The following is a 115,343-nucleotide window of genomic DNA, read 5'->3' as shown; positions in this document are numbered from 1 at the left end:
GATAGTCCGGAATTACGATCGGCTCTGCGCAAGGTCTATCTCTATCTGTCCGTGGGCATTGCCGCAGCCGGCGCTCTCTTGGCAGTAGGGCGAATTCTCTATTTGGTTCTCTTGAACATTCTGAATGCCGTTGACGATCAAATTGCGTTCCTTGATAACTTGGCATGGATCATTCCAGTTGCGGCCGTAGCTGCCACGGGCTGGTTCTATCACCGGTATCATCTGCAGAGGGATGCCGCCCTCGTCTCCGAATTGCCGCGCCAGGCGTCGATACGCCGGGTTTACTCGTACCTGTTAACGGCGATAGGCATCTCATTGTTGGCATTTGGGGCATTTGGCATCCTGCGCCTGATCATAGGAATTCTGACCGGCCAGGCGGACACCCTCGATCTGCCTGAGAAATTCCTGCAGCAGCAGCTTAGCCTCTACGTGACGTTGCTGCTCGTGGGCCTTGCCGCTTGGGTGTGGTATTGGCGCCAAATCCAGCACGATTTGGAGGCCGACGAAAGCGGTGAAGAACGAGGGTCGCTAGTGCGCCGCATTTACCTCTCCCTTGTATCATCAGCTAGCGTGATCGCCGTCGTGATTGCAGTCGGGACGCTGCTCTACCAAGGGTTGCGTTCCGTGCTCGGCATCGGCTCGGGCAACGACTTCATCGATGCTTTGAACATTAACGTCAGTTTGGCGCTGATCGCCATCACGTTGTTGGCGTACCATGTGCGCTTTCTGCGTCTGGAGCACCGGGCCCCACGGGAAGAAGAAGAGTCTACGGTCACTGAGAGTCAGGCGCCTTCAGCGGCCGGAGATGCGGCATCCGAACCGGAAGTGCACAGCGTCGTAGTTACGCTTACGGGCGGAAACCTCAAAGCCGCGCAAGCCCAAATTGCGCAAAGCTCCCTGCCGGAGGGCACTGAACTCGCACTTCTGGAGACTTCACTCACGCCGGATGAAGTGCGGCAGCGGTTGCAGGCCCCTCAGGACAAGGAAGAGTAGACACATCCGCGTCATCTCACGAGGTGCGGCAATCCGCTTCAGTACCAATTACGCTGCGCAATTGCTGCAGCTCTCCTGACCCAAGCTGAAACTCAGAGCCGTATCAGACCTGTGCAGCGGCCGGCACACCGGACATCGCCTCAACTGCATCCCGCGCGGCCCCAATGGCCGATTCTATGTCATCCGCAGTGACTTGGTGGTAGGTTACGAGGCGAATGCGATCGGCTGAGACTGCGCTGCACTTCACTGACCGCGCTGCCAACTCATCCACAAGCTGCTGCGCCTCCCCCAGCGAGGGGTCAATATCGATGTATATCATATTGGTCTCCACGGAATCGGCGGAAATGCCGTCGATCTCGCCAAGTCCTTCGCCGAGGCGGCGGGCATTGGCATGATCTTGGGGAAGCTTCTGGGGAATAGTCTCCAACGCGACAATGCCGGCCGCGGCTAGCACGCCGGACTGCCGCAAGCCGCCGCCGAGCATCCGCCGGAAGCGTCGAGCCGTTTCTATATACTCTGCGGTACCGCAAATAATAGACCCTACTGGTGCGCTCAATGCCTTGGAGAGGCAGAATGTCACCGAATCTACGTACTGCACCACTTCAGATACAGGCACGCCCAAACCCGCCGCTGCATTGAACACACGCGCGCCATCCATGTGCACATTTATGTCTTGCTCATCGGCCAGTTCACGGATGCCGGCAAGGGTGGACAGCGGATATATCGCCCCGCCGCCACGGTTGTTAGTGTTTTCAAGACAGATCAGGCGTGTGGGAGAAAATGCGTCATAGGACCGTCGCAACACACTGCGGATATTGTCGGCTGTCAGGATGCCCCTCTCCGACGGCGCGATGCGGGGTGATGCCCCCGCCACACAGGCAAAATCGCCAGACTCAGTGGTAATGATATGAGCTTCGTCTGCTACAACGAACTCGTCACCATTGCGGCAATGGGTGAGGAGGCACACGAGGTTGCCTTGCGTGCCGCTGGTGACCATGAGCGCTGCTTCTTTGCCCGTGATTTCCGCCGCCATGGCCTCCAATCGATTAACGGAAGGGTCTTCTCGATAGCAGTCGTCACCGACTTCCGCATTCCTCATCGCCTCGCGCATTTCCGCGGTCGGCATGCTTACTGTATCGCTGCGCAGGTCAATAACCTTAGGCATCCGTTCTCTCCCTTGCTGAACTTCCTTGTCTTGCTAGTTGGCTTCTCTTGATTGCTCTGGTCTGCACATGCCAGCGGCATGAACCGTACCACGCTCTTAGGCAGCACCCACCTTCACACTTAGCAGGATTCATCTTCTTTCAAGTATAGAGTCCCTGCCCAATTAGCGCACGTTCGACATCGGCCGGATGTGTCGCAGCCGGAGAGTCTCGCCGTCGCGGCAGTGCAGAAAAGCTACGTTTCGTTCCCGCCGGCTTCTGCAAAGAAGCGCGCCAATTCATCGCGCGGGAATGTAGGTACTGGGTGCCAAGCCCCTTCCACCTGCATCCGCACTCCTTCCACCTGCTCGGTCATGCGGCCAATGGCGGCAGCTTCTATGCCACAATCCTGCAGTGCTGTTAAGGCTTTGACGACGTCATCCGGCGCTACGACCGCGAGCAAGGCGCCTGACGCGAGTAAGCCGAGTGGGTCAAGCGCTAGAGCCATGCTAATTTCGGCGGTCTCCGGTAAGACCGGCACGGTGGCAAGGTCGATTGCGAGCCCACATGCCGCCCCTGCCGCCAGTTCAACCAGAGCCGTTGCCAGTCCGCCTTCCGTGGGATCGTGCATCGCGCGTGGATGCACTGCACGGCACAACGCCTCCGCGGCACGAACCACACTGATGCCGGGGTCGTCAAGGTATGCCCGCGCACGCGCGATTGTGACCGGCGCCACGCCTTGGGCCGCGAGTTCCTCGCTCGCATCCTGTGCAAGAATGGCAGTGCCTTCAATCGCAATGCCTGCAGTGAGAAGGATTACGTCCCCGGGCCGCGCGTCCGCATTCATGACTAGCCGGTCTTTGGCGACCTCTCCCAAGAGTGTCCCGGCAAGGATGGGTCGGACGACACCGTCGGTCACCTCCGTATGCCCGCCAACCAGCGTGACACCCAGCACCCGGCACGCTTCCTTGATGTCGGCGAAAATCTCCTTTACTGTCTCTTCGCTGCACGTGGGTGGGAGCAAGAGGGTGCCCAGGAACCAGCGCGGACGCGCACCCATCGTTGCCACGTCATTGGCATTGATCTGCAAAGCGTACCAGCCAATGCGATGCGCGGTGAACGTAATCGGATCGCTTTTTGCGATGAGGTACCGATTGCCAATGTCCAACACGGCGGCATCCTCGCCCAAGCGGGGACCCACGATTACGTCCGGGTCATCGATTGGTATAGCTTTGAGCAACTGAGACAAGAGGGCTGCGGGTAGTTTGCCTTGGAGCATCGAGTCAACCCTTGATCACACCGATTGGCCGCACGCGCGCCACCACACGGGCAATGCCGGATTGCTCGACCACATTCACCACCTCTCGCACGTCCTTATAGGCGTCGCTTGCCTCCTCCGCCAGTCCGGCCTTGCTCTGGGCACGCACGACAATGCCCTTGCTGCGGAGCACCTGTGTTAGGTCGACACCGGCCAGCTTCTTCTTGGCCGCACCCCGGCTCAGCACACGTCCCGCGCCATGACAGGTTGAGGCAAAGGTCTCGTGCCGCGCCCGGTCCTGCCCCACGAGAATATACGAGTAGCGACCCATGTCACCGGGGATGAGGACCGGCTGACCCACAGAGCGGTACATCGCGGGCACGTCGGGATCCCCCGCCGGCAGTGCGCGGGTGGCGCCTTTGCGGTGAACGCACAGGTCCGCTTCCTTGCCATTGACCCGATGACGTTCCATCTTTGCAATGTTGTGGGCAACGTCATAGACCACACCAATCTCAATTCCAGATTCTGAGCTGCCAAGCACGTGCTGGAATGCCCGCCGTGTGCGTTCGGTAATGGCCTGGCGATTGGCAAAAGCGAAATTTGCCGCAGCGGACATCGCGCCGAGATACGCCTGGCCCTCTTCGGACTGAATGGGCGCACACGCTAACTGCCTGTCTGGTAGGGTAATGCGGTATTTCTCCATCGCGCGCTGCATTGTGCCCAGAAATTCCTGGCACACCTGGTGGCCTAGCCCGCGAGAGCCGGTATGAATGGAAAGCATGACCTGCCCAGGTTCCGTGATGCCGAACGCGTGGGCGGCTTCTGCGTCCGCAATGGTCTCCACCACTTGCATCTCCAAGAAGTGATTGCCGGAACCCAGCGAGCCCAGCTGAGGGGCCCCTCTTTGACGCGCCCGCTGGCTCACTTGCGTCGGATCGGCGCCGGGCAGACACCCTCCCGCTTCGATAGCGGCGAGGTCTTCCCGCCTACCGTGACCGTTCTCCACTGCCCACGCCGCCCCCGCGGCAAGAGCGTCTTCCATGTTAATGTTCGCGGCGCGCTTCCTCTTGCCGCGCCCCAGACCGGTAGGGACGTCACGAAAGAGTTGATTCATAATCTCCGGCAGACGGCCCCTTACTTCCCGCTCGTGAAGATTGGTGCGCAAGAGCCGCACGCCGCAATTTATGTCAAATCCGACGCCGCCCGGAGAGACAACGCCGTCCTCGACCCGCGTCGCCGCAACGCCCCCAATGGGAAAACCATACCCCCAGTGGATGTCCGGCATGGCAAGGGCATGCCGGACAATTCCCGGCAGCGTGGCCATGTTTGCCACTTGCTGAATCGCCATATCACCGGCCATCGAATCAATCATGGCCGCATCAGCATAGATCAGCCCCGGCACACGCATGCCGGGCATGTATTCGACTGGCAATTCCCAGCGGACCGCATCCCGCTGTCGCAGCACCGACCGCCAGTTCTGTGGCGCGCTCTTTCCCATGAAACCTTACCTGCTCAGATGTCGAAGATTACTTGCACCGTCGTGCACTCCGGCTGCACGTCGATCTTCAGTTTATGGTACGTCACTGCCTTGATTTCCCCGCCCGCTACCTGATCTTCACTTTCGATGGCTATACCAGTGATTGTGGCGGAACATCGCGGCGGTGCGCACGCCGAGAACTCGTACTCATAAGCCACCACTCCCTCCACACTGAATTGGAAGAGCAGTTCCGCAAGCCAGTTCACGAGGAGGTCAGGCCACGTTTCGCCACTGACGGTAACAGTGCGCTCTATCGTCGGTCCCGTCGTTTCGGCCGGCTCCTTGCCAAGTGTAATGGCATACATACCATGGGCGGTGGCGGCAAAAGCGGCGGCGGGAGTGGGCCCCCAAGCCCTCACACCAATGTCGGCCGTATGCTCTACGAATGCGAAACCGGTGTCACTCGCTGCCGGCACGCGGCCTCTAGTGCTCATGTCCGTGCGAGTGCAGACGCCCCTGGAGGTGAGATTTTGCGTGCTCAAAGCCCCGGCGCACGCCCGTGTGGCGTTCGGCGTCGGCCCGCGTCGCTAAGGTGTCGAGCCAGGTCAGTCCGCCATCCAGGATAGTCATCATGTACGTTGCGTCACTGGGGTTGAAGAGATCTTGCTGGTCCGCTACGACATACACTGGGGACGTGTGGGCCGCCACGTTCACTACCCAGTAATGTTGAACTTCCAACGAGCTGACACAACGCGCCGCAATCCAACCGCTTCCATCCAGCTTCACCTCTTGGCTGATGCGGCAGGTCTTGCCTCCATCGGGCACTGTCTTGGTTGCGACCACGGCGCCGTTGCACACAATTTGCAGTTCGTGGAACGGCAACACTGAATCCGCCCACGCCTCAACCGTCAATGTGCCTCCGCCGGACGGCAGCTTGAGCTCATCGCCGGGCCGTTTCCCTTCAACGCGCACATCCAGGAGCGGGCCGCTGGTCGTAAATGTACGCCCGTCTCGCACAGCCTGGGCCCATGTGCCGAACGAGAAATCGTCCTCCAACAGCGCGTAGGTGCGCACACCGCCGACAGGAATTCCGGCGCTCATCTTGTCCGTGCCTCCCACAGCCGCCACCCGGTAGCCGTTGTTGAGGAATCGGTACCATTCATGCAGGCCGAATCCGTCGATGGAGGGCGTAAAGTACTTGAGTTCAACCGCGTCTACCTTGCCGAGCACTATCTCCGCTACTGCTTCAGTATAGGGGTTTGGGAAGTGCGGGATGACCACCAGGCCATCGCGTTCGCGGGCCCGGTCCGCCCATTCGCTCATGCTGCTGAGTATTGGGTCTCCAATGTAGCTCTCACCCGGTCCGGCCGTGGTCATGGGGTACACCGGTTCGCCTTTGACGCCCAGCAGGCTGATGTGACCCATCAAGTGTTGCCGGTTTTCGGTGCCCACGTACACAACGGTGTCGTCTCTGCTGACGCCGGAAACCTCGCCGGTAATGTCAGCGACGTTGGTGTACAAATCGCCCCACTGAGAGGCGAGAAGATTAATCAGGTTCACACCCTCGGCCTGACCTTCCAGCCAGGCGGTTTGCGGTGAGATGAAGTGCACGTGAGTATCGGCGGTCACCCAACCGTGCTCGCGCCAATTGAGCGGACGTGCCAGCTTAAGAGTTAATTCCCGTTGCCCCGGCGCAATCTTGAGACGAGAGCGTAAGGGCTGGTATTCAAAGCCCTTGAATATCTCGACATAGACATCGCCTACCGGCAGTTCAATCTGAAAGGTGCCATCCACGTAGGCGTACTGGGTAGATCCCAACTTGAGATCGCCAGCGTAGTCTTCAAACCAGTTGTCGTTTACTTCATGCCGGTGGCCGTAAGGTGGAAAATAGCGGCCGTCCGGCGAACGAAAGTGGACCCGGGCGGCGGTTGTCTTGCCGCTTGCTGCTTCTTCCAAACGCACGTGGACCCACGTCCGCTCCGGCGTAAGCACCTCCACCCGGACCTTGCCGTCCCCGCTCTTGCTCTCGCCGGCGTTGTACAAGGACTCCATGGGCACGGCATGCCCGGCCACATCCAGCGTGGCATCGGGGCTTGCGGTTACGTCCACGATTAGCGTCTTCTCTGCTTCATTACTGGCTTTCTCGCCCAAGCCGGGCGCCTCGTCATCGAGCCACGTCTCCGGGTCGAACGCCGGGACTGCATACTTGCGCGCCAAGGTGCCAAGGTCTACCGTCACCGCTGTGTCTTCCGGCGACGCATCCTGCACTTCCGCTGGAAGCACAATGCGAAAACTTTCCAACTGATTGTGGCGCAGTGGATGGTGCTTTCCCGTATAAAGCGTAATGCCGGCAACCACAACGTAGACTCCGCTTGTTGCCGCCAACTGCAACGACTCAACGGTTCGATCGGGATTGGGGTTTGGCAGTGCGTATATCCAGTAGTTTGAAGCCGACCGTGCCCGCTGCATTTTGAGGCCCGTCTGCCAGTGTCCCCAAGATCCGCGCGGGTACGGCCCGTTGATGTCAGCCGGTTCCGTGCCTCCCTGCGGCCGGGCAGCGAATGCCATTTGTCCCCAAGCGACGGTCGAGTTGATTTCAAACCGCCGCCGGACTGATTGCACCTGCTCTCCGCCGTCGGCGTAGCGGAGCGTATACGCGGCAAGTTGCTCGCCAGGGTTAAATACCATGCCGCTCATGCCGGGCCGGGATGACACGCCCGGTTCTGCGTCGCAAAAGTGCGCAAAGACAAAGTGCGTGATGCCACGGCGACCGACTGGAACGGCGACACCCTCTTCACTCAAGCAAATCCAACTTTCCGTTGCGTCCACAGAGCCTAGAGCGAAGGGAATCCCCCAGAAGTCCTGCTCCCCCTCAGGCAGCTTTGCCAAGTCCTGTGCCACGGGGCCGTCCCAGGACGATACGTCGTCATGGCGCGCGGCATTCCGCACTGCTGACAGATCGAGAGGCTTTGCGTGTACCATCAATGCCCTCCTCATCAGGCCGTACTGGACGAAAAGACGGGGTGGTCAGAATCGAAAGCGCGCCTGTGGATGATCGATACCATGACATTCCCGGCAGCAACCACGAGCCCGCTTGCGGGGCGGGAAACCTATTGCTGATGCGGATTCTGCGGATTCATATCCTGCACCGCCTGCAGCGCGCGCATGGTTGGCAGGACAGCTTCACCGGAGACTATGGGTTCCCGCTCTTGGCGAAGCGCGCTGATGAACTCGATATTTTGCAGGTAGACCGCGCTGCCTTCCTCATTCTCGCCGCCCGCGGCTATTATCTGGTCATGGGGATCTACCAGTTTGCTATCCCGCACCATCAGCGTCGTCTCTTCACCGATGACCAAGATTTCAAGGAGAGAACGCATCGTGTTGTAGGAGAGCGCACATGACACCACTTGGTCGCGCGGCGTGCGGAGCGACACCGCCAGATCCAGTGGGATTTCTAGCTCTTGGTGCGGCGGGCCCATGAAGCCGGCAACGTCCTGGGCGGATTCTCCCAGCAGCCATAGTGCCGTATCCACCGCATGGCAACCATGGTGCCAGAGCAAGTTGTCGGTCCACGAGCGCCGCCGCCCCTGCCAATTCACGTTCTCCCGACGTAGGAACCCATAGTGAATGTAAAGGCTGTGTACGTGCAACTCGCCTTCGGCGATGCGTTGCCGCACGGCAGTCAACGTCGGCCAAAAGCGCATCGTATGAGCCACCATCAGGGTGCGGCCGCGCTGCTCTGCCAGAGCGGTGAGCATCTCTGATTCACGAAGTGAAAGCGCAAGGGGAATCTCCACCAGCACGTGTTTGCCAGCCTCAAGGGCGGCCTGCGCCTGCGCCGCGTGCTTAGCGCTGGGCGACGTGACCACGACCGCGTCAATGTCATCTCTTGCCAGAGCCTCTTCCAACTCAACCGTAGCAAGTGAAGCTTCGCACTTTTCGGCAAAAGCCCGCGTCGGTTCTAAGAGCCTACCGACGACGGCCGCGACGCGCACGCCGGGAATCCGCGCAAACGACCGGCGATGTACTTCGGCAATACTGCCGTACCCAACGATGCACAAGTTCATCTCTTGATTCTCTCAGAATAGTGTCTACTCAAGGCAAGAATTGACCCGGGCTTCTTGCTAGCGTGTGTGACCGACGAGACTGGTAGCAGTGACTGCTTGCGCCGTAGCCTCCTCGGTTATCTTGCCCTCCGGCTGCTTAGGTATGACGAATGCGCGGCTGTTCACGTCAGTGTCTACGACCTTTAGATTCTCGTCCTGGGCAAGTTTCGTGCCCATTCCCTCAAGCCAAGCAGCGGGATTCTGTGTGATGGCGGTCTTGTAATCTGGGTCCTTCCAGTAGCCGGGAGCCGCCCCAATGAAGGAGGGGTAGCAACTGCACGGCGTGCAAATCACCATGTGGTGGGTGGAGCCGGAATTGTCATAGACCGAGAGGGACAAGTGGTCTGGAACTTCGATGTTGAGGTCCTCCAGCGCCGCACGAGGATCGCGAAGCAATAAGCTCTTGAATCCCGCATCTTGCCAAGCGCGCGCTATTACCCGACGTGCATCACTTTTGTCGTCCTGTGCCATATCTTGCCTCCTTCAGTATATTTGACTAGCATATCATATCCCTTGTGAATTACCCTTGATCGCTTCATTGCCGGCCGTAGCCAGCCTACACACAGCCACTCTTGCATTAAGACTGCGAGGGGAAACCCACGCACCCTTGGACACTACGCAATTATGCGTCAGCTATCTTGCTTCGGAAGGCGCTCACACTCGTAGTGTACTCTCCGTCCTTTCATTGCCCCGCATCTTGCCAAGAACTCGCTAACTCGCTATAATAATGACGAATCAAGCATTGCGGAAGTGGCTCAGAGGTAGAGCATCTCCTTGCCAAGGAGAGGGTCACGGGTTCGAATCCCGTCTTCCGCTCCCGGCAGGTCACGAGAACGCCGACGTGGAAGAAAAAGAGCGCTGCTAAGGCTGCGCCTCTTTTTTTGCTATGTCATAGACATTCGCGAATACTGTAGCGGAATACATCTGCACGAATAGTGGTGTTGAGGTAAGGGAGAGCATACACGGCAATGATGATCACGGTAGCGTCGGAAAAACTCGAAAAGAGCCGGGTGAAGCTTACGGTGGATGTGCCGCTCGAAGAGGTCGAGACGGCCTACAAGCGCGCCGTGCGTCGTGTTAGCGACAAAGTCAACATTCCCGGCTTCCGCCGCGGCCGCGCGCCCCAGGCCCTTGTCGAGCGTCATGCCGGCGCAGAATCGGTCTTTCGCGAAGCGCTCGATCGCCTCGTGCCGGAGGCATACGCTGAAGCAATCAACCAGACGGAAATCCAGCCCGTGGGCAACCCGGAACTTGAGCTGCTACAGGCCGAGAAGGATCAACCCGTGTCTTTCGCAGCCACGGTGCCGGTGAAGCCCGCAGTTGATACGGGTGACTACCGGGCTATCCAGATTACCAAGGAAAAACGGCTTGTCACCGATGAAGATATCGAAGTCGTGCTGCAGAGCCTTGAGCAGCAGTTCGTGCAATGGGACGACGTGGAACGACCGGTAGAAAGAGGCGACCGGGTCAACCTGGACTTGCGTATCAGCGTCGAAGGCCGTGTTGTCACCAACACGCCCGGCTCCACGATGATCATAGGCGAAAACAACATGCCGGAGGGATTCGATGAAGCCGCCATCGGCATGGTCGCCGAGCAAGAGCGCTCCTTCATCCTCTTGTTGCCGGATGACTACGCCGTGGAAGCTGTACGCGGCAGGTCGGCCGACTTCGAGATCAAGATGATAAGTACGAGCCAGAAACGTCTCCTGGGTCTCTCCGATGAATTGGCAAAGGCCACTGGGGATTTCGAATCCATCGACGATCTGCGTGCGGATGTGCGCAAGCGGCTGGAAGAACGCGCGGAGCAAGATGCCGAACAGCAGGCAGAGAACACGCTCGTCCAGGAACTCGTCACCAGTGCCACGTTTGAGGTGCCGGACGTCCTCATCGAAGAACAGGCGCAGCGCCTGGAGCAGCGGGAAGCCTTCGAAGCCGCACAGCGCGGCATACCTAAGGAATACTACCTCCAGATGATCAACCTCTCGGAGGAAGATTGGAAACAGCGAATTCAAGATCGGGCAGAGAATATGGTCCGAAATTTCATTGCGCTCGACGCCGTTGCAAGTAAGGAAGACATTGCGGTTCCCGCAGAGGAGATTGAAGGCGAAATCGAGCAGAGCATGGCGAATTATCGGATGCAGATCGCTCAGCAAGAGCAGCAGCAGGCAGGGATGATCGTAACGTCGAAACAGCCTACGAAGGATGAAGTGCAGGCGCGCTTACAGCAGATGCAGCAGCACTTGAATAGCAACGAATCTCGCACCAATATCGCGATGAACTTGCGCATGCGCAAGACAATCGACTTCTTGAAAGACACAGTTACCATCGAGGAAGTCACCGTAGAAGCCAACACGGAAGAGGCGCCCGCAGAAGAAAGCCCATCGGAGGCCCCGGCTGCATCGTCTTCCCCATAGCTCAATCGCTGCCGAGAGAGATGGCCGCATGTGGATGCTGCGAAATATGGCTACGCCAAGACCGACAGCTATGATTAGTTGTCGGTCTCTGTGTTTACCTACCGTTGCAAGAGTGCGTGCGACTCAAAGCGCGCTCAGCGTGACGACATGAGCGCCTTTCCTCGCACACGGACTCAGGAAGGCACGGTTACTAGGGTTTCGCGCGGAGAGTACGCAGTGAGAACAGAGAACGGCACGTTTAGTTGCAAGCTTAGGGGAAAACTGCGTAAAGAGCTCATCTATTCAACGAGCAAGAGCAGAGCGCCGCGCGTGCAACGAGTCTTGCCTACCCAGACGCGCTCACCTGTAAGCGTTGGTGACAGAGTGCGCATTCGGGAACTTAGCCCGAATACCGCCGTAATCGAAGAAATATTGCGGAATGATGACGAGACGTGGGGACTTCTGCGCCAGGCACCCGAGAGTAAACGCGCCCATGTCCTTGCGGCTAACATCGATCAGGCCGTTATCGTGCTCGCAGCTTCTCAGCCCGCTCCCGATTTCTTGCTCCTGGATCGTTACCTCGTAATTGCCGAGTACCACACCCTCCCGGCATGCTTAGTGCTCAACAAGTTCGACCGAGGCATCTCTCGCGAGGTAGCTGAAGAGTTATCCGTCTACGAGCGCATTGGCTACAAGATCCTCCAAACGAGTGCTGCCACCGGCAGCGGGATAGCGTCGCTGCGTGAGGAGTTGCGGGGTAAGCAGTCTGTCTTCACTGGAGTATCCGGAGTTGGCAAGTCATCCCTCATCAATTGCCTTGCTGCGAGCGCCGCGTTGCCCACGGGAGCAGTGGGCGCTAAGGGCGAGGGCCGTCACATCACGACCCGCACCGAGACGATTGCGCTCGACGATGAGTCGCACGTCCTGGATACGCCGGGGCTGCGCAAACTGTCGTCGTGGAGTATTGAACCTGAAGACCTGCCCCATCTTTTTCCTGAAGTACGCGCGTTGATGGGTCAATGTCGCTTTCGCGACTGCGTGCACATCGACGAGCCCGGCTGCGCTGTGCGCTCGGCACAAGAGACCGGCACGATGACGCCGCGCCGGTACAAGAGCTACGTATTGTTCCACTTTGAATTCACCGAGCAGAATCTGACTCCATGGGAGCAGGCGTGATCCATGCTTCTCCAGGCGTGAGGAGTTGCGCCGTTGGAGGCGGACTAGGCCGCAGTCGGTCGCAATTGACCGGCAGCAATCGCGTAACGTAGTCTGGTCACCACAGCGGTTTTCCAATAAGCCGGAGTTTGCCAGAGTGGATGCGATAGAGCAGCAAAGACCGGAAGCAGTTTCTTCTTTCGCGGAAGACTCAGGACCGCATCTCTTCGTGCTTTCCGGCCCCTCCGGCGCGGGAAAAGATTCGATTATCGACGGCCTGGCAGACAAGGGAGTGGCCTTCTATCGCGTCATTACCGCTGTCACGCGGGCCCCCCGACCGGGCGAGGTGCACGGCACACACCACTATTATCTCTCGTCCGACGAGTTCTCGCAGTGGGAGGCCCAAGGGAAGTTCTTGGAAACCGCAGTAGTCTACGGACACCGCTACGGCACACCACTCCATGAGGTGATAACGGCGTTGGACCGCGGCCAGGACGTTGTCTTGCGGGTGGACGTGCAAGGGGCCGCATCCGTGCGCCGCCGCATGCCCGAGAGCATTCACATATTCATCGGCGTGCCGGAGCAATCCTTAGAGACCCTTCAAGAGCGCAGAGACCAAAGAGGTGTAGAGTCCCCCGCTGAACGAGCAAGGCGCGACGCTGTGCTGCGCCACGAACTTGCCTCGATTCCCAATTTCGATTATTTCGTGACTAACCACACCGGCAAGATTGACCAGGCCGTAAACCAAGTGAGCGCAATAATTACGGCGGAAAAGTGTCGAATCTCACCGCGCGGGTGAATCTCGCCCCCCTTGACACCCCGTATGCCGAGATCGCTGTGGACGTCCTCAACGTCCCTGCCGATAAGACGTACCACTACGCCATTCCAGACCATCTCAGAGATCGTATTGCCCCCGGCGTCATGGTGTTAGTTGGATTCGGCGAGCGCATTATTGAAGGGCTAGTTGTATCCGGCGCTGCAACTTCCCCGGTTGAAGATGTCCGTGAAATCATGGATGTTGTCGCTGACAGCTCGCTCCTCACGCCGGCACAGATCGCGCTTGCACGCAAGATAGCGCGATACTACCTTGCTTCACCGATGAAAGTCATTGGGCCGATGCTCCCACCCGGGCTACGTGGGCGTGTAAAGCGTTGGTCGAGACTGGACCCGCTCGTCGCACTGCCTGAGGATGTGGCAACGACGCGCAACGAGCGCCTCTTCCTCGAGACATTGCAGAACGAGGGGGAAGTTGAGCATGAGCGTCTGACGCATGTGGCTGGGCCGTCCGTCTTTACACGCATGCAGCGCCGCTTAGAGAAGCTCGGCGCGGTGCACCTGAGGTCGGCATTGCAACCCCTCAAGCCGCCGTCCCTACGTGACCTGTGGGTGGAAAGCCTGTCTTCCACCAGGGAAGCCGAGCCACTCCTGCGACGGTCGCGTTCGCAAAAGAAACTGCTGCGAGCATTGGAGTCGCATGGACAAGGAGTTTTGGTTCGAACCCTCCTGGAGGAGACCGGGACGGGTGTCGCCTCGCTACGTGCGCTGGAAGAAAGAGGACTGGTGAGTTTTCGGGAAGCGTACGAAGTCCAAGCAAGAGAGGTGCAGTCGCACGACCTGCCAGGGTTGGAATCGCCTGAACAAGAACACGCCTGGGCAGCGATATCCGAGTTTATGTCTAGTTCCCTTCCGGCAGACAACACTCACACCATGGTGGTGATGGAGGGTACGGCGTCTGGAGTAGATTCGACGCCATGGGCACTCCATCTGCACGCCGCTGCGCGGGCGCTCGGATCCGGGACCCAAGTGCTGCTGCTTGCCCCCAACAGCTTTGCAATGCAGCGGATCGTACAGAAGCTCAATCCCATCTTTCCTGATCGAGTCCTCTCTTGGCACGGGCCATTGGGCGCAGCCCGCCGTCGGACGGCGTGGGAGCGTGTGCAGCGCGGCGAATCGGTAATGGTCGTTGGGACTCGCTCAGCGGTCTTCCTGCCCTTTCAAAATCTCGGCCTGATTCTGGTCGACAGCGAGCATGACGACTCCTATAAGAACCAGGAGAGTCCGCGTTTCCATGCGGTTACCGTTGCCGGTTGGCTAGCAGAGACTCACCGCGCGCCAATGCTGCTGTTTTCCCACACGCCGCGTGTGACCACCTATGCAGAGGTAGAGGGCGGTCGTGCGCTTTTCGCCCGGGCTGCTGCTGTTACTCCCACCGCCAGAATCATAGACATGCGCGCCGCGCGGCACGTGGGGCCCCGACAGCTCATCAGCCGCGAGTTGCGTGATGCCATTGCGAGTTCGCTTGAAAAACACCGGCCGGTAGTTCTCTTGCAGAATAGGCGCGGCGCCGCAACCCATGCGCTCTGCCCCAAATGCGGACACGTAATCGAGTGCCAGCACTGCAGCGTGCCGCTTGTGCAGCACCGAGCGAGTGGCGTCATGCGGTGCCACCATTGCGGCGATGAATCGCCAATACCGACTCACTGTCCGCAATGCGAAACACAACTGCGCTTCCGTGGCGTCGGCTCGCAGAGTGTCGAACTTGAAGCACAGCGAATCTTCCCTGCCGCCCGCGTCGCCCGCTGGGACCGTGACGTGATCAATGCCAAGGAGGAGGAACGCCCTTTCACGGCGCTGCGTGAAGGCAAGCTGGACATCCTTGTCGGTACCGCAGCCGTGCTCTTCGAGCCGTTACCTGTGGGCCTGTATGCCGTGGTTTCCGCAGACACAGCGCTCCACTTGCCTGACTTTCGCGCCTCCGAGCGGACGTACCAACTCCTGCGTCGCATCGGTTTCTTGGCCGAAACGGCTCAGGCGGAGATGCTCATCCAGACGTACACACCGGCGAGTCTCCCCCTGCGGGCCTTAGAGATTGGTCGCTACCTATGGTTCTACCGCAAGAGCATTGCAGAGCGTACAGGCGCCTTCCCTCCAAGCCTGGAAATGGCAGTTCTGCAGTATCAGGACCGCAACCTCGCACGGGCCGCAGAATCGGCAATCGCTTTGGTACAATGTCTAGAGAAGACCATTGCACGTGACCGGCTAGCAGTTGAGCTTCTGGGTCCCGCGCCTGCATTCCCTGAACGGGTACGCGGGCTCTACCGCTGGCACGTAATGGTGCGCGGACAGGGCATCCACGATCTCTTAGTTCACGTGCCGCCAGGATGGATGATCGACGTTGACCCGGTGAGCGTACTGTAAACGTTCGGTTTCGAGAGTGGGGAAACTGCCGTGGCCGCACAAGAAATCCTGCAACTAGGCAATGAGATCCTGCGCCGGAAGGCGCAGTGTGTCCCTGTGGGAATGCGGGGGTTGCGGAAATTGACCGATCGCATGTTCGCCACGATGGACGCTGCCTCCGGTGTGGGCTTGGCCGCACCGCAAATCGGCGTATCGCTTCGTGTTATCGTCGTAAACGCCGAAGATGTGCGCATGGCTGTAGTTAACCCGGAGATCGTCAAGACGTCAGAAGAGACCATTCTCGACGAAGAGGGGTGTCTTTCTCATTCCACTTACTACGGTCTTGTGAATCGGTACCAAAGTGTCGTTGTCAAGGGACGCTCGCTGGAAGGGAAAGAGATACGCATTCGTGCCAACGATCTCCTTGCGCGCGTATTTCAACATGAAATCGATCATCTGGACGGTACGCTCTTTCTGGACCATTTAGAAGACCCGGAACAACTCTACCGCGTTGAACCCGATACTGAGCTGGATAATCCAGCAGAAGAGTCCAGGATAAGCTGAATGCGTGTCATATTCTGCGGTACTGCCGACTTTGCCGTACCCAGTCTGCACGCTCTGGACAAGCAACACGACGTTGTCCTCGTTGTGACCCAGCAGGACCGCCCGGCGGGACGGGGCCGGAAACAGCAGATGTCGCCGGTGAAACAGGCGGCGCTTGAGCTTGACTTGGCTGTCACCCAGCCGCCATCGCTGCGCAGGCGCGCCGTGGCAGCAGAACTCGCGGCCGCCGCTGCGGACGTGATCGTGGTTGCGGCCTACGGCAAGATTCTGCCGCGAAGCATCCTCGACCTCCCTCCGCTCGGGTGCCTCAACGTGCACGCCTCGCTGCTGCCGAGCCACCGCGGAGCTGCGCCGGTATCAGCCGCCATTCTCGCCGGAGATGCAATGACGGGCGTCACGATCATGCAAATGGACGAAGGGCTTGACACCGGTCCTATTCTGCGGCAACGCTCAATGCCGCTGGCAGATGATGAGACGACGGCAACGTTAACTGAAGCGTTGTCCCGGCTCGGCGCCGACCTTCTCCTTCCAACACTGGATGATTGGACCGCCGGACGCATCGAGCCACGGGCCCAAGATGCCTCCAATGCAACGTATGCTCCGCAACTCAGGAAGAGTGACGGCTTGGTACGGTGGGGCCAGGATGCAGAGGCTATTTGTCGCCATGTGCGGGCCATGCAACCATGGCCGGGTGCGGTGACGTTCTGGGATGGTCGCCAACTTAAGATCCTTCGTGCACGGCCACTTTCATCAACGGCCGGAGAAGGGCCCGGCAGAGTGGTACAACATCAGAGCGAACTTGCGGTGGTCACCGGTGCGGGTCTCGTCATTTTGGAGGAAGTGCAGATTGCAGGAAAACGAGCCCTCCCTGCGGCTGAATTCCTCCGTGGCTACGGTACCATTGTGGGCGCAGTACTCGGGGAACCGAGCGTGGTATCATGACACTGAGAATACCGCATTCTTCCGCGAGGAAAGAGGCGACGGTCACCTTCCACAGGAACGCGTAGAATAGCGTAGCGCCGTATCGACGGTACATGGGGCAAATGCGAATGGACGATCCGGTAGCACTGGGGTCTCCACTGACTCAGACCGAAATGCAAGTTACAGATGATATTGGAGCCCTCGTTGGCGTAATGCTGCCACGGATCCGAGGTTCTTTGGAAGCAATAGAAGGAACTTCCGACCTTCTCGAAATCGTCCTCGATCTGGGTCGAAAGCCGGAAGCACGCTTTCTCAAGCGCGAAGCATTCCTGGACGACATGGAATTAACGGCCGACGACATCGCCTTTGTCGTCTCTCGGCTGGGTGCGTTCACAAACGACAATCGCGCTGGCATTCCCCGGACCCTCCACCGGATATCAGCCATCCGCAACCGCACGGGGGACATTGTCGGCCTGACGTGCCGCATTGGCCGGGCCGTGTTCGGTACGATTGAGATCATTCGCGATCTCGTTGAGTCCGGCAAGAGCCTGCTGTTGCTTGGCAGCCCTGGTGTGGGAAAGACAACACTTCTCCGAGACGTGGCCCGCGTTCTGGCAGACGAGTCGAACAAGCGGGTCATTGTGGTTGACACCTCTAACGAAATCGCCGGCGACGGCGACATTCCCCATGCCGGTATTGGCCGGGCAAGGCGCATGCAAGTGCCAAGCTCAACAGACCAGCATAAAGTCATGATCGAAGCGATCGAGAACCACATGCCTGAGGTCATCGTCATCGATGAAATCGGTACTGAGTTAGAAGCTGCCGCGGCACGCACCATCGCCGAGCGCGGTGTTCAATTGGTGGGTACGGCGCACGGCAATACTCTGACTAATCTCATGCAAAATCCAACCCTTTCCGATCTCATCGGCGGCATTCAATCTGTGACCCTCAGCGATGAAGAAGCGCGGCGACGGCGATCGCAGAAGTCGGTTCTGGAACGTAAGGCCCCACCCACGTTTCAAGTCTTGGTAGAAATCAAGGGCTGGCATCACATGATGGTGCACATGGATGTTGCAGAGACCATTGATAGCTTGCTGCGCGGACGGCCGATTGCCGTTGAGGAGCGGGTGCGTGGGGATAGCAATGGGATTGAAACGACAAAGCACGCAATTGCGCCGCCAAAAGAACTTCGCGCGCAAGAGCTGTGGGACCCGCAAGTAGGTGAAGTCAGGGAACGCTACGAGCGCCCCGGTTCACACGATAATGGCCGATCACGTGTTGCCAAGTCTCAATTCACACCCGATCACTGGTCGGAGGAAGCACGCGAGAAAGAGCCAACGCGCGACCCGGTTTCCATCTTTCCTTTTGGCGTAAGTCGCAGGCGTTTGGAGGATGCGGCAAAGCACTTGGCCGTGCCGGCATGGGTAAGCGAAGACCTTGACACCGCCGACGTCGTCTTGACGCTCAAGAGTTACTACCGCCAGCGAACGGGCCCCTTGCGCTTGGCTGAGCAGAAGCAAATCCCGATATTCGTTCTGCGGAGCAATGCTCAGTCTCAGATCAACCAGAGCCTTGCGAGCATCTTCGACCTCAACGCCCGTCATCCAACCAGTGAAGTTGAAGACCTCCGATTGGCCGAGGCAGCAGTTCAGGAGACCCTGCACACCTCGCACCCGGTTGACTTGCCGCCAGCCAACTCCTACATTCGCCGTCTTCAACACGAGCTTGCCCAAAAGTTCCAGCTTGGCTCCCGCAGCTATGGCAAAGAACCGAACCGCTGGGTACGCATCCACAAGCCGTAATTGCCAACAACATGACCAACCTCGACGACGAGCGATCGTTTTCAAGCTTAGACTCAGGCAATATGGCGGCCCAGATTGCGGGTTTCCCAGATGCTTGTGCCGCAGCGTGGGAACAAGCACAATCGGTGTCCCTTCCCCCGGCCTATCGTGCTGTGAGCTCGGTAGTGGTCTTTGGCATGGGAGGGTCAGCAATTAGCGGAGACCTTGCGCGCACGCTTGGGTCGAACATGGCGTCTGTGTCAATTGAGGTAGTTCGCGGTTACCACGTTCCGGGGTATGTCGACAACAAGACACTGGCAGTCGCCATCAGCTTTTCGGGCGACACAGAAGAGACTTTGGTAGCATTCGACGCCGCCGCTCAGAAGACAACGCAACAGATAGTCATCGCGGGCGGCGGAGCGCTCCAGGCACGTGCGCAGGGCTCCGGCATCCCCCACTACCCGATACGAAACGTGCGCAAGCAGCCGCGCACTGCTTTACCCCATCTCTACATGCCCGTGCTTCATGCGTTGTCCGCGCTCGGAATTATCTTCTGCCCGTCTGCCGCTGTCCTGGAGGCAATTCAATTCGTTGCAGAGCAGGCGCCGAAATTTGACGTCACCGTCCCTGAGCGTAGGAATCCGGCCAAACAGTTGGCACGCGCTCTACATGGGCGCATTGTCAGCATCTACGGCGCCGAATTCCTGAGCGAAGTAGCGCGACGCTGGAAGACTCAAATCAATGAAAACAGCAAGCAGTGGGCCGAGTTTGAACACCTGCCGGAAGCGAACCACAATGCTGTCGTTGGGTTCGGCCATCCTGCAGCAAACACCTCCGTCCTGCAGGTTGTACAGCTGCAGTCGTCCCTCTATCACAATCGGACGCGTTTTCGGATGGAAGTGACGAGGGAGCTACTAAAGACCTCAGCGATCGCCGGCGAGACGATCACTGTGCAGGGCCCCACGCCTTTGGCGCAGCAACTGTATGGCACCTTACTTGGCGATTATGTAAGCTACTATCTCGCGCTGCTCAATGACGTGGATCCAACGCCGGTTGCCAATATCGAATTCGTAAAGTCGCAGCTGACAAGCGCAATGTGAGTTGCGCCACAGTTCCGTTCGTGTCAGCCGCGATTACTCCCAGCTTTGACAGTCGCAGAATCCATTGATACACTTGCCACGAGCCAAGACAATCTGTTAGCCGGACGGAGGAATCTAGCCAACATGGAGAGACACTGGAGCCACTACATGCACCTCGGATTCGTGCATTTTATGCTCTTTCCCGAGGTAATGGGTGGCGATGGGCCAATTCTCGAATCGCTGCGCCACCTGACAGCAGATGACTTCTTGCAAGTAGCTGAGATCACTCATATTGCTGACCCTGCTGTCGCTAAGCAAGCGAAGGCCTTGAGCGAGTCTACGAAGCTCAACCTCGGCTATGGCGTCCAGCCGATCCTCTTGCGCAATCAACTGAATCTGGCCAGCATCGATGAGTCACACCGGCAAGCTGTCGTAGTACGGGTCAAGCAAGCCGTAGACGAAGCCTATGCAATGGGTACCCGTGTCCTTGGGCTCTTTGACGGCCCCTCGTCGTTTCCTGGCGAAGAGTATAAAGACCAAGCTCTCAGCGCATTTGCCGAATCTCTCAAGGAGATTTGCGCTTACGCTGAGCAACAGCGGACTGACTACACGCTCTGGGTATCCCTCGAACAGTTCGACCGGGACGTGGACAAGAAGAGTCTCGTCGGGCCTATAGAGGACACGCTGCCACTCTGCCAAGCCGTACGCGCTCAGTGCGGAAACTTCGGCCTGCTCGTAGACCAGGGGCACCTGCCTCTGCTTGGTGAGACGCCACATGCTACGCTCTCAGCTGCCCGGGAGTACTTGGGACACATTCACCTTGGCAGCTGCATCAAGCAGCCGGGGCACGCGCTCTACGGTGATCAGCACCCCCGTTTCGGCCACGAGGACGGTGAGAACGACACCGCTGAACTCACTGAATTCCTCCGCATTCTGTTCGAGATTGGGTACTTTGACAGTGATGTCCCAACGGATAAACCGCTCTGCACGTTCGAACTGAAGCCCGCGCCCGGCGAGGATTCACTCTCTCTCATGGCCAATGCCAAGCGGACCTTCCAGGCCGCCTGGGCGCAACTGTAAACTCGACTGAGCAACAAGAAAGAGTAGACATACCATGCAGCCGAAAGTCTATGTCACGCGCCGGATACCGGAATCAGGAGTCAAGCTCCTCCAGCAGTCGTGCGACGTGGAGATCTGGGATAGCGATGACGTCGTGCCGCGCGATGTCTTCTTGAAGGCAGTTGCCGACAAAGACGCCGTGCTATGCTTGCTGACCGAGAAAGTGGATGCTGAAACTTTGGATGTGGCGAAGAACGCGAAGATTTTCGCCAACATGGCCGTGGGCTTTGACAACATCGATGTCGCGGAGTGCACGAAACGCGGCATCATGGCGAGCAATACTCCCGGCGTGCTCACCGACACGACGGCAGACTTTGCCTTCACGTTGCTCATGTCCGCAGCGCGACGCATTCGCGAGAGCCACGAGTTCGTTCAGGCCGGAAAATGGGAAACGTGGGGACCGCTCTTGCTCATGGGGCAAGACATCCACCACGCCACGCTTGGCTTGATTGGATTGGGACGGATCGGGACCGAGATGGCCCGACGCGGTCAGGGATTCTCGATGCGCGTGCTTTACAACGACGTCGTTCGACGAGAGGATCTTGAGCAGGAACTTGGTCTGGAATACGCCGAATTTGACACGGTGTTAGAGGAATCCGATTTTGTAAGTCTGCATGTCCCGTACCTACCTGCGACGCATCATCTTATCAGCACGGAACAGCTTGCGAAGATGAAACAATCAGCGGTGCTCATCAATACTGCCCGCGGTCCCATTGTTGATCCGCAGGCTCTGTACACCGCACTGAAGTCAGGCGAGATATGGGCGGCCGGGCTCGACGTTACGGATCCTGAGCCAATTCCTATGGACGATCCGCTTCTCACGCTGGACAATTGCCTGATCGCGCCGCATATTGCGAGTGCCAGCTTCAATACCCGTAGCGATATGTCTGAACTGGCAGCGAACAACATCTTGGCCGCAATTGCCGGCGATCGTCCTCCCACCATCCTCAATCCTGAGGTGATAGAGAATTCCTAAACCGCTTGCGCCGCGCAGGTGGCTTGCTTGGGCCTTGAAACAGCCAGCAGGCGCTTGGCACGCCGGGGCGACGAGTGACTAGACGGTGAAGGTAAGTTCCACACGCGAATCGTGTGGATTCGCTAGGAGCCCCGAGACTCCTCAGCAGGCTGCGTCTTCCAAGGCAGCAACCGCAGCCTTGCCCGCGCCGGAACCTGGAAGACCGGGGGCATGGCGTACGTCTTCACCTGACTGTGGACGGCGATGCTCTGCAATAAGCCAATGCCTAAGAAGGTAGCTAACAAGGCGCTGCCGCCGTATGAGAGGAAAGGCAACGGAATTCCGGTAACAGGCAGCAATCCAATTATCATTCCCACGTTGACAAACGTCTGTAGGAATAAAAACGTTGTAACTCCCACGGCGATATTCTGGCCGAAGTGGTCGCGTGAGCTTGTGGCAATCAGCGAAGCGCGCATGAGAATCACTACAAACAGTCCAAGCACGAGCATGCTGCCCACGAATCCAAGTTCTTCTGCCAGGACAGCGAAAACGAAGTCCTTATGTTGCACGCGCAGGTACTCCAACTGGGTCTGCGAGCCCTGAAACAGACCCCGGCCCCAAAGCTCACCGGCGCCAACACTTATGCGCGCTTGGAGCACATTGTAGCCGGCGCCAAAAGGGTCCGCTGAAGGATCAAGGAACGTCGTTACGCGCTCCCACATGTACTCTTTTACGCGAATGAGCTGCAAGAAAACTGCGCACAGCAAACCAACGGACATAGCGATGATGTACCGGAACGGCACCCCTGCCATAAATACCATCGCCCCCCATATGCCGAGGAACATCAGCGTGGTACCAAGGTCCGGTTCTCTATACACCAAGAAAGCCGGAATAGCAGTGATAACTATAGAACCGAAGAAATAGCGAATGTCTTCAACCCGGTGCGGCCCAGCGCTAAAGTAGTGGGCAAGCACCACAATCAAGGCAATCTTTGCAAGTTCGGAAGGCTGCAGGGAGAAGGGTCCAATTATGAACCACCGCTGGGAACCCCCAATGGACACACCGGCAACAAGCACCGCGGCAAGCATTAGCACGGATGCGCCATAGCCTATCCAAGCTAAGCTGCCGAGCCAGCGGTAATTCAGCCTGGGGGAAATGACTAAGATCACGATGCCCATGCCCAAGAACGCCGTCTGCTTGATGACGTCCACGGACATCCCGGACTCAATGAGTGTCGCGCTGCGAATGAGCACTATGCCGACAGCGCCTAGGACAATTGCAGCAATTGTCAGCCAGTAGTCGTATAGTTTCCACTTGCGTACAGCAATCATGCTATTGCTGAGCCTTCCCGGCAGACTCGAAGTAGAAGCGGGTCAACTTATCTGCGATTGGGGCTGCGAACTCAGAGCCCTCACCTGCGCCGTAAAGCACCACGGCAAAAGCAATCTCTGGTACGTCAAATGGCGCAAATCCCGTGAAAAGTGCGTGTGTCGGCAAGTATCCGTTCTCATCACGGGGGCCGGGGTACTCTGCGGTGCCGGTCTTTCCGGCAATTCCGTACGGGTTTGAAGCTATCCGGATTGCAGTACCGCGAACCACCACGTCACGCATTGCATTTCGGATTAGGGCTAGCACCTCTGCAGAATAAGGCAGATTGTGAGCCAACCGCCGTGTGATTGGCTGCACCTGCTCGCCATTGGCGTCCTGAATCTCAGCAGCCATTCTAGGGTACATCAACTTGCCGCCATTTGCAATAGCCGCAGTAAAATTCGCAAGTTGCAGCGGCGTGCTGAGGACATCGCCCTGTCCAATGGCGGAATTGTAGGAGTCGCCTTGGAACCAAGGCTCATTCTTTATGCGCTGTTTGCGCTCTGGTGTGGGCATGAGACCTTCCAGCTCGCCTGGGAGATCAATGCCCGTAACTTGCCCAAAGCCACAGGAGGTGGCGGCTTGCGCGAGCGCCTCAGGCCCAATCCCTCCAAATTCCGTATAGGGGCTCCCGCCGACCAAGGTGTAGAAGAAAACGTCGCAAGAGCGGACTAAGGCTTCATATGCGTTGACAAAGCCATGTCCGCTGCGTTTCCAGCAGCCAAATTCCCATCCGCCAGGAAGCGTTAGCCCACCCCGACACTCAAATCGCATTTCCAAGTCTAGATTGTAGTTTTCCAGCCAATGCGCGAGACTAACAAGCTTAAAGGTGGAGGCTGGCGGGTAAAGTCCGGCAATGGTCTGATTGACTAAAGGCCGCGACGGATCGTTGGCAAGTCGTTGGTAGTCATCTTGTGATATTGACCGGGCAAACAGATTGTTATCGAATCCCGGCAAGCTAACCAGGGCCCGAACTGCCCCACTTGCGACATCCAAGGCTACAACCGCGCCGGATGGCGCTCCTGACTCGACAAGCCCTTCATGGAGCATTTCAGTGACGGCTTCTTGGAGATCCAAGTCCATTCCCAACACAATGTTGTTCCCGGGTTGGGAAGGAGATTCACGCAGTACGCGTACGGTGCGGCCATACGCATTCACCTCAACGTTTCGCTGGCCCTTCTCACCATTGAGTTCTGTCTCATAGATGGATTCTATCCCGGCAATGCCTACCTGGTCATCCCGCTCATACCCCCGATTCAGGTAAAACTCTCTTCGCTCGTGGGGAATTGGACCGACATACCCGAGAACGTGACCTACGCTATCCCCATCAGCATACTTGCGAATTGGTCGGCTCACGGCAGAGATGCCCGGAAGATACGGGTTCTCCTCCTCGATTACGAGGGCAACATGACGTGGTACGTCACGTTTCAAGACGGTTTGCTGATACGGATTCGATGAGCCTTCAGCCATCAATTCCAAGATTGTAGGCGCCGGCATGTCGAGAAGCCTTGCAAGACGTCTCGCCACGTTCTCCGTCTCGTCCCGCGGCAAGTCGATCATACGCGCCTCTACGCTAAAGCTGGGCGCATTGATGGCTACCCGTTGTCCGTTCCAATCATAAATGACGCCGCGAAATGGCTTGACAGAGAGCACACGTAGCCTGTTGTTCTCCGCCTGGTTGCGATACTCCGGCCCTCGAACGATTTGGATGTACCACAACCGAGCGACGAGCGCGAGAAATGACCCCAACAGAACGATGCGGAGCAGATAGAAGCGTATTGCCTCTCGCCGTGTCAGTAATCTCTTCTCCTCGGCCACTATCGCCTCCTGATACCCGGACTCCCTGAGGCCACTTCGAGAAAGCGAAATCCAACGAAGACTACCAATGGAGCAAAGAGCGCGTTGAGTATCGCCGTTGGCAACGCCATCTCCAAGAGCATATCGCGAAACGAAAATCTATGGTCGAATGTAATTAACAGAGCGCCAAGTAGGACAAAATAGACCGCAATTACCCAAATTGCCGTGACTGCCGCCAGCACTGCTCGGTTTGGTTGAACGACGCTGATCGCGAATCCTCCCACGAAGCCCGCAATTGTCAGTGCAAGGGCACTCAATCCCCAATGCGCATCGGAAAAGACATCCAGGAGCAACCCTCCTACGAAACCCCAACCAGCGCCGCCTGCCGGGCCATACCAAAGTGCTAAGAAGGTCACAATTTGCAGCATGGGCAGCCAAACAATGCCAAACAGCGGAAAATGCCACACGACGCTTGTTTGCACCACGGCAGCCACCAGCATCAAAATAACGATGGCAGGACGTGAAACGTCATTCATAAATTGGGCCCCGTGATGTCTCTCTCCTCCAGCGGCAGCGGCACGAAATTCGCTACCACCATCACATATTCCAACTGCGAGAAATCCACATACGGTTCGATTACTGCAGTTTGGAAGACTTCATAGTCCTCTTGCTGCACGTTTACGACTTTGCCCAATACAAAGTCTTTCGGATAGCCACCGCCCACACCACTTGTCACGATAAGATCGTGCTCGCTAAGCTCCTCGGTCTGCAAGATATATCGCATTTGCAGTCCGTCGGGTGTGCCGTAAACAATGCCGAAGGCTCGGCGAGGGCCGCCCTGAACAACAGCATTCACCGCCATTGAAGGGCTTGTAATGAGCTGAACCTTTGACCAATGCGATGTGACACTGGTGACTTTGCCCACGACTCCGAGATGGGTCACCACGACCATACCTCTCTCCAGCCCACCATTGCTTCCGCGATCGATAATGATGGAATCCAATAGGTTGGTCGGGTCTCTCCCAACGACCTGGGCAGGTAGCAAGTCCCACTCAGAAGTCGTTTGCACATATCCCAGTTGCTCGCGCAATGTGCGGTTTTCAATCTTTGCACCGCGGAGACTTACGACTTCCTGAAAGAGGTTCTCCACATCACGACGGAGTGCGGCATTCTCCTCACGGAGGTTACGCGTCTCTTGGAACGAACCTAAGACATAGGCAGCCGCGCCGGTAGTGCTGTCGAGGGCACGCTGAACTGGCACAGCAACGAATGATACGGCATTTTCCACAGGGCGAAGCCAGCCCTGTCGGGAAAGGAAGACGAGCAATACCGCGGCAATGACTAGGAGCGCAAGCCGTAGAGCCAGTGCTTGCGGCTGAACGTTGAAGTCACGCATTATGTCTCAGGTACCAAGCCAAGGTCAAGAGGTTACATGCGCGTACTCACGTGAATCGGAAACGAAGAGCTTCTGGTAAGACTCGATATCGTCGAGGCACGCTCCCGTTCCCAGCGCTACGCAGGTAAGGGCGTTTTCCGCAATGACCACCGGAACAAGCGTTTCTTCAGAGATCCGGCTGTCTATCCCGCCTAAAAGCGCTCCACCGCCAGTGAGCACAATTCCCCGATCCACGACATCGCCAAGAAGCTCAGGGGGAGTTTCCTCAACCGATACTTTCACTGCTTCGATAATATCGCTCACTGGGCCCGCGATCGCTTCACGCATTTCCGCTTGCGTCACCGTGACCGTCTTCGGGAGGCCCGACAGCATGTCTCGGCCCCGCATCTCGTACACCTTGTCCTGTTCATCCGGCAACGGATAGGCTGACCCCACAGCAATCTTGGTCTCCTCTGCAGTGCGTTCACCAATGAGAAGATCGTAGGCCTGACGGGCATAGTCGATTATAGTCTGGTCCACTTCATCACCAGCGACGCGCACAGAGCGGCTCACCACGATACCGCCCAAGGATACGACCGCCACTTCAGTGGTTCCTCCACCTATGTCGACAATCATGTTGCCGGCCGGTTCATCTACCGGCAGGCCCGCGCCAATAGCCGCAGCCATTGGTTCCTCGATCAAATAGGCCTCGCGCGCACCCGCGTTGATAGCGGCATCCTGGACAGCGCGCTTTTCCACCTCGGTCACACCACTTGGTATGCCAACAATTACGCGAGGTCGGGGGACCAATTGAAAGCTAGTATGCACGCGGTCGATGAAGTATCGGAGCATTGTCTCAACAGTTTCGAAGTCAGCAATGACCCCGTCCTTGAGAGGACGTACCGCAACGATGCTTGCCGGCGTACGCCCAACCATCCGTTTCGCTTCCGCGCCGACGGCGAGCACTCGCTTCGTCCGCATGTCCATCGCAACCACTGAGGGCTCGGAAACGATGACACCCCTATCCTTGGCATACACCAGCATGTTTGCCGTGCCCAAATCGATTCCCAGGTCTTGAGAAAATAGACCAAGGAACGAACTAAAGGGACCTAGTATGCTTGAACGCCAAGAAGAGAGCGGCATAGCCTATCTCACATCCACAAATGCTCTTGGGGGAGCCAAAGTATCACAAAGGGGGAACCGAACGAACAGCCCATAGGTAGAACTTCATCCTACCTAATCACTCTCAATCCAATACATTCTAGCACACTAACAGCTTGCCAGCACGTCCAGCGATCAAGACACTTTCAAACTTGACAATGCATCCCACTGTACAAGTCTTCATGGCCCGTAGCGACCTACAGGGTCACTATTTAGCAGCTTCCCACCCTATGGTACACTGTTCTTCGCGCAATTCCTCGCACCGACAAATTATGCCAAACTGCACAGCAGAGGGGAGATTACCCATGCGTGTCGATCGATTGTATAGCCCGAAAGGGCCGCGACCTGCCGGCACATACTCACAAGCAGTGCGCGCGGGCAATTTGCTTTTCATAGCAGGCCAGGGGCCACTCGATCCTCAAAGCGGGGAAATCGAGGGCGAGACTCTTGCCGAGCAGTGTCAAATCACCTTGCAGAACATCAAGAATATCGTAGAGGGTCACGGCGGTGACATTCGCAACGTGGTCAAGGTCAACGTCTATCTTGCTGATATGGATGGCTTCGCGGAGATGGATAGCGTTTACAAGACCTTTTTCGGCGAGTATCCTCCTGCCCGCACGACCGTGGGCGTGCAAATGAACGATATCCTGATAGAGGTGGAAGCCACTGCAGTCCTCGATGATTAGCCGGCAATAGCGTGCCTATTCCACTCTGGCTTCCTTGAGTTTTGCCATCGTTTCCCGGTACCGCCGTTGCATTTCAGGACCTTGGAGCGTGAGATATTCTTGCTCGAGGGACCGGGCCGCTGTAGTCGACGGGGCAGCCGGTATATCCACCGTCGCGTGCGTGATCTTATCGAACCCGCGCTGATACGCGACCATCTCCCCTTTGTTGACTGCGAGATTCTGCCCTACGTTGGCCTGAACGATGGGCACGCCGTTCTCGCGCGCCCGAGCCAGAACCGCCTGGTTTTGCGCCTTGCTAGTGTTCCCATAGGTAGGAATGTAAAGGATTTGCGCTCCGTCGAGAACGATTGCGCGCGCAATCAAGGGATTCCACCGATCGTTGCATATGAGCACTCCAGCGCGGCCAAACGGTGTATCGAACGCGCGCAGCCTCTTGCCTATCCGGTTGAAATTCCACGAGGAATGCGTGCCCTCCGCGAACTGGCTCTTATGGTAGGAACCGCAAATCTCCCCCGTATGATCGATGAATACCACCGTGTTGTAAATCTCGTTGCCTACTCGTTCGGCGAAGCCAAAGCAGAGACACACACGAAGTAATCCCGCCAACTGCCGAAAACGCGCAACATACTGACCATCCAATGGTTCAGCAATCTCCAACATCTCGTCGGCCGATTTCCTGCCTTCAATGACGTCATAGACAACGTAACCCTCGAAGGCTCCCTCGATCGTCACGATGACATCAGGACTCTCTGCGGCCGCTGTGCGAATCAGCCGTTCCATCTTTGCGGCGTTGGCGGGCTTATCCCACTTCTTCGGCCGCAGTGATATTGCTGCCACCTTGATTGACGAGAACATCCTACACTCTCTCGCTGCCCGCTAACGAACCACAGAAATCGCGGTACCGGCTCGCAGACAGCGGCGTAGCCCGTATCGGACCGACTTAACAATGGACGGTTCGCATGGGTTAGGGTAACTAGCGCCTTCGCCAAGTTTCCTCCTGAGCGCACTTGAGTGTCGCATCGCGCTACAAGGAAACTGACCCACCCTCAGACACAGACCAGAAACGACTGAAACTCTCACTCAACCCCTTGCCGAATTTGGTGCTTCGTGTGGACCAATTGGATTGCACCCAGACGCCATAAGACCGCTCACGCGCACTCTCCAATGGTCGCAGCAAGAGTGCCGATTGCAGAGTCTATCCTCTTAAGCGTTCTTTGGCGACCAAGCACAACCATCGTCTCGAATAGCGGAGGCGTGGCGGTCTTGCCCGTAATTGCCACACGAATTGGCATGAAGAGCTGACCCGCCTTCCATCCCAACTCGGTTGCCAGGCCGCGCAAGCACGATTCAATTGGCTCATGGTCCCATTTCTCAAGTAACTCAAGCCCTTCAAGTACGCGCTTCAACGCACCAAGCGAGGCCGTGGGTGTCTGCTTCTTGGCGATGAGAGATTTTGGATCCGGGGCCACGTTTTCCGCGAAGAAGAAATCAAGGATTGAAGGTGCTTCCGCCAGATTCTTCAAGCGCTCTTGCTCAAGTCCGACAGCCTCGCGGAGATAGTCCATATCGACGTTATCCGGTTCGATTAACCCCGCATCCGCCAAGAACGGGACACTGCGTTCAGTCAGATCTTGTATCGCCAGACTTCGGATATAGACGCCATTGAGCCAAATGAGCTTTTGGAGTTCAAATACTGCGTTAGCTTTATTCACCCGCTCCAGGCTAAAGGCTGCAGCAAGCTCGCTCAGACTAAACACTTCCTGAGTATCGCCTGGGTTCCAGCCCAGCAACGCCAAGAAATTTAATACTGCCTCGGGCAGGTACCCTAGTTTCGCGTAGTCGCCTACAAGCACTGCCCCGGAGCGCTTCCCCAGTTTCGTGCGGTCGGGATTGGTCAATAGAGGAAGGTGCGCGTACGCCGGCAAATCAAATCCGAGGGCACGGGCAATTGGAATCTGGCGATGCGTATTGTAAAGATGGTCGGCCCCGCGGATAACGTGGGAAATGTGCATAAGGCTGTCGTCAATAACCGACGCAAAATTGTACGTCGGCATACCGTCGGCGCGCACGATCACCAGGTCGTCGAGCTCTTCGGCAGCAACCTTCATTTCGCCGCGAACAAGGTCCACAAACTCGACCGTACCCTCATGGGGAGAATGAAACCGCACGACGGACGAGTCTCCAGAGCGTTCCCGGGCCGCCCGCTCCGCAGCCGAAAGGTGAAGGCACGTCTGGGGGTATCGAAATGGGCGGCGCTCCCGTTGCGCCTGTTTGCGCAGACTGTCAAGCTCTTCCGGAGTGCACCAGCAACGGTATGCCTTGCCGTTTTCCAAGAGCTTTTCAGTAAAGCCTTGGTAGAGTGGGAGTCGCTCACTCTGGCGGTAAGGCCCAAATTCACCGCCCGCGGCAAATCCTTCGTCCCAGTCAAGGCCCAACCAGCGGAAACTAGACAGCACGCCCTCGATATCCGCTTCCGTGGAGCGCTTGGCATCGGTGTCATCGATGCGGAGTATAAAGACCCCACCGGTTTGGCGGGCGTAAAGGTAGTTAAACAGTGCCGTGCGGGCATTGCCAACATGGAGATTACCGGTAGGACTGGGCGCGATGCGTAAGCGGACTGAATTTCCCATTCTCTGCGATCTTCTCCTCACTGCGTTGCGGAAAGGCACATGCCATGTACGCGCCGGCCAAGAACCGGCTCAAGTTCTGTCGATTGACCAAAGTCGGCAACTGAAACTGCCTGAAGGAACGAGACTAAACTCAGCGACGGCAAAGAAACTCTAACTTGCCGCCAAGGTCTGACTTTGCGCTGAGGCAACATCGCCCTAGGCGAATAGGTGCCTCTTGCATTGCCCAAAAAGCCTTAGACCGAGAACTGTGGCGGAGAGGGTGGGATTCGAACCCACGAGGCGCTTGTGGCGCCTACTCGCTCTCCAGGCGAGCGCCTTCGACCACTTGGCTACCTCTCCACACCGCGAACGTACAATCACCTAGTCGCGGACCTGTCTTTGCCTTAGTCCTTGCACTCGTGCCGCTTGAAATCGTCACAGCGAGAACGCAAGCCTTCGCAAGAGTTGTACATGCACTGAGTCTAGCAGCGCCGTAACGCCAGCGTCAAAGCCCAAGCAAGGAACGTGAAAAGCCGTTCGCTTGTCAACCTCACGCAGTCCTTGCCCGATTCCGCATAGTTGACAGACGGCTCCACGCAAACCTACCATGGCAGGTACAATGACACCGCAAGCAAGTAGTCCCTCACGTTCATAACCAATTGCATGTCTGAGATTGCGGAATCCTCCTCGACGCTCATTGCAGACGTTGGCACGTTTAGCACGCGTGTTTCGCTCTTGGAGCGCATTGAAGGCGAGTTTCGATTGGCTGGAGCAGCGCGTGTGCCGAGCACGATTGGCCCTCCAGCTTCCGACGTAATGCTCGGTGTTTCCCGCGCTTTGTCAGAACTTGAGCGCACTACCGGCTGGCACGCCCGACAAGACGCGGTAAACAGACTCGCAGTTACCAGCATAGGCCTCACTGCAGTGACGAGCCTTCTTAGTTTGGGCAGCACCCGGACTTTGAACGCATTGCTTGAAACATTGCAAGCGACGCCAATCACCCCCATTGATATCTTCGATCTCAACAACCGTCCGCCCGATGCATATCAATTTGTCTACCAGCGACTTATAGAGTCACCCTTGGATGCTCTGATCATACTTGGCAGCGAATCTGACAATGACTGGGAGACAGAAGTCGCGAGAATAGGCGAAATTATCCGGAACGTGCTCAGCACTCACCGAAATGCCTGGAATCTGGCCGTAGTCTTCATTGGTTCCAATACTCACGCACAATTCTTGCGGACATTCCTCGGCGAGCGGGCCCCGCTACACCATATGACCCTCGACCCCGACCAATCGTCGAGCGCCACCCTTGCCACCCTCGAATCCTTGGTTCAGACGATTGCAAATGAGAGACGTCGGCAACTCCTGCCGAACTACGCCGGACTGAGCGAGTGGGCGGGGTCCAATCCGATTGACTATCAAGACGCACTCGCTCACGTCACGCAACAGTTAGCGCAACGCTACAGCATTAATGTGCTTTCCCTGGACCTTGGAGCGAGCCACGCGGCTGCGATTGCCAGCCTGCCAAATGGAAACGTGCGAAAGGCCTCCCTGGATGGTTTTGGCACGCTGCGCAGCCCGCAGAATGTCCTGATAGAGGCGGGCCGCGAGGCCGTTGAACGCTGGCTGCCGTACGACTTGGACGAGAGTCGCCTGGATGACTTTCTCCTCCACCGCCTTGCACATCCCGCCTCCTTACCCACCACCGTAGAAGGCCTCGTCCTAGAACATGCGTTCGCGCGAGAAGCCCTGCGAAGTGTGGTTGAACTCATAGATGATCAAACCGTTGATGGGCAGACTGCCTCGCCGTGTGCCGCTGCGGACGTCATAATCGGCTGTGGCGCGACACTGGGCGGCGCGCCTCGGCTGATACAGGCCGTAATGATGATGCTCGACTCCGTCTTGCCCACGGGCTTTACGCAATTTGCATTGGATCGCGCGGGCGCTCTCCCCGTGTTACTGCTCGACAAGGCCATCGAGGAAGGCAATCCATTCATTGAACAGGATGTCTTGCTAAGCCTAGGTGTGAGCATATCTCCCACCGGCCGCATGGCCGAGAATCGCCCCGCCTTGAGACTGCGCGCCGGCATGCCATCTCGTTCCCCCGAAGAGATTTCGGTGAATTTTGGTGCCGTGGAGGTAGTGCCTTGGGAGGGCGGAGCCGGCTCTACCCTCGAAGTGTGGCCCGCAACGAGACTCAACCTCGGCGTGGGGCGGGGTCGAGGAGCCGAGCCGCGTGCCAGCCTCTTTGGCGGTTCTTTGGGGCTGGTCGTTGACGCGCGCGGACGACCCATGGACCTCGATTCCCATAGGGACAAACGTCAAGCCAAGATCCTTGAGTGGATGCAGACAACTGGGGCCTATCCCACGCTGTCTTTCTCTGGGAGATCTAGCTAATCATGGCGACTATGCTTGCACTTCGCGGCACCGCGAACCCGCCTACGCCAACCCCGCAAATCGGCCGCTACCTCTTGCAGTTGCGCCGGGTGTTGCCTGCCGACGGTACTCTCTCGGTTCAGCCCGGTGACAAGGTAGAGCCCCACACCATCGTCGGTTCGTGCTCACTTACGCCCCAAAGGACGGTGTTAGACCTGGCGAGCGCGCTTGGCGTCTCTCCTGAGCGCGTAGAAGAGTCGCTCCTCGTTTCTCCTGGCGAGAATTGCGCGGAAGGTGTGCTGCTTGCCGCCCATCGTCGCTTTCTTGGCCTGCGCACCCGCACAGCAGTTGCCCCGTTCGCTGGCCGCATCGGTGACGTCTCTTCACGGAGCGGCCTTGCCTGGTTTGAAGGTGCAAGCCGTGACGTCAACTTGCCTGCCGGACTTTACGGCAGTGTCATTGATGTCATTCCGCCGCGAGAAGTCGTGATTGAGGCGGAGGCTGTGGTCGTGCGCGGCGCCTATGCCGTAGGCGGCGAGGCATCCGGCAATCTGAGCACAGTGCTATCCCAAACCCCCGAGAACGAAGAACGCCTCATTCTCGTGACACGAGAACCGGCAGGCGTGGATACCATGCGGCGTGCTACCCAGCTTCAAGCAGCCGCCGTGGTGGCGCCATCTGCCTCGCGGCAGGATATGGCGGTCCTTGGCATGGACCCCTTGGCTCGCCCGACCTCTCATACGTGGAAGGGCCCGCCGCTCTTGCTTACGGAAGGATTCGGGGAGCAAACTATGACCGAGACGCTCTGGGAGCTCCTAACTGCGCAACCCGTGCCCTGGGCGACCGTCGTTGCCCGGCCCGACCTGCATGTCTTCCTGCTCATTCTGCCCATTCGCTCGCTGGCGCCGAAAGATGCCTGGACGCGCTTCGGCCCCGGCTCGCGGCTCAAACGCGCCGGTATGTCGGTGGAACCGGGCGAAGTGCGTTTGGACGCTTTTCTGCCGTTTCCCGTAGCCGTGTCGTCCGGTCTGCGGCTCCCCGCCGTGGAGACTATCGACGCCGAGGAGCAACGCAGCCGTATCCCCATCTCCGAGCTGGAATGGCTGATGTAACCGGGTTGCGACACGCGGAAATCGGCTAGGGTGAACGGAGCCAGCTCTTGCCGCCTAGTCTGTTAGCACACCCTGCAACGAGACCCCACGTAACCAACGATGATCCTCCCGTTGCGCGGCGCACGGTGGTTCGCTACTATAGCGGTTACACACATGCACTTCGAGGAGTCCGGTGTCAAACGGCCGCATCGGGCCGGTCTGAGAATACATGGTGAGGCAGCCGCGCCCGAGCAGAGACGTACCCGTGAAACCCTTGCTCCCCATGAGCGCACGCTGACTTACGTGTGCCGGCTTCGGAGATACAGTCTGCATTCCTCGTGTGCGAAAAGAAGGAAGAGCGATGTCGGCGAGGGATTCCTTCCACCGTGGCGCGGCGATGTAGGCTGTCTCTTTGGACAAGGTTTGTTCTTGCGGCGTTGCTCGCTTGCCTCGTCTCCCCTCAAAGCGCTCACGCCGACGGCACCGTCGTAATCAACGAGATCTATCCGGATTACGCCGACGGTACCACAAGCTGGATTGAGTTGTACAACACAAGCGCCACGAATACCGTCAACTTGGAGGAATACTGGCAGCTTGACGCCGGCAGTGAATCTACAGGTTACGTTTACGACATCCCGGTCGACACTTCCATTCCGCCCGGCGGGTACTTTGTCATTGATTACGGTATGTCGCTTAGCCCAATTGCGCAGAGCGGAACCCTCCGACTCCGCGCGTTCGACCTTGAAAGCTTCGAATACAGCGTAATAGACCAGGTCGGCTATGAGATCACTGAAGACGGCGCGGCGATGGCGCGGGTGCCGGACGGCTCGTCGAACTGGGCAATGGTCTCCACGCCGACCAAGGGCGCAGCGAATCCGACCCCAACACCCACGCCATCGCCGACGCCTACTGCTACTCCTACGCCGACGCCATCCCCCACGCCCACACCACCTGAGTGCCCCACCGATCCCAGCCCCTCCGCCGTCATCAATGAGGTCTTTCCCGGTATTCCCAACGAGCAGTCAAGCTGGGCCGAGCTCTATAATCGAGGCTCCGCTCTCGTGGATTTGACCTGTTGGTCCGTAGCTACCGGCAGCGAGCCGAGTCCCGATGTTTACCTCCTGCCGAACGGTACGCACATCGAGCCTGGCGGCTTCTTGGTCATTGGAGAGGAAGAGACAATCTTCCCGTTCCCCAGGAGCGGTACCGTCCGTCTCCTTGATCCGGATGGCGAAGCAATGGATCAGGCCGACTATACTATCGGCGAAGATGGCGCGGCGTTTGCGCGGGTTCCGGACGGCTCGTCCGACTGGGCAACGGTATCCACGCCGACCAAAGGCGCAGCGAATCCGACCCCAACACCCACACCAACGCCTACGCCTACACCCACGCCCACTCCCACGCCTACGCCAACGCCAACGCCGACTCCCACGCCTACGCCTACGCCTACGCCCACGCCATTACCTACACCCACGCCAACTCCGACACCTACACCTTTACCTACGACAACACCCATACCTTCACCAACGCCTATGCCTACTTCTACTCCGATGCCATCGCCAACACCTACCCCTACTCACACCCCGACGCCGACGCCAACGCCCACGATTCCTGAGTGTCCGAGCAACGAGAGCCGCAACATCGTGTTCAATGAGATAGTTCCCAGTCTAAGTCTGGAACCGACAGGCTACATAGAGCTATACAGTATTGACTCTATTCCGGTGAAGCTAACCTGCTGGTCCATCGACACCGGAAGCGACGTGAGCGATCCTCCTTACTTGTTCCCAATAGGCACCCAAGTTGATCCTGGGACCTTCCTAGTCGTTGAAGAGATAGTCGAAGTCTTTCCCCTCCCGCAGAGCGGCAGCCTTCGTCTCCTCGACGGCTACGGAGAGGTTGTCATCGAGGTCGATTACGCCATAGCAGAAGATGCCGTCGGCAGAGCACGAATTCCTGACGGCACCGGGGATTGGGTGGACGTATCTATACGCACCAAAGAAACGTCGAACGAGACACCAACTCCCACGCCAAGACCGGCCCGTAGAACAAGCTCAGATGCGAATAGTGCAAGAGAAGCTACGCAAGGCGCGGACTCACGAGGACCAACGCGGCCTGTGCCACAGTCTCTTCGCATAACGGGGATCTACTACGATGGGCAGATTCCCCGGACGGAGGGCGATGAGTTCATCGAGATCCAGAACCAAGGCAACAGAGTGGCATATCTCGTGCGCGTGCGCATTTTGATCCAGAGCGCGACGGCCCGCAGTGCGGTAGCCTACGGCTTTCCCGCTGGAACCAAGCTTGCGCCAGGGGACATCATCGTCATCGCGAAGAATGCCCAGCAATTCACCGCCTACTTTGGCACACAGCCGGACTTCGAGGCGCGCGCTTCAGGAGCGGGATACCGCAACACGTCTGACGTGCCCAACTTGGTCCACGACCGGAGAGTCTCTCGCCGTACGTGGGCGTTGGCGAACTCCGGCGCCACGGTAGCCCTGCTGAGCGATAAAGGCGACGTCATCAATGTCGTAGCCTATGGATATGATCCCGATGGATACTTGGGACTGCGCGGGCTCTTTCCGTCAGCTTCAGGTGGGAAATCGCTCCACCGGGTCGTTGGCGAGGCTACCTCTCCGAGCGCTCCGGCAGCCCTGCGTGTAGACGTACCGTCACCGGGCGCTGTCCCGCCACCGCCCACTCCCACACCGGTAGCGGTGCCATCGCCACTACCCAAGCCCAGTCCGACCCCCACGCCGCTTCCGTCGCCTACCCCCAAGCCGCCATCGCCGACGCCTGTCCTCACGCCATCACCATCACCATCACCTTCACCTTCACCAACGCCCACCGCCATACCACCGACCGCGGTGCCACGCGCCACGGCGATGCCCTCGCCCACGCCAACACCGGCTCCAACGGCAACACCGACGCCGCCACCCACCGCAACTCCAACGCCAACAGTTCTGCAATGCCTTACGGATATTCCCCGTCCTCAATCGCCACAGCGCGTGGAAGTCGTAGGCATTGTTACCGAGATTCGTCCGCTGCCGAACGAGACGCTCGTCTTCATTGCTGACAATTGTGGCGGTGCCATTCTCCACTTGCCAATAGAAGCTTCAATTCCGCCAACCGGAAGCCGCATTCGCCTCACCGTTTCTGCTTACTTTAGCGACACTCGGACCGATCTCTATCTTGCGCCTGGAAACAGTATCGAGTACCTGTCAGGTAGATCGCTACCGCATTCAATTCCCTTCACCCAAGCATTGATGAAACGTGCGCCAACCGGAACTCTGGTGCGGTCAAAAGGCAACATATCGCAGACGAGTGACTTCACTGGAAAGCCTATTTACGACACTATTGTCAGCTTCATCAGACTCGACCCCCACACAAGGGCAGTCCCGCTCGGCCCTGTTGTGCTCTATGGCATCATCGAGTGGCGCGATGCAGTGCCGGAGTTGCGCGTCCACTATGTCGCTCCCGCAAGAACCTATGAATCCAGACTGGCGGATGCATTGCGGGACTGGAATGCACCCCGCGTTGCCAAGCAATACGCGCGGGATGTAATCAACTTCCTGCTAATTAAATCGCTCACACGTGGAAAGAGTCTGTCGCTGCCATGATCGACCAAGTTGCGTACAATCTAAGCAACGAGGCGTACTGCTTGAATTGGGCGCGGAAGGCTTGGCAAAGCAAGGATACACCGGAGGGGTGGTAAGTGTAGCTCAGGTGGCGGACACGCCAAGACTCAAAGCTACGAGTTTCGACCCAGGCAAAGTGTCAAGTCAGACTGCAAGCTGCAACGTCCCGCCCCTCCGCGAGACTCAAGCTTCGTGGGCAATACTGCGGCAATAGAAGAGCAGTTGGGATTTCCTCTTATAGCAGCATCCTGAAGTGCGCCTACGCAGAGTTGCCGAGTAGGCGTTTCGCGTTGAGATGCGCAATCGCTTCCTTGTCGGAGTTGGAAATCTTCGCTTTCTCCAGCTTTGCAATGCCGCAAGCAGGATATTGCAGCGGAAGGCCTATACCGAGCAGCACGCGATCTGCGTCCGCCTGCGAAACCAATTGCGCCATTGCAGCGAGGCCCTGCAAACATGACGTCTCCAGCCAAACGTTGGCGTACGTGTTCAAGAGGTGAACACCGTTCCAAGACTCTTCGCCGTAATTTAAACCGTGGATCACGAATTGTACGCCAGGAAACTGAGAGAAAAGCCGCTCAAAGGACTCAATGGATGCAACGGGGAACGACCAGTCCATGATCGCGCGCATCACTAAGGTAACGACAAGTCCATTTGCCTGCGCCGCAGCGCACAGCGGCTCAAGCTGTGCAGGCAGCGTATTGTGGTGATGGCTGGGATAGCAGCGTATTCCCTTTGCGCCGGCGGCAGCATACTCTCCAATCAGTTCGGTCGTATCGGCCTCAGTGCTGTCAACGGTAACAAAAGGAATAAGGCGGCCATTGGATGCTGCCGCCGCTGCGAGAACCTCATCGTTCCCAAGACGCCAATCGGACTGCAAGGCCCGCGTCGAGCCCACTACCGCACGCTCAATGGAGTGGGAGTCCATGAGCGTGATGACGTCAGCCGCAGTGCGCTGCTTGAGGGGCCAGTAGCCCCAGGCCCCGACAAAACCGGAAAAGTCCCAAACCGTCATTTTTTTCACCGTCCCATTCCACCGCTAGGCATTGAGCGCCAGCATACGCGCCATATTGCCGCCGAATATCAAGTCCTTGTCGGCTTGGCTGATTTCGGCTCCACTGACGCGGGCCATCTGCACACTAACCTCTAGCAGCGGCATGTCCGTACCAAAGATTATGCGCTCCGGGCCAATTCGATCGATCGTGTACTCCAGAGAGCCGTTATTTACCGAGCTACTTGCGGTCTCCAGCAGGAGTGAAGGGTTTCGCTCCGCAGCCTGCACCGCGCGCATCCAGTCTCCCCTGGCCAGCGCCGTATTGCCAGAATGCGCCATCATGAGCATTGCTTCCGGCACGCGCGAGGCCATCACCTCGCACTCTTCGCCGGTGGAATGCGCCAAGATCGGCATGCGATGCGAGGCCGCTCGTTCCAGCACAGGAAAAACAGAGGGGCGCACCAGGGGGATCATCGCGTACGAGTAGATCTTGATGCCGCGCATGCCGTATTCGTGCACGCAGCGGTCGATTTCTTCGAGCGCGCCATTGTCAAAATTCATGGTTGGAATGCTGACGTAACCCAGAATTCTGTCCGGATGCTGACGCATCGCGTTGCCCAGAGCGTCATTTCCCTCGCGCATATCGTGCACGAGCGCCGTAAAGTCGGTCACGAATAGCTTGTCGATACCGTTCTCATCCGCAAGCCGGAGCAGATCGTCCGCAGTCGCGCCAAAGTTGTACGCTGTGGAAGTGCCGACGTGCACGTGTGCATCAATAATCATGGCGGTACTCCTCTTGGGGAGACAGGCTACCAGAGCACTTTCCGCAACGCAAGAATTCTGAACGGCCGGTTCCGGTATACTAGATGGCAGGCCTTACATGCGATAGGCACCCGTTTCCATCAGCCGGTGTTGTTTACACGTACTTCCAAAGACTGACGTTGCATAGCAAAGGTGAAAGAGAGCCATGAAGAAAGCGGTCTGCGGCAACTGTTTCGGCAGTGACATTCCTCTTGTCGACGCGATGAGCATGGCGCATGCGGCAGGATTTGAAGGCATCGAGCCGAGCCTCACCATGGACGGAGCGATCACCACGGAGTCTTCGGAGGATGATCTCAAGCGGCTGCGCGATCACGCGGAGAAGACTGTCACAATCCATGGCCTCATGGGAGGGCAACCGATTCGGAGCGCGCCACTCACAACCCTCGACGAAGATCAGATTAGAAAAGGCGTTGAGAACATCGCCAAAGCCTTGAGAGTAGTAAAGATTCTCGGTGGCACGAGCCTGCTGGTCGTGCCGGGCACCGTGAGCGTGGACGTGCGCTACGATATCGCATATGAAGGCACGCTGGAGGGCTTAAAGCAGGTTGCGCCGATTGCGGAAGACCTTCAGATTCACGTAGCCGTAGAGAACGTGTGGAATAAATTCCTGCTTTCGCCGGTCGAGATGCGAAACTTGATCGATGAAGTGAACAGCCCGTATGTGGGTTGTTACTTTGATGTTGGAAACTTCCTCGGTTGGGCGATCCCGCAGCACTGGATCGAGATCCTCGCAGACCGCATCAAGAAGGTACACGTGAAGGATTTCAAGGTCGACGTTGGCAATCGTCACGGATTTGTAACCCTCTTGCAAGGCGACGTTGACTGGACGGCAGTCCGCCGCTGCTTACGCTCAATTGGGTACGACAGCTACCTCTCCGCCGAAATTCCGCTACACGATGTATTTCCCGAAAAGAGCCTCTTGGACATTAGTACCAGCCTGGATACGATCATCGCGAGCGCCTAGGAAAGTACGGTCAGCCTAAGCTGCGGCTTTACTTACTAGGCTCTGGCCCCCATAATATAGTGCGCCGAAAGCAGGAGCACCTTGCTTTCGTGTGCAAAGTGCAACTCACACCGGAATGCCGCCTGCAGGATACGTCTTAGGGGCGCGAACGTATCCTGACGGGCGGCATTAGTTTTGGACCTCCCTGAGTACCCGACGCAGCTCGCCTGGCGCTTCATTGAGCGCGAATGACGTTGCCGTCCGGATCCAATTCGACTAATCGAAACGCCTTCCCGGCCCGGTATGACTGGCACTGATTCTCCGGCAGGTCGTCCACCGGCTGGCGCGGCGAGTGAACGATGTCCGCTGCCCATCCATTCATGAGCTCTTCCGACAGGCACGGTCCTTTGGAAAAGTCGACACCGTCAGCTCTCTTCTGCGCGTAGATGTCTTGAGCGAGGCCAATTGCGCGCTCCCGTTCCTCAACGACGTCCGCACCGGAACTCGCCAGGCGCACGAGCACGAAAATAAAGAGGAATACGAGCGTGAAGGCAAGGACGAGGGGCAGCACGCGATAGCGAATTATGTCACCTACCATCACTCCGTCCCGTCGACGAATTGGTAGTTCTCCCGCTGTGGGCGCTGCCGGCCATCTACGGGGTATCTTTTCGTCCACCTTGCAAATTGCCAGCCGCGACCTACGCGCTCTTTATTCTCCATTTCATCCAAGCGCAACCAGGCGTGCGTCGGTTGCGGGAAGAGCGCCCAGTCGTCGCCATCCAGCGGGTCCTCGTATCGCGCGGCTCGGAAGTGTGCAATAAGGGCCGCCTTCAGCTCCTGTTTTGTGCCGGTGAGACTGGGTTCATTGGCGTAATTGATCAGCTCATTGCCGCCGTCGCGGTAATTGAGAAGCAACTCCATGCGGTCCGGCGCGCAATAGACGTATTTCCATTCATCATTCATCGCGCAGTACATGCCGAGATCCTTCTCTTTGATCTGCCCAAAGAGATAGGGCCTGCCCACCAAGCCATCGTGACCGGCCGCGGTTAAGAGAGACATGCCATCGAGATCGGGCGCCTGCGCTTCCAGACCCGCAGCGGCCAGGAGAGTTGGCGTTACGTCCTGTAAACCCACGAGATGCTCGCGCACGGCGCCCTCCGGCAGGGTGCCCGGCCACGAGACGATGAACGGAATGTGGCATGCGGGCTCGTAGTAGTTGCGCTTGCCGAATGCGTAGTGGTCACCGAGAAACTCACCGTGATCGGCAACGAACATGATCAACGTGTTCTCTCGCTGATTGGTGGCTTCCAAGGCTGCCAGAATTTCGCCAATCCAGCTATCGATAAACGAAACGCATGAGAAGTAGTACGCCTTCATTGTGCGCAGTAGGTTGTCGTCCGGAAAGAGATCCATCCACTTGCTGCGGTTTTGGCTCCGCTGAAACCAGGTATGCCACGAAATCTCTTGTTCACTGCGCACCGGGAGAGGCATGTCAGTGCTGCGGTAGAGCCGGTGCCACGGTGACGGCGGGTCGAACGGAGGATGAGGCTTGATGAAAGATGTCCAGCAGAAGAATGGTGCGTCTTCATTGGTACGTTCTTCGATGAAATCGATAGTCTTCTGTGCTGTCCAGGCCGTGGTGTGGAGGCGTTCAGGCAATTGTGAAATCTGGGGGACGTAGTAAAGCTCATGCCTGATGCCGTGCGGCTCTTCCACGTGGCTGTACCCGGCTGCAAGCACATCTTGCAAGAACTCATCATTCTCCACGCTGCGGGGAACTTCCTCGCTGAGCCACATGCGATCAAAACCGTGCTGCTCGCGCACGGGAGTGAAATGCATCTTGCCGACGGCTTGCGTGGTGTACCCAGCGGCACGTAGTCGGGTCATCAGTGTCGGATAGGTGGCCGGCAGCGCATATCCGTTATCGAAGATGCCCGTGCGGTGAGGTAGTTGGCCGGTCATGCAGATTGCGCGCGCCGAAACGCACACCGGTGACTCCGTGTAGCCATAGGCAAATCGCACACCTTCGGCGCAGAGGCGATCGAGATTTGGGGTCTGGATTAGTTCGTTCCCTGCAGCCCGCAGTGCATCAAAGCGCAGTTGGTCGCACATGATGAGCAACAGATTTGGTCGAGAATTAGACATTTAGTATCTCCCATGTTCGGTTGCTACAACGGTGCAGGGCCAGGAGCGAGTGTGTGAACCCTTGCAAGTGTCGCGGCCACACGCGGCAGCCCGAGCTACCGCCGACATTGGCGGGCAAAGCCCCCACGATTTCGGCTATTTCTCGTCGTCAGATCTTCTTCGAGGAGCATGATTTGTCAGGCTATGCCAAATTATGCTACCTTACTTTTCGTTGCTTTTTGGCGACGTGAATAGATTTTTTCGGTCGCAAGTGGGAACCGCCGCACGTGTTATTGTAACTAAACCACATGCAAAGAACTGGTCCTGCAATGAGGCCGGGCGGATTATTTGCATCTTGGGTGGGCATTAGTATAATAGATCGAGGCGCGAGCGAGCATGAAATATTGTGTCTTTACCGGACAGCAAAGTGCCGTTGCTTCAGGCGCAGACTAAACCCTCAAGGAAGCACCAATCCGTGACAGATCGGACATATCAGAGACGGCCAAATGTTGACCGCCCTGGCGCCTCGCCAGGGAGTTTAGTGTCCATAACCGCCCCGGAACCAAGCTTGTCAGCAGCTACCCTGTGCTCTTGCCCCAAAGAGATTGGGCATAGGATTCTAGCTGCCTTACATCGTCACCGAGGAGACCGGGCATGAACCCTCGTACGTTGCGCATCACGATAGGCGCCCTCGTCGTTATTATTGGACTCCTCACTATTGGCGGCGTTACATTGCTGACGCAGGCTGCGGACGGGCCAGAGCAGCCGATTGAATTCATGCATACGGTTCACGTTGAGCAAAATGACATCGACTGTGTATTTTGTCACCGCAACGTTGAGACCGGCGCGGAGGCTACAATTCCGGCAATTGAACAGTGCATGATGTGCCATCGCGTAATCAATGGTGAGAATCCGAAGGTAACTAACCCATTGCACGTTGCCGAGATCGAAAAACTGCAAGCATACTGGGAGAACCAGCAGCCCATCGATTGGGTGCGCGTGCACGTCATGCCGGACCACGTGCGCTTTGTTCACGCGCCGCACATCAAAGCAGGCTTCGAATGCGCAACGTGTCACGGTGATGTCGGATCGATGGAGCGAGTGAAGCAGGTGCGTTCCCTCAATATGGGCGACTGCCTTGCGTGTCATCGAGAGAATAACGCGCCGACAGACTGCACGATCTGTCACCGGTAGAGGAGAGTCATGCGTCGACGCGACGTCCTGAAATTAGCTGGTACATCGGGCCTAGGGATGGGCGCTGCTGTTGCCTTTGCGGGTTGCGGCACGCCGGATCGTGAATTCCACATTCAAAGCCCGGTGGAGATTCCGGAGGATACGATTACTGGGCTGGATACCTGGTATGCCAGTATCTGTCAGGATTCCGGCGATGGCTGCGGCGTGATTGTGCGGGTAAAAAGCGGTCGCGCACGCAAGATTGAAGGCAATCCCGACTACCCCTTGAACCGCGGTAAGTCTTCCGCCCGGGCACAGGCGGCCCTCCAAACCCTCTACAATCCCGATCGAATCCCCAACCCGATGATCCCACGACGCAACCGAGGCTCCGGTCGCTACAGATTCATGCGCTGGGATGATGTGCTGCCGGATTTTCAGGAGAGGCTCAGCGCTGCCCAAAATGGCGGCATAGTCATGATTACTGAGCCCGTAAACGGGCACTTGGGCATGATCCTTGAACGGTTTACCCAGAATATCGGCGCACGTTGGCTGACGTTCGAGCCCCTTGAGCAGGCCGCCGTGCGGCAAGCCAGTGCACAGGTGTTTGGGACTACCCGCGTGCCGCAATTTGACATTGCAAACACTGCCTATGTGCTCTCCATTGGCGGCAACTTCCTGGAGGGCGGAGATTCTCCGGTTCATTACGGACAGGCATATGGGGAATTCAGGCAGGGAGAAAACCGTTCTCGAGGTACGTTCGCGCATTTCGATACGCATTTGACGATGACGGCGGCGAATGCTGACGAATGGCATCCGGTCAACCCCGGCACGGAGGGAATCCTGGCGCTGAGCATTGCCCACGCAGTATTGGATGGCAGGCCGGTGCCCGCTGCGCTCCAGCCGCTAACCGGCGGCGAAGGATCTTTGGATGCCTACGCGGCCGAGCAGGTCGCTGATGTGACCGGCGTGCCGGTTGAGGTAATTGAGAGGGTTGCCCATGACTTTGCCGCGGCGCCAACTGCGGTGGCGATGGGCGGTGGCAGCGCTGCCGGCCATACGAATGGGCTCTCCAACATGGCCGCCATTTTCGCCCTTAATCTTTTGAAAGGCAACGTGGGACGGCAAGGCGGCGTGCTGCTGAATGCCCCGTCCCCCTTGCCGGACATTCCCGCTGAAGCCCCGGTGACCTCGTATGAAGAGTGGGAGACTTTCCTGAGCGAGATAGAAAGCGGCCAAGTACCGCAAGTACTCTTGATCCATGGCGCCAATCCTGTTTATGGGCTTCCTGGGGTTCTGAATGCAGCCGGTGTCTTGGATGCAATACCCTATATTGTCAGCTTTTCAAATGTCTTGGACGAGACCACGGCATTGGCGGACTTGATCCTGCCTGATCATCACTATTTGGAAAGCTGGGGCACGAGCGTGCCACCGTTGGGCGCAGAGTACTCTACCCTTGGCGTCCAACAACCTGTCGTCCGCCCATACCATCAGGAATTCGAAGGCGCGGCCGGCACGAGGGCGTTCGCGGACGTGTTGCTTGGGTTGGCGCAAACTCTGGGTGGGCCGCTTGCCGAAGCACTGCCGTGGGATTCGATGAGAGATGCTATACGAGCAAGCGTTGATGAGCTTCAGGCTCGCGGTGACGGCTCAGTTACAAGCGACGATCCCGAAGTATTTTGGTTGTCGGTCCTGCAACGCGGGGGTTGGTGGGTGGCTTCTGAACCCGTGACGGCAGAGGCACCCGATCTAAGTGGAGTTCCGGCAATGGAACCGGAATTCAGTAGTGATGCAGAAGACTATCCGTATCATCTCATTGTTACGCCATCGGTACTGCTCGGGGATGGGAGCGGCAGTCTCGCCGCGTCACCGTGGCTGCAGTCCACCGCTGATCCCATGACCACCGGAGTTTGGGGAACATGGGTGGCGCTTAGCCCGAAGACAATGGAAGCATTGAGCATACAGGAAAACGACATTGTGCGCATTACCTCCACGGCCGGGTCACTCTTGGCTCCAGCGTACCCCTATCCCGGCATCGGGGAGGGTGTGGTAAGTGTGCCGCTTGGCCAAGGCCACCAGGAACTAGGAAGGTACGCCGAGAATCGCGGCGAAAATGCGCTGCGTATGCTGGCGCCTGTCATTCAGGAACAGACTGGTGCTCTTGCGTGGTCGGCTACACGGGTGCGGATTGCGCCTACTGGGCGACGGACCCGCCTGCCGCGCATCGAAGGCATCACGGCGCCAGTGCAAATGCCCGATGAAAAGACGTTCCAAGTCACGAACGAAACTCAATAGAAGCGGGGAGAGACGGCGTTGAGACAGGACGCTGAAGGACAAGAACAAGACACAAGCAAGCCGGTGGCAAGCATTGGCCGACGCTGGGGCATGGTGGTGGACCTAGACCGCTGCACCGGTTGCCAGGCTTGCGTCGTTGCTTGCCATGCGGAAAATAACATCGCCCTCAACCTGGAAGACATCGTCTTGCAGCAGCGCGCGATGAATTGGATTCGGATTGAGCGCTATTGGGAAGGGGAATATCCCAATGTAAAGGCGCGCTTCCTGCCGATGTTCTGCCAGCACTGCAACAATGCCCCCTGTGAACCTGTGTGCCCGGTGTACGCCACGTACCACAACCAAGAGGGCCTGAACGTTCAAGTGTATAACCGTTGCATTGGAACGCGCTACTGCGCCAACAATTGCCCGTATCATGCGCGGTTCTTCAACTTTTGGGAACGAGATCTTGAAGACACCCACAGAGAGTATCTGAATCCGAATGTTACGGTCCGCACCAAGGGCATCATGGAAAAGTGCACGTTCTGCGTGCAACGCATTCGCAAGAGCGAGTGGGAGCGCCGGCAGGCAGATGAAGAGTTGCAGGATGGCGACGTGGCGCCGGCATGCGTGCAGGCGTGCCCAACCGATACACTCGTATTCGGCAACCTCGAAGATGAAGACTCGCGGGTCGCACAGTTAGCTAAGAACAAGCGGCACTACCGCGTAATGGAAAACCTTGGCACCGATACCAATGTGATCTACTTGAAGAAGGTTGATCCGCATGCAAGCGAGACAGCACCAGCACACGCTGGAACCGCTGCCAGCTCCGGCAGAAATAGCGCGTGACATCTTTCAGCGGGCACTAGGGAGCAGCGGCGCCTACCGGCTCACGCTGCTGATCCTGTTCCTGCTGTTCCTGGGCGGAGTTGCAGGCTTTGTCATTCGACTCGGGTCCGGTCTGGAAGATCGGGGTCCGTGGGGCTATTACGCCGCCGTGTTCGGGTTTCTTTTCACGGTAGGCCAAGCAGCGCCGATGGTGTCATTTGTCCCGCGGCTCGCCCGCGCGCGTTGGCATGGCCCGTTGACACGAGCTTCACAAGTCGTGGCAGTTGCCGGACTCCTTAACGTCTTGCTCTTTCTCCCACTGCTTTGGTTGGTGCCCTCAAGTGCGGAACGCATAACCGTGTGGTTCAACTGGCCGTGGGGCGCACCGCACTTCTATGACACGATATTCGTACTTATGCTCGTAGCAAATGGCTTTGCGTTTCTCTGGGTGCAGGCAATACCGGATCTTGCTTCCCTGCGCGTACAAAGCGGCGGCACTCATCGCTTGGCTCGGCTGCTCTCAGGTTCTTTTATTGGAACGCCAAAGCAGTGGAAAGTACACCGCATTGGCTTGGCCGTCCTTGGTGGCTGCTATGTGATGAATTTCATCTTTGTTCAGTCCTTGATCAGTCTTGACTACGTCATGACGCTTGTGCCCGGGTGGAAGAGCTCTATGTTCCCGGCGTTCTATAGCATCAACGGCTTGCTTGCCGCAACCGCTACGACCATTGTTGTCATGGCGTTGCTTCGCCGGTTCTATGGTCTGCAGCGCTACATCACCGTAGACCAGTTTTGGAACGTGGCCAAAATCATGCTCGCGCTCAACCTGGCGTGGGCGTACCACTGGTGGGCGGACTTCCTCACTACGTGGTACGGGCGTGTCCCCCGGGAAACGGTGGTCACGATCGGAACGCGAAGCTTCGGCGAGAACACCTGGCTCTTCGTCACCGCCTTCATTTGCTGCTTTGTGTTGCCGTTGCTCATCCTCATGTGGAATCCCTGGCGTAAGAGCGTGGCCGGTCCCACAGTTGTGGCGGCCCTCTCCCTCTTTGGCATCTTCATTCAGCGCATTATCGACTTCGTGCCCGCATATCTCTCGACCCAGGACCCTCTAGATCATGAGTTGCACGAGGCTATCGCTATCCCCTGGCCTGACTTGGCTGATGTACTAATTATCGTCGGAGGATTAGCAGGAGCCATCTTCCTGGTAACGTGGGCAGTAAAGTCTCTAGGACCGCTGTCTAACTGGGAAATGCAGGAGGGCGTATTACTGCGCCGCAATGAAAAATTCTTGAACGCTGAGGTACCGTATGTCATCAAGCCACAGTAAGACAGCGAGCTCATTGCCCTTTCATACCGGTGCGCGCCCAATGAAGGAGTTTAGACCTAATGCATGAGCGCCCACGGCTCACGCCTATTCAGATTAATCGAGACCTACTGCGGTCGGTGTTAGAGACACCGATGATTTTCTATGTTCTGTTGCTGTTGTTGATGGGCTTAGTGGGTCTCGGCGTTGTTGCCGCCACGTTGTTGGTAACGTACGGCTTGGGCGTGACCGGTCTCAACCATCCGGTCTTTTGGGGCTTCTTCATCATCAACTTCGTGTTCTGGGTGGGAATTAGCCACGCGGGCACCATGATCTCCGCTATCTTGCGGCTATCGGCAGCAGAATGGCGCCGTCCGGTGGTGCGGGCCGCTGAGGTCATGACGGTGTTTTCACTTCTTACCGCGGCGCTCTTTGTCGTACTTCACACCGGACGACCGTGGCGCACGCTTTACTGGGCGTTTCCGTACGACTTCGTACGCGGCATTTGGCCCGATGTCCGGTCCCCGCTCGTTTGGGACCCAAGCGCGATCTTTACGTACTTGACGGGGAGTATTCTATTTGTCTATGCCGCACTGATCCCTGATCTCGCTTTGGCAAGAGACAAGACGACCGGCTGGCGACGCTTTGTGTATGGGTTGCTCTGCCTGGGCTGGCGCGGCAATGCGCGGCAGTGGAAACTGCTCAATGCTACCGGCTTACTGCTTTCGGCGCTTATCTTGCCGGTGTTTGTATCCGTCCACAGCATCGTGTCTTGGGACTTCGGCATGTCGCTTGTGCCCGGTTGGCACGTGCACATTTTCGCACCTTACTTTGTTGTAGGAGCTGTGCTTTCCGGTGTGGCGGCAGTTATCGCCCTGATGGCAGTCATGCGATCTCTCTTCCAACTCCACGACTACATTCGCCCTGAACACTTCGATATGATTGGCCGGCTTCTCATTGTTGTTGCATTGGCCTGGGCGTACTTTTATTTCCTGGATGTTGTCTTCGCGCTATTGAGCAATGAAGAAGCGGAATACGAGGTAATGAAGCTGCGGCTTTCACCGCCGTATCTCTACCTATTCCTCCTGATGATTACGTGCAACGTTTTCCTGCCGGTGCCAATTTGGATGTTCAGGAAATTCCGCAGGAACATCGGCATCATGCTCATAACATCCCTCGTCGTGAACATCGGCATGTGGCTGGAACGTTTCTTAATCATTGTTCCCACGCTACAGCGTCGGCATCCCGATGCATTTGCTTGGGGAGACTACTCTGCCAGCCTCGTTGAAATAGCCTTGGTGATCTTCTCGTTCGCCAATGTCGGATTGCTGTTGTTACTGTTTTCGAAGATATTCCCCGTCATCCCTATCTGGGAGGAAAAAGAGGGTCATATCTGGAAGCGCGAATTCCGCATCGGCAAGTTACGCTTGCCCGCAATAGTGAGAGAATAGGGAGGCAACCATGCCCAGTGTTCTGGGATTATTCCAAACGGCAGACACCGCGGCCGCGGCTGCGGACCGCCTGCAGGCTTCGGGGTTCGGCCCGACCGACTACGAGGTGCTCACCGGCGCGCCTTACCCGGAAGGGGCTTTCGGCGAAGACTCCGGAGACCATCGACTGTTCATCTTCCCCCTTGGCGGGGCCATAATCGGTTTCGCCGTGGGTCTCATGGTGACGGCCGGTACACAACTTTCCTTCCCGCTCGTAACGGCAGGCAAGCCCATTTTGGGCATTCCTCCCATGTTTATCATCATGTATGAAGGCACGATGCTCGGGGCGCTCATCTTTACCATCATGGGCGTGATTTTCGAGTCTCGGCTGCCAAATCTCTCCAATGATCTCTACGACTCGCGCATAACTGAAGGCTATGTAGGGTTGGTGGTGCGCTGTGACGATGATGCGCAGGCAGATACGGCTCAGACGACGCTTACGGAAGCCGGCGCTGAAGAAGTGAAGCAGCAAGGACGGAGCTAACCGGAATGCGAGACCGGCTACACTTTCATGGCCTGTTCCGCTCGATAGGAGATGTGGCGCCCCCGCGTTGGGTGGTGCTGACCATCATATTCGGCACGCTGCTTGCCGGTCTATTGACGTCGTGTTATGGGTATGTTTGGGACGTCTTTCCGGAGATGCACTATCAGCAGTCCTACCGTCAGCAGGAACCGCCTCGGCGCTTGCCTCCTGCCGACTCTGTGCCGGTGACCGGAAAAGCGCGCGAATACAGTTTCGCGGAAGCGGTGGAGATAGCCAATCCCCTCTCCAGCACGCCCGCACGCATTGAATCCGGCGAGCAACTCTTCATGACCAACTGCAAACACTGCCACGGCGCGGATGGTCGAGGTGAAGGACCGGTGGGGCTCTATTTTGACCCACTGCCGCAAGCAATGCAGGGAGACCGGATTACCAATGAGCGTACAGATGGCGAGATTTACTGGATTTTAACCAATAGCCTGGGCAACATGCCCTCGTTTGGCAATTTACTAACCCCCGAAGAACGCTGGGAACTCATACTTTTCATACGTTCACTGCAGGAAAGCGACGCGGGGTAGGAGATAGCAATCCATGGACCATGCACTAGCACTACCAATCTGGGACGAGTTACATACGGGGTTCATATTCTTTTGGCTGGCACTCTTCATGATGGTTGCCACGGCTGTTTCCTTTTTGATGGCTCACGCCATCATCCCGTCTCTGGTCGGCACGCGCGACCTACCGGAGGGATTTGCCAGACTACGCCCCGTATTCTATGGCGCCACCATCGTTGCGCTGCTCCTTGCCCTGTTCCTTTACTACATAACGTGGGAAACGGTTTCCGTTTACTTAGAAATCTTCCCGCGAAAGTGGATCTAGCTCCCAATTGGGGGTCTGGCAATTGCGTTAGAGCGGCACGGGGAAGCGCCAACCGGAATCTAGCGATAGGCAACAAAGCGAGGTATCCTCAGAGGGTCCTCGCTTTTGCATTTAACAGACGTTCAGCCTATTTCGACTCTCGCGAGCGCGCCGCTCGACACCTGATGTCGCCAGGGCTGCTAATCTCGACTGCTACATTCCTTGACAAAAATTTTGTGCTTTTGCTACTATGTAGAGCAACTTGGTCAACTTAAGTAATTTCGCTTGGTAAGGAGAAGGATTCATGAGTGAATACGCCGACTCAGGCGTCCTCGTTTCCACAGACTGGGTAGCCCAGCACGGTGGCGACGACAACGTCCGGCTTGTAGAGGTAGACGTGGATACTACCGCCTACGAGACGGGACACATTGCCGGTGCCGTGGACTGGGGCTGGCAGTCCGACCTCAACGACCCGGTGCGCCGCGACCTCATTGGCAAAGAAGAGCTGGAGCAACTCTTGGGCCAATGCGGCATTACTCCGGACACCACTGTGGTCCTCTATGGTGACAACAACAACTGGTTCGCTGCGTTCGCCCACTGGATTCTCAAGATCTATGGTCACAAGGACGCGCGCCTGATGAATGGCGGCCGTGTGAAGTGGCTGGACGAGGGCCGCTCGATTACCTCCGACATTCCTCACATTGCGGCCACCGCCTACGCGGCCCAAGACCCGGATGCCGCCCTCCGCGTCTTCCAGGGCGGTGTGCAGGATCGCCTGGGCAACCCAAATGTCGGCCTTGTCGATGTGCGCTCGCCGCAAGAGTTCACTGGCGAAATCCTGGCGCCGCCGGGCCTTCCGGAGACTGCCCAGCGGGGCGGTCACATTCCCGGCGCTGCCAATGTCCCGTGGGCATCGGCCGTGGCGGAAGACGGTACATTTAAGTCTGCCGATGAATTGTACGAGATTTACGCCGGAAAAGGCATCGTTCCCGACAAAGAAATCGTGACGTATTGCCGGATCGGCGAGCGCTCGTCTCACACCTGGTTCGTGCTCAAGTATCTGCTTGGTTACCCGGATGTGCGCAACTATGACGGCTCCTGGACGGAATGGGGCAGCATGATCGGGGTACCCATCGAAAAGTAGCAGACACCGTCCCACTGGATTGAGTGAGTGTAGGACACACAATATTGGGTTACAAGAAAGTTTCCCAGGGAAGTCTCTTAAGGAAGCAAGAGGATAACGAAATGTTGAGTTTGATTAGGCACTCCGCATCAACCGCGTCGGCAAGTTGGCGCCGGATGTTTGCGCCATTGCTTGCAATCCTTGCCGTAAGCTTGCTGGCTTCAGCTTGCGGCACGTACGTCATTCAGCCGGAGATACCCATTTCCACGGCCAAGTACGAAGTCTGGGCCATGGACCAGACCAACAACATCATCCACATCATCAACCCGCAGCTTGAGGTGGTGGAGACAGTTGATCTCTCTGGGGCGGGGTTGGAGCGGACACACTGGATCAATTTTACAAGTGACTCCAAGTACGCGTGGATCGCCAGCACAGTCTCCGGCAACACCGCTGTCGTTAGAGCGGAGGACCGGCAGGTAATCGCCACATTCGATACGGGGCCTGCGAGCCATGCCGCAGACATTTATCCGGATGATAGCGGCGTGCTTGTCTCCGTGATCAAGACCGGAGAGTTGGTGGAGATCGTATCGGACCACGCTGCGGAGACGTTCTCCATTGGCCGTAGGCTCATAATTGCGGAAGACCCGCTCGTGAAGGAACGGGCAGACGAGTTCCCCTCTGCAAATCCGATTTCATCTGCGTTCACCCGAGACGGGCGCTACGCATATGTGACGCTGGGCCCTGCCCTTGCCGATGGCGGGCTGGTCATTCTGGACTTGGAGACTTTCACCTTGGTCAAGGCGTACTCGCCGGAAGAGGTCAAGGTGAACCTGATGAGCGTCCTCTCGCCCGATGGCACCAAGATGTACGTCACCGGGGGCTCGCGAGACGCGAAGAGCCTCTTCTACGTATTTGATACCGCAACGCATGAAGTAGTCGCCAAGGACGCAACCCGCGGCGCCGAAGCGCACGGCATGGCGCTGACGCCCGACGGCTCCGAGATTTGGATTACCAACCGCTGGACCGGCAACGTCGGCATCATTAGCACCGAGTTCGACGAATACATCGAGCGGATACCCTTTGTCGGGGAAGCGCCGGACCTCCTGGTTTTCTCACCTGACGGTGTCTTCGCGTTCATCCTTTTGCGGGGTGGCGGACCTACGGATGCCGGTGCTATGTCCGGCGCCGGCGAACTGCCCGCAGTGGTGGTTGTAGCGGTGGAGACCAGGCAGGTCATGGACATCCTGATTCAAGGTGAGCTTACGGATGAAGGCGAACTGCCGGCGCTGGACTACCACGGCATAGCCATCCGGCAACTGTAAGCGGGCTTGGTATTGGGGCGAATCGGCGACAAGTAGAGAGGCCGGTCTCACATGTGAGACCGGCCTTTCCTAATCTGCTACAGTGCTGCTCCCAAAGCAAGTACCCCGCCGGCATGCTCAATCCTATAGGGAGATTCATGCCGGCAAACGACGCCAGCAGTCTCCTTAAACCCGGCATGAGCCCAACTTTACGATCTATCCGTGACTCTGCGCGTAGGGACAAACAAGGATCGCCCCATGCCCAACTCGGCCGCACCAGCCCGGGCACATTGCGTAGCCCACGCATGGCGCTGCAATCTAATACAGCTTCGTCAATTCCACGCCAGTGTAGTACATCTTGAGGATCTGGTCGTAGGTCATTCCTCGGTTTGCCAGCGTAATAACGCTCCTCATCGGCATGCCCCAGCCGTGCCCGTCGAGTGTGGAACCTTCACTCACCGGATCCGGCACACTCACCGCCCACGGAAAGTCACTCCACGACCGCGTTCTCCCGTCGGCCGTCGCATAGTAAGCGGCGCGAATCAACTTGCCGTCATAGGTCATGAACTGGCCGCGCGTAGCGTTTGCGGCCGCCTCAAGATTACTGCCGAACGTCTCGCGGTAGTAGCCCAAGTACAATTGGTGTGAGTTCACGTACGGTTTGAACTCTTTCTCCGTGCCCGCGGTAATGTCGAACGGTTCCTTGCCGCAGATACATCCCAGTCCCGGCCACTGTGGATCCATGTGTGAAAGCGCATATGTGCGGTAGGCGACGGTGGCTGCTTTCAATCCTTCAGCCGGGAACGACTCCGGCTCCTCGCCTATGCCCTTCACGTAGTACTCCATCGGCAGCTCGTTGATGGCCCACATACGTTCAGAATACGTGGAATAGCGGACTTCGACCACGTTCCGGTACTGTTTGAAGCGTGGCATGTCGAGCACGGTCAGAATAGTGTTGCCACGGGCGACGAAGCGCGCATAGGAAGCGAATTCCGCCACGGTACGCCCGTCAACCGTCAAGCGATAGCTCGACTGAGACGGCAAATGCGTCACGGTGACAATCTCGTCAGCTTGAAAGTTGTAAGTAGTTCTCCCGTCCTCATCTCTTGCGCTGAATCTCCCGTCACCGGAAATGCGCATGCTCTCACTGGTAGTAGAAAAGACGCCAACCCGGATTGTCATACCATCTACGCCGCTCGTTACAAACGGGGTAGGTGTCGGCGTTGCAACTGGTGCCGGCGTGGGCGTGGGAGTAGGTGTTGGAGTAGGCTGAGGCACTTGGATGATGTAGGCTTGACGCAAGCCTGCTGATGGATCTCGCAATGCCGCCCATCCTCGCCCCTGCTGCCAGAGATCCCACTGCAGTATGTGCGATCCTCCTGTTGGTGGCGTAGTGAGGGAAAACGCAAGCGTTGCTACGCTGCCTGCAGGAACAGCATGGGGAAGCGGTTTCCGTGGACCCACCGCCACCGTTGCGCCGTGCTGGTTGAGCCAACGATACCCCACGGAGACTGCACCGGTCCCCGATTGCGACCAGCGCGCGATGCTGACGTTCTGCACTGCTACCTGCAAGTCAACGGCCTGTCTTGTCATGAGCGTTTCGGGCATTCCCGTGACCCAAAACTGCCCACGCGGCCCTACCTGCTCTGCTAATTCTTCACCAAGCAGGCCAAGCGTTATCTGATATTGCTCCGGCAGTTGAGGATGATACTCAAAGCGTGATCTTTGAAAGTATTGCACGCTTCTGCCGTTCTCTTGAATGACTTCCGAGATGGGATAGCCGAAGATATCCAGTCCCCCTCGCGAGTTGTAGAAACGCAAGAAAGTGCCGCTAACGACATGACCTGTTTCCGGAAAATATCGCTGGTTTTCCGTCGTTGGGACAGGAATTGCTTTGGGAAAATCGCGGCCGCTGGTCAGAATGTCGCCAAGCAGCCCCAGTTGCACCTCGTAGCGGGTCCCAGCGTGCTCGGGATGGTACTCGTAGCGCGCGCGCTGAAAGTACTGCACGGTAAATCCGTTTTCTTGAATCTCCGGAGTAATAGGATACCCGAAGATTTCCAGACCGCCTCGTTCCTCAAAGTACTTCTTGAATCCGAATGAAACCGACATGCCGGTTTCAGGGAAAGAGATGGTATCATCGTTAGCTTGCAGGCTTGAAGGCATAAAGGCAGCAAACAACGCAAGTATGATGAGACCAACGCGGAAACGAGAGCGGCCGCACGCGTTTCGGTACGTGCCAATCATGAACACACTATCCTCCAGTACGTTGTCTATTGCTTGTTATTCTCAGAGTGGCGCGCCAGCAGGTACGTGAGCAGAGAACAACTCACCCCGCTTCCATTGAGGCAATGCCGCCAACCGGCGCCAATCCCTCGGCTGTCCCAGCAATCTAGGTAGTGAGTTAATTCCAAGAATCCAAAGAGGAAGAGAATCGCTTCAAGCCGGCAGCAAAGCCGGTGAATACTCAATGGTGTGGGAGTCTACAAACGTGAAGAGTCAGGGGAATAGAGAAGGAGACGTTCCGTCTGGCTGCGACGGAAATTGTAGTGCTCCTTCTCTTAAGGGTACCACGAATACGGTGTTTAGCAACACCAAGCCGATTCGAGTGGTATGCAACTAAAGCGCATCAGAGCGTGATTCCGCCCGGTTCCGCACCATCGTGCAGAATTCAGCGATCGGCAATGCGCCACGATTTTCACCCGTGCGCAATCGGATATTCACCGCGTCGTCCTCGATCTCACGATCGCCTACTATTGCCATGTACGGTACTTTCTGAAGTTGGGCATCGCGTATCTTGGCATTCATCCGATCGGAACGGGTATCCACCTCTACACGAATGTCGGCTTGGGCAAGCGCAGCCTGCACGCTCTGTGCATACTCGTTATGCCGGTCGGCAATCGGGATAATTGCGACTTGGACCGGCGCCAACCACACAGGAAACGCGCCGCCGTAGTGCTCGAGCAAGATGCCGAAGAAGCGCTCGATGGAGCCATAGAGTGCGCGGTGGATCATGAAAGGCCTATGCGCGCCGCCATCCTCTCCGATGTACTCTAGCTCAAAGGTCTGCGGCAACCAAAAGTCGAATTGAATAGTAGATAGCTGCCAAGGACGTCCCAGCACATCCACTATCTTTATGTCAACTTTTGGCCCGTAGAATGCGGCTTCACCTTCCATACGCTTGTAGTTCAGATTGAGCCCTTCAAGGGCCCTCACCAGGCCGGCCTCCGCCATTTCCCAGTCTTTGGCCTCGCCCGCGTACTTGCTCGTGTCACCCTGTGCCCATGTACTCAGCTCCAACTGAAGGTCTTTGAAGCCATAAGTTTCGAGAATCTCCAGGCAAAAGTCCAGGACGCGGGTGAGCTCACTGTCCATCTGTTCCGGCTGGCAGAAAAGATGCGCATCGTCCTGCGTAAAGCCCCGCGCGCGCAGGAGCCCATGCAGCACGCCCGACCGCTCATAGCGATAGACCGTGCCGGTCTCCGTATAGCGCAAGGGCAGGTCACGGTAGCTGCGCGTGCGGCTCTTGTACACCTGGATGTGAAAAGGACAATTCATCGGCTTCAAGTAGTATTGCTGTTCGTCAACTTCCACGGGGGCATACATGTTCTCCGCGAACCAATTCAGGTGCCCGCTCGTGCGCCAGAGATTGGCCCTGCCGATGTGCGGCGTGTAGACAAACTCATACCCTCCGGCCCGGTGACTATCGCGCCAGTAGTCCTCCATCACGCTGCGCACGTGTCCGCCTTTGGCATGCCACACCACCAAGCCGGGGCCAATTTCATCGGAGAAGCTAAAGAGGTCGAGTTCACGTCCCAGTCGCCGATGATCGCGCCGCTCCGCCTCTTCCAGGAAGTTCAAGTACGTTCTGAGTTCTTTCTTTGTTTGCCAGGCCGTACCATACACGCGCTGGAGCTGCTGTCGGTTCTCATCGCCCCGCCAATACGCACCGGCCGTGCGGAGCAACTTGAATGCACCTACTGCGCCGGTAGACTCAACGTGTGGGCCTTCGCAAAGATCGATGAAGTCACCATTCTGGTAGATGTTCACGTCTTCGGCGTTGACGTCACGCTCCAGGTCTTCAATCAACTCCACCTTGTATGCTTGGTCTTGCTGGCGGAAAAACTCCTTCGCCTCAGCCACGGGCATAGTGGTGTGGTTGAAAGGCTGATCTTGATCGATGATGTCTTGCATACGCTGGCTGAGTTCGTCGAGGTCGTCCGGTGTCAGCGTCCTGGGTAAATCAAAGTCGTAGTAGAAGCCCTCATCGATCGCAGGCCCGATTGTTAGCTTTGCTTCGGGCATGTACTCGAGCATGGCCGTCGCGAGCACGTGCGCTGCCGAGTGTCGCATCGTATGCAAGTGCGCTGCACGCTTGCTGTCACCTGTGCCCTTTGATTGCGGCATTAGTCATTCTCCTCATAGTCAATTGACCTGGTTTGAAGCCACTGGCAATAGAAAAAGCCTCTCGTGTCAGGCGCGTACGAGAGGCCGTCAAGTGCTATTAGCAATGTCAATTACGCGTGTTGCTATCCTCTCGTCACCTGCAAGGAGAGTTCAGTCGTGGTGATATGGGCAATGCATCGTTGCCGGCGTGTGAAACCACCAATGCGATACACTACTGAAGAACTCCTCGCTGCGCTCTTGCAAGCGCGTGACGTGTGGAATACAGTCCAAATCCACTACCATATGATGCTACCGAAGTTTGCCTCTCCTGTCAACGCAGCCACTGCCCGTTGGGAGCGACGCGACCCGTTAGGAGTGGCCTTTGCGCGAAGCTGGTCACCGGCTCTTGCTGCCAGCAGAGACAGAGGCTAGTATTGGCGAACAGGGACTAAACCCCATGAGGATAAAGGCGAAAGAAGGCGTACGATGCAGGTCGATCTCGCGTATGGCCGCACTGGACTGACGATTTCATTGCCGCATGAGAATGTGGATATCGTAGAGCCCGTAGACCTCCCGGGAGTAGCCGATCCCCTCGCAGCGCTGCGCGAATCACTGCGTAATCCAATTGGAGCAAAGCCGCTTTGCGAGCTTGTCGGAGCAGAAGACACCGTAGCGATTGTCTTTTGCGACATCACCCGTCCGGCGCCAAATCACCTCATGATTCCGGCGATTCTTGCCGAACTCGCGAATGTGCCCCGGGAGAACTTCGTTCTCATTAACGCCACCGGCATGCATCGTCCGAATACGGATGCCGAATTGCGGGGCATGTTGGGCGAGGACGTGGTAGATAACTACCGCATTGTGAATCATGATTCGACGGATGCGTCTCAATTGCGCTTCCTGGGGGAAACATCCTCCGGCGGACCTGTTTGGGTCAATACCCATTACCTTGACGCTTCTGTCAAGATCCTCACCGGGTTTATAGAGCCACATTTCTTTGCGGGCTTTAGCGGCGGGGCAAAACTCATATTGCCCGGCATTGCCGGTGCAGATTCCGTAATGCACAATCACAACGCGGCAATGATCGGCCACCCGAAGGCCACCTGGGGACACTTAGAAGGTAACCCCATCCACGGTGAGCAACGCGAGGCGGCCGCGCTATGCCCGCCTGATCTCAGCTTGAACGTTACGATCAACAAGAGTAAAGAGATTACGGCTGTCTTTGCCGGCGAGATGATTCAGGCCCATGAAGCTGGGTGCGCCTTCGCGCGCCGCTCTGTGATGCGGCCGGTTGCCGAGCCGTACGACATCGTCATAACGACGAATAGCGGGTATCCCTTGGACTTGAACCTCTACCAAGCCGTTAAGGGCATGTCGGCAGCGTACCAGGTGGTGAAGCAAGGCGGCGCGATTGTCATTGCTGCCGAATGTGCGGAAGGCATCGGTCATGGTCACTTTGAGGACCTATTGCAGGAGCGGGAAACTCCGACCGCATTGCTGGACCTCATAAACAGTCCGGGGTTTTCCCGCTTTGACCAATGGGAGGCCCAAATTCTGGCGCAGATCCTCTTGAAGGCCGAAGTCCACCTCTATGCAGGTAATCTTTCCGACCAGTCAATTCGAGACGCGCACCTTACGCCGTGCCGCTCGATTGAGGAAACCGTGGCAGCGCTGCGGGAGAAATTTGGCGCCGGCGCTAGGACTTGCGTCCTACCTATGGGACCCTTGACCATTCCTTATGTCGCTGAACCGGCGTTGGCGTCTGTCTAGGAAGCCGGTGGTCTACCGTCTGCGTCCGCTGCCTCCATAGCCTTCCGACGGAATGGCCGTTGACGGTGGCGCCAGGCGTGCTCCCGGGTCCACGTCGAGAGTCATGTCTGAGACCAGTCCTTGCTGGAGCCGATAGTAACCGCATGCACCTATCATGGCGGCATTGTCAGTGCAGAAGGAAATGTCCGGAATCCGTACTGGGACCGGTGCGTGGGCAGTAATTTCCTCGCGCAAGAGACTATTCGCAGCCACGCCGCCTACGACGAGAATCATCTGGACTTTGAATTCTTTCGCCGCTTCCACGGTCTTGGCAACCAAGACATCCGCCACGGACTGCTGAAAACTGGCCGCAACCTGAGCAACATAGAGCGGAACATCCGCGCTCACAATGCCACCGGGAGCCGTTATTGGCGGTTCCGAGAGGTCTTGTTCTTTCATGCGACTTTGCATGTACCGCAAGACGGCAGTCTTCACGCCGCTAAAACTAAATTCGTACGTGCCCTGCATCCATGCTCTGGGCAGATCAACCATGTTGCGCCGGCCCCGCAATCCATAGCGCGAGAGTTGGTCTGCGGCCAACTGCACCGAAGGTCCACCAGGGTAGGGCAGGCCTAGAATGCGCCCGACTTTGTCAAAGGCTTCTCCGGCGGCGTCATCGCGAGTAGCACCTACCAGGCCGTAGTCTCCATGTCCGCGCATGAGCACAAGCTCCGTGTGCCCGCCGGACACCACCAGTGCAAGTAAGGGAAACCGTAGCTCATTCTCTTCCACGCTACGGCGTGCTCGCCTTGACCGCGAGAGCCAGGCTGCATAGACATGACCCTCAAGGTGATTGACGCCAATCAACGGAATTCCCAAGGAGAACGCAAGAGCCTTCGCGAAATTGACTCCAACCAAAAGCGCGCCCGCCAAGCCTGGCCCATACGTAACCGCAACGCCATCCAGCTCTTCCCACGCCACATCCGCGGCAATCAGGGCCTCAGTTACAACCGGCATTATGGCCCTCAAGTGCTCCCGCGAGGCTAATTCCGGTACCACGCCTCCATACTTCTGATGAATCTCGACCTGAGAAGCAACAATGTTGGAATGGACGAAACGACCGTCTTCCACGATTGCTGCGGCGGTTTCATCACACGAAGTCTCAATCGCGAGCAGAATCGACAAGAAACCCTCCTGTTTCAGGATATGATGTCGTCCAGCTATGCCTGTGCCGAAGGTCTGCTACACGCTCTTGGAGCATGTCCTGAAACCCTCCCACGTTTATGTCTTCGCTCCACATGACTAATGCATCTTCATGGTTATCGCTGTAGTAGCGCGGGCGTATCCCGGTGGACCGGAATGAATACTTCTTGTAAAGAGCGCGCGCCAAGGTGTTGGAGACGCGGACTTCAAGTGTCACCCAGCGCGCCGCAAGTCCGATTGCCACGTCGATGAGCGCCGTGAGCATCAATTCCCCAACATATTGTCCGCGCACATCCGGTCGCGACGCGATAGTCGTGATGTGGGCCTCATCCACCATGAGCCAGAGTCCGCCATACGCTACCAAAGTCGGTCTTCCGTACCGCCACTGTTGTTCACGTTCCTTGTCTACAGAAGGAAAGAGTGAAAGCGGAAACGGCTTAGGGCGCTTCTGATGAGATGCGCCAGGCCGGTCACCTTTTCCCGCAGCCGCTACTGCGTCTAAGTCGCGAATAACCAGGTAACGCGCCAGCTTGTTTTCCACGATTTCCCGGCGATAGGCATTGCGCGGCCAAGGCAGGCTGAAACAGGCTTCCTCAATACTGCGCACTTCAGCCACGTCCTCCAATTGCATTGGCTCTATCCGCAACCTCATGGAGTGAGGTTCAGGACGATCGTCAACTATGGCTTTTGGCTGTTCCATTACGCTGCCCACATGTCTGACACATCTCTATCGTTGAGCTTTGCCAGCAACAGTTTTGTCTGGCTGTGTCGCCCCACGAGGAGAAAAGCAACCCGACGTCTTCCTCTACATTCCAGCGACCCTTGAATCCTCAAGCGTCACTCAACAACGATTGTCACAGAGATCTACCTAATCTCCCTCAATTCTGCAAGACTAACGAGGAATAGAGACGATCCCCGTCTGTTTCGTTAGGGATTCTACCCGCCAATTGTAGGATTTATGCGGTGGCGCGGCACTTCGGCCGCAGGTCTGCGCAAATAGTCCGGTTCCGCTGTTAACGGGTCAACAGTCCAACCCTTCGCAAGATTGTCGGCACCGAGCACGGCTACCGTGCCGGCTCGCCGCACGCTGGAAAGCCCGGAGGGAAAGACTACAAGCTTCTTTTCAACTGAGTCCTCGACAAGTTTTCTGTGTTCATCCGAAATTTCGCCACAGATTACCGTACGCTTCACTATCCTGGTACATACGTCCTCAATGCCCAAGATCGCATAATCTTCAAGGCGGCGCCAATTCCTGGCGACGGATCGGTACCACCCCACGTAATACTCACCACGACCGGCCTGAAGCAACGCACACACGTGTGCATTGGAAGACTGCAAGTGTGGGAAAGCGATTGCGTCCAAGGTAGGAACAGTTACAAGCGGGACACCCAGTGTCAGACAGAAGCCCTTCGCCGTAGCCATACCTACGCGAAGACCGGAAAATGACCCCGGCCCCCCAACAACCGCTACCGCACTTATTGGGACTTGGCTTTGGGCAAGCGCATGCAGCCCATCCATGGTTGTCGCTGTCGCACTGGATTCGGGGGGAATTGCAGACTCAGGCGCTTGACCGCTGTTGGCGATCATTGCCCAAAGCTGGGTGATGCTCTCCATGAGTTGCTCGGTAGCATGGAACCCCGCAACCCAGTTGATCTCACCCAAGATACGCTCGTTAGCATAGTAAGCCACACCAAGTTGCCGCGTAGAAGTATCAATAGCCAAAAGCATTTTATGTAACTCAAACCTAGCGTGCTAGAAACCAAACGCAAGCCTGCGATACTCGTGAAGGATCTTTTGAAATCGGTCACCCTCTGACTCAAAGTGCAACGTCCGCTTTGTATCTGTCATGATTTCAATATTTATGAGAAGCCACGTTTCCGGCAGAAAGTCTCGCACTTTACGAGCCCACTCAATGACGCATATCCCATCTCCATCGATATACTCTTCGAGCCCTAGACTCCATAGCGAGTCGTTTGACCCGATGCGGTAAAGGTCTATGTGAAAGAGAGGCAGCCTACCGGACTGATACTCTTTGATGAGCGTATAAGAAGGGCTCGTTACCTGCTCTCTGACCTCCAACCCCAGGGCAACTCCTTGTGCAAAAACCGTCTTGCCTGCGCCCATTGTGCCCTCTAAAAGGACTACACTACCGGGCATCACCAGGGTCCCTAGCCTCAACCCGAGACGCTGAGTCTGCGCCTCGCTGTGGCTTATGCAGTCGAGCTTTTGGTCCACGTCTTTACTGGTCGACACTAGGGAATCCTCTCAATCGCCAGGAATGGGGATACCGTCAGCGCCAAAGTGATCGAAGCCTAGTCGGTCAACAGGCACTACGATTCCTCGTTCATCGCGCACTGTTACGACTCCACTATGGCCGGAAACAATTGTACCAATTACTGTGGCTTGCTCAAGAGTCTTGGCATTCAAGTGATCCTTCGCCCGTTGCATCGTGTCCGGTGGCGCAGCGAACAGCAACTCAAAATCCTCGCCACCACAAATGGCACGCGTCCGGTGCGAGCGGCCTAGAATCAATGGAAGTTCCGGATCGGTAGGTATGTCTTCCAGTTTGATTTCCGCTGCTACGCCGCTGGCTGCGCAGAGCTTCTGCAAGTCTGCGACCAAGCCGTCGCTAACATCCATTCCACACCGTACTCCCGCTTCGACAAGCGCTCGGCCTTCACGCAAACGTGGGATTGGCCGGCGCTGTGCCGACGTGAAGCGCACTGCGTGACTGTTTCGCCCACTGTCGCCTCTTTCCAGGAGCATGAGACCTGCTGACGCACTACCTAGGACTCCCGTAACGGCAATTTGGTCTCCAACCTGAGCCGTGGTCCGCAGAAGAACGCGCTCGCGGCTCTCTACTTCGCCAAACACAGCCACGTTTACGATTACTTGCTCGCTCGACGAGAGATCTCCTCCAAGAATTGGGGTGCGCGACTCTTTCGCCAAAGGTGCCATCCCCTCATAGAACGCCGTAACGTCGGCGATTTCACATTTAGCAGGAAGGCACAGAGTAATAAATGCTCCAACCGGTGTACCACCCATTGCGGCAATATCGCTAAGACTTGCCGCGAGCGCCTTCCATCCAATTTCCTCCCAGCTGAAGGTACCCAGCCGAAAGTCGACATCTTCCACAAGAGCGTCAGTGGTAGCTACCAACCAGCCAGTGCCCTGATGCCACAATGCCGCATCATCTTGAAAGCCCAATGCCATTTCCTGATTAGCAAAGGCTTTCTTCGCGATACGATCGATGAGCCCAAACTCTCCGATATCCCCAAGGGTTAAGGCCATGTTCCCTCGCCATGCGTGCATCCGAGTTCAGAATAGCAGGCGCGCACTGGCTGGGCAAATGCATGCTGCCTTACTGTTGGATGCCCTTGGGCGCAATTGCTACTAAGATTGAGTTATCGCGATTTCAGCCCCACATGCAGTGTAGGGCACCCGAGCGTACGATTGGAATGCAGCGCAAGAGCGCGCTTCCGTATGCTACCATGCCCACAGCATTACACTTGAGGAGCTATAACAAGCCTAGTTGTGGAGTGCTTTCTTTTTCATCCTTGCGCAGTTTTGCCGGAGGGCCGACCCAGGGTCAAGTGCCGAGCAGATCGCTCTCACGTGCGAAGGGTAGAAGGTAACGACTCCGCGGAGGCGAATTTGCCGGGGATGCGATGCCGGCCGCCGGGACTTCCCGTGACACGTGCGGCTCGAGGCACGGAAGGGTCTTGTTATTCGACCGGCAAGGCCAACTCATGAAACTGGAACGAACCGACAAAGTACGAGGGTCACTGAAAGACACTCTAACTAACCGTATCAATGGTTCAAGACGAGAGAGGTGTTGCAGTAGTGACAGAGCAAGTGAAAGACCGGCTTCGGACTGAGATTGCCGACCTCGCGAGCCTGCACGGTCCTTCCGGCAGGGAACAAGCAGTCATTGCCGACCTGGCAGAGCGCCTGCGACCGCGCGCGCAGTCCGTTTGGGTCGACCGTATGGGAAACCTCTTTGCTGATTATGGCGGACCGAAAGACGCGCCCCAAGTGCTGCTGGATGCGCACGCAGACGAAATCGGCTGTCTCGTACGGAGTATCGAACCGGAAGGCTTCCTGCGAATTTTCAAGGTGGGCGGTATCCTCGACAGTCTGCTCGTCGGGAGAAAAGTCTCCGTGAACGGCCTGCGAGGCGTGATTGGAGTGAAGGCCGGGCACCTCCAGACCCCTGAGGAACAGGGCACCGTCGTATCGGTAAAGGACCTTTATGTAGACCTTGGCTTTTCTTCCGCACAGGAAGTTAGGGAAGCCGGCATCGCGGTCGGCGATCCGGTAACGTACGTTAGTGAAGTTGAGGAGTTAGCCAATCCGAACCGCCTGTGCGGTAAAGCAATTGACAATCGCGCCGGATGCGCGGTGTTGCTCAACGCTATCGATCAATTGACAGAGTTATCACCGCCGATCCGTCTGTTGGCCCAGTTCACGGTGCAGGAAGAAACGGGACTACGCGGCGCCGGACCCGCGGCATTCAACTTTGCGCCACACCTTGCAATAGCAATTGACACCGTGCCCTGCGGAGACACGCCGGATGTCAAGTTTCATAGCGAGTTGCCGATTGCATTGGGTATGGGACCGGTACTCCAAGCCGCCAGCAGCAGTTCATACGGAGGCATGATCACGCCTAAGAGTGTGCTTGATTTCGCAATCCGCACTGCCAAACAGAATGGGATTCCGCATCAGGAAGCCATCCTCGAAGGCGGCAGCACCAACGCGACCGCCATTCACTACTCACGCAGCGGGGTCCCTGCCATTGCCGTCACGATTCCACGTCGTTATTCACATTCCCCAATCGAGGTCGTCGACCTCGACGATGTCTCTGCTACGCTGCAGCTTGTAGTTGCAATGGCGCGCAGCGCAGGTGAAGAAGACATGGCCTTCCTCGCGGACTAACTCGAAGACAACTGAAGACTCGCTGCAGCACTAACTGCTGCGTTCGGTGTTGGAATTGATCCCGCGCCAGAAGTGATTTACGGGACTGTGGCCGGCCCCTATCGCATAGGCATGCCGCAGCGCTCCGGTAAGGTACTCTTTTGCTTCCCTCACCGCATCCGGGAGCTTGAGACCGAGCGCAAGATAGGCGGCAATGGCAGAGGCCAATGTACAACCCGTACCGTGGTCGTTATTCGTTGCGATTCGTTCCTGCTCATACGTATAGAACTCTGAACCATCAAAGAGAATGTCTCGCGCGGAACCGGCGGCATGTCCGCCCTTTATGAGCGCTGCACGGCACCCAAATTCGACAATTGCCTGTGCCGCCCGACGCATCTCACTCTCCGCCTGCACCTGCCTCCCCAGTATCCGCTCCACTTCAGGCAGATTTGGCGTGACGATTGTAGCGAGTGGGAACAGAGATTCACGGTACCCGGCAACCGCCGTGTCGTCTACGAGCGGATCGCCGCCTTTCGCAGCCATGACCGGGTCGACGACGAGCGCCTGTGGAGGCTCTGCTTTCATCTGAGCTGCTACGACATCAATGATCTCGGCGTTGGCCAGCATGCCGGTCTTGACTGCTACCGCGCCTATATCTGAGCGCACCGATCGGATTTGCTCTGCCACCAAGGACGGGGGCAGTGCCAGCCAATCCTGTACGCCGCAGGTGTTCTGGGCGGTCACGGCAGTAACGACAGTGCTGCCGTACACGCCGAGAGCAGAAAACGTCTTTAAGTCCGCTTGTATGCCCGCGCCGGCCCCGGAATCTGAACCCGCTATGGTCAGGACGTGTCTTGCCAATGTTTCCTCCGAACCATTGCGCAGTCATGCGCGACGAGTGTTAGTCCGTGGTCTTGGGCCATCGCAATCGCTGTGGCAGATTCTGAACCCGGTTGCAGCCAAATGTGCTCGATGCCCATTGCAACGCACGACGCTACGATCTGTTCTGTTGCGGCGGGAGGCACAACTGTTACTACCACCTCAGGCCTCTCAGGAAGGTCAGCTAGCGATGGATATACCGCATGTCCCGCCACAACACCGCCTTTCAGGTTTACGCCTATCACGCGATACCCGGACTCAAGCAGGACCAAGAAGACGCGATGGCCGTACTTCCGGGCATCTTGCGAAACGCCTACCACGGCCCATGATCGCAGATTGACCAGCCTGGCTACGCGCTCTTCGTGATCCCCCGCGAAATCAACAGTCATTGCAAATGAACATCCTCAACCCACGAACCACTCTGACCGTAGCCCAGCACAGGCACACCAGGTTCACGCTAGCAGTGATCCCCGCCCTTAATCTAGAATACGTCCTCGCGAAACTTTTCTATGCGCGAGAGTTGGCACGCCAACCACACCTCCATGGGCATAATTGGCCGCGCATACGCCGTTACTACTGTATCGCCCGCATTTTCCAGCCGGTCCAGCAAGGTCGTATATTCAGATTCAAGATAGGCGATCGTGAGCTCTGCCTTGGGCAGTGTGGAAAGTCTCGCCTGTAGGAGCACGATATTGGATTCAACGACGTCAAAGGGTTCGTAAATACGTCCGAAAGCGAATGAGGGATCGTTGATCAGCCGTTGCGTGGTCCGTCGAAATGATAGTCGCGACACAATTGCCTTCTTTTGTCCGACGCCAGTTAATCGGAAAATCTATCTGCAAATCCAAGCGCTATCGTCCAATAGCGCGAGCACCTCGTCGTTGACACGTGGTTGGCCCCAGTATACTATGGGTTTCATAGGCCGCCAAGGAAATTTGGCGGCAATGTGTTCTTGTCAATGAGTCTGTTAAAGTGTGTTCGCGGAGCTCTTATCGTGCAAGTTTCGTGTCTACAGGAAAACCTCGCTAAAGGCCTTGCCATCGTCGGCCGGGCCGTCGCCACGCGCAGTCCTCTCCCGGTCCTAAGCAATGTGCTACTAGCAACCGATCAAGGGAGATTGAAGCTCTCCGCCATGAATCAGGAGATTGGCATCGTCCATTGGATTGGGTGCAAAGTTGAGACGGAGGGAGAAGTCACCGTCCTCGCGCGTCTGCTGGGTGAGTTTATCGGTTCACTGCCTAACGAGCGAGTGGACGTGCGGTTGGACAAGGAAGATCTAACCCTTCACCTCAATTGCGGGAGATACCAGGCGAACGTCAAAGGAATAGCCGCTGAAGAGTTCCCCCCAATACCGTTGGGGGAGGGCGACCCCACGCTCGTTTTAGATGCAACACTGCTGCGGGAGAGCATCGAACAGGTCGCCATGGCGGCTGCCAGCGACGACCCCCGCCAGTATCTCCAAGGGGTTGCCGTAATCATTGAACCCGATAAGGTCGTGCTCGTGGCTTCAGACGGCTTCCGCATGGCGGTGCGGACCCTTGCGGTGGAGAGCGGCGTGAGCGAGAAGACTGAGTTCATCGTGCCGGCGCGCAGTTTTTTGGAACTCTCGCGCATTCTGGGCGATAGCGAGCATCCGGTTGAAATTCGCCTGACACAGAATCGCAACCAGGTGATTTTCAGTACCGGTGACGTACATTTGGTTTCACGCCTCATCGAAGGTACGTTTCCGAACTACACGCAGATGATTCCTCCCAACTTCCAAACTGAGATTCACGTTTCGACGCTGGATCTCATGCAGTCTGCGCGCATGGCGTCGTATTTTGCCCGCGACGGGGCCAACGTGATAAAGCTGGAGGCCGCGCCTGAAGCAGAGCCGGACGGCAAAGCGGCCCGTGGCAATCTAACCATCACGGCCACTGCCACCGAGCTGGGAGACAATCGCTCAGACCTTGAAGCTCAGGTCAAGGGAGAGGAAACGCTCATTGCCTTCAATGCCCGCTATTTGCTTGATTGCATCAATGCCATCAATTCGCCTGACGTGCGGATCGAGCTAGCGGGTTCAACCAGCCCGGGAGTCATTCGCCCCACCGATGACACCGATTATGTCCACGTCATCATGCCCATGCACACGGTGCGGTAGGTATGCGAACTGAAACTGAGCGGAACCCCATCGTTCAGGATGACGTTTTGCCCGAGTCCGAGCGGGGCAACATTGTTCGCACCGCAGTTTGCCAGTACGCTCCTATTCTCGGTGACTTGCCTGCGAACGTTGAGAAAGGCACGCAAGCCATTCAAGAGGCAGCCGAGGCTGGCGCAGACTTGATAGTACTTCCTGAAATGGCAAATAGTGGCTACGTCGTGCATTCCAGCGCGGAAGCACGAGCGCTCGCGGAGTACACGGATGAGAGTCCTGCCGTTGCCCGGTGGCACCAACTTGCGCAGGAATATGATACCTACATCGTCGCAGGATTTGGTGAAAAGGTCAGCGATACAGCGCTTTACAACTCGGCCCTCGTCATTGGCCCCACCGGCATTCTTGGCACTTACCGCAAGACGCATCTCTTCTTCGAAGAAAAACTCTACTACAGACCGGGTGACCTGGGATTTCCGGTCTTTGATCTGCCGTTTGGCAGAATTGGCATATTGATCTGCTACGATTTGCGCTTCCCCGAGGCGAGCCGAATCTTGGCCCTCAAGGGCGCCGACGTGATTTGTGTGCCTACCAATTGGGTAAGCATGATGACGCCGGATAGAATTTGGGATTCACAAGGGTACTGTCAGGCGAATTATGTGGCCCTGGCCAATGCGGCGATGAACCAAGTCTACATGGCGTGCGCCGACCGCGTGGGCGCAGAGCGCGGCATCCAGTTCCTTGGTTGCAGCCTCATCATCGACCCTGCCGGAACGCCCTTAGCCGGGCCCGCCAGCAAAGACGGCGAGGAGGTGCTCGTAACGGAAATGAACCTTTCTGCCGCCCGTCGGGCAAAAAACCGCAATGAGCTGAATCACACATGGCTCGACCGACGGACAGATCTCTATAGTGCCACGTTGGGGTATGAGTCTGGTCCGCCAGCGTAGTACGTTGTTCCTGGTTGGCAGAATGAGAGCAATGCCTGCAGCAGACGCAGAACGGACCTCCTCCACTGTCCGCAAGATTCTTTCGAAGTTTGACTCCCCCCCCTCCCAATCTTCTTGAGCAAGAGACTTACCGGATAAAGTCACATGTTTGGATTGAGACTGCGCATTTGAAAGGCAAGGGATAGATTATGAAACTCACACCGCAAACCCTGCACGGCGTTGTCGTCGCCATCGTAACACCGTTCCAGTCCAACCAAGACATAGACCTGGACGGGGCAAAGCAGCTAACCAGGTTCCTCATCGATGCCGGGGTTCACGGAATCATGACCACCGGCGGCAACGGAGAATTTCCCCATATGCTGCAGGATGAGAAGAGGGCCGTGACGGCGGCAATCGTGGAGGAAGCCGCAGGGGCGATTCCAATTATTGCGGGAACTGCAGCCGCTGGAACGCGGGAAGCGGTGCTCCTCGGACAAGATGCGAAGGACGTCGGCGCAGACGGCACTATCGTTACGGCCCCGTATTACTTTCAACTCTCAGAGGATGCTCTTTTTGCCCACTACGAGACCCTCGCAACCGAAGTAGACTTGCCCATGGTGCTCTACAATAATCCGCTCTACACCGGCAACGAGATTACGCCAGCCTTGATTGACCGTCTGGCTGCCGTTCCCAACGTGATTGGGTTGAAACAAAGTAATGCCGACTTTGGCATTCTCATGGAGAATATACGCACGAACGGCGACAAGGTGGCCGTGCTGACAGGGATAGACAGCCAGTTCTACGCTGCCCTCGCCTCAGGCGCTACCGGTATCTTTTCGACCGCTGCCTGCGTGATTCCTCGCGAAATGGTAGCAATCTACGCAGCGGTTCAGTCCGGGGCATTCGCGGAGGCCCGCCAGCTTCAATTGAAACTCCAGGCCCTGAATCGGTACTTAGAGTACGATCCCGGCTATGTGGGTCCCTGCAAAGCGGCATTGCGCATGCTGGGACTCCCCGCCGGGCCCGTCCGCGGCCCCTTGCCGGAAGTGACCCCTGATGAAGAAGCGGGGGTGCGCGCCGGACTCGAAGAGCTTGGGTTGCTCTCCTAGGATTCAGGTTGCACAGAGCTCCAAGACCGTTCGTGCTGAGCACTTCGACAAGCTCAGTACTGGCCCGTCGAAGCATGGACGGCCCTTCGACAAGCTCAGGGCGAACGGATAGCGCTGAGACCCTCGACAAGCTCAGGGCTTGCCCCGTGCTCGATACGGGGGCGAACGGATTGCGCTAAGCACACCGACAAGCTCAGTACAGGCCCGTGGCAGCATGGACGGCCCTTCGACAGGCTCAGGGCGAACGGACAACGCTGAGCACTTCGACAAGCTCAGAGCCTTCCCCGTACCCGACACGGGGGCGAGCAGGTGACGATGCCCGACACCCCCCCTTGAACACCGCCTTAGGCCTCTATCGCCTCCATGATCACCCGGCCTTCGGCGTCGCGGGGCTGCGGTACTCCCAAGAGATAGGCAAGTGTGGGTGCGATATCGACGCTGCGCGCTTGTCCCTCCAATGCGGATCCATTGCGAATGTTGGGACCGTTGACGATAAAGGTCGTATGCTGACCGCCTATTCCCAAACTGACCGCGGGCAGATGTCGACCGTGGCACGCGTCGAATTCAGGATGCACCGCCCAGACGACATCGCCTACAAGGTCGCCCCAAAGGTTGAGCATCTCAGCGTTTTCGCGTGTGACCGCCAGAGCGAAGGGTTGCTTGCCGGTATTGGGGTCTACGTACGTCGTCAGTGCGTGAATGACCTGCTGCTGCACCTTATCGAAGTCCTCCGGCTCGACGATTCCGCCGGGGTCGCGCCCCTTGAGGTTGATGAAGACGTGAATCGTGCCCACCGGTATGGCTGCGCTCTTGCTTAGATCGATCTCCCCGGTTGCCGGATCGGTAACGAGCAATCCGACCTCCTCAAGCACATCCGCCGCGGCAATTGGCGGGACAAAGTCCGGTGTGCCGCCATGGTCTGAAGTCACAACGACTACCGTCTCGCTGTCTTGTAGCTCCAGGAGCCTCCCGACCCAGCGATCTACCGAGGCGAGGAGGCGGGTCATGCCCTCTCGCGAGCGAGCAATAACACTCTCCGCTGCCCCGCAGCGCGGATCCGTCTGAGCCATGAAGAAGTGGTTGCCATAGTCAAGCGAATGGACTTCTGTGAAGAGTACGTCCCAATCGCGCGTAGCACAGAGGTGATGCGCAACGTCGGCTAAGCAGTCATGATGCACGTCCACCAGCTCGAAGAAGGTCTCGTCGTCAACCAGTCCCAGGGTGTCACGCGCCGGATTCTGTAAGAATGGCCCGACGTGCGTATCGATTTCGTCAGCGACCTCCGCCGGATATGTGTAGCCCTCTGTGGCCCAGACCTGGGGCATGAACATCTCAAACGTGTCACCATCGGGGGTGAGCGTAATGAGCTTGAAGCGCACGTACCCCGTGAGCGTGCGGTCACCGATGGTGAATTGCTGCCGCGACCAATCGCTCCAATCGCCAATGGCAAGATCGGCTATGGCCTGGCTGCCGTCGCGAGATGTGCACACCCGCACCCGGTCGTAGCCTGCGCCCGCCTGTGCGTAAACGAGACCATAGAACGGGCGTGCCGCCGCACCTTCCGTGCCCCAGGCCGTCAAGTCCGAGCGCCCGCGCGCAAGTGGCTGCACCGTCAATTCCACTTCCAGGGGAGGCTTTGCAGACTCCGGCACATGCGACCACTGATCCCGGTCAGCCGGACGCAAGGCCACACGATCAACATCATCCCCCTCCTGCAGCGTGCTGGGATCCACCGCCTCCGCGTCTACCCCGCCGCCAATGGGACGTGGGCGCCAGTCTCCCGCAACCCAGAGGTGGTATCCCGCGATCTGATGGTGGTTAGCCACGCCGGGCCCGGTGCCTTCAACCTGAACCCCTTTAGTAATCGTCGGCGGCCACGACATTTCCCACTTCACCAAGATTGGCGTCTTGCCCGCGCGTTCCAGCGTATTCCAAAAGTATTCTGCCTTTGATAGCTCTGTATTAACGCCCCAGATTGTTTCTGTCAACGGCCGGCCTCGCGCGCGAATGTTGAAGTCCATCACCTCATGGGTTCCCGGCCACGCACCGGTAGCGATTGATGTCCAGCCAGGAGGAGTGAGGGTGGGAAAGACGCCCAGCATCGGCCGCCATGCGCCGGTGTCCATCAGGTGCTTGAGATGCGGCGTTGCTCCCTGTGCCGCCATGTGCCGCACGATCTCCATACTTGCGCCGTCAATTCCGATTACAATTGCCCGCTTGGCCAATGCCGCCATGGTCCGCACTCCTCCTAGGGGAATTTCTGATTTTACGAGAGGCTTTACACCAATAAGTACAGCCGGCTTTCGCTCCCTTTGCGAGGTCCTACCTAACCCGCCCGATAGTCAATGCCGCGCTCTGCGGACCGTCACAAAGGGCGAGGAGCACCTATGCGAGTTTGGTCTGCTTCTCTCTTGGGAGCTAAGGCTGGCATTGGCACGTTGCGAGTTTCTTCCGACACGCACGAGACCATGGTGCCGGCGAGCTCTCCGCGGAGAGGTGGTGGCCGGCGGAATTGCCGGAACAGCTAGACCACGACCTCTGCTCTCTCAACCACACGACCGCTCTTACTGGATCGAATTGCCGCCGTGGTCATGGCAATGGTGTTGAGGTTGTCCCGCGGTGTCACCGCAGGCTCGCGTCCAAGGGCGGCTGCTGTGATCAGGTCACCAAGAGGACCCTGGAACGCATCGTTGAACCACGACCCCTCGATCTGGAACGTTTGTACATTGCGAGGGTCATCTGCACGGACCGCCGAGACTTCCTTACTCGTACCCCACACGCTTCCTTCCGTGCCGTCAATCCACCAGTTGTAGCCGTGCGCGCCCGAAGCACGCACGATGTTGTTGAATTGCAGGCTTGCCATGACTCCAACCCGTCCTCCCACTTCACCAAACTCCACGTTGGCGGAAAATATGAGAGGATCCGGGCCATTCTGGTCCGGCAACATAGCCGTAGTACAGTGCAATCGCGTCCACTCGCGTCCTCCTGCCATCGGCGAAGCGGCAAAATAGCGGCAGAGATCCAAGTAATGGACTCCATGATCGCCAATATTGAAATTTGCCAGCGTGGTCCACCACATGTCCGGTTGGTCTTGAAACGAGCGCCGGAGGTGCTGAATGCTATAGACCTGCCCAACAACCCCTTGGTCCATGAGGACTCGTATTGCTTTGTGTTCCGGCGCCCAACGCGCCTGCTGGTTCACAGCCAGGAGTATGCCCGCATCCTCCGCGATGGCGATGAGTTCTTCCGCCAAGGCATATTCCATGTGCAGCGGTTTCTGCGTGAGTACCGGCCGGGGAGCTTGCGCAATCGCCAGGAGCGTCTCCTTGCGGGCGGGCGGATGCAGCGCCATATCGATAACGCGCACATCGTCACGTTCCAAGAGCGCATGAATGTCCGTCGTCCAAAACGGGATATTCCAGCGTTCCGCCGTATGCCGCGCCGCCTCTTCATCCACGTCACAGCAAGCCACGACATGGTATCCGGCCTTCTGATAGGCGGGCAAATGAGCGCCGTTGGCGATGCCGCCGCACCCCACAATCCCAACACCGTACTGCGCCAAGTCGACGCCGGTCGGCGGTCCAGGACTGTATTGCTCTGGATGCAAAGTTAGGCTATCCAATTCATGTCTCCGTCACTCTTGAACAAGCAGGTGTTTTTGCCGTAAATGGAGCGTACGCCCGACGTGACACGCCTGAGCCTTTTCCTCTAGCTGAGCATTCGGCAATCAAGCAGGCTCAGAAACGTCTTTAACAAGAGGACTGAGGGGCTCGTATTTGCGATTACGGTAGAGGAGCGGCAATTCCTGAGTTCCCAGACCGGCCGCCTCGACTTTACCGATAAAGAGTACCCCGCTCCCTGCTCTGTGCGTGGCGTAGACAGAGCAGTCGAGCCAGCAAATGCAGTCATCAAGAATCGGAGATCCCGTGGCCGCAAAGTGATGGGGGATCTGCGAAAACGCCGAACTCTTCTGCAGTCCGGGGCGAGCAAAGTGCTCTCCTATCGAACTCTGATCCGCGCCAAGCACACTTATTGCAAATGCGCCAGCAGCCTCAACCCTGCCACACGTAGCATTGCTCTCGCCAACACTGATGAGGATAAGCGGCGGTTCCAGTGCAATCGAAGTGAACGCGCTCGCCGTCATGCCGTGCAAGCCGCTTGCATCCCGCACCGAAACTACCGCCACGGGTTGCGCCATCTGGCGCAATACGGCACGAAACGTCTCAGAATCAATCGGCATGCTGTCCTCGCATCCTGGGTAGTAGTAGGTTCAACGGCCTTAGTATACCGTACATCGAGTAGCAGAGGGGTGCAGAAAACTCAGTGATGGTCAAGATGCCAGTCCAAGAGTTGTTGCTTCAGTGTCGCGACCACCCCAGCCTTCGTGGAGTCATGGAAGCAATTCTGCAATTCCCAAGGATCTTTGCGCAGGTCATACAGTTCATTGTGCTCACGGCCCGGTGTGTACACGAGCTTCCATTCAGGCGTACGCACCATGGTTGATATCTCGGTCTGACGTCCGCTGGCCGGGGGCCCATAGGGGATGTTATTCCCTCGCTCAGGGTCGTTTACCATGGCGGCGGGAAACGCGCCGACCTCGGCGAATGCCACATTCGGCAAGTGTTCCTTTCCTTCCCAGACTGGTACGAAAGAGCGTCCGTGCATGGACTCTGGAGCCTCGACGCCGGTCCAGTCTAAGACGGTGGGCGCTAAATTGGTTGAATCTGTAATCTCCGATATGCGTTCGCCTTGAGGCACGAGATGATCCGGTCCGGCGACAATCGATGGAATGCGTACCAAGCAGTCGTACAGGGTGCAACTCTTGCCAAACATGCGGTGCTCGCCGGCATAGTCGCCGTGATCGGAGGAATAGACGATTATTGTATTCTCCAGCATGCCTCGCGACTCCAGGAAGCCAACCAAGCGCGCCACCTGGTCGTCGAGGTGTCTCACCATACCGTAATAGACCGCCAGAGCTTTGCGTACTTCATCTTCGCTCGCGTCCCACGTGCCGCCGTCACGAGCGGTCTGCTTGTGTGCTTTCGGCTTGTCGGCGTTGGCGCCCTCTACCGGCGGCAGTGAAATAGCTGCGGGATCAAACATAGAATAGTATGGCTCAGGCACGAAGAATGGCGGATGGGGGTCCATGTAGGCAATATGCAAAAAGAATGGCCGACCCGACGTGCACGCCTCGACAAAGTTCATACCGATTTTGGTCATGGCGCCATTCAAGTCTTCATCGGGAGGCGCCGGCACTTCAGCGACCATGTGTTGCACTCGTCTCGGCGCCTGCTCCACTAGCGCCCTTCGCAACCGACTGCGTTCCGAAAGCACGCCCTTGCCAATGTCGTGTTGAAAGTCAAAGCCACGGCCGCCGCCACTGCGGCCGCCGTGAAAGTGTCCTATCGCGCCGGTCTGATACCCTGCATCGCGCAGCCGCTCCGCCAGAGTTACCTCGTAGTGAGGTAGGGTATAGCCGTTGCCGCGCACTCCGATGGCATGGGCATAGCGCCCGGTCATTAGGATACAGCGCGCCGGCAAACAGAAAGGATGCGGCGTAAAGTAGTTTTCGAATACCACGCCGCGCTGCGCTAGCGCTTCAAGGGCAGGTGTTTCAACATCGGCATTCCCATAGAGTCCGAGACTGGTGGCCTTCTGCTGATCTGCAAGCAACAGCACAATATTGGGTTGTGCCATCTCACAACTTCTTTCTAAACTCCAAGAGCGGCTCTCTCAACAAGCCTTGTCACTATTCTCTATTACGCACCAAGATGATTTTCGTCGAATCAGGCATGGCAGCGCCCGATAACAAAAAACCGGGGCGATTCCCCAGTTCTTTGCACGAACGTTTGAAGAGCGATCTGATTCATTCCATGCCCTTGCTCGATGCTTCCATGTGCGAAAGCAAGGAAACCGACCAGTGTGCCCTGCGTTGCCGCGCTGCGTCGGCGCTGAAACCGGTTGGCTCGCTGGCTACGAGCTTATCCAGCAAACTATGGTCGCCCTGAAGGTAGAGCCGCACCTTCATAATGCCGTAGGCATATTCCGGATGACTCTCGGCAAGATAGGCAAAGATCGAACCGGATTCTCGCTCAAACCGCTCTCTATTGCCTTCTGTATGGACGAGTGTCTCCGTCTCCTGCAAGATGTTGCGCGGCTCAATGTGTACGCGGCTGGCAACATCTTGTACGGACAAGCCTTGCTCTTGGGCCAACTCACGAAATCGTATCACGACTTCATCGTCGCTCAAGCGGTGGATATCGGTCTGCGGCTGCCGCGATTCCAGGCTATGGCGAATGCTCTCCCAATCGACCTTGACTTTCGGGTATAGCTCTGAGATCTCGAGTTGCAGGTCGGTGGTGACACGAGGACGCCCCCCAAGATATGCCAAGAACTGGGTGCGGGTACCAAGATCATCCACAATGTCACGTACGAGCCAAGCCACCCACAGCGTCTGATCTTGGCGACCAGAAGCTGCTTCCGGTACCCATTTTATGTAAACGTTCTCTCGCGCTGTATCAGGCACAGAGTGGTTTATTCCTACTGTTCTTGACCCGCATCATTATCTGATGAAGTGCCAATTCCCCGGACTCGTCGGGCTTGAGGCTTTGGGCTCAGATACGTCGTGAGTTGGTTCCCTTCCATGATGGGCCTTCTCTCTATGACGGCGGCATCCTCAACGCGCTCAAGCACAACGCGCAACACGTCGTGCCCATGCTCAGGATGTGCCATTTGCCGACGTAGGAATCGAACAAATGCCTTAACCTTATGGCCCTCTTCCAGGAACTTGAAAATTCGATCTACCCGATAATCAATATCATGTCGATCCATGACTGGGCTGAATCGAACTTCCTTCAACGTGGTGGCGGCGCGATTCTTGCGCGAATGGCGCTCTTCCTTGGTCTGACGGTACTTGTACTTCCCATAGTCCATGAGTCTGCATACTGGTGGGGAAGCGTTTGGGGACACCTCTACCAAGTCCACCTCGCGTTCTTGGGCTAACGCAAGCGCTCGCTCTATCGCGAGAATGCCGACTTGCTCACCATCTTCATCGATTACGCGAACTTCGCGTGCCCGAATTTCTCGATTATTGCGCGCCTCTTTGACTATAGTTATTTACTCCTTCGTGGCTGTTTCAAAGTCTCGCTGGACTATACCATATCTATATGCCGAGAATCAAGACCCGTCCAGCATTGGCACAATCACTTGATTGTCTGCACTAATTCCGGGTCCATGGGTGTGCGCGCACCGTCAGCGCCCTGTTTGGCGGCGACGCCAGGCCCCTACGCGCGACCCTACGCTTGGCCGCCTGTGCCAGAGCCATGTCGCGAGCTCGAATTGCAAACGTGCGCCTCAGCACCACGTCCCGTCCGGTCTCGACAAAGCCAAGACTTTCCAATGCCTGGCAAACGTCCGTTGCGTACGCAGGCACTCTCGACCAAACTCTGGAGTTGCCACGTTCTCTTGCATGAATGAGGGCCGTAGCCGCCAGGTCTCGTGCCAGTCCAAAGTGGCCTGGTGCAACTCCTAGCTGCGCGCGTAACTCGCCATTCCGCCCCGGCGCTTCCGACAGCCAGCCTGCAATTCCATCCTGCTCCTCGACCACCCAACGAGTCACCTGGAACGAAAACCGCGACGAGCTCCGCTGCAATTGCCAATCACGAGCTGTGATCCCTTCTGATAGACGCACAGCTTGCGGTGTTGAACGGAGGTAGAGCTTGTGCAAGGGCCACGCATCGCGCCGCTCCTGCCGCCGCAGCCCCGGCGCCTCCGGAGCCGTCACAACAAATGGTAACGACAACGCATACGTGCGTTCCTGCATCGCAATTGAGAAATCCGCACGACGAAACGGAGCAATCAATCTGCTCTCTTCCGCCACGCGCGCAACGAGGCTCGGCATGCGCCTATCCGCTGCTTGGCGGCACACTTCATCGAGAAGCATAAGCAGCCGGGTGTGTTCCGCGCTGTGTTCCGCAAGCGAGTGCGCCTCTAGTCCCGCAATGACCAAATGCATCAACTCCCACTGAACGCGACCCGATTGCCGCGCTATTTGCGCTAAGGCGACTGCCCGCCGTCCTTCCCACACTGCAATCGCACAAGACGCCGGTAAGACCGCTCCAAGCAGCAAGCTAATTGTCGGCGACCACGGGGAATCGGCAATGACGAGAGACGGTTCGCCGCGTGCCTGGAGCCGTAACGCCTGCAGGAAGCGGAGAGTATCCTGTCGCTTGATTTCGCCTGACTGAGCCACTTCACCTATCGTCTTCGGGCGGAGCAGATTGACACTGAACGGATGTTATCGGGCAGAAATCTTCCTCGCTTCAACCGGAGGCCGATTAGTCGACGTGCGAGCAGAGCGTGAGAAAATACCGGTGTAAACGACGGTCCTTCACGATTTCAGGGTGGAAAGCCGTGGCAAACATCCGCTCTTGCTGAATGGCAACGATGCCCCCATCGGAAGGAAGCCGCCCCAGCACATCCACGTTCGGCCCTACGGACCTGACCACCGGGGCACGTATGAAGACAGCGGGGAATGGTTCCCCATCAATGCATCGAATGGTAACTTCAGACTCGAAGCTATCAATCTGGCTGCCAAATGCATTGCGCTGAATGTCGACATCCATAGCCCTAAACAGCGGCTGATCGTGCCCATCGACATTCTTGGCGAGCAAAATCATCCCAGCGCAGGTGCCCCACACTGCCAACTTACCCGCACATATGCGGTCACGGATGGGTTCCAATAAGTCATAGAATACCATCAGCTTACCGATGGTAGTGCTCTCGCCGCCGGGGATGATGATCCCTTGGAGGTCTTCAAGATCCCTGGGCAACTTAACCAAGTTGGCGTCTACGCCCAAGTCGCCAAGCGCCTCAACGTGCTCGCGAACGTCACCTTGAAGCGCTAAAACACCGACGTTCATGCCGGTCTCTACCATCCTCGTACGGCAAGTAATTCTTCACTAGCCATAGAGCGCACGTCAAGACCTGACATCGGCTCGCCCAGACCACGGGAGACTTCGGCCACAATCTGAGAATCCTCGTAATGGGTTGTTGCCTTGACGATTGCGTTAGCCCGCGTTGGCGGATCTTCCGATTTGAATATGCCGGAGCCGACGAAGTTCCCGTCGCAACCCAGTTGCATCATGAGCGCGGCATCCGCCGGCGTAGCGATGCCTCCCGCAGAAAAATTGACAACAGGCAATGCACCACGTTCCGCTACTTCCACGACAAGCGCATGGGGGGCTCCAAGTTCCTTTGCTTGCGCCATGAGCTCATCGGGACGCATGCTCTGCAGGCGGCGAATTGCGCCATTGACAGTGCGAATGTGCCGAACGGCTTCCACAACATTTCCGGTGCCCGCCTCGCCTTTCGTGCGGATCATGGCCGCGCCTTCACCAATTCGCCGCAAGGCCTCGCCCAAGTCTCTGGCGCCACACACAAAAGGGATAGTAAACCCATCCTTGTCAATGTGATGCTCTTCATCTGCGGGCGTAAGCACTTCCGATTCATCGATGTAATCAATACCCAGTGCCTCAAGCACCTGTGCTTCGACAAAGTGACCTATCCGGCACTTGGCCATGACAGGGATCGTAACGGCCTCCTTGATTTGCGTGACAAGCTCAGGATCAGACATGCGCGCCACGCCGCCTTGAGCGCGGATGTCTGCTGGCACTCGCTCCAACGCCATTACGGCTACCGCACCGGCGTCTTCGGCAATTCTCGCCTGCTCAGGCGTGACAACGTCCATGATTACGCCACCCTTGAGCATTTGAGCCATGCCGGACTTGACAAGCCACGTACCCTTTTCCATAGTTTTAGCCTCTAGGTTGCTATGCCTCACCCAATCGCCCTATGTTACCTCTCTCATGTTACCTAGCGAAGCCTGCCTCGGCAAGAGGCTGCAGAGACCCTTTGCAATTCGACTCGGCGGGCAGCTCCACCTCACCTTCCTGCGCGCTTTGAACTATCCTTGCCGGTTTGATAGAGAGTACTACATCTGCTATCATGATGCGCCAGAGGAGTGGTTGTACGGGCGCGAACCTGAACAGAAGGGGTGTCACGTGGCGGTGCTGACCGTACAAATCGGCCAGGCTGCACTTGTTGGCAATCAACGTCGAGCAAGCAGTCCCTGGGCTCATACCTTCCAAGACACCTCATCGGATGTCGATATGGGCTCCCTCTACTTGAATTTGGAGGGAGTCAGCAGCGAGACCGCCGGCACCATTGCAAATGAAGTGGCGCGGCACTACTTCGAAAACACCTCCGCTCGCACTGAAACCGCCCTACTCCGCAGCGTACGTCACGCCTACCGCTTTCTTTACGATGCCCGTATTGAAGGCTCCCTGTCTGATATTGGCTTAACTGCGGTGGTCGTTCTCAGTGGGCGCGCTTCAATTGCCCAGGTTCTACCTGCCCAGTTCTATCTGGTTCAAGAAGGTGAACTGACTGCCTTGCCCGAAACACAGGAACGGGCTTCCGGCCAGAATTCCCCGTCAATGCCGGACGACCGCTATCCTCAGTGGGAGCCTCCTGTTGAGATGTTTCGCGCCACTCTCCATCCCCAAGACGTCGTAGTTCTCTGTTCAGACAACGTCGGCACGGCGCTGAGTGACAATGAGGTTGAAGAGATTCTCTCTGCTGGCAATGTTCAGAATGCCGCGGAGTCATTGGTCGACTCCGTACGCAAACGCGGGGAGAAGGATTGTTCGGCATTAGTGCTCCGGTTCGATTCCGCAAGAGAGACTCTTGGGAGCGCAAGTACCGCGCCACAGGAACCTGAAGCAAGCCTCGAACCTGCTCCGCAGAGAGCCGAATCTGCTGCGCGCGGAGGTGTGGCCACTTCAATTGTTGGCCTTATATTGGCCCTCTTTGTCATGACGTGGTCATTCATTGCATCTCTGTTTCGACCTCGCAGCCAACCCGCTGCCCAGAGTTCTTCAGGCGTCTCCAGCGTTGCGATGCAGTCAACGATCACTACGCGAAATGCAGTGGAGGAAGCCCGCAGACAGAGGATAAACCGAGTAGGCGCTGGCATAGTGGTCTTGCTGGTGCTGGCTCTGCTCGTCATAGGTGCCAACGCTCTGTTTGGCGGTGAAGAACAGCCGGTTAGCATAACCGAAGATGCACCGGCCCCGGCCCAAGAGCAGGAAACCGTCCAAGCGCCCCAAAGCGATACCGGGACTGCGACAGCTAGCCCTGCGCCAATTGAAACGGCCACCATAGCCTCGGCAACGCCGTCCGCCCCGGAATCAACTGGCTCGATAGTTGATGAGCTTCAGGAGATCGTCCGATTTGATGCTGCGGTGCAACCGGGCGAAATCTTCGGTTTGAACAATACAATGTATGTTCTCGATCGCGCCTCAGGTGCCGTGTACCGGGTCGGCACGGCAGGAAACAGCGAAGTTGTCTATCAGCCCAACGTTGGTACTCTGTCAGGCAGCAACGCGCTACTCGTTACCGGAAGAGCGGACCTCATCCAGATTCTTGACAGCAGTTATCAGCTCTACCAAGTCGTGAATGGCGAAGCTCCCCAAGTTGCGCAACTCTCAACCGGCTCGATTCTGGATCCCAGGGCAAGCGCGACCTATGATCAGAACTTCTATTTGCTAGACGCAGGCGCAAACGACGTATTGCGTTTCCGGCCTATTGGCAGCGGCGTCTACGGCGAGCCGGAAGGATTCTTTGGGATCAACAGTGGAGTAGACTTGTCGCAGGCAAGTGATCTCGCCATCGACGGTTCTGTCTTCATCTTGTTTAGTGACGGCACTATCAACCGCTACACATCCGGATCCCGGGCTGAGTTTTCCCTTGAGACTCTGCCGTCGCCTCTGGGCACGCCGGGCGCGATCTTCATTAGCCAAGAAATGGGCTCACTCTACATCTTAGACGGAGACAACGATCGAGTCGTTCAGGTAACTACCGAAGGCGTTTACCAGCGTCAAATTCTTGCGCCAAACAGCCTCTTCGCCACTGCCATTGACTTGTATGTCAATCGTGGTGAAACCTATCTCTGGATTGTCGGCCCAACATCGGTAACGCGGATACCGCTACCGGAACTTCCTGCAGATGCTCCCAGATCTGCTGGGTAGGGCTCGCACCTCAACGTCGTGCTCGAGTTTTAGCGGCCGCTGACTCTGCTCTTCGTTTGCACTTCGTCCACATAGAGAGTTCAACTTGTCGGCATCCGTGTACAAGCCGTCTTGCAGGATTCAAAACCAGCAAGTCTTCTGGCTGCAGTGTAGGGATTTTTGTCCGCCAGCACGTTGTAACGTCCTGACGTTCCGGTAAGAACAGATAACGAGAATTTCACAATGTTCTATGATGAAGCTCGCATTTTCGTAAAGGGTGGCAAGGGCGGCGACGGCATGGCCCACTTCCACCGCGAGAAGTTTCAACCGCGCGGCGGGCCGGATGGCGGCGACGGTGGGCGCGGCGGCAGCGTCTACCTCTCCGTCGACCCTAGTCTGAACAGCCTGCTCTTCCTCCATCGCACTCGTCGCTTTGTTGCTGAGGCGGGCCGGGCCGGCGGCACTAACCGGAAGCAGGGCGCTGCGGGCAAAGACATTCAAGCATGGGTTCCGCCCGGAACGGTCGTAACCGAGGAGGTTTCAGGTCAGGTCATTGCGGACTTGCGCAACGTCGATGACCGCGTTCTGGCGGCAAGGGGAGGTCGGGGCGGTCTGGGCAATGTGCACTTTGCGACGTCAACACGCCAAGCACCGCAATTCGCTCAAAAAGGAGAACCGCCCGAAGAGCGCTGGCTCAACTTGGAATTGCAGCTCATCGCCGATGTTGGCATTGTGGGACAGCCAAATGCCGGCAAATCATCGCTCCTCTCGCGGATAAGTGCCGCACGCCCCAAAGTTGCCGCATATCCATTCACCACGCTGCAACCTGAGCTTGGCGTCGTCCAACGGGGCAATGCGACGTTAGTGTTCGCCGACATCCCGGGCCTCATAGACGGGGCGCACAGCGGCGCCGGTCTGGGCCACACGTTTCTGCGCCACATTCGACGCACCCGCATGTTGCTGCACGTAGTGGACTGTGCTTCCTTGGAAGACCTGGACCCAGTGGCGGCCTTCCGGCAAATCAATGACGAGCTTTTCCAGTTCGATCCCACACTGCTGGAAAGGCCCCAAGTCGTCGCGCTAAACAAACTCGATGTCACGGAAGCGCGGTCACGCTTTGATGCCGCCAAAGCGGCGATTGCGTCTCTCGGTCACACGGTGGTTGGCATCTCGGCCGTGTCCGGCCAAGGGATCGATGAGTTGCTCGGCAGTGTTTTTCACACCTACAGTGAGACGCCTGCCGCCAAGTTGGAAGCCCCGTCAATTGCTGTAACCGAGATTGCAGTCCCGGTCTCTGACGATTTCGCCATTGCGCGTCGAGAAGATGCGCTTGTCGTAACCGGCAAGGCAGCGGAACGCCTCGCCGCGATGTCCGACCTCTCCACCCTCGATGGCGTGCTTTACTTTCAGCAACGGCTCGACCGCATGGGAATCACCGCAGCGTTGGAGAAGGCCGGCGCGCGGGCCGGCACTATGGTAGTCATCGGCACGGTTGAATTGGAGTGGCAGGCGGAGCCGTAGTCTTTAACTCTCCACGGTAGTGACGTGCTTGATATGGGGGTGCGCATCGGCAAGAAAGTCGTGGCTCAAGACCTCACAATGATCCTTCAATAGGCGAGTCGTACTCCGTTCGCCACTGTAATCTCTCCCAAGTCTTGAAGAAGTGCTCTGCGCCACTTACAATAGAAAGCTGATAACTTGCAACTTCGACAGTTGGACTGCCGAGTACGCATTAGGCAATGAGGAAGGATCACCAATGCCAGATGACCTCGATAGAAGGAAAGTAGTAATCCTGGAAGACGATCCTGAATTGATCGAACAAATTCAGCGCCGACTCCAGGACTACGGGTACTTCTCAATTCTCGTGCGACGGACGCGGGACATCATAAAGTTTCTCAAGGCAGAGAAACCGCAGACCATGATTATGGATGTCGCTCTTCCAGATGTGGACGGCATCGCGCTGCTACAGGAAATCAAGGCGGACTGGGAAGCCAAGAAGACGCATGTCATTGTGATGTCGAACTACTCGACGCGGGTCAACTATAAGGTCCGCGATGATGTAGCAGACATCTTTCAGAAGCCCTTTGACGTTGAGTCGCTCTTGGAATCCGTGCACCGTGTAGCCGCTATGGATAACAAGTAGCCGACCTGAAGCGCATGGGCTTCCTTGCATCATCGACTCTTGGGCGTCATGGCTTTGGGTGTCTTGCACTTAGCCAAGGCGCTCTTGCATTTAGTCGTAGCATCCAAACCTTGAAGGGCGTACTAAGCGGTCAGCAGCCGATTGATGGCTTCTGACTCATTGCCCCGCGAGCGTAGGAACTCAGCTACACGCTGCCGCCGCGGTGCGCCGTCTATCGGTCCGGTCACGGTTACAGACAAGGCTCCCGCCGCATTTGCCCAAAGCGCAGCCAACTCTAACGGCGCGCCCTGTTGCAACGCCCAGAGAAACGCGGCATCGAAGGTATCGCCGGCTCCCGTCGCGTCAACTTCCTCAACCGGAAATGAAGGTACCGAGAAAGTATTCCCATTACTGAATACTGAGCAACCGGCTGCACCTTGCTTGAGCACCACGGCCTCATTGTGGGGAGCCTTGCGCAACGTAGCGCACGCGGCTTCCGTGGAACTCGCGCCTGTGATCAACCGGGCCTCCTCGCCGCTCGGGAAGACGATGCTTGCCACGTCCACGATAGGGCCGACCAGCGCGCGAATCTCTACCGGGTCAGCGAGTTCCGCACGTATATTTGGGTCTAGACTCACACGTCCACCGGACTCCCTGACTAATCGCGCCACCAAGATGCAGTACTTCCACCAGGCGTCATTCATTGCCAGACATGAACCGTTGATGTGCACCCAAGCAACCTGCTTCAGGAAATCTGAACTCGGCAACGGCGGCGGCAAGCCTGCCGCGCCGTTTCGCATGTGAAAGAAGAACGACCGCGTCCCGTCGGGGTGATTGACCACAAAAGAAACAGCGGTCGGTAATGTCTTGGTCGCGGCCATGCAATCGCGGCCCACATCTTCTTTGGCCAGGAAATCCATGATCGCCTCGCCGAAGGCATCGTCGCCAACCGTACCCAGGAATGAACTCAGCCCGCCCAAGCGGGCAACCGCCGTAGCGAATATGAGTGGCGCGCCACTCGCAAATGGCCCGCGATAGGCGCCTTCCTCCGTCAGAGGCGCATGTTCGCCTATCTGGACAAACTCGGCGAGCGCCTCGCCCATGCTTAGAATTACGGTCCGTTCCATTGCCCACCTTCACAGGCTACTGCTTGACCACATTCTGCACAGTATACTGGCAATCGATGGGAGTGAACTCAAGTGACAGAGAACAATCGTCTTCCTGCCAGCACTCGTGCCAAAGTAGCCCGTCAATTCTGGCAAGGACCTGTGTTGGAGAAAGCGCAAAGTGCCTTGGGAATGGTGCTTGTGCGGCAAGACAAAGGCAATGCAATGCGCGGCAGAATAGTGGAAGTAGAGGCCTACGGCGGCAGCGATGATCCCGCCAGCCACGCCTATCGCCGCAGAACGCCTCGCAATGCGTCTATGTTCGGTCCCGGAGGCGTTGCATACGTTTACTTCGTCTACGGCATGCACTTCTGTTTCAACATCGTAACAGGAAGAGAGAACGAGGCCGCAGCTATACTCGTGCGCGCCTTAGAGCCGCTTGAAAACCTACACGGCCGCACCGATGGCCCGGCACGCCTTTGCGCTGCTCTAAATATCGATCGGCGGCTCAACGGCATTGCGTTAGACGGCGATACCCTCTGGCTGGAACCGGGCGACTCGCCATTGCCAGCGCATCAGATCGCATGTACCCCGCGCATCGGCATAAATCCGGCTTCGCTTGGCGCTGAACGGCCGTGGCGATTCTTCGTCAGGGACAACCCAAACGTATCAAAGCCACTCCGCCGTTAACCCCGCTGCTCTGAACCGCACATGCCTGAGGAACCTTGCTTGCGTGCTTCCGCATGCGGTTGATCCTCGTCGCATATCGCTATCCGCACCTATCTCTCGCGCTTGCGCCATGTGCCGTTCACCCCTACAATACGGCACTAGTACAACGATTTGAAGTAACTAATCAATAGTCCACGGGAGCGAGGAATGCCGACTTACCGCGTTGGAATCGTTGGGTGCGGGGCGCGATCGACCGCGCATGCCGCAGGTTGGGTAGCGAACGAGAGCGCCACTATCGCGGCGGTTGCCGACCCCATTCAGGAGCGGCGTGATGACCTGGGAGACAAGCACGGTGTATCGCCGGAGCACCGTTATCCGGACTTTTCCGATATGCTGGCGGATGCCGAGCTTGACTTCATCTCACTGTCTACTAAGCCTGAGCTCAGAGAGCCGGCAATCATCGCGGCGGTTGAAGCTAACATCAGGGGCATCTTGTGCGAGAAGCCCATGGCGCTTAGCTTAGGTGAAGCGCACCGTATCCACAGCGTTTGCGCTGAGAACGGTATCCCATTGGTCATCAACCATCAGAAGCGCCACCTCACAGAGTGGCAGCGTCTCGCCGCCATGTGCGCGAATGGCGAACTCGGCGCCATTGAGCGCATCGAGGCATCGTCTTTCGGAAATCTAGCCAGCCAAGGTACGCACGTGCTGGATATGGTCCTGCAGTTTGGCGGCGACGTGCAACCACTGTGGGCCATTGGGCAGAGCGTCGGCTGGCGAGACTACGCGGGAGCGCACGCCGGACCCCGATTTACCTTGGGGCAGTATCGCTTCCCCAACGACATAACGGCCTATGTGCAAATGGGCGATGAAGCCCCGCAATTGTTGGGGCGCGAGGATTCGTGGATGCGCCTGCAACTCCGCGTATGGGGCACGGAAGGCCGCGGTCAGGTAGATCTTCCCAATGGCACCCGTGTCTGGCGGAAGGGAGAAACTGAACCAACCAGTTGGCCGGAGAGCTGGACCGACCCGGAGAATCTCGCCGGCGCCCAAGCAGGACTTTCGCAGTCAGTCATTCAGGCCGCTGAAGACCCCAGCTACGACCCGCCCGCAGGCGGCATCCGCCCGCTCTACAGTTTCGAGATGATTGAAGCGCTCTGCGCCTCAACGCTGGCAAGGGAGGTCGTATCGTGGCCGCTGCCGGCATGGGATCACTCGCCTATGCAGTCGCTGAAGCCGGGAGGCGTTCATGTTTGAGTACTTTGCATCCAGTGTCGCCTTTTCGGAGTTGAGCTTCGCGGAAGCGTGCGCCGCGTTGCGTGCAACGGGCGTCAACGAGGTCGACATATGGTCTGTCTTAAATCGGTGCACTCACCTGCCTCCGCAAGACAAACATCCCGATTTGGACGGCATAGAGCGCACACTTGCCGAACACCAGCTCACGTGTCGGGTGATTTCGGCTTACGGCAAAGGCTCTGACGAGATGGTCATGGCCAGGCTTGACCACCTGGTGAGTCTTGGTGGAAAGGTGCTGGTGCGAGGCAGTGGGCCGGAAGATCTATCGGTGGCTGAATTCGCCCAATCCTTCATGCCATTCGTGCGACGCGCCGAGGAGCTAGGGGTGCAGATTGGCATTGAAAACCATCGCGGGTCCACAATCAACTCCATCGCCTCTATGCGGGAACTCTTGGCACGCATAGAGAGCCCCGCACTTGGCATTGCGTTCGCTCCCATCCACGTCCACATGGCCCAGGAGAGTATCCCGGAGGCAATTCACGCGGTCGCCGGACGTATTGCGCACTGCTATGCGTGGGACTGGGGCCCAACGGCCGATGAATTTCAAAAAGATACGCAAGAACAGTTGCCCGGTACCGGCGTTATTGACTTTCATGCCATGTTCCGTGCCCTGCATGACACTGGCTATCAAGGTCCGCTTTGCATCTTTGCGAACGGATTGGAGCTCGAACGCACGTCGGATGCCATCATCGCGTTGCAGTCCGGCAGGTCGTATTGCCAGCAGGTGGAGCGCGATCTCGGCCTGACGTAGCCGAGCACACCCAGGCCACTCGTCAGTGCGGTCAATCCAACGAGTTCACTCGTTGCTGACTACAATCCTTTCTGCGCCTGGAGAAGGCTGACAGCTTTCAGCCATTCGTGCTGAGCCTGTCGAAGCACAAGGGGTTTGGTGCTCTCTTGGTGGACGGAGAAAAGATCTCCGACTATCGATATTGCAAGATAGCAAGGCTTTGCCGCCAGGTGGCTTGTCCGCCAATTGCGGACGTGCAGTTTGCGACGGATAGAACCGCCGACCCCGATTTCCCGTGCTCCTGGCTACCCTCAACGAAGTTCAAGGCTTATCCCGAGTTCCGCCGCTGTTTCCTTCATCGGCTCCCAGACAATGCGCGGCAGTACATGGGTGCCGCGAGCGCGTGCTTCGCGCTCTAAGCGTCCTGCACGCTCGCCGGGGTAGAAGATTTCGTCCACACCGGGCCGGCGCGGCGAGGCCTTGATTCTACTGATATATTCCGTTACCCGCCGCGCAAAATCGGGGTGCGCCATGAATAGACTGGGATCCATCACCAAGAGAAAGTGGCCCACCTTACCACTCTCGCCGCTGTCGGGTCCATAGTCATTGCCGCTGAGAACGCCTGCTATGAGTTCCGATACCATCGCCAAGCCGTAGCCTTTATGGTCGCCAAGCGGTAACAGCGATCCAATCAGCGCCGCCTGCGCATCAGTGGTCGGATTGCCGTCTTTATCCAGTGCCCAGCCATCGGGCAGGGGCGCATTCTCTGCCGCGTGCATGCGTACTTTGGCAAACGATGCCGAAGGCGCAATATCGAGCACCATGGGGTCCTGATCGCCAACGGGCACCCCGAACGCCCAGGGATTGTTGCCAAGCATGCGACCCATCCCGCCGGTAACCGGCATCACTGCCTCGGCTACTGAGGTGCAGATGGCGATGTATCCTTGGCGAGCTGCCCGCAGAACGTAGTGCGCCGGAATGAAGAGATGGCTCGAATTGTGGACCCCCGCAATGCCGACGCCGTTCGTTCCCGCCTTGATGAGACAGCGTTCAAGTGCGCGGGTGCAGGCTATGCCGCCGAAGCCGTAATCGGCATCTACCAATACACTAATCGGAGACTCCCGGAGCATGCGGACCTTGGGTTTAGGCTTGATTGTGCCTGCCTTGACCCTGGGACTATAGTATGCGACGAGCCGTACCCCATGACTGGCATGACCGCGCAATTCCGCTTCCACCAGAATTCCCGCCAACAACTGCGCGTTGCTCCTGGTCACCCCGAGAGCCGCAAACGCTTCGGCACAAAACGTCTCCAGGTCTTCAATTGCGATAGTACGCTCATTATCCATTGTTCTGTCCTTGTTCAGTTTATTGTCATCGGCCCTGCGAGAATAGCCTGTCCGATGGTGTGCTGCAGCTTTGTGGCTTGTTTTGCGCAGAGGCGCACTTTCTCTGCTGCGTCGATTAATTGTCCCTCATTTCTCGACAACCCAACCCTAACAGCAGAAACGCAGAGGCATAGCTACGAGGTCATGAGGATGCCGCCGTCTACGTTCATGACCTGTCCCGTAATGTACGAACTTTGGTCTGAGCACAAGAATGCCGCAACCTGTGCAATGTCATCGACCGAGCCGACGCGATCTAAAGGGATTTGCGGCAGGATCTTCCGTTTCCAGGTTTCCGGAAAGGGAGTCGGCTTGGAATCGATCATCCCGGGCGCAATACAATTCACCCGAATGTGCGGTGCCCACTCAAGCGCCAGATGCTTTGTGAGCATCACCAGGCCGGCCTTGGCGGCAGCATAGTGAGCGCCGGTCGCATAGGCCGGATGCGGGCTAATGCCACCGCCCGAGGCGATGTTGAGAATCACGCCGCCCTCATGCGACCGCATCACACGGGCAGCCGACTGGCAAAGGAGAAAAGGGCTTTGGAGATTGATCATTTGTACCCGCTGCCAGTCTTCTGACGAAATCTGCAGTGCCGGCGTGTTGCTGAATACCCCCGCGTTGTTGACCAAAATGTCCACGGTGCCGAACGCATCGAGGGCCGCCGCTATGATGGTCTGCGCGGCCATTACATCTTGCAGGTCCGCCCGAACCGTCGATGCCCTTACGCCGTGCGTTTCAATCTCATGGCTAACCCCATCCACATACTCAGAGGCAGCGTTGTAGTGCAACACGATGTTTGCGCCGCTCCGAGCGAGAGCGAGGGCTATGCCCTTGCCGATGCCGCGCGCCGCGCCGGTTACAACAGCCACCTTGCCACCCAAGGCCTGCGTCATTCCTGCAATTGCTCCTTACCCGCACCCTTGCCGGACTACCCGCCTAAGACTTCTGCTAATCTAGACTCTACTATTGTGCGTTTCTCATCAAAGGAGAACACCTTTTGCTACTTGCTGTTTCGGAAAACATGATACCCGGTGCTGGCTATGGCGAAAAACTCCACTTTCTGCGCGATCACGGGTATGACGGGATCGAGCTATTTCCCGAGACCGCCGCGCAGGAGGCCGCTGAACTCAAACAAGCAATGGCGGAAACAGGTATTCTCGCGCCAAGCATGCGTGGCAGGACGCGGGACTTGCTTTCCGCGGACGTAGCTGAACGCCGAGCCCAAATCGAGAGGTTGAAGCAGGTATGTGCCTTGGCCGAGGACTGCGGCGTTCGCGTCGTTGTGATTGTACCAGTCTTTGGCGGGCCGAAACTGCCAAATCTTGCGCCCTGGAGATCCGTAATTGAGTTGGAAGATGCCCTGTTGGATACCATCCTTCCCACCATCGGAGATATTGCGGCCAATCATGGCGTAACCCTGGTTATGGAGCCCTTAAATCGCTATGAGACCCACTTCCTCAATACGCTGGAGCAAGGGGCGGCGATTTGCCAACGCACAAACCATCTACATGTTCGAATCATGGCGGATTTCTTTCACATGCACATTGAAGAAGGAGACATTGCGGCAAGCCTCGCCGAAAACCTAGCATTTGTACGCCACGTACACTTAGCCGACAGCAACCGCGACCTTCCTGGTTGCGGTCACACGGACTTCGCACCTGCGTTTCGCGTACTCAAGCATGCAGGGTTTGACGGTGCGTTTGCCTTGGAGTGTCCACGCAGGGGATACGCGGGCTTCGGCTTCAAGGAAAGCGCCGACTTCGTGCGCAGAACATGGCAAGAGGCCTAAGCAAATCACCGGCGGGTAGCTGCGGACTTGCCCCCATGAACGTAGCGCGATTAGTTCGGCCCCGCTACGAGAGTGAATGCCACGGGGCGTACGGCAAGCGGCACGACATTGCGCACGTGGAGCGTACGTGAGTCGAGCACGAGAATGGCGCTTGCGTGCGGTGCGAGCGCGTAGAGTGCGTTACGTGCTGGATCGAGGGTCAATTGGGTCAGGCCGCCGCTCTGCCATAACGTTCTCTCCACGCTTCCGTCGGTTGTACTGATCATCGTGAGAGCCGGAAGTTCGTCTGCTACAGCGGCCTCATCTGCGGTGGCGTCTGCATCTGAAGCTTCTTTTGTGGTGGTCCTGACAGGAGGAACTCTGCTTTTGACATCCGCGTCCGAATCGGAATCCTCAGCAGGTTCTGCTGGAGGAGGCCCAGTTTGACTGCTCAAGAAGAGGGCTGAGCCATCAGCGTTGATCACTCCATGCGTGGCGCGTCCTGCCGCATCTGTTGCCAGCCGCATTGCCTGTCCGGAGTCTAGTGCAACGCGCCATATTTCTTCAGTCTCCGGAGTGGTCACATAGGCCAAGACTCCGTCGGCGGCGTGAACAATTGCGCCAATCACCAGACCGTCACCAATAGCTATTGCCTTGTCAACACGTGCAGAGCCCAACATCACACGCACCATTTGCGTTCGGTCAATTGCGACGGCGAGAAGTGAATCCTCACCAAGAGGCACAAGACGGTCTACAGCCCAAGGCAATGAAATCTCCATCACGACCTCATCATTTTCATCCATCACCAACAAGCTGGCTGCGGTCTCCGAACCCATCACCAGGTACTGCCCAATCACCGATAGACTACTCAGATCTTGGGACGGCAACTCGAGGAGCCGGCCCACCTGCTGCGACTGGGCGTCTACGGCGAGCAGGCCCTCTTCCTGCAAGATGAAGAGGGTTTTCCTATCCGCAGATACTGCAAGCGCGCGCGGCTCTCCGCCCACGCCGGTGACAGTCGACGGCTTCAAGTCCTTGGGATTGAAAGCGATGAGCGCACCGGTGTCGGCAACGCCGAGCAAGACGATAGTCGGTGGCTGAGCCTCTACCTGCTCCGGCGTCAACTCGGTGTCCTCCGGACCGCGCAGAAGCGAAAAGCCAACCGAGATAAGGAGTGCAAGCACTACCAGCGCGATTCCGACCTGCATGACGCGAGAGCGAACAGTGGAATCGCCAGTGCCGAGCGCAGCGGCGACCTCACCCCTGAGGGTGGCGCCAGGACGCGGCGCCCCAAGCTGACGCATGGCACGCTCCACAGAGCCGCGATCGGCCTCAGAATCCGGCGCGCGGAATTCCGAACGTGCCCTCTCAAGCAAAGTTTCCACGCGGTCAAGAGACGTGCCCAACGCTTCCGCAGTCTGACTCTGCGGCATGCCTTCAGCAAGAGATAACAGCCAGACGACCCGCAGTCGCGGGGGCAGCGCGAGAGTGGCTCTGCGCCACGCAGTCGTGCGATCCTCAACCTCCACCGGCCCAGGCGCGCGCCGGGTAAGCCTGTGCCACCGCGCTGACGCGAGATACGTTCGCACGGCCATCCGATAGAACCAGGTGTCCAACACAACGTTGCGGGGCCGCTTGCTGATCGCGCGGTAGGCCCGGCGGAAAATCGCGATGACTAGCTCGCGCGCCTCACTCTCATTACCGGTGAGCCAAAACGAGAAGCGGTAGAGCATGGGGGCGAACTGATCGTAGAGCCCAAGAAAAGCGTCTCGATCGCCGCTCTCGGCTGCCGCGAGAATTCGTCCCCGATTAGCTAGCATCTGCGCTCAACGTCCAAGTTCTGCGTACGATTCTTGCCTGCATGGTAGCACATTGCCAGCCCAATCTTGAGCCATTCAGCGCTCGAACCACTGCAAGAAGAGCAGTGCTCCCGTCCAATGCTCCGCGCCATTGCAGTAGCAGACAGAAAGATGTACCGTACATATAATCAGCGAATGTGTCGCTGGTGTCTTCAGGGCTCCCTCCTGCCCGTGCACGAGGATCTCAGCCATAGGAAGCGCTATGGATTGAAGGGGATACGGAGTCCCCTTTGTAAGACTGTTATGTAAAGTTTTCAAGAGGCAGCACCGGGCCGCGAATTCCAAACATAATGTAGCCAATTCAAGCGTGCTGCCGTAGTGGTCATCGTGTTAACACTGCCAGGGACTCAGCGTGGCAAATAGAAGAGCGACAATAGCTTCCCAACACAGCCTCCGTGTTGCCGGTCGCATGTTTGAGTCGTTGCGGGTGACTTCGTTTCGCGACCTTTGGATCGGCATGCTCGCCTCGTACATCGGTATGTACATGGGCATGGTCTCGCGCGGCTACCTTGCCTATGAGATAACGGGATCTGCCACAATTCTCGGCATTGTGACTGTGGCATCTGGGATCCCAATGTTACTGCTTTCCCCCGTCGGAGGCGTGCTGGCCGACATCATGAACCGCCGTCTCATTCTCGTCCACAGCCAGGTCTTCATGGTGGTGTCATCCTTGCTCATTGCCGTCCTCATTCACTTCGACCTGATCGAGATCTGGCACCTCATCTTCTTTGGATTTCTGCAAGGGATACTCTTCACCATTAACATGCCCGCGCGCTCTTCCGCGCTCCCACACCTGGTTGGGAGGCCGTTGCTCGCGAGCGCAATCGGCCTGACGAACTCGGGCCGCAACCTCATGTCAGTCATTGCCCCGGCGATCGCCGGGACCGTCATCGCGATTCCGTGGCTGGGCACGGCTGGGGCTTTCGACATCTCTGCAATCTTCTACGTTGGCGCAACGTTGCTGATGCTGCGCCTGCCTAAGAGCTTGGCTGAAAGCCGTGATCGTACGCAGGTAGCATTTGGCCAGCAGATGATCGATGGCTTCAGCTACATCTTCTTGCAGCGGCCGTTGCGCATCCTGCTCGTGCTCGGACTCATCCCAATAGTTTTCGGCATGCCCCTGCAATCTTTCCTGCCGGTCTTCCAAGCGGACGTGCTTCACGTTGGCGCGGTAGAACTCGGATTACTCTATTCGGCAGTGGGCGTTGGCGGCACGCTCGGATCGCTCATAATAGCGCCGCTCGCGGAGAGTAAGCACAGCCACATTTTGCAGCTTGTAATGGGTGTGTTATTCGGTCTTACGTTGATCGCCTTCGCCAGCAGCACATCTTTCACCCTGAGCGTCGTCTGCGTCGGTCTCGTCGGATTTGCCGGTAACGCGTCTACCGGCTTCAACAGCGCTTTGCTGATGCTGCGCACGGAAGAAGCGTACTATGGACGCGTAATGAGCATCTACATGATGAATTGGTCGCTTATGACCCTCTTTACTCTGCCCCTGGGCATGCTCGTTGACAAGTGGGGGGCACCGCTCGTGACGAGCGTCGCCGCTATGGGCATTGTCTTCTTTATGGGCGCAGCATTTGTCTTCTTCCGTGACATTCGTGAAGGTCAGCACCACAAGGAAGAATTAAGCGTTGAGGCCGGGGCGGCAGCGGTTGAATGAGGCGCCTTCCGGGGAGTCCACGAACTCCCGGCACACACAGGATAGGCTAGGGATTGGATTGTGGTTGTTCCAAGAGACGAGATAGTTAGCTTCCTGGATGAGTTCCTGGATGTACAGGGCATACGCGATTACGGCCCCATGGGGATACAAGTAATCGGTAAAGCAGAGGTGAATCACGTAGCCGTGGCCGTAAGCGCTTCCCGCGCCTGCTTTGCGCAAGCGGCAGCCCAGCAGGCCGATATGCTCATCGTGCACCACGGGCTCTTCTGGGATAACGAGAGTCGCGTAATCGGACAGGTTATGCGGGGCCGACTAGAGACGCTGTTTGAACATGACATGAATCTCTTGGCATATCATCTCTGCCTGGACAAGCATCCAGAAGTCGGCAACAACGTGCTCTCTCTGCGCGCCTTAGGAGCTACACCGGTCGAACTAGACTCGCCGCTCGCCGCAGTGGGGTACGTGGGCGAATACAGGAGTCCGGTGCCATGGGATGAGCTGACCGGGAGAGTGCGGAGCGTGTTTGGCGGGGAGCCCATTTTCTTCCCGGAAGGGCCGGCACTCACCTCGCGTATAGGGCTGGTGACCGGAGGCGCCGGTCGTACCTCTTACGTAATTGAAGCAGCGGACCGGGGGTGTGACACCTTTCTCACCGGGGAACTCAGCGAACCCGTACCCACCGTCGCCGCCGAATTGTCTATGAATCTCATTGGCGCCGGTCACTACAATACGGAGAAGCTCGGCGTGCAAGCCGTCGCCCACGTGCTTGAAGAACGCTTCGGCGTGAGTTCAGCGTTTATTGACGTGCCCAACCCGCTGTAGCGGAGCCGGGGGTACACTAAGCGATCCATGAAGCCCCCACTTTAGCTGCTTAACCGGCAGTGCTCACGCCGCTCACGCTGGAGACACGTGGCGCCTTGAAAAGGGAGGGTCCCAGCCACTAGGAAATCAGGCATGAACCGGCTCGTTGTCAGGACTGGATGTCAAGAGCCGTCGTGCCGCGGAAAGCACAGCTTCTACCTCATCGGTCACAGTCTCTTCCCCTTGGTTCGGCGCGAAGCGCACGACTTTTCTCTGTACGCCATAGGGCCCGTAGCGTTGCGGCGAAGTGGGCCCAAACAGGGCTACGACCGAAGTGCCGACTGCAGCGGCGAGGTGCATCGGCGCCGAGTCATTGCCGACGAACAAGTGACAGCGTTGGATTAGAGCCCCAAGCTGAGCGAAAGTTAGCTTACCGGCAACGCTGACGACCGGCACGCCAGCGCTACTTTGCACAGAATCTGCCGCGGGTACATCGTCAGGCCCACCCACGAGAAGTATATTGGCGTCTAATGTCCCCGCAAGACCCTCGGCGAGCGTAGCAAAATTGCTGCGAGACCATCGCTTGCCAATGTTCTCTGTGCCGGGATTCTTGCCGCCGCCGGGGTGCAGCGCAATTATGGGCCTTCCATTCGCGAGGCCTTTGTCGATCAGCAGACTCTCGGCTTTCGAGCTAGCAGTTGATTGAGGACAAAAGTGCAAGTGCGGCCTCGTTACGTCAAGTCCAGCCTTCCGCAATACGTCCAGGTATATTTCCACTTCGTGCCGATCATCCGGACAGGGCACGCGGATATGCAGTGCGATGCCGCGGTGGACGCTATTCAAACCGGCTCTCCAGGGAATGCCTGCCAGCCGCGGAAGCAACGCCATCAGAGGAGAGCGGTCCAAGACAAAACAGTGCGTGAATCTTTGCTCTCGCACGTGCGAGACACAATCTCGGAACGCGCTGAAGCCGTAGCGCCCAGGAAAGCCGACGGAGCCGGAATCAAGGACGTGGTCGCAATGGCTACTTCCTGCCAGCGCCTCCTTGGCCCACGTCGTTACAAGCACGGTGATGTCTGCGTGCGGTAGGTTGGCACGCAGCGCAGCAAGAAACGCCGTACTCATGAGCACGTCACCCAAACTGGCGGGCTTTACAACCAGAATTCGGTGACTCTCGGAAGTATTGGGCGGCGCTGCCGGCTCGGTGCTCAAAAGGCGATGTAGGACTCTGGAGGCCTGTTCTATCAAGAATGATTTCACCAAATTGAAACCCTCGCCCACATTCCAAATGCGCGTGCGTGACCTACAGCCTCTTAATCCTAATCAAGGTGCGAATAAGCGTCCATTAGGCGTGCCATGGCTCTGGTTGCGCCCCATCGCGTCTAGCCATTAGCATGGCGAGTATGCAATCCACCGCACAACCTAGCAACTGGCAGACCACGGTTCGCATCCTCTGGATTACGCAATTCGCCACCATGGCGGCATTTAGCTGTAGTCTCCCCTTCGTACCGTTGTACATCCTCGAATTGGGCATTCCGGATCCACGTCAAGCGGCACTGTGGGCGGGATTCGTAGCCGGCGGATCCGGTATTAGCATGGCAATCTTCTCTCCCATTTGGGGAACCGTTGCCGACCGCTTTGGCAAGAAGCTCATGCTGGAGCGCGCGCTGGTTGGTGCTGCCATCACGCTGCTGCTCATGGGGCTCGCACAGTCAGCAGTGCAATTGCTGATTTTTCGCGTCATTCAGGGCTCGCTCACCGGCACTACATCGGCGGTGAACGCCCTCGCCGCATCCGTGGCGCCCCGTGAGGAGCTTGGGCGCGTGCTGAGTACCATGCAAATGTCCATCTTTGCCGGATCTACCGTCGGGCCGTTTGTAGGCGGCGTGCTTGCAGACACGCTCGGTTTTCGCTTTGCGTTCACGGTCACCAGCGTTGCCATGGTTCTCATAGGTCTCGTGGTATTCATCCTCGTACGTGAACCTTACCAAGAAAAGCAGTCTCTCCCACCGCTTCGCCTGCCGCAACTGCGCAAACCGGTTGGCGATGGCGTCCTAAGCACGGTCTTCATGCTGGCGCCCGTCATATTCCTGGTGCAATTCGCTTTCATGGCGTCGCGGCCCATTTTTCCACTCTTCGTCGCTGATCTCGCCGCCGCGGATTCGTCAGCAAGTTTCGCCGGATTTTCTCCTCAGGATTATGTCGCTACTATTTCCGGTCTGCTCGTCGCCACAACCGGCGTCGTGGGGGCGATCTGCTCTCCGATTACCGGGCGCTTCATCAACACCTATCGCGTGCGCTTGTTGCTGCTCATCGCCGTGCTTGGCATCGCCGGCGCCAACGTCGGTCAGGCATTCGCAGCCTCATTCCTGCAACTGTGGATCGTGCGCGTCGTGTTGGGCGCGTTCGGCGGGGTTTGGGCGCCGACCTATAGCTCGACCATCGGCCTAAGCGTGCCGTCGGAGCGCCGGGGCCTGGCATTTGGCATTGCCAATAGCGCCTCCTCCTTGGGCAATGCGATTGGGCCAATCGTAGGCGGATACGTTGGCGCTATGCTCGGCATCCGCGCGGTCTTCGCGGGGGCGGCGGGAGTGCTTTTGTTGGCAGCCCTCTGGTTGGTCGTGCGGGTCACTCTGCCTTCCTCGATGGAATCGGAAGAGTAGCCGGTCAACTCCGGCAGGAAGCTACGCACGCCGAGCCGATCCTGCAGCCCGATTGGACCCACTGGAAGCGGCATCGAACCATCGTCAAGACTTGCGTTCCAGCAGACGCGCTCTTTCGCGTGCCCAGACCAGCTCTTGCGGTGTATTGATGTTGCTGCATGACGTGAGGTCGGGATCGAGCTTCTTGACTTCGCTTGCTGAGACTTGCCGTACCTGCAGCCGACACAAGAGACGCGCAAGCTTGAAATCGCCCCTCTCAAGCATCTTCTTCGCCGTAGTAAGGCACCGTCTATGGTAGACCGTGTGCAAGGTTTCCGGCTCATGCCGTAAGACCGGAGCTACGGCATCCCACTCTTCGGCCGCTAGGTCAACTAATACCCGCAGCAGACGGTCATTTAAGAACGGCATGTCGCATGCCACTGCAATTACATGTTGAGTTTTCGCAGCCTGCAGCCCACTGACCAACCCGGTTAAGCTGGAACCTACCGGCGAGACGTCAGCAACGGAACGAAAGCCGGTGTTGTACTCCCGGTTCCCGACGACCAGCACCTCATCACATACCGATGCTAGGACGGCGTGCACGTGATGCAACAACGTACGCGGACTGTCTTCGTTAGGCCATGGCAAGAGCGCCTTGTCGCGCCCTAGCCTGACACTCTTCCCACCCGCCAGAATCAACCCCGTTATGCTTGGAGTTCCCACTGTCTCAACCTATCAATCACTCAATAGCTTGCTCTACTGCTTGCGCCTTCAGCTAGCCACGTATGGTATCACCGCATGCTTGTACGAGGATAGCGCGCGTACGGCCCTTTCGAGCATCGGCGCGGTTTCTTCAATTGTGTCCACACCTGCTATACTGTGGTAGCTGAACGTGTGGAAGTCACACCAGAACAGGTCGAAACGCGTGAGCAAACGTAATGCTGTGCGGTTGACTGAACCGCTCATGAGAGTGAATGGCGAACTCCGACCCACCAGTTGGGACGAGGCTTTCAATCGCGTCACCACAGGCTTGCGTAGTGCGGTGGAGAAGCGCGGGCCACACACCTTCGGTCTGTTCAGTTGCTCGAAAGCTACCAACGAGGTCAACTATCTCGCTCAGAAGTTCACGCGCTCGGTAATTGGCAGCAACAACATCGATAGCTGTAACCGTACCTGACACGCTCCCAGCGTCGTCGGTCTGGCGACAGTCTTCGGACTAGGCGGCGGGACGAGCTCCTACCGGGAAATTGAGGAAACCGACGTCATCCTGCTGTGGGGATCGAATGCGCGGGATACCCACCCCATCTTCTTTCACCACCTGCTCAAAGGGGTACGCAGCGGCGCCAGGCTATATGTCATTGACCCCCGCCGTACGAGTTCTGCCCAATGGGCAGACGCGTGGTTGGGCGTGGATGTTGGTTCCGACATTGCTCTTGCCAACGCCATGGGTAGGGAAATCATCGCGGCCGGCCTGGCCAATGAGGAGTTTATAGTCCACGCGACGAGTAACTTTGCCGCATATCGAGAGTCCGTGGAGCCGTACACGCTTGCCCATGCCGAGGAAATCACCGGTGTTCCCGCCGCAGTCATCCGCGAGTCCGCCCATGCCTTTGCCAATGCGGATCGCGCCCAAATCTGCTGGACCCTGGGTATTACTGAACACCATAATGCGGTTGACAATGTCCTGTCGATCATAAATCTCGCTTTGCTCACGGGGCACGTTGGGCGGTACGGATCGGGAATCAATCCGCTGCGAGGACAGAACAACGTGCAAGGCAGCGGGGATATGGGCGCGCTGCCGGATCGACTGCCGGGATTCCAGCACGTCGAGAATGATCCTCTTCGCGAAAAGTTCGAGCAGGTTTGGGGCACACCAATTCCCGCTAAGAAGGGCTGGAACTTAACTGAGATGTTCCATGCAATGGAGCTTGGGGATCTGACTGCACTTTATGTTATCGGTGAAAACCCGGCCCAATCGGAAGCGGACCAACATCGCGCGATGAAGTTGCTCCAAGGCCTCGATCTATTGGTTGTGCAAGACGTGCTCATGAATAAGACAGCCGAAATGGCTGACATCGTATTGCCGGCGGCTGCAAGCTGGTGTGAGTCGGAAGGGACCGTCACCAACAGCGAGCGGCGCGTGCAGCGTGTGCGCAAAGCCATGGACCCACCACCGGGCGTGAAGGACGACATCACAATATTGTGCGAGCTCGCGCAAGAACTAGGCGGCAATTTGGGAGAGCCCGTCGCTGAGAGTTTGTGGAACGAATTGCGCTCACTAAGCCCGCTTCACGCCGGCATGAGTTATGAACGTCTTGAGGGCAATAGTGGTCTGCAGTGGCCCTGTTACGACGAGTCCCATCCCGGAGAAACGTACCTGCACGGCAGGCTGTGGGCTCGGCCGGTCATTGGGCCGCGCGCGCCGTTCTCTCCAGTGGAATTCGTGCCGCCGGTCGAACAACTCGACGACACCTACCCCATCCGTCTGACGACCGGCCGCCGCTTGGACTCCTTCAACACCGGCGTGCAAACCGCAGGGTACACGTCGCCGCTGCGTCGAGACGAGACGATTGACCTTTCCCCAGAAGATGGACAGGGACTGGGTGTAGCGGAGGGAGAGACTGTGCGCGTTAGTTCCCGTCGTGGTTCGGTGCAGGTGCCGGTCCGCTTCGATCCTTCCTTGCGTCCCGGCCTCGCGTTCATGACCCCGCACTTTCCCAATGAAGTCGCAACTAACGAGCTTACAATTGACGCTACCGATCCGAAGTCAGGCACAGCCGAATTCAAGGCGGCCGCAATTCGTGTAGACAAAATCGAGACCGCAGCAGTCGGCCAGGACTAGTGGCTGCTCTCCGCCGCCAATGCCCTTAGGAATGCGCAATGGACCTACACCTGACCAACGACTTGCCCAGTGCTGAGGAGAGACGAGCCGTTGACAGCATTCTGGGGACAGCGGGAACTGAGTGGGGGGATGGTGAGCTTGGCGACTTCGACGGAGCGCGCTCGGCCCAAACAGGTCACGCCGCTCGAGCAGACCGGCACCTCTTGCTGCCCGTATTGCACGCAATTCAAGAGCGTGTAGGCTGGATTAGTCCCGGCGCCCTCAACTACGCTTGTCGGCGACTAACCGTGCCGCCAACAGAAGCGTATGGTGTTGCCACATTCTACGCGCTCTTCTCTGTCCAGCCCAAGCCGCCAGTTGTGGCGCACGTGTGCGATGACATTGCGTGCCTGGCAAACGGCGCGGAAGCACTTTGTACCCAAATGGAGGAGCGATTCGGCACACCGGGTCGCGCAGATACGAACGAAACCTATACGTGGCTCCGCAGTCCGTGTCTCGGTATGTGTGAGAATGCGCCCGCGGCAATGATAACGGAGGCAGGCGAGCATCCGTCCGCCACCGTGCTCGCGCCCACGGAAAGTGCCGAAATCGAGCAGGTACTGGCGGGCGCTGGATACACGGAGAGCGTGGTAACCGCATCTAGGTCGGTGCATCCGGTACCCCAGGCGGGACAAGAGGAGGTGCGGCTATTGCGCCGCATTGGCCGCATCGATCCCGGCGACTTGGCAAGCTATCGCCGGGCGGGCGGATACCAGGCGCTTGATCGTGCTTTGGCAATGGGCCCGACGCAAGTAGTGCGTGAGATTGCTGCTTCGAGGCTGCTTGGTCGCGGCGGAGCCGCCTTTCCAGCAGGTGTAAAGTGGGAAGCAGTCGCCTCTGCTGCCGTCCTTCCGCACTACATGGTGTGCAACGCCGACGAATCCGAGCCGGGCACCTTCAAAGACCGGGTGGTCATGGAAGAAGACCCCTTTGCCGTGGTTGAGGCGATGACTATCGCGGGAATTGCTACAGGCTGCGAGAGAGGTTTCATCTATTTGCGTGGAGAATACCCGCTCGCGTTGGAACGCATCACTGGTGCTTTAGAACAAGCGCGCGCTTCAGGTCTGTTGGGTACTTCGATTTTGGGACACGACGTTGACTTCGACATAGAGATTAGACGCGGCGCAGGCGCGTACATCTGTGGTGAGGAAACCGCACTCTTCAATTCCATCGAGGGCTTTCGCGGCGAACCGCGCAACAAGCCGCCTTTTCCCACAGAGGTCGGCCTATTCGGCAAACCCACGCTTGTTAACAACGTCGAGACTCTGATTAACGTCATCGATATCATTCTTGAAGGCGGCGATGCGTACGCTGCGATTGGCACTGAGCAATCTACCGGCACAAAACTGTTCTGTTTGTCCGGACACGTGGTGCGTCCTGGCGTCTATGAAGTGCCATTTGGAATGACTTTGGAAACACTGATAGAGCTTGCCGGAGGTGTCTCCGGCAGCGGCAATCTGCAAGCAGTACTGCTGGGCGGAGCCGCCGGTTCGTTCCTGACCCCGCAAGAGCTCGCTACCCCACTGACCTTTGAGGGCACGCGCGCGATCGGCGCCACGCTTGGTTCAGGCGTCGTTATGCTTTTCGACGGTACAGTCAACCTGCAGAGTGTGCTTCTCCGGATCGCAGCCTTTTTTCGCGACGAGTCGTGCGGCCAGTGCGTTCCCTGCCGTGTTGGCACGGTACGGCAGGAGGAATTGCTCCACCGGCTTGTTGCCGAGAAGACTATCGGCTCTGTTGAAGACGAATTGCACCTTCTCAACGAAGTCGGGCAAGCCATGCGTGACGCGTCCATTTGCGGTCTGGGCCAAACCGCGTCAAGCGCAATTGAATCCGCCATGGCTCGAACGGGACTCTTCAACGGAAAGAATCATTGATGCCTCCTGACCCTGAAAATGAAGCCATTGAGCAAACCTGGCAGTTCCTCAATCCGGTGCCGCGCGGACCGCTTCCCACAGTACCCGAAGAAGCAGCAAGACCGGAAATTGAGCTCACGATTGACGGCCAAGAGACGTCGGTGCCCGAGGGCACAACTCTGCTCAATGCTGCGCAACATCTCGGCATTCAAACGCCAACGCTCTGCTACCTGGAGAGTCTCACGCCGGTCAACGTCTGCCGTGTCTGTGTAGTTGAGCTTGAAGGCTCGCGCACCCTCGTTCCCGCTTGTTCGCGCAAAGTAGAACCCGGCATGCAGGTGCAGACAGACTCCCCTCGCGTGCGTCTTAGCCGCCGCATGGTGCTTGAGTTCCTCGCGTCGTCAGTCGATGTATCGACCGCGCCAGAGCTGCAAGGTTTTATGGAAGAGTACGAGGCGGAGCCGGAGCGGTATGGGCCGCCGGGACCGCCTGCCGTAGTGTCTGAGCGTGACGAGGCCGTGCCCGGACACCATGCGGAGCCCACCATAGACTCTGCGCAAACGGTGGAGCAGCCGGTGAAAATCGACAACGAACTTTACGTTCGCGACTACAGCAAATGCATTCTCTGCTATAAGTGCGTGGAAGCCTGCGGCGAGGACGCCCAAAACACCTTCGCCATTGCTGTGGCGGGACGTGGTTTCGAGGCACGGATTTCCACAGAGTATACCGTGCCCCTCCCGGACTCGGCGTGTGTCTACTGCGGAAACTGCATCGAGGTGTGTCCGACGGGCGCGCTCATGTTTCGCAGTGAATACGACATGCGGTCCGCCGGAACGTGGGACGAATCAGCGCAGAGCGAGACCGATACGATTTGCTCGTATTGCGGTGTGGGATGTTCTCTTAGCCTGCACGTTCAAGACAATGAAATCGTGAAGGTCATGTCGCCGTTGGAAAGCGACGTCACACGGGGGAATCTCTGCATCAAAGGACGGTTTGGCTGGCAATTCATGCAGAAGCCGAAGAAGTGAGGGCACGCGGCCTCTCGCCGGCCGCGCGGGCCGGACTTAGAGGGTGTTGGCAGAGGCAGTGCTGGCGATTATTGTCCGTTCGCCCCCGTATCGGGTACGGGGCAAGCTCTGAGCTTGTCGAAGGGTCGTAGAGCGCAGCGGGCACAGGCGAGACCGATACGCGCGCGCCCTTCCGCTCATGTTTCAATGGGCCTGTACTGAGCTTGTCGAATTGCTCAGCACGAACGGTATTGCGGAAGTTGCAGGCACCCCTTAGGCACCGCATTCAAGCGAACCCAGCAGTCAGTGTGCAACACGCTCCGCCCCGGTGTACGCGTTCATCGAAGAATCACGGAGAAAGCCGATCAGGGTCATACCTGAGGCAGCCGCCAACTCCACCGCCAAGCTCGAGGGCGCCCCAACCGCAGCGACAACAGGCACACTTGCCAGCAAGCACTTCTGCACAATTTCAAAGCCAGCGCGACCGCTCACCAACACAATGTGGTCCTCAAGCGGCAGCATCTTGCGGAAAAGTGCCGCCCCAATCATCTTGTCCACGGCGTTGTGACGTCCCACGTCCTCCCGCAGCAGAACGAGTTCTCCCTTAGCATTGAACAGTCCGGCTGCGTGCAATCCCCCCGTCCGGTCAAAAGTGTCCTGGGCGGACCGCAAGGCGGCTGGCAAGCCGTGCAGCACTTCTGCAGTAACTCTAATGTCGCTCCGGATCGGTTCTGCTGCCTGGCGTACTGCGTCTATGCTCGCCTTTCCGCAAATGCCACAGCTTGAAGTCGCTGAGAAATTTCGTTGCCAGCCTGCCTCGATGAGGTCACCAACCCCATTGACGTAGGCCAAGACGATGTTGTCACGCTCTTCTTCCGTTTTGCCGGGGCAATGACCGACTGAGAGCAGGGCGGCGGGATGTGCGATGAGCCGCTCCGTCCACAAGAAACCGGCTGCCAGCTCCTCGTCGTTACCCGGTGTTCGCATTGTCACCGCAATGCTCTGTCCGTTCACCCGTATTTCCAGGGGCTCCTCGCGCGCCAGCACATCCGGAGAGGTTGCAACGCCCGCCGTGGACACTCTCGTTACTTCCCACTGAGAGGTGGCGGCTTGTTTCGCTGTATCCGTCCGTGCCATCGAGGGTCTCCTACTCCAACGCAAGACTCTAAGCCAGGTAGCAGCGAACAAACGCGAGTAGGCGAAAACTGCATTCGCACAATTCCTCTCTACCCTACCCCATGGACCGCAGGCAAGCTAGTGCAATGTGCTATGCTGCTTCCAGCTAGATGCAGGGCCTAGGGTGCCCGGCTGCTCAACTTGAACTAGGAACATGGCATGGCGCTTACCCAAGTCAAAGGCCGCGTATTTGATGCGGCATCGAATCGAGGGATCGAGGGAGTCTCGGTCTCGAACGGCGATGCCATAACCCAGTCTGGCACAGACGGACGCTATTCCCTAGCCATCGAGCCGCAGCAAGATCGCTATGTCTTCATCTCGGTACCTGCGGGCTACCGGCCACAAGAGCGCTTCTATACGCTCCTTGGTGCCGACCCACTGCCCGATTTACTCGACTTTGCCCTCATTGCCGCACCGGAACGGGCGCGGGAGTCGTTCCGCCTGATCCACTTGTCCGATACCCATGTGGTCCTTGACGACAGCGGGGCGGTTTCGCAGGAGATATTGGCAAGCGACCTCAGTGAGCTTGTGTCGAGTACCCGGCCCGACCTAGCTATAGTAACGGGCGACTTAACCAATTTGGGTACGATTGCCGAGCTTGAGAGCTACCGTGCGGCTATCGAATCCGTGTCTATACCTGTGGTTTCCGTCTTTGGCGGACATGACGGTAATATCGAACGCCGTTCCAGCAAGGCAGACATGCCGTGTACTCGCAATTTCGAAGCCACCCTGGGCCCGACTTACTATAGCTTCGATTGGGGTGGGTACCACTTTGTCATATATGCCACGGAGGACAACTACTTCTCTTCTGTTGATCGAGAACGCAAAGAGCGCTGGCTGTGGGCCGATCTTGCCTTGCAACCAAGCAACCGCAAGTCCGTAGTTATGTTTCACACTGCCCCTGACGAGAGCTTACTGTCCGGGCTGAGCCAACGAAACGTGGCGCTCGTCCTGCACGGCCATTGGCACTCCAGCAGAGTCTTCACTTGGGGCGAGACCATTGTTGCGTCGGCTTCCGCTGCCTGTTTTGGCGGCATCGATACCCGTCCCAGAGGGTGCCGCAAAGTGTCTTTCTCTCCACAAGGGGTTCAGACTAAGCTGCACGCACGGGGATCCTTGGCCGAGGGTAAGAGGGCTTCTCTTCAATCTTCGGTTGAGCAGTCAAGCGACCAACCGGCGGCTAGAGTCCAGGTTGGGGATGAGGCCTTTGCACTGGCCTGGCAGCATGAATTCAAGAGACCGCTTCATCGTGCCGCACCCGTCAGATTCAAGGACAGCGTGCTGATCAGCCTGCAGAGCGAGAGCCATCCCGGAAGCAATGGGGTCATGTGTCTCGACTCGTATAGCGGTGAGGATCGGTGGTTTTTCGATACGCAAGACGCGATCAAGAACAGGTGTGCTGTGTCCGTACATGACGGTAGTTCCAACATAACAAACGGCCATGACTGGTGCGCGGCCCTGACCATTACGGGACAGCTCAATCTCATCGACACTGCGACCGGTGACGAAATATGGACATCGAAACTCCCCGGACACCCGCACCGTTGGGTTTACTCATCACCTGCCCATGGCGGAGAGTCAATCATAGCCGGCTCGAAGGCGGGCTACGGCGCTTACGCGCTGGAGACCGGAGCCGAGAAGTGGTACGTCGCGCCTGCAGAGGGCGACGAATGGCCCTCCTACATTTGTCCCCAAGTTTACAAAGACGAGCTTTGCATCGTACTCGTGCAACGCCTAGGCTTTCTTGCCCTTAGCATGGAAGATGGAGCGAAAGTTTGGGAACAGGATTTGCCGGTCGAGTATTTCTGCGCCTCTCCTGAGCTTAGCGGAGACTTGATTGTCGTGAGTTCTGCATCACCGCACAGGGGGTCAAGCCTCACGGGAGGGCAGCAGGGAGACATTGCCGTACTTGAAGCCCGCACGGGAAAGGTTGTCGCCCATTACGCCCAGGCGTTGCCGGGATATGCCTCTGGTATCACGGTTGCGAACGACCGCATCTACGCTGCGACAGCGGCGGGAACAGTCCACTGCCTCGACATGCAAACGGGCGCACAGCTCTGGCACTTTCAGTCGGGAGACGACTTGCTCGATATGACGCCCTACCGGCGCGGGATTCAGTCACTGCTGGCTGCGCCCGTTCCACTGCGGGAACACATCCTCGTCGGCGGCTGCGACGGCTGGCTGTACGTACTGGATCGCACATCCGGCGCGTGCACGGATCGCGTTTACTTGGGCGCGCCGATCACGGCAGCGCCGTGCGTCACGCCAAATGGATTCTGCGTGAGTACCTATGGCGGTACGCTGTATTCCTTTCGCACCGTGCGCTAGTGGCTAGTACCAAGATTCGGCTTGTGTTTTCCTGTCAGTCTACGCTTGATTAGCACTAATCCGACGGAACGCAGGGGCTTGCATCCCGCCAGAGCACGCGGAACTGGGACCAAGTCAGCAGCACAAGGCGTGTTCCTAACATTTATACTGATGGAAACGGGTGAGCAAGGGCTTGACCCTACAACAGGCGCAGGTTGCAAACCTGCGCTACCGGAATTGTAAGGTAATGTGAGTGCCATGTTGCTTGCCAAGTAAGTTAGTGCGACCACATTGGGGCTTGTCCCCCGCCTCTTGCCTACTCAGCCGTAATGCAGAGGCTTGTCCCCCGCCGTTTGCCTACTCCGCCGTAGCGCGGGGGCTTGTCCCCCGCCACTTGCCTACTCCGCCGTATCGCGGGGGCTTGTCCCCCGCCTCTTAGCGCGAAGTCTAGCATTCTGTCCGGCAAGACGCTTAGAGTTGACTGGGCAGCAGCCGCATGTCAGGGATGTATGCGCGCGCAGGAAGAGCAGCCACTAGTAGGGCAGCTTTGGCAACGTCCTCCGGCTCAAGCGCTTTCGCTAAGACCTCCGGCGGCGTGGGCGTCGGCCGTTTTTCGACCAGCGGCGTATTGCATAGACCGGGAAAAATGACCGTCACGCGGATACCGTTTTCTTTCTCTTCCTCCATCGTGCCGTAAGCTAGCCCGGCCACACCGTGCTTTGTGGCCTGGTATGCCACACCCGAAACGTCAGGGCGCTGTACCGCACCGGACGAGTAGTGAACGATGAGTCCCTGGCCCTGGGAGCGCAATTGCGGCAGTATTGCGCGGGTGAGATTGAACGCCGCCGAAAGGTTTGTTGCGAGCATCATGTCCCAATCGTCAGGATCGAGCACAGTGAGTGCGCGCTGCTTGAGATTTGTGCCCACACTATTTACAAGTACATCAACCTTGCCAAACTGCTCTACCGCCGTATCTGCAAGTGCCTGGACGGCATCGCGGTCGGTAACGTCCGTCGGAACGGAAAGGGCCACGCCTCCGGACGCGTTGATGTCTTGAGACAGCGAATCAAGTGCGCCAGCGGTCCGGGCGCCAAGCACAACTGTCGCTCCTTGCGCTGCAAACAGCCGGGCAGTGGCGGCGCCCATGCCACTACTTGCACCCGCGATGATCGCTACCTTACCGCTAAGCAACTCCATGGCGTATTCCCTTCTTCTCTGAGTCTAGACTACCAATATGGTTTTGCAGCTCTTCCAGCCTCGCGCTCGCATGCGACGCGGGCCTTTCGAATAATTCTTGTGCGTTCAGATAGTCCGCACTTGAGACTATACCGCATTTGTGTTGCAGTTTTCCCAGGCAAGGCGTAGCTCGAGACCACGCCAAGGTGTCCCGACCAAGAAGGTTCGCGCAGACTCAACTGTTGAATTCCTTAGTAGTTGCAAATTCCATCTGACGCATATTCTGCGAAGCGTCCGAATCCAAGTACATGTAATCCTGATTACGCAGGAAACCAGTTGAGTATGGTACTTTGAACACTGGAGCAGACGAAAGACATAGCGAAGAACAAGAAATCGCGAGGTAGGCAAGGATGAAGCGAGGACCGCTCCGGACACTGCTTATAGTCCTTGGAATTCTGGTTGCCACCATTGCAGTTTCGTTCCTGCTGCAAGTGCGGGACTCGCTGCTTGATCGGATACCCGGCCTGCCGGAGGCGGCGCCGAGTCAGGGTGCGACGGCGCCGGACTTCACGCTAGAGACTGCGGATGGTGAAACCATCTCATTGAGCGACTATCGCGGGCAGCCAGTGGTGCTCAATTTCTGGGCCACGTGGTGCACGCCGTGCCGCGAGGAAATGCCTCTCCTGCAGGAAACCTACGAGGCGCATCAGGACGTAGGTTTGGTGGTGCTTGCCGTGAACGTACGCGAGACACCCGAAGCCGCAGAGCGCTTTCTGCAGGAAGTTGGCGTCGACTTTCCCGCTGTGCTGGACCCCGATCTTGTCGTTGTTGAGCGCTACCGCGTTACCAGTCTGCCAATGACGTTCTTCATTGACCGAGACGGCAATCTCAGGACCCTTGTCGTAGGCGGCATGTCCAAGAAGATCTTGGATGAGCGTTTGGCAACAATCCTCTAAACCTACTCAGACGCCGGCCTGCATGACGTCATGGAGCGATCAGCTGGATTCTCCAAGCGCCGGGAACCTGGGCCATGATGTGAGCCACCAATTTGCGTTTGCCGGAGACTTTCAATTCTCCATAATTTCAGCAGGCTAGCCGCGCGCGGTTCGTTTATTCCATAATGTGAGAAAATCACATCTCCCCGTTAGCATTGGAGTGCACCAAATGAACGACGGCAATTTGCGTGTTGGCATCATTGGCGCGGGCGGCATTGCCCGGGGGGCGCATGTTCCCGGTTACCGGAGTTCCGGACGGGCCGACGTTCGAGCGGTCTGCGACGTAAATGCGGAAGCGGCACGGGTGTTTGCTGAGACGCAGGGTGTTCCCCACCACTATGGCGGCGTTGAGGCAATGTTGGAACAAGAGGAGTTGGATGTCGTCAGCATCTGCACGTCGAATGACGCGCATCATCCCGCTGCGTTAGCGGCGATTGAACGCGGGCTCCACGTCTTCTGCGAGAAGCCGTTGGCAATGGACTTTTCGCAGGCGCTGGAAATGCATGATGCCGCTGCTGCCAAGGGTGTCGTGACCGGCATCAACTTCACGTACCGGACGACTCCCGCCGCCCGTTACATAAAGGAACTCACAGAGGAAGCAATCTTTGGCGACGTGAAGCACTTTAGCATTGAGTACTACCAAAGCTACTCAGTGCACCCGGGCCGCACGCTCGAGTGGCGCTTCCAGAAGCAGCTTACCGGCACAGGTGCGCTGGCGGACCTGGGATCCCATGCCACCGACCTGGCGCTTTGGCTAAATGGCGGCATTTCCGGCGCGCGCGGACAGATGGCGACCTTCATTCATGAACGACCGCTGCAGGATGGGTCCGGCATGGGTATCGTAGACGTGGACGACGCCACGACATTTCTCGCCACGTACGAGAATGGCGCAACCGGCGTCGTCGATGCGACTCGCTTTGCCACCGGGCGCACAAATCACCAACGGATCTCAATTTACGGAGACAAGGGCTCCTTGGTCTTCCAAAACGGTCCGGAGGCTCGCATCGAGGTCGCCGTAGAGCCATTCAGTAAAGACGGCTCCGCTGTGCTCGTGCCCGTGCCGTCACGCCTTGCGGCAAGCCCCCGCTCGCACGTTCCGGCCTTCGTTAACACGATCCTCGATGGCGCGCCGGTAGACTTTCCGACCTTTGCAGACGGGCTCCGCACCCAAGAAGTCCTGGAAGCCGCCGAGGTTTCTCACGTGGAAGACCGCTGGGTGTCACTGCCGCTTCCAAGGTAAGCTGCGGCGCCAATGGACGACGAATCTCTGCTCTCCGCCTACTTTGCACGCACAACGCCAGCGGCGGCAACCGCCGGCAGGGCGGTCATGGCGTTCATCCTTGAGCTCGACCCTCACATTGCCTGGAAGCTCAAAAAGACTACGATTGAGTTTCGCGTAGAGCGGTACTTCTGCGCTCTTTGGCCCGTCAAACGCCACATAGCCTTCTGGATCTTCAACAATGGCGGCATTGCAGACCCACAAGGGCGCTTGCTTGGAATCGGACGAGCCTCCTACGTGCGACCACACACTCTGGATGACGTCGATGAAATACTTGAAGACTTGGTAACCCAAGCGTATCGCACTGAGGGCCTACGCCCGCTCAAACGTCCCCGTCGCCGCACATCACCTAAGAACACGAGCAAGCCCGCAGAACGATCGCATCCTTAAACCGACCTGGCTTGGGGAAGCTCATCGGCATCAGTTTCAGACCTCAAGAAGACTTCGCGTTGCGGGAATGGGATTTCTATGCCCATATCTCGGAGTGTCTCACAAACAATATGGTGGAGATCGCTCACCGTTTGGAAGCGGTCACTTAGATCGGCGACCCACGCGATGACCCAGAAGTCTAGCGCAGAATCGCCGAACGCGCGAAAGAAAACCCGCGGTTCCGGATCTTCGAGTACGGCCGGATGATTGTGCACAATATCAAAGAGCGTTGCCTCTACGAGCTTCGTATCGGACCGGTAAGATACGTGAACGTTGAAGTCTAGCCGAATGCGCCGGTCGTCGAGCGACCAGTTGATTACCAGGGAAGAGAGAAGGTCGCCGTTTGGCACCACCGCTTGCGTGTGATCAAACTTGCGCAAGGTTGTTGCCCGCGCCCCCAGATGCTCAACCGTGCCGAGCTGTCCGTTGACCTCGATGACGTCCCCAATGCCCACTTTGATAGGACGTTCTGCAAGCAAGATAAGACCTGAGACAAAGTTATTGACGATGTTCTGCAATCCGAATCCGATGCCGATACCCAGCGCGCCTAGTACAACCAATATGGCACAAGTCGAAACCGAGCGTCCGAAATCCAACGTAAGACCCAATAATTACGATGAAGTAGTGGACCATCGCGCCCGCCGCATACTTTGCGGGCGCGTCCGGTTGGTCTTCCTCTGTAGTGCGTTCCTGAAAGAGGCGTCGCACACGCCGTGCGATTATCCACGTCACGCCCAGGATTACGACCAGAACGATGATGTTCCTTATGTCCACTGTCGTAGCATTGATTGTGAACAGCGTTACGGTGAGCACGTGCCACAACGTGTTCAGTGCTTCCAATACGGGCCTCCTGACATTGGCGAGACAGGATGGCGACAGCCATCCCATTCACACGAAAGGCTAAACGAATTCTGCGGCGGCCGCGGCCGCACGCCCTGCAGTGAGAATTGGACTTAGCCAGACAGCGTTACTGCCATGCAACCGGAAGGGTCCGCTGCTCCAGGATGAACTCAAGATGGGAGTGCAGTCTGCGCAGGGTGTCTGGGATTGAGGCATGCTCGCCATTCATCATCAAATGGTAGTAGTGCGCGATTACCGGACTGTAGAGCGGAAATGTTGCATCTATTGGCAGCGACCGTTGTGAGTAAATGCCGTCAAGTAGCGTATTGATATAGTGAGTCTCTAGTTGGCTGGAAGCGATTGCGCTCCCTAGTATCGGCAGTGAACTGCCGCCGTCGAGCAAGAGCTTTTGAACCTCCGGACGCATGGCCCAGGTTACGAACTCCCACGCGGTATCTAACTGCTGCGCACCTGTCGCGACCGCCAGACCCTCATACGTTGCCAGTGTCTGGCTCGCACCCTCTCCAACGGGGAAGAGCGGCCTCGACTGCCAGGTGACGTCTGCCGCTCGCAATCGATACATATCGCCGGCACTGCCGAGGAACATAGCCAGCCGGTGCGTGGCAAATTGATGCGCGTAGGTATCCGAGCTAGCAATCTCTGTTTGCGGCATTGGGCGCAAATTGTAACGCCAGTCCCGCAGCTCTTGGTAGGTGGTCGCCACTTTCGGCGAAGCGATTGCGGTGACACTGCCATCCCCATCGGCCAGGTCGCCCGCACCGCTCCACAGCCACGGAAGCGACTGAAACCAGGAATTTGGGATGCCAATGATTGCCCGATCCTTGAGGACTTCCGGGCTACCGCGCGCAAGATCTCGCGCCACGTCATGCACAGTATCAATTGACCAGCGATTGCGGGCAGTTAGTGCAGTTAACCCATACTCCCGTAGCATCCCAACATTTACAAAGAGATGCCTTGGATTGCTGCGCCAAGGCAGGCTGTAGAAATCACCAATGCCGAGACGTTTGGCTTCAGGGTAGTAGCGAAATGCTCTGAGGGCTGCCGGCGGTTTGTCAGTGGCGAAGTCGTCACCGAGTGAATTATTGACGAAGGCTTGGACATTGACGAATAGATTGCGTTCCAGCCAATGCGGGAAGTTCATGTCCTGAATTAGCCCTACGTCAGGAGGCAAGCCCGCTGCAGCCGATGCTGCGATTGTCTCTTCGACAGGACGTTGGTAAAACTCCTGTCGCAGACGAATGTGTGGAAGATCTGCCTCGAGTTGGCTCCGTACATTGAACCAGAGTCGCCGTTCTGCCGGGTCATCCCATGCGAACAGCCAGAGCTCCACCGGTTCTTTCGATACTGGGCTTGCTACCGGCGACGGGACGTCGCGTGGGACATCTTCAATCGGCTCTGGACTGACGAGCGCCTGGGATACCTGCGGGGCAGATGGCTTGACAGACGCTTCATCCGGCGGTCCGCACGTTAGCAGAAGCGCCGGCAGGCCTAAAGATGCGCAAAGTAGGTGTCGACGGGTAAAGCGCGCCATGATCCCAAACTGACTGGATAGACTGACGGCAACTTGCTGCGGAATGAGCGGGGAAGCGGAGATCTCTCTCCTATAGCTTACCACGACAGGAGAGTTCGGGAACTAAATTGTCGAACTGTCAGCCTATGGCCCTCTTGCACCCCAAATGAAGTCGTTTTCCCAGTCTTGGCTAGCACGATGAAGGATCTGATACACATCGATGAATGATGCTCTAGCCACCGCCCACGTCAACGTAAAAGTAAGCAGCGACGAGAGCACGTGCTAGCCACGAGGTGCGGCAAGCGTCAAGCGCGTAGAGTGGGCAACTCTTCTCCTACAAGGAGACCTTTGCACAACCCCAATTTCTGGTAAGGGCACTCCCTCTCCCCAAGAGGCTGTCTCAAAAGTAGATCTACCGGATGTATACTGGCGTGAAGAGGAGCAAGGTGAGGTGGTGGGATAGTTTGTAGAGAGGTAGTGACGATGCCGTTGAGACCGTTTAGTCGTGAACAGGCCTGGCTGTTGCCGCCG

Annotated in this window: 96 protein-coding genes and 2 tRNA genes (1 of these 98 running past the window's edge); 49 read left to right on the top strand and 49 right to left on the bottom strand. The window is 57.5% G+C overall.

The window, feature by feature from the left end:
* Nucleotides 1–993, top strand: the 3' portion of a protein-coding gene (locus OXE05_02270) for a DUF5671 domain-containing protein (GenBank protein ID MCY4436143.1). It extends 708 nt beyond the left edge of the window; only the last 993 of its 1,701 coding nucleotides appear in the window; its start codon lies beyond the left edge, outside the window; it ends in the stop codon at nucleotides 991–993.
* Nucleotides 994–1,096: 103 nt separating this feature from the next.
* Here OXE05_02270 and OXE05_02265 read toward each other — a convergent pair whose 3' ends face one another.
* From OXE05_02265 to OXE05_02235, 7 genes are all read right to left on the bottom strand, one after another.
* Nucleotides 1,097–2,158, bottom strand: a complete 1,062-nt coding sequence (locus OXE05_02265; GenBank protein ID MCY4436142.1) for a beta-eliminating lyase-related protein — start codon at nucleotides 2,156–2,158, stop codon at nucleotides 1,097–1,099.
* 233 nt (nucleotides 2,159–2,391) lie between these two features.
* Nucleotides 2,392–3,414, bottom strand: coding sequence for an AIR synthase-related protein (locus tag OXE05_02260; protein ID MCY4436141.1), 1,023 nt, complete (start codon nucleotides 3,412–3,414; stop codon nucleotides 2,392–2,394).
* A gap of 4 nt (nucleotides 3,415–3,418) precedes the next feature.
* Entirely contained in the window at nucleotides 3,419–4,810 is a 1,392-nt protein-coding gene (locus OXE05_02255; GenBank protein ID MCY4436140.1) for an RtcB family protein, read from the bottom strand.
* Between the two features lie 95 nt (nucleotides 4,811–4,905).
* Nucleotides 4,906–5,364 carry an archease gene (locus OXE05_02250; GenBank protein ID MCY4436139.1) on the bottom strand — a complete coding sequence of 153 codons (459 nt, stop codon included), beginning with the start codon at nucleotides 5,362–5,364 and terminating at the stop codon, nucleotides 4,906–4,908.
* The gene (locus tag OXE05_02245; GenBank protein ID MCY4436138.1) at nucleotides 5,354–7,852 is read right to left on the bottom strand and encodes a CehA/McbA family metallohydrolase; all 2,499 of its coding nucleotides are present in this window, start codon (nucleotides 7,850–7,852) and stop codon (nucleotides 5,354–5,356) included. The genes OXE05_02250 and OXE05_02245 overlap by 11 nt, the downstream gene beginning before the upstream one ends.
* A 128-nt stretch (nucleotides 7,853–7,980) precedes the next feature.
* On the bottom strand, nucleotides 7,981–8,937 hold the full coding sequence (locus OXE05_02240) for a Gfo/Idh/MocA family oxidoreductase (protein ID MCY4436137.1): 957 nt from the start codon (nucleotides 8,935–8,937) through the stop codon (nucleotides 7,981–7,983).
* Nucleotides 8,938–8,994: 57 nt separating this feature from the next.
* Nucleotides 8,995–9,447 carry a nitrile hydratase subunit alpha gene (locus OXE05_02235; GenBank protein MCY4436136.1) on the bottom strand — a complete coding sequence of 151 codons (453 nt, stop codon included), beginning with the start codon at nucleotides 9,445–9,447 and terminating at the stop codon, nucleotides 8,995–8,997.
* 273 nt (nucleotides 9,448–9,720) lie between these two features.
* Between OXE05_02235 and OXE05_02230 the strand changes: the two genes are divergently transcribed.
* From OXE05_02230 to OXE05_02180, 11 genes are all read left to right on the top strand, one after another.
* Nucleotides 9,721–9,792: transfer RNA gene (locus OXE05_02230), tRNA-Gly, on the top strand.
* Nucleotides 9,793–9,944: 152 nt separating this feature from the next.
* Complete coding sequence (tig, locus tag OXE05_02225; protein ID MCY4436135.1) at nucleotides 9,945–11,390, top strand: trigger factor; 1,446 nt, start codon at nucleotides 9,945–9,947, stop codon at nucleotides 11,388–11,390.
* Nucleotides 11,391–11,537: 147 nt separating this feature from the next.
* Complete coding sequence (gene rsgA / locus OXE05_02220; GenBank protein ID MCY4436134.1) at nucleotides 11,538–12,545, top strand: ribosome small subunit-dependent GTPase A; 1,008 nt, start codon at nucleotides 11,538–11,540, stop codon at nucleotides 12,543–12,545.
* Between the two features lie 136 nt (nucleotides 12,546–12,681).
* On the top strand, nucleotides 12,682–13,323 hold the full coding sequence (gene gmk, locus OXE05_02215) for a guanylate kinase (protein ID MCY4436133.1): 642 nt from the start codon (nucleotides 12,682–12,684) through the stop codon (nucleotides 13,321–13,323).
* Entirely contained in the window at nucleotides 13,299–15,722 is a 2,424-nt protein-coding gene (gene priA, locus OXE05_02210) for a primosomal protein N' (protein MCY4436132.1), read from the top strand. The genes gmk and priA overlap by 25 nt, the downstream gene beginning before the upstream one ends.
* Before the next feature lie 30 nt (nucleotides 15,723–15,752).
* Nucleotides 15,753–16,265, top strand: coding sequence for a peptide deformylase (def, locus tag OXE05_02205; protein MCY4436131.1), 513 nt, complete (start codon nucleotides 15,753–15,755; stop codon nucleotides 16,263–16,265).
* Entirely contained in the window at nucleotides 16,266–17,207 is a 942-nt protein-coding gene (fmt, locus tag OXE05_02200) for a methionyl-tRNA formyltransferase (GenBank protein MCY4436130.1), read from the top strand.
* Nucleotides 17,208–17,359: 152 nt separating this feature from the next.
* On the top strand, nucleotides 17,360–18,988 hold the full coding sequence (locus tag OXE05_02195) for an AAA family ATPase (protein MCY4436129.1): 1,629 nt from the start codon (nucleotides 17,360–17,362) through the stop codon (nucleotides 18,986–18,988).
* A gap of 11 nt (nucleotides 18,989–18,999) precedes the next feature.
* A complete protein-coding gene (locus OXE05_02190) occupies nucleotides 19,000–20,067 on the top strand; it encodes a bifunctional phosphoglucose/phosphomannose isomerase (protein MCY4436128.1) in 1,068 nt (355 codons plus the stop codon).
* Between the two features lie 123 nt (nucleotides 20,068–20,190).
* Nucleotides 20,191–21,126, top strand: a complete 936-nt coding sequence (locus tag OXE05_02185) for a TIM barrel protein (protein ID MCY4436127.1) — start codon at nucleotides 20,191–20,193, stop codon at nucleotides 21,124–21,126.
* 34 nt (nucleotides 21,127–21,160) lie between these two features.
* Nucleotides 21,161–22,141: a D-glycerate dehydrogenase gene (locus OXE05_02180; GenBank protein MCY4436126.1), complete on the top strand. Its 981-nt coding sequence runs from the start codon at nucleotides 21,161–21,163 to the stop codon at nucleotides 22,139–22,141.
* Nucleotides 22,142–22,263: 122 nt separating this feature from the next.
* Here OXE05_02180 and rodA read toward each other — a convergent pair whose 3' ends face one another.
* From rodA to OXE05_02155, 5 genes are read right to left on the bottom strand one after another with little or no spacing between them, the layout of a single operon-like run.
* The gene (gene rodA / locus OXE05_02175) at nucleotides 22,264–23,451 is read right to left on the bottom strand and encodes a rod shape-determining protein RodA (GenBank protein MCY4436125.1); all 1,188 of its coding nucleotides are present in this window, start codon (nucleotides 23,449–23,451) and stop codon (nucleotides 22,264–22,266) included.
* 1 nt (nucleotide 23,452) lies between these two features.
* Nucleotides 23,453–25,306 (bottom strand): penicillin-binding protein 2, encoded by a 1,854-nt coding sequence (gene mrdA / locus OXE05_02170; GenBank protein MCY4436124.1) that lies wholly within the window; start codon nucleotides 25,304–25,306, stop codon nucleotides 23,453–23,455.
* On the bottom strand, nucleotides 25,306–25,821 hold the full coding sequence (mreD, locus tag OXE05_02165; protein ID MCY4436123.1) for a rod shape-determining protein MreD: 516 nt from the start codon (nucleotides 25,819–25,821) through the stop codon (nucleotides 25,306–25,308). The genes mrdA and mreD overlap by 1 nt, the downstream gene beginning before the upstream one ends.
* Nucleotides 25,818–26,681, bottom strand: a complete 864-nt coding sequence (gene mreC / locus OXE05_02160; protein MCY4436122.1) for a rod shape-determining protein MreC — start codon at nucleotides 26,679–26,681, stop codon at nucleotides 25,818–25,820. Before mreC ends, mreD begins: the two co-directional genes overlap by 4 nt.
* Nucleotides 26,682–26,705: 24 nt before the next feature.
* Nucleotides 26,706–27,803 carry a rod shape-determining protein gene (locus OXE05_02155; protein MCY4436121.1) on the bottom strand — a complete coding sequence of 366 codons (1,098 nt, stop codon included), beginning with the start codon at nucleotides 27,801–27,803 and terminating at the stop codon, nucleotides 26,706–26,708.
* Between the two features lie 323 nt (nucleotides 27,804–28,126).
* On the opposite strand from OXE05_02155, the gene OXE05_02150 reads away from it, so the two are divergent.
* On the top strand, nucleotides 28,127–28,507 hold the full coding sequence (locus tag OXE05_02150) for a Rid family detoxifying hydrolase (GenBank protein MCY4436120.1): 381 nt from the start codon (nucleotides 28,127–28,129) through the stop codon (nucleotides 28,505–28,507).
* Between the two features lie 15 nt (nucleotides 28,508–28,522).
* On the opposite strand, the gene OXE05_02145 is transcribed toward OXE05_02150, so the two are convergent.
* From OXE05_02145 to OXE05_02135, 3 genes are all read right to left on the bottom strand, one after another.
* Nucleotides 28,523–29,362, bottom strand: coding sequence for a carbon-nitrogen hydrolase family protein (locus OXE05_02145; GenBank protein ID MCY4436119.1), 840 nt, complete (start codon nucleotides 29,360–29,362; stop codon nucleotides 28,523–28,525).
* Nucleotides 29,363–29,655: 293 nt separating this feature from the next.
* Nucleotides 29,656–31,137 carry a glutamate--tRNA ligase gene (gene gltX / locus OXE05_02140; GenBank protein ID MCY4436118.1) on the bottom strand — a complete coding sequence of 494 codons (1,482 nt, stop codon included), beginning with the start codon at nucleotides 31,135–31,137 and terminating at the stop codon, nucleotides 29,656–29,658.
* Nucleotides 31,138–31,385: 248 nt separating this feature from the next.
* Nucleotides 31,386–31,476 (bottom strand) — tRNA-Ser (locus tag OXE05_02135).
* 303 nt (nucleotides 31,477–31,779) lie between these two features.
* On the opposite strand from OXE05_02135, the gene OXE05_02130 reads away from it, so the two are divergent.
* The 3 genes from OXE05_02130 to OXE05_02120 all read left to right on the top strand — a co-directional run bounded on the left by OXE05_02130 (nucleotide 31,780) and on the right by OXE05_02120 (nucleotide 38,203).
* Nucleotides 31,780–33,516 (top strand): glutamate mutase L, encoded by a 1,737-nt coding sequence (locus OXE05_02130; GenBank protein MCY4436117.1) that lies wholly within the window; start codon nucleotides 31,780–31,782, stop codon nucleotides 33,514–33,516.
* A 2-nt stretch (nucleotides 33,517–33,518) separates the two neighbouring features.
* Nucleotides 33,519–34,607 (top strand): hypothetical protein, encoded by a 1,089-nt coding sequence (locus OXE05_02125; GenBank protein ID MCY4436116.1) that lies wholly within the window; start codon nucleotides 33,519–33,521, stop codon nucleotides 34,605–34,607.
* Between the two features lie 365 nt (nucleotides 34,608–34,972).
* The gene (locus tag OXE05_02120) at nucleotides 34,973–38,203 is read left to right on the top strand and encodes a lamin tail domain-containing protein (GenBank protein ID MCY4436115.1); all 3,231 of its coding nucleotides are present in this window, start codon (nucleotides 34,973–34,975) and stop codon (nucleotides 38,201–38,203) included.
* Between the two features lie 277 nt (nucleotides 38,204–38,480).
* On the opposite strand, the gene OXE05_02115 is transcribed toward OXE05_02120, so the two are convergent.
* Together OXE05_02115 and OXE05_02110 are read right to left on the bottom strand one after the other, a co-directional pair.
* The gene (locus tag OXE05_02115; GenBank protein ID MCY4436114.1) at nucleotides 38,481–39,233 is read right to left on the bottom strand and encodes an amidohydrolase family protein; all 753 of its coding nucleotides are present in this window, start codon (nucleotides 39,231–39,233) and stop codon (nucleotides 38,481–38,483) included.
* A gap of 24 nt (nucleotides 39,234–39,257) precedes the next feature.
* Nucleotides 39,258–39,995 (bottom strand): amidohydrolase family protein, encoded by a 738-nt coding sequence (locus OXE05_02110; GenBank protein ID MCY4436113.1) that lies wholly within the window; start codon nucleotides 39,993–39,995, stop codon nucleotides 39,258–39,260.
* 184 nt (nucleotides 39,996–40,179) lie between these two features.
* On the opposite strand from OXE05_02110, the gene OXE05_02105 reads away from it, so the two are divergent.
* A complete protein-coding gene (locus tag OXE05_02105; protein ID MCY4436112.1) occupies nucleotides 40,180–40,998 on the top strand; it encodes a sugar phosphate isomerase/epimerase in 819 nt (272 codons plus the stop codon).
* 214 nt (nucleotides 40,999–41,212) lie between these two features.
* On the opposite strand, the gene OXE05_02100 is transcribed toward OXE05_02105, so the two are convergent.
* Entirely contained in the window at nucleotides 41,213–41,575 is a 363-nt protein-coding gene (locus tag OXE05_02100) for a hypothetical protein (protein ID MCY4436111.1), read from the bottom strand.
* A complete protein-coding gene (locus tag OXE05_02095; GenBank protein MCY4436110.1) occupies nucleotides 41,575–43,122 on the bottom strand; it encodes a sulfatase-like hydrolase/transferase in 1,548 nt (515 codons plus the stop codon). Before OXE05_02095 ends, OXE05_02100 begins: the two co-directional genes overlap by 1 nt.
* Nucleotides 43,123–43,755: 633 nt before the next feature.
* Here OXE05_02095 and OXE05_02090 point away from each other — a divergent pair.
* From OXE05_02090 to OXE05_02045, 10 genes are all read left to right on the top strand, one after another.
* Nucleotides 43,756–44,295 (top strand): cytochrome c3 family protein, encoded by a 540-nt coding sequence (locus OXE05_02090; protein MCY4436109.1) that lies wholly within the window; start codon nucleotides 43,756–43,758, stop codon nucleotides 44,293–44,295.
* A 9-nt stretch (nucleotides 44,296–44,304) separates the two neighbouring features.
* Complete coding sequence (locus tag OXE05_02085) at nucleotides 44,305–46,566, top strand: molybdopterin-dependent oxidoreductase (protein ID MCY4436108.1); 2,262 nt, start codon at nucleotides 44,305–44,307, stop codon at nucleotides 46,564–46,566.
* A gap of 90 nt (nucleotides 46,567–46,656) precedes the next feature.
* Nucleotides 46,657–47,391, top strand: a complete 735-nt coding sequence (locus tag OXE05_02080) for a 4Fe-4S dicluster domain-containing protein (GenBank protein ID MCY4436107.1) — start codon at nucleotides 46,657–46,659, stop codon at nucleotides 47,389–47,391.
* Nucleotides 47,327–48,700: a hypothetical protein gene (locus tag OXE05_02075; GenBank protein MCY4436106.1), complete on the top strand. Its 1,374-nt coding sequence runs from the start codon at nucleotides 47,327–47,329 to the stop codon at nucleotides 48,698–48,700. Before OXE05_02080 ends, OXE05_02075 begins: the two co-directional genes overlap by 65 nt.
* 59 nt (nucleotides 48,701–48,759) lie before the next feature.
* Nucleotides 48,760–50,127 carry a polysulfide reductase NrfD gene (gene nrfD, locus OXE05_02070; GenBank protein ID MCY4436105.1) on the top strand — a complete coding sequence of 456 codons (1,368 nt, stop codon included), beginning with the start codon at nucleotides 48,760–48,762 and terminating at the stop codon, nucleotides 50,125–50,127.
* 10 nt (nucleotides 50,128–50,137) lie between these two features.
* Nucleotides 50,138–50,650, top strand: a complete 513-nt coding sequence (locus OXE05_02065; protein MCY4436104.1) for a DUF3341 domain-containing protein — start codon at nucleotides 50,138–50,140, stop codon at nucleotides 50,648–50,650.
* Between the two features lie 5 nt (nucleotides 50,651–50,655).
* A complete protein-coding gene (locus tag OXE05_02060) occupies nucleotides 50,656–51,225 on the top strand; it encodes a cytochrome c (GenBank protein MCY4436103.1) in 570 nt (189 codons plus the stop codon).
* A 13-nt stretch (nucleotides 51,226–51,238) separates the two neighbouring features.
* Complete coding sequence (locus tag OXE05_02055) at nucleotides 51,239–51,526, top strand: hypothetical protein (protein MCY4436102.1); 288 nt, start codon at nucleotides 51,239–51,241, stop codon at nucleotides 51,524–51,526.
* A gap of 283 nt (nucleotides 51,527–51,809) precedes the next feature.
* Nucleotides 51,810–52,649: a sulfurtransferase gene (locus OXE05_02050; GenBank protein MCY4436101.1), complete on the top strand. Its 840-nt coding sequence runs from the start codon at nucleotides 51,810–51,812 to the stop codon at nucleotides 52,647–52,649.
* Between the two features lie 155 nt (nucleotides 52,650–52,804).
* Entirely contained in the window at nucleotides 52,805–53,950 is a 1,146-nt protein-coding gene (locus OXE05_02045; GenBank protein ID MCY4436100.1) for a YncE family protein, read from the top strand.
* Nucleotides 53,951–54,247: 297 nt separating this feature from the next.
* Here OXE05_02045 and OXE05_02040 read toward each other — a convergent pair whose 3' ends face one another.
* Together OXE05_02040 and thrS are read right to left on the bottom strand one after the other, a co-directional pair.
* Nucleotides 54,248–56,176 carry a hypothetical protein gene (locus OXE05_02040; protein ID MCY4436099.1) on the bottom strand — a complete coding sequence of 643 codons (1,929 nt, stop codon included), beginning with the start codon at nucleotides 56,174–56,176 and terminating at the stop codon, nucleotides 54,248–54,250.
* A 372-nt stretch (nucleotides 56,177–56,548) separates the two neighbouring features.
* Nucleotides 56,549–58,336: a threonine--tRNA ligase gene (gene thrS, locus OXE05_02035; GenBank protein MCY4436098.1), complete on the bottom strand. Its 1,788-nt coding sequence runs from the start codon at nucleotides 58,334–58,336 to the stop codon at nucleotides 56,549–56,551.
* A 465-nt stretch (nucleotides 58,337–58,801) separates the two neighbouring features.
* Here thrS and larA point away from each other — a divergent pair, with 465 nt between their 5' ends.
* Nucleotides 58,802–60,085, top strand: a complete 1,284-nt coding sequence (gene larA / locus OXE05_02030; GenBank protein MCY4436097.1) for a nickel-dependent lactate racemase — start codon at nucleotides 58,802–58,804, stop codon at nucleotides 60,083–60,085.
* Nucleotides 60,086–60,097: 12 nt separating this feature from the next.
* On the opposite strand, the gene tsaD is transcribed toward larA, so the two are convergent.
* From tsaD to thiL, 5 genes are all read right to left on the bottom strand, one after another.
* Entirely contained in the window at nucleotides 60,098–61,249 is a 1,152-nt protein-coding gene (gene tsaD / locus OXE05_02025) for a tRNA (adenosine(37)-N6)-threonylcarbamoyltransferase complex transferase subunit TsaD (GenBank protein ID MCY4436096.1), read from the bottom strand.
* A complete protein-coding gene (rimI, locus tag OXE05_02020; protein ID MCY4436095.1) occupies nucleotides 61,227–61,967 on the bottom strand; it encodes a ribosomal protein S18-alanine N-acetyltransferase in 741 nt (246 codons plus the stop codon). The genes tsaD and rimI overlap by 23 nt, the downstream gene beginning before the upstream one ends.
* 236 nt (nucleotides 61,968–62,203) lie before the next feature.
* Nucleotides 62,204–62,995: a tRNA (adenosine(37)-N6)-threonylcarbamoyltransferase complex dimerization subunit type 1 TsaB gene (gene tsaB, locus OXE05_02015; GenBank protein ID MCY4436094.1), complete on the bottom strand. Its 792-nt coding sequence runs from the start codon at nucleotides 62,993–62,995 to the stop codon at nucleotides 62,204–62,206.
* 24 nt (nucleotides 62,996–63,019) lie between these two features.
* The gene (gene tsaE / locus OXE05_02010; protein MCY4436093.1) at nucleotides 63,020–63,520 is read right to left on the bottom strand and encodes a tRNA (adenosine(37)-N6)-threonylcarbamoyltransferase complex ATPase subunit type 1 TsaE; all 501 of its coding nucleotides are present in this window, start codon (nucleotides 63,518–63,520) and stop codon (nucleotides 63,020–63,022) included.
* A 12-nt stretch (nucleotides 63,521–63,532) separates the two neighbouring features.
* Nucleotides 63,533–64,558 (bottom strand): thiamine-phosphate kinase, encoded by a 1,026-nt coding sequence (thiL, locus tag OXE05_02005; GenBank protein MCY4436092.1) that lies wholly within the window; start codon nucleotides 64,556–64,558, stop codon nucleotides 63,533–63,535.
* Nucleotides 64,559–65,110: 552 nt separating this feature from the next.
* Here thiL and OXE05_02000 point away from each other — a divergent pair.
* Complete coding sequence (locus OXE05_02000; protein MCY4436091.1) at nucleotides 65,111–66,202, top strand: M20/M25/M40 family metallo-hydrolase; 1,092 nt, start codon at nucleotides 65,111–65,113, stop codon at nucleotides 66,200–66,202.
* Between the two features lie 30 nt (nucleotides 66,203–66,232).
* Here the strand turns inward: OXE05_02000 and thiD are convergent, their stop codons facing one another.
* The 3 genes from thiD to OXE05_01985 all read right to left on the bottom strand — a co-directional run bounded on the left by thiD (nucleotide 66,233) and on the right by OXE05_01985 (nucleotide 67,853).
* Entirely contained in the window at nucleotides 66,233–67,042 is an 810-nt protein-coding gene (thiD, locus tag OXE05_01995) for a bifunctional hydroxymethylpyrimidine kinase/phosphomethylpyrimidine kinase (GenBank protein MCY4436090.1), read from the bottom strand.
* Nucleotides 67,024–67,449, bottom strand: coding sequence for a CoA-binding protein (locus OXE05_01990; GenBank protein ID MCY4436089.1), 426 nt, complete (start codon nucleotides 67,447–67,449; stop codon nucleotides 67,024–67,026). Before OXE05_01990 ends, thiD begins: the two co-directional genes overlap by 19 nt.
* Nucleotides 67,450–67,541: 92 nt before the next feature.
* Entirely contained in the window at nucleotides 67,542–67,853 is a 312-nt protein-coding gene (locus tag OXE05_01985; GenBank protein MCY4436088.1) for a hypothetical protein, read from the bottom strand.
* A gap of 201 nt (nucleotides 67,854–68,054) precedes the next feature.
* On the opposite strand from OXE05_01985, the gene dnaN reads away from it, so the two are divergent.
* The 3 genes from dnaN to OXE05_01970 all read left to right on the top strand — a co-directional run bounded on the left by dnaN (nucleotide 68,055) and on the right by OXE05_01970 (nucleotide 71,226).
* Nucleotides 68,055–69,200, top strand: coding sequence for a DNA polymerase III subunit beta (gene dnaN / locus OXE05_01980; GenBank protein ID MCY4436087.1), 1,146 nt, complete (start codon nucleotides 68,055–68,057; stop codon nucleotides 69,198–69,200).
* A gap of 2 nt (nucleotides 69,201–69,202) precedes the next feature.
* A complete protein-coding gene (locus OXE05_01975; protein MCY4436086.1) occupies nucleotides 69,203–70,138 on the top strand; it encodes a nitrilase family protein in 936 nt (311 codons plus the stop codon).
* Nucleotides 70,139–70,326: 188 nt separating this feature from the next.
* Nucleotides 70,327–71,226: a dihydrodipicolinate synthase family protein gene (locus OXE05_01970; GenBank protein ID MCY4436085.1), complete on the top strand. Its 900-nt coding sequence runs from the start codon at nucleotides 70,327–70,329 to the stop codon at nucleotides 71,224–71,226.
* 344 nt (nucleotides 71,227–71,570) lie between these two features.
* Here the strand turns inward: OXE05_01970 and OXE05_01965 are convergent, their stop codons facing one another.
* The 9 genes from OXE05_01965 to pdxS all read right to left on the bottom strand — a co-directional run bounded on the left by OXE05_01965 (nucleotide 71,571) and on the right by pdxS (nucleotide 81,037).
* On the bottom strand, nucleotides 71,571–73,460 hold the full coding sequence (locus OXE05_01965) for an alkaline phosphatase family protein (GenBank protein ID MCY4436084.1): 1,890 nt from the start codon (nucleotides 73,458–73,460) through the stop codon (nucleotides 71,571–71,573).
* A 290-nt stretch (nucleotides 73,461–73,750) separates the two neighbouring features.
* Nucleotides 73,751–74,848 (bottom strand): Gfo/Idh/MocA family oxidoreductase, encoded by a 1,098-nt coding sequence (locus OXE05_01960; GenBank protein MCY4436083.1) that lies wholly within the window; start codon nucleotides 74,846–74,848, stop codon nucleotides 73,751–73,753.
* A 105-nt stretch (nucleotides 74,849–74,953) separates the two neighbouring features.
* Nucleotides 74,954–75,466, bottom strand: coding sequence for a flavin reductase family protein (locus tag OXE05_01955; protein MCY4436082.1), 513 nt, complete (start codon nucleotides 75,464–75,466; stop codon nucleotides 74,954–74,956).
* Between the two features lie 80 nt (nucleotides 75,467–75,546).
* On the bottom strand, nucleotides 75,547–76,923 hold the full coding sequence (locus tag OXE05_01950) for a sulfatase-like hydrolase/transferase (GenBank protein ID MCY4436081.1): 1,377 nt from the start codon (nucleotides 76,921–76,923) through the stop codon (nucleotides 75,547–75,549).
* Nucleotides 76,924–77,092: 169 nt separating this feature from the next.
* Nucleotides 77,093–77,752, bottom strand: a complete 660-nt coding sequence (locus OXE05_01945; protein ID MCY4436080.1) for a hypothetical protein — start codon at nucleotides 77,750–77,752, stop codon at nucleotides 77,093–77,095.
* Between the two features lie 14 nt (nucleotides 77,753–77,766).
* Complete coding sequence (gene infC, locus OXE05_01940; GenBank protein MCY4436079.1) at nucleotides 77,767–78,336, bottom strand: translation initiation factor IF-3; 570 nt, start codon at nucleotides 78,334–78,336, stop codon at nucleotides 77,767–77,769.
* 109 nt (nucleotides 78,337–78,445) lie between these two features.
* Nucleotides 78,446–79,477, bottom strand: coding sequence for a hypothetical protein (locus OXE05_01935; protein ID MCY4436078.1), 1,032 nt, complete (start codon nucleotides 79,475–79,477; stop codon nucleotides 78,446–78,448).
* An 85-nt stretch (nucleotides 79,478–79,562) separates the two neighbouring features.
* Complete coding sequence (gene pdxT / locus OXE05_01930) at nucleotides 79,563–80,147, bottom strand: pyridoxal 5'-phosphate synthase glutaminase subunit PdxT (GenBank protein MCY4436077.1); 585 nt, start codon at nucleotides 80,145–80,147, stop codon at nucleotides 79,563–79,565.
* 8 nt (nucleotides 80,148–80,155) lie between these two features.
* Nucleotides 80,156–81,037 (bottom strand): pyridoxal 5'-phosphate synthase lyase subunit PdxS, encoded by an 882-nt coding sequence (gene pdxS, locus OXE05_01925; protein MCY4436076.1) that lies wholly within the window; start codon nucleotides 81,035–81,037, stop codon nucleotides 80,156–80,158.
* Between the two features lie 55 nt (nucleotides 81,038–81,092).
* Between pdxS and OXE05_01920 the strand changes: the two genes are divergently transcribed.
* The 3 genes from OXE05_01920 to OXE05_01910 all read left to right on the top strand — a co-directional run bounded on the left by OXE05_01920 (nucleotide 81,093) and on the right by OXE05_01910 (nucleotide 85,437).
* A complete protein-coding gene (locus tag OXE05_01920) occupies nucleotides 81,093–83,315 on the top strand; it encodes a hypothetical protein (protein ID MCY4436075.1) in 2,223 nt (740 codons plus the stop codon).
* Nucleotides 83,316–83,537: 222 nt separating this feature from the next.
* Entirely contained in the window at nucleotides 83,538–84,815 is a 1,278-nt protein-coding gene (gene obgE / locus OXE05_01915; GenBank protein ID MCY4436074.1) for a GTPase ObgE, read from the top strand.
* A gap of 235 nt (nucleotides 84,816–85,050) precedes the next feature.
* Nucleotides 85,051–85,437, top strand: a complete 387-nt coding sequence (locus OXE05_01910) for a response regulator (protein MCY4436073.1) — start codon at nucleotides 85,051–85,053, stop codon at nucleotides 85,435–85,437.
* A 122-nt stretch (nucleotides 85,438–85,559) separates the two neighbouring features.
* Here OXE05_01910 and OXE05_01905 read toward each other — a convergent pair whose 3' ends face one another.
* The gene (locus tag OXE05_01905; protein MCY4436072.1) at nucleotides 85,560–86,543 is read right to left on the bottom strand and encodes a sugar kinase; all 984 of its coding nucleotides are present in this window, start codon (nucleotides 86,541–86,543) and stop codon (nucleotides 85,560–85,562) included.
* A 72-nt stretch (nucleotides 86,544–86,615) separates the two neighbouring features.
* Between OXE05_01905 and OXE05_01900 the strand changes: the two genes are divergently transcribed.
* The 3 genes from OXE05_01900 to OXE05_01890 all read left to right on the top strand — a co-directional run bounded on the left by OXE05_01900 (nucleotide 86,616) and on the right by OXE05_01890 (nucleotide 89,238).
* Nucleotides 86,616–87,212 (top strand): DNA-3-methyladenine glycosylase, encoded by a 597-nt coding sequence (locus tag OXE05_01900; GenBank protein MCY4436071.1) that lies wholly within the window; start codon nucleotides 86,616–86,618, stop codon nucleotides 87,210–87,212.
* A 186-nt stretch (nucleotides 87,213–87,398) separates the two neighbouring features.
* Nucleotides 87,399–88,448: a Gfo/Idh/MocA family oxidoreductase gene (locus OXE05_01895; protein MCY4436070.1), complete on the top strand. Its 1,050-nt coding sequence runs from the start codon at nucleotides 87,399–87,401 to the stop codon at nucleotides 88,446–88,448.
* The gene (locus OXE05_01890; protein ID MCY4436069.1) at nucleotides 88,441–89,238 is read left to right on the top strand and encodes a sugar phosphate isomerase/epimerase; all 798 of its coding nucleotides are present in this window, start codon (nucleotides 88,441–88,443) and stop codon (nucleotides 89,236–89,238) included. The genes OXE05_01895 and OXE05_01890 overlap by 8 nt, the downstream gene beginning before the upstream one ends.
* Nucleotides 89,239–89,528: 290 nt before the next feature.
* On the opposite strand, the gene OXE05_01885 is transcribed toward OXE05_01890, so the two are convergent.
* Both OXE05_01885 and OXE05_01880 read right to left on the bottom strand, forming a co-directional pair.
* Entirely contained in the window at nucleotides 89,529–90,563 is a 1,035-nt protein-coding gene (locus OXE05_01885; protein ID MCY4436068.1) for an Ldh family oxidoreductase, read from the bottom strand.
* A 173-nt stretch (nucleotides 90,564–90,736) separates the two neighbouring features.
* A complete protein-coding gene (locus OXE05_01880) occupies nucleotides 90,737–91,495 on the bottom strand; it encodes a 3-oxoacyl-ACP reductase FabG (GenBank protein ID MCY4436067.1) in 759 nt (252 codons plus the stop codon).
* A 104-nt stretch (nucleotides 91,496–91,599) separates the two neighbouring features.
* Here OXE05_01880 and OXE05_01875 point away from each other — a divergent pair, with 104 nt between their 5' ends.
* A complete protein-coding gene (locus tag OXE05_01875) occupies nucleotides 91,600–92,391 on the top strand; it encodes a sugar phosphate isomerase/epimerase (protein ID MCY4436066.1) in 792 nt (263 codons plus the stop codon).
* A 50-nt stretch (nucleotides 92,392–92,441) separates the two neighbouring features.
* Here the strand turns inward: OXE05_01875 and OXE05_01870 are convergent, their stop codons facing one another.
* Nucleotides 92,442–94,190: an RNA polymerase sigma factor gene (locus OXE05_01870; GenBank protein ID MCY4436065.1), complete on the bottom strand. Its 1,749-nt coding sequence runs from the start codon at nucleotides 94,188–94,190 to the stop codon at nucleotides 92,442–92,444.
* Nucleotides 94,191–94,581: 391 nt separating this feature from the next.
* Between OXE05_01870 and OXE05_01865 the strand changes: the two genes are divergently transcribed.
* Entirely contained in the window at nucleotides 94,582–95,892 is a 1,311-nt protein-coding gene (locus tag OXE05_01865; GenBank protein ID MCY4436064.1) for an MFS transporter, read from the top strand.
* A gap of 60 nt (nucleotides 95,893–95,952) precedes the next feature.
* On the top strand, nucleotides 95,953–96,714 hold the full coding sequence (locus OXE05_01860; GenBank protein ID MCY4436063.1) for a Nif3-like dinuclear metal center hexameric protein: 762 nt from the start codon (nucleotides 95,953–95,955) through the stop codon (nucleotides 96,712–96,714).
* A gap of 126 nt (nucleotides 96,715–96,840) precedes the next feature.
* On the opposite strand, the gene OXE05_01855 is transcribed toward OXE05_01860, so the two are convergent.
* The gene (locus tag OXE05_01855; protein ID MCY4436062.1) at nucleotides 96,841–97,818 is read right to left on the bottom strand and encodes a glycosyltransferase family 9 protein; all 978 of its coding nucleotides are present in this window, start codon (nucleotides 97,816–97,818) and stop codon (nucleotides 96,841–96,843) included.
* A gap of 278 nt (nucleotides 97,819–98,096) precedes the next feature.
* Here OXE05_01855 and OXE05_01850 point away from each other — a divergent pair, with 278 nt between their 5' ends.
* Complete coding sequence (locus OXE05_01850; protein MCY4436061.1) at nucleotides 98,097–99,356, top strand: MFS transporter; 1,260 nt, start codon at nucleotides 98,097–98,099, stop codon at nucleotides 99,354–99,356.
* Between the two features lie 84 nt (nucleotides 99,357–99,440).
* Here the strand turns inward: OXE05_01850 and OXE05_01845 are convergent, their stop codons facing one another.
* Complete coding sequence (locus tag OXE05_01845) at nucleotides 99,441–100,058, bottom strand: molybdenum cofactor guanylyltransferase (GenBank protein MCY4436060.1); 618 nt, start codon at nucleotides 100,056–100,058, stop codon at nucleotides 99,441–99,443.
* A 202-nt stretch (nucleotides 100,059–100,260) separates the two neighbouring features.
* Here OXE05_01845 and OXE05_01840 point away from each other — a divergent pair, with 202 nt between their 5' ends.
* From OXE05_01840 to OXE05_01830, 3 genes are read left to right on the top strand one after another with little or no spacing between them, the layout of a single operon-like run.
* A complete protein-coding gene (locus tag OXE05_01840; protein ID MCY4436059.1) occupies nucleotides 100,261–102,177 on the top strand; it encodes a molybdopterin-dependent oxidoreductase in 1,917 nt (638 codons plus the stop codon).
* A gap of 38 nt (nucleotides 102,178–102,215) precedes the next feature.
* A complete protein-coding gene (locus tag OXE05_01835) occupies nucleotides 102,216–104,093 on the top strand; it encodes an NAD(P)H-dependent oxidoreductase subunit E (protein MCY4436058.1) in 1,878 nt (625 codons plus the stop codon).
* A complete protein-coding gene (locus OXE05_01830) occupies nucleotides 104,093–105,100 on the top strand; it encodes a 2Fe-2S iron-sulfur cluster-binding protein (GenBank protein MCY4436057.1) in 1,008 nt (335 codons plus the stop codon). The genes OXE05_01835 and OXE05_01830 overlap by 1 nt, the downstream gene beginning before the upstream one ends.
* Before the next feature lie 282 nt (nucleotides 105,101–105,382).
* On the opposite strand, the gene fdhD is transcribed toward OXE05_01830, so the two are convergent.
* The gene (gene fdhD / locus OXE05_01825) at nucleotides 105,383–106,216 is read right to left on the bottom strand and encodes a formate dehydrogenase accessory sulfurtransferase FdhD (protein MCY4436056.1); all 834 of its coding nucleotides are present in this window, start codon (nucleotides 106,214–106,216) and stop codon (nucleotides 105,383–105,385) included.
* Between the two features lie 198 nt (nucleotides 106,217–106,414).
* Here fdhD and OXE05_01820 point away from each other — a divergent pair, with 198 nt between their 5' ends.
* Entirely contained in the window at nucleotides 106,415–108,583 is a 2,169-nt protein-coding gene (locus OXE05_01820; GenBank protein MCY4436055.1) for a PQQ-binding-like beta-propeller repeat protein, read from the top strand.
* 450 nt (nucleotides 108,584–109,033) lie between these two features.
* Here the strand turns inward: OXE05_01820 and OXE05_01815 are convergent, their stop codons facing one another.
* Entirely contained in the window at nucleotides 109,034–109,759 is a 726-nt protein-coding gene (locus tag OXE05_01815; GenBank protein MCY4436054.1) for an SDR family NAD(P)-dependent oxidoreductase, read from the bottom strand.
* Between the two features lie 389 nt (nucleotides 109,760–110,148).
* Here OXE05_01815 and OXE05_01810 point away from each other — a divergent pair, with 389 nt between their 5' ends.
* The 3 genes from OXE05_01810 (at nucleotide 110,149) to OXE05_01800 (ending at nucleotide 112,402) form a co-directional block, all read left to right on the top strand.
* On the top strand, nucleotides 110,149–110,694 hold the full coding sequence (locus OXE05_01810) for a TlpA disulfide reductase family protein (GenBank protein MCY4436053.1): 546 nt from the start codon (nucleotides 110,149–110,151) through the stop codon (nucleotides 110,692–110,694).
* A gap of 208 nt (nucleotides 110,695–110,902) precedes the next feature.
* Nucleotides 110,903–111,973: a Gfo/Idh/MocA family oxidoreductase gene (locus OXE05_01805; protein ID MCY4436052.1), complete on the top strand. Its 1,071-nt coding sequence runs from the start codon at nucleotides 110,903–110,905 to the stop codon at nucleotides 111,971–111,973.
* Nucleotides 111,974–111,985: 12 nt separating this feature from the next.
* The gene (locus OXE05_01800) at nucleotides 111,986–112,402 is read left to right on the top strand and encodes a hypothetical protein (GenBank protein ID MCY4436051.1); all 417 of its coding nucleotides are present in this window, start codon (nucleotides 111,986–111,988) and stop codon (nucleotides 112,400–112,402) included.
* Here the strand turns inward: OXE05_01800 and OXE05_01795 are convergent.
* From OXE05_01795 to OXE05_01785, 3 genes are all read right to left on the bottom strand, one after another.
* Entirely contained in the window at nucleotides 112,399–113,001 is a 603-nt protein-coding gene (locus tag OXE05_01795) for a mechanosensitive ion channel (protein ID MCY4436050.1), read from the bottom strand. The two genes, OXE05_01800 and OXE05_01795, sit on opposite strands and share 4 nt — an antisense overlap.
* Nucleotides 112,940–113,281: a hypothetical protein gene (locus tag OXE05_01790; protein MCY4436049.1), complete on the bottom strand. Its 342-nt coding sequence runs from the start codon at nucleotides 113,279–113,281 to the stop codon at nucleotides 112,940–112,942. Before OXE05_01790 ends, OXE05_01795 begins: the two co-directional genes overlap by 62 nt.
* 127 nt (nucleotides 113,282–113,408) lie before the next feature.
* A complete protein-coding gene (locus OXE05_01785; GenBank protein MCY4436048.1) occupies nucleotides 113,409–114,833 on the bottom strand; it encodes an extracellular solute-binding protein in 1,425 nt (474 codons plus the stop codon).
* Between the last annotated feature and the right edge of the window lie 510 nt (nucleotides 114,834–115,343).

The organism is Chloroflexota bacterium (genome assembly GCA_026710945.1).
Lineage (GTDB): Bacteria > Chloroflexota > UBA11872 > VXOZ01 > VXOZ01 > VXOZ01.
Note: the sequence above shows the minus strand (reverse complement) of the source record. Positions and strands in the feature narration are given on the sequence as shown.

Coding starts and splice junctions, on each gene's coding strand:
- OXE05_02265 (MCY4436142.1), bottom strand. CDS start 2,158: ATGCCTAAGGTTATTGACCTGCGCAGCGATACAGTAAGCATGCCGACC.
- OXE05_02260 (MCY4436141.1), bottom strand. CDS start 3,414: ATGCTCCAAGGCAAACTACCCGCAGCCCTCTTGTCTCAGTTGCTCAAA.
- OXE05_02255 (MCY4436140.1), bottom strand. CDS start 4,810: ATGCCCGGCATGCGTGTGCCGGGGCTGATCTATGCTGATGCGGCCATG.
- OXE05_02250 (MCY4436139.1), bottom strand. CDS start 5,364: ATGAGCACTAGAGGCCGCGTGCCGGCAGCGAGTGACACCGGTTTCGCA.
- OXE05_02245 (MCY4436138.1), bottom strand. CDS start 7,852: ATGGTACACGCAAAGCCTCTCGATCTGTCAGCAGTGCGGAATGCCGCG.
- OXE05_02240 (MCY4436137.1), bottom strand. CDS start 8,937: ATGAACTTGTGCATCGTTGGGTACGGCAGTATTGCCGAAGTACATCGC.
- OXE05_02235 (MCY4436136.1), bottom strand. CDS start 9,447: ATGGCACAGGACGACAAAAGTGATGCACGTCGGGTAATAGCGCGCGCT.
- tig (MCY4436135.1), top strand. CDS start 9,945: ATGATGATCACGGTAGCGTCGGAAAAACTCGAAAAGAGCCGGGTGAAG.
- rsgA (MCY4436134.1), top strand. CDS start 11,538: ATGAGCGCCTTTCCTCGCACACGGACTCAGGAAGGCACGGTTACTAGG.
- fmt (MCY4436130.1), top strand. CDS start 16,266: ATGCGTGTCATATTCTGCGGTACTGCCGACTTTGCCGTACCCAGTCTG.
- OXE05_02195 (MCY4436129.1), top strand. CDS start 17,360: ATGCAAGTTACAGATGATATTGGAGCCCTCGTTGGCGTAATGCTGCCA.
- OXE05_02190 (MCY4436128.1), top strand. CDS start 19,000: ATGACCAACCTCGACGACGAGCGATCGTTTTCAAGCTTAGACTCAGGC.
- OXE05_02185 (MCY4436127.1), top strand. CDS start 20,191: ATGGAGAGACACTGGAGCCACTACATGCACCTCGGATTCGTGCATTTT.
- OXE05_02180 (MCY4436126.1), top strand. CDS start 21,161: ATGCAGCCGAAAGTCTATGTCACGCGCCGGATACCGGAATCAGGAGTC.
- rodA (MCY4436125.1), bottom strand. CDS start 23,451: ATGATTGCTGTACGCAAGTGGAAACTATACGACTACTGGCTGACAATT.
- mreD (MCY4436123.1), bottom strand. CDS start 25,821: ATGAATGACGTTTCACGTCCTGCCATCGTTATTTTGATGCTGGTGGCT.
- mreC (MCY4436122.1), bottom strand. CDS start 26,681: ATGCGTGACTTCAACGTTCAGCCGCAAGCACTGGCTCTACGGCTTGCG.
- OXE05_02155 (MCY4436121.1), bottom strand. CDS start 27,803: ATGCCGCTCTCTTCTTGGCGTTCAAGCATACTAGGTCCCTTTAGTTCG.
- OXE05_02150 (MCY4436120.1), top strand. CDS start 28,127: ATGCGTGTCGATCGATTGTATAGCCCGAAAGGGCCGCGACCTGCCGGC.
- OXE05_02145 (MCY4436119.1), bottom strand. CDS start 29,362: ATGTTCTCGTCAATCAAGGTGGCAGCAATATCACTGCGGCCGAAGAAG.
- gltX (MCY4436118.1), bottom strand. CDS start 31,137: ATGGGAAATTCAGTCCGCTTACGCATCGCGCCCAGTCCTACCGGTAAT.
- OXE05_02130 (MCY4436117.1), top strand. CDS start 31,780: ATGTCTGAGATTGCGGAATCCTCCTCGACGCTCATTGCAGACGTTGGC.
- OXE05_02125 (MCY4436116.1), top strand. CDS start 33,519: ATGGCGACTATGCTTGCACTTCGCGGCACCGCGAACCCGCCTACGCCA.
- OXE05_02115 (MCY4436114.1), bottom strand. CDS start 39,233: ATGACGGTTTGGGACTTTTCCGGTTTTGTCGGGGCCTGGGGCTACTGG.
- OXE05_02110 (MCY4436113.1), bottom strand. CDS start 39,995: ATGATTATTGATGCACACGTGCACGTCGGCACTTCCACAGCGTACAAC.
- OXE05_02105 (MCY4436112.1), top strand. CDS start 40,180: ATGAAGAAAGCGGTCTGCGGCAACTGTTTCGGCAGTGACATTCCTCTT.
- OXE05_02100 (MCY4436111.1), bottom strand. CDS start 41,575: ATGGTAGGTGACATAATTCGCTATCGCGTGCTGCCCCTCGTCCTTGCC.
- OXE05_02095 (MCY4436110.1), bottom strand. CDS start 43,122: ATGTCTAATTCTCGACCAAATCTGTTGCTCATCATGTGCGACCAACTG.
- OXE05_02090 (MCY4436109.1), top strand. CDS start 43,756: ATGAACCCTCGTACGTTGCGCATCACGATAGGCGCCCTCGTCGTTATT.
- OXE05_02085 (MCY4436108.1), top strand. CDS start 44,305: ATGCGTCGACGCGACGTCCTGAAATTAGCTGGTACATCGGGCCTAGGG.
- OXE05_02080 (MCY4436107.1), top strand. CDS start 46,657: ATGGTGGTGGACCTAGACCGCTGCACCGGTTGCCAGGCTTGCGTCGTT.
- OXE05_02075 (MCY4436106.1), top strand. CDS start 47,327: ATGCAAGCGAGACAGCACCAGCACACGCTGGAACCGCTGCCAGCTCCG.
- nrfD (MCY4436105.1), top strand. CDS start 48,760: ATGCATGAGCGCCCACGGCTCACGCCTATTCAGATTAATCGAGACCTA.
- OXE05_02065 (MCY4436104.1), top strand. CDS start 50,138: ATGCCCAGTGTTCTGGGATTATTCCAAACGGCAGACACCGCGGCCGCG.
- OXE05_02060 (MCY4436103.1), top strand. CDS start 50,656: ATGCGAGACCGGCTACACTTTCATGGCCTGTTCCGCTCGATAGGAGAT.
- OXE05_02055 (MCY4436102.1), top strand. CDS start 51,239: ATGGACCATGCACTAGCACTACCAATCTGGGACGAGTTACATACGGGG.
- OXE05_02050 (MCY4436101.1), top strand. CDS start 51,810: ATGAGTGAATACGCCGACTCAGGCGTCCTCGTTTCCACAGACTGGGTA.
- OXE05_02045 (MCY4436100.1), top strand. CDS start 52,805: ATGTTTGCGCCATTGCTTGCAATCCTTGCCGTAAGCTTGCTGGCTTCA.
- OXE05_02040 (MCY4436099.1), bottom strand. CDS start 56,176: ATGATTGGCACGTACCGAAACGCGTGCGGCCGCTCTCGTTTCCGCGTT.
- thrS (MCY4436098.1), bottom strand. CDS start 58,336: ATGCCGCAATCAAAGGGCACAGGTGACAGCAAGCGTGCAGCGCACTTG.
- larA (MCY4436097.1), top strand. CDS start 58,802: ATGCAGGTCGATCTCGCGTATGGCCGCACTGGACTGACGATTTCATTG.
- rimI (MCY4436095.1), bottom strand. CDS start 61,967: ATGGAACAGCCAAAAGCCATAGTTGACGATCGTCCTGAACCTCACTCC.
- tsaB (MCY4436094.1), bottom strand. CDS start 62,995: ATGCTTTTGGCTATTGATACTTCTACGCGGCAACTTGGTGTGGCTTAC.
- thiL (MCY4436092.1), bottom strand. CDS start 64,558: ATGGCCTTAACCCTTGGGGATATCGGAGAGTTTGGGCTCATCGATCGT.
- OXE05_01990 (MCY4436089.1), bottom strand. CDS start 67,449: ATGACTGTTGATTTCGCGGGGGATCACGAAGAGCGCGTAGCCAGGCTG.
- OXE05_01975 (MCY4436086.1), top strand. CDS start 69,203: ATGCGAACTGAAACTGAGCGGAACCCCATCGTTCAGGATGACGTTTTG.
- OXE05_01970 (MCY4436085.1), top strand. CDS start 70,327: ATGAAACTCACACCGCAAACCCTGCACGGCGTTGTCGTCGCCATCGTA.
- OXE05_01965 (MCY4436084.1), bottom strand. CDS start 73,460: ATGGCGGCATTGGCCAAGCGGGCAATTGTAATCGGAATTGACGGCGCA.
- OXE05_01955 (MCY4436082.1), bottom strand. CDS start 75,466: ATGCCGATTGATTCTGAGACGTTTCGTGCCGTATTGCGCCAGATGGCG.
- OXE05_01950 (MCY4436081.1), bottom strand. CDS start 76,923: ATGGCACAACCCAATATTGTGCTGTTGCTTGCAGATCAGCAGAAGGCC.
- pdxT (MCY4436077.1), bottom strand. CDS start 80,147: ATGAACGTCGGTGTTTTAGCGCTTCAAGGTGACGTTCGCGAGCACGTT.
- pdxS (MCY4436076.1), bottom strand. CDS start 81,037: ATGGAAAAGGGTACGTGGCTTGTCAAGTCCGGCATGGCTCAAATGCTC.
- OXE05_01920 (MCY4436075.1), top strand. CDS start 81,093: ATGTTACCTAGCGAAGCCTGCCTCGGCAAGAGGCTGCAGAGACCCTTT.
- obgE (MCY4436074.1), top strand. CDS start 83,538: ATGTTCTATGATGAAGCTCGCATTTTCGTAAAGGGTGGCAAGGGCGGC.
- OXE05_01910 (MCY4436073.1), top strand. CDS start 85,051: ATGCCAGATGACCTCGATAGAAGGAAAGTAGTAATCCTGGAAGACGAT.
- OXE05_01905 (MCY4436072.1), bottom strand. CDS start 86,543: ATGGAACGGACCGTAATTCTAAGCATGGGCGAGGCGCTCGCCGAGTTT.
- OXE05_01895 (MCY4436070.1), top strand. CDS start 87,399: ATGCCGACTTACCGCGTTGGAATCGTTGGGTGCGGGGCGCGATCGACC.
- OXE05_01890 (MCY4436069.1), top strand. CDS start 88,441: ATGTTTGAGTACTTTGCATCCAGTGTCGCCTTTTCGGAGTTGAGCTTC.
- OXE05_01885 (MCY4436068.1), bottom strand. CDS start 90,563: ATGGATAATGAGCGTACTATCGCAATTGAAGACCTGGAGACGTTTTGT.
- OXE05_01880 (MCY4436067.1), bottom strand. CDS start 91,495: ATGACGCAGGCCTTGGGTGGCAAGGTGGCTGTTGTAACCGGCGCGGCG.
- OXE05_01870 (MCY4436065.1), bottom strand. CDS start 94,190: ATGCTAGCTAATCGGGGACGAATTCTCGCGGCAGCCGAGAGCGGCGAT.
- OXE05_01855 (MCY4436062.1), bottom strand. CDS start 97,818: ATGAGTACGGCGTTTCTTGCTGCGCTGCGTGCCAACCTACCGCACGCA.
- OXE05_01850 (MCY4436061.1), top strand. CDS start 98,097: ATGCAATCCACCGCACAACCTAGCAACTGGCAGACCACGGTTCGCATC.
- OXE05_01835 (MCY4436058.1), top strand. CDS start 102,216: ATGGACCTACACCTGACCAACGACTTGCCCAGTGCTGAGGAGAGACGA.
- OXE05_01830 (MCY4436057.1), top strand. CDS start 104,093: ATGCCTCCTGACCCTGAAAATGAAGCCATTGAGCAAACCTGGCAGTTC.
- fdhD (MCY4436056.1), bottom strand. CDS start 106,216: ATGGCACGGACGGATACAGCGAAACAAGCCGCCACCTCTCAGTGGGAA.
- OXE05_01820 (MCY4436055.1), top strand. CDS start 106,415: ATGGCGCTTACCCAAGTCAAAGGCCGCGTATTTGATGCGGCATCGAAT.
- OXE05_01815 (MCY4436054.1), bottom strand. CDS start 109,759: ATGGAGTTGCTTAGCGGTAAGGTAGCGATCATCGCGGGTGCAAGTAGT.
- OXE05_01810 (MCY4436053.1), top strand. CDS start 110,149: ATGAAGCGAGGACCGCTCCGGACACTGCTTATAGTCCTTGGAATTCTG.
- OXE05_01805 (MCY4436052.1), top strand. CDS start 110,903: ATGAACGACGGCAATTTGCGTGTTGGCATCATTGGCGCGGGCGGCATT.
- OXE05_01800 (MCY4436051.1), top strand. CDS start 111,986: ATGGACGACGAATCTCTGCTCTCCGCCTACTTTGCACGCACAACGCCA.
- OXE05_01785 (MCY4436048.1), bottom strand. CDS start 114,833: ATGGCGCGCTTTACCCGTCGACACCTACTTTGCGCATCTTTAGGCCTG.